At 41.8% G+C, this 115,343-nt stretch carries 82 protein-coding genes, 1 tRNA gene and 14 pseudogenes (1 of these 97 cut by a window edge); 33 read left to right on the top strand and 64 right to left on the bottom strand.

What is annotated here, in order from left to right; all coding sequences use genetic code 11:
• Nucleotides 1-308: 308 nt before the first annotated feature.
• Nucleotides 309-1,076 (bottom strand): DUF6816 family protein, encoded by a 768-nt coding sequence (locus tag VL20_RS12550; RefSeq protein ID WP_002789806.1) that lies wholly within the window; start codon nucleotides 1,074-1,076, stop codon nucleotides 309-311.
• A 35-nt stretch (nucleotides 1,077-1,111) separates the two neighbouring features.
• On the opposite strand from VL20_RS12550, the pseudogene era reads away from it, so the two are divergent.
• Nucleotides 1,112-2,067, top strand: a pseudogene (gene era / locus VL20_RS12555) (GTPase Era).
• 32 nt (nucleotides 2,068-2,099) lie between these two features.
• Here era and VL20_RS31470 read toward each other — a convergent pair.
• Nucleotides 2,100-2,240: a hypothetical protein gene (locus tag VL20_RS31470; protein WP_162490489.1), complete on the bottom strand. Its 141-nt coding sequence runs from the start codon at nucleotides 2,238-2,240 to the stop codon at nucleotides 2,100-2,102.
• On the opposite strand from VL20_RS31470, the pseudogene VL20_RS12560 reads away from it, so the two are divergent.
• From VL20_RS12560 to VL20_RS12590, 6 genes and pseudogenes are all read left to right on the top strand, one after another.
• A pseudogene (locus VL20_RS12560) lies at nucleotides 2,176-2,852 on the top strand (uracil-DNA glycosylase family protein). The gene VL20_RS31470 and the pseudogene VL20_RS12560 sit on opposite strands and share 65 nt — an antisense overlap.
• A gap of 3 nt (nucleotides 2,853-2,855) precedes the next feature.
• Nucleotides 2,856-3,398, top strand: a complete 543-nt coding sequence (rsmD, locus tag VL20_RS12565; RefSeq protein WP_052276689.1) for a 16S rRNA (guanine(966)-N(2))-methyltransferase RsmD — start codon at nucleotides 2,856-2,858, stop codon at nucleotides 3,396-3,398.
• A gap of 627 nt (nucleotides 3,399-4,025) precedes the next feature.
• Nucleotides 4,026-5,330, top strand: coding sequence for a threonine synthase (gene thrC / locus VL20_RS12570; protein ID WP_002750866.1), 1,305 nt, complete (start codon nucleotides 4,026-4,028; stop codon nucleotides 5,328-5,330).
• Between the two features lie 106 nt (nucleotides 5,331-5,436).
• Entirely contained in the window at nucleotides 5,437-5,712 is a 276-nt protein-coding gene (locus tag VL20_RS12575) for a MoaD/ThiS family protein (RefSeq protein WP_052276690.1), read from the top strand.
• 255 nt (nucleotides 5,713-5,967) lie between these two features.
• The gene (locus VL20_RS12580; RefSeq protein ID WP_002789813.1) at nucleotides 5,968-6,255 is read left to right on the top strand and encodes a hypothetical protein; all 288 of its coding nucleotides are present in this window, start codon (nucleotides 5,968-5,970) and stop codon (nucleotides 6,253-6,255) included.
• A gap of 925 nt (nucleotides 6,256-7,180) precedes the next feature.
• A pseudogene (locus VL20_RS12590) lies at nucleotides 7,181-8,403 on the top strand (ISL3 family transposase).
• A 591-nt stretch (nucleotides 8,404-8,994) separates the two neighbouring features.
• Here the strand turns inward: VL20_RS12590 and VL20_RS12595 are convergent.
• The 3 genes from VL20_RS12595 to sir form a co-directional block, all read right to left on the bottom strand.
• Nucleotides 8,995-10,248: an ATP-binding protein gene (locus tag VL20_RS12595; protein ID WP_052276692.1), complete on the bottom strand. Its 1,254-nt coding sequence runs from the start codon at nucleotides 10,246-10,248 to the stop codon at nucleotides 8,995-8,997.
• Between the two features lies 1 nt (nucleotide 10,249).
• Entirely contained in the window at nucleotides 10,250-12,268 is a 2,019-nt protein-coding gene (locus tag VL20_RS12600; protein WP_128575206.1) for a tetratricopeptide repeat protein, read from the bottom strand.
• A gap of 105 nt (nucleotides 12,269-12,373) precedes the next feature.
• Nucleotides 12,374-14,311 (bottom strand): sulfite reductase, ferredoxin dependent, encoded by a 1,938-nt coding sequence (gene sir, locus VL20_RS12605; protein WP_052276693.1) that lies wholly within the window; start codon nucleotides 14,309-14,311, stop codon nucleotides 12,374-12,376.
• 196 nt (nucleotides 14,312-14,507) lie between these two features.
• On the opposite strand from sir, the gene VL20_RS12610 reads away from it, so the two are divergent.
• On the top strand, nucleotides 14,508-16,907 hold the full coding sequence (locus VL20_RS12610) for an ATP-binding cassette domain-containing protein (RefSeq protein WP_052276694.1): 2,400 nt from the start codon (nucleotides 14,508-14,510) through the stop codon (nucleotides 16,905-16,907).
• A 364-nt stretch (nucleotides 16,908-17,271) separates the two neighbouring features.
• Nucleotides 17,272-18,208 (top strand): annotated as a pseudogene (locus VL20_RS12615) (IS110-like element ISMae40 family transposase).
• Between the two features lie 169 nt (nucleotides 18,209-18,377).
• Here VL20_RS12615 and msrA read toward each other — a convergent pair.
• The gene (msrA, locus tag VL20_RS12625; protein ID WP_052276695.1) at nucleotides 18,378-19,040 is read right to left on the bottom strand and encodes a peptide-methionine (S)-S-oxide reductase MsrA; all 663 of its coding nucleotides are present in this window, start codon (nucleotides 19,038-19,040) and stop codon (nucleotides 18,378-18,380) included.
• 465 nt (nucleotides 19,041-19,505) lie between these two features.
• Here msrA and VL20_RS31165 point away from each other — a divergent pair, with 465 nt between their 5' ends.
• The gene (locus VL20_RS31165) at nucleotides 19,506-19,643 is read left to right on the top strand and encodes a hypothetical protein (protein ID WP_158499346.1); all 138 of its coding nucleotides are present in this window, start codon (nucleotides 19,506-19,508) and stop codon (nucleotides 19,641-19,643) included.
• Nucleotides 19,640-21,604 carry an ATP-dependent nuclease gene (locus tag VL20_RS12630; protein ID WP_052276696.1) on the top strand — a complete coding sequence of 655 codons (1,965 nt, stop codon included), beginning with the start codon at nucleotides 19,640-19,642 and terminating at the stop codon, nucleotides 21,602-21,604. The genes VL20_RS31165 and VL20_RS12630 overlap by 4 nt, the downstream gene beginning before the upstream one ends.
• Nucleotides 21,605-21,816: 212 nt before the next feature.
• Here the strand turns inward: VL20_RS12630 and VL20_RS12635 are convergent, their stop codons facing one another.
• The 4 genes from VL20_RS12635 to VL20_RS12650 all read right to left on the bottom strand — a co-directional run bounded on the left by VL20_RS12635 (nucleotide 21,817) and on the right by VL20_RS12650 (nucleotide 27,937).
• Nucleotides 21,817-23,463 carry a DUF6930 domain-containing protein gene (locus VL20_RS12635; RefSeq protein WP_052276697.1) on the bottom strand — a complete coding sequence of 549 codons (1,647 nt, stop codon included), beginning with the start codon at nucleotides 23,461-23,463 and terminating at the stop codon, nucleotides 21,817-21,819.
• Between the two features lie 75 nt (nucleotides 23,464-23,538).
• Nucleotides 23,539-25,614: a caspase family protein gene (locus VL20_RS12640; protein ID WP_052276698.1), complete on the bottom strand. Its 2,076-nt coding sequence runs from the start codon at nucleotides 25,612-25,614 to the stop codon at nucleotides 23,539-23,541.
• Nucleotides 25,611-26,780, bottom strand: a complete 1,170-nt coding sequence (gene sat, locus VL20_RS12645) for a sulfate adenylyltransferase (RefSeq protein WP_052276699.1) — start codon at nucleotides 26,778-26,780, stop codon at nucleotides 25,611-25,613. Before sat ends, VL20_RS12640 begins: the two co-directional genes overlap by 4 nt.
• 59 nt (nucleotides 26,781-26,839) lie before the next feature.
• On the bottom strand, nucleotides 26,840-27,937 hold the full coding sequence (locus VL20_RS12650) for an RRXRR domain-containing protein (RefSeq protein ID WP_052276700.1): 1,098 nt from the start codon (nucleotides 27,935-27,937) through the stop codon (nucleotides 26,840-26,842).
• A gap of 346 nt (nucleotides 27,938-28,283) precedes the next feature.
• Between VL20_RS12650 and VL20_RS12655 the strand changes: the two genes are divergently transcribed.
• Entirely contained in the window at nucleotides 28,284-28,988 is a 705-nt protein-coding gene (locus VL20_RS12655) for an SDR family oxidoreductase (RefSeq protein WP_052276701.1), read from the top strand.
• Between the two features lie 79 nt (nucleotides 28,989-29,067).
• Here the strand turns inward: VL20_RS12655 and VL20_RS32675 are convergent, their stop codons facing one another.
• On the bottom strand, nucleotides 29,068-29,202 hold the full coding sequence (locus VL20_RS32675; RefSeq protein ID WP_284526134.1) for a hypothetical protein: 135 nt from the start codon (nucleotides 29,200-29,202) through the stop codon (nucleotides 29,068-29,070).
• 50 nt (nucleotides 29,203-29,252) lie between these two features.
• On the opposite strand from VL20_RS32675, the gene hppD reads away from it, so the two are divergent.
• Nucleotides 29,253-30,338 carry a 4-hydroxyphenylpyruvate dioxygenase gene (gene hppD, locus VL20_RS12660; protein WP_052276702.1) on the top strand — a complete coding sequence of 362 codons (1,086 nt, stop codon included), beginning with the start codon at nucleotides 29,253-29,255 and terminating at the stop codon, nucleotides 30,336-30,338.
• 292 nt (nucleotides 30,339-30,630) lie between these two features.
• Here the strand turns inward: hppD and VL20_RS12665 are convergent, their stop codons facing one another.
• Nucleotides 30,631-31,164, bottom strand: coding sequence for a retropepsin-like aspartic protease family protein (locus VL20_RS12665; RefSeq protein ID WP_052278454.1), 534 nt, complete (start codon nucleotides 31,162-31,164; stop codon nucleotides 30,631-30,633).
• Nucleotides 31,165-31,247: 83 nt separating this feature from the next.
• Complete coding sequence (locus VL20_RS12670; protein WP_002757854.1) at nucleotides 31,248-31,589, bottom strand: histidine triad nucleotide-binding protein; 342 nt, start codon at nucleotides 31,587-31,589, stop codon at nucleotides 31,248-31,250.
• Between the two features lie 181 nt (nucleotides 31,590-31,770).
• Here VL20_RS12670 and VL20_RS12675 point away from each other — a divergent pair, with 181 nt between their 5' ends.
• The gene (locus tag VL20_RS12675) at nucleotides 31,771-33,297 is read left to right on the top strand and encodes a YifB family Mg chelatase-like AAA ATPase (protein WP_002743838.1); all 1,527 of its coding nucleotides are present in this window, start codon (nucleotides 31,771-31,773) and stop codon (nucleotides 33,295-33,297) included.
• Between the two features lie 102 nt (nucleotides 33,298-33,399).
• Here VL20_RS12675 and VL20_RS31170 read toward each other — a convergent pair whose 3' ends face one another.
• On the bottom strand, nucleotides 33,400-33,576 hold the full coding sequence (locus VL20_RS31170) for a hypothetical protein (protein WP_162490490.1): 177 nt from the start codon (nucleotides 33,574-33,576) through the stop codon (nucleotides 33,400-33,402).
• Entirely contained in the window at nucleotides 33,543-34,847 is a 1,305-nt protein-coding gene (locus VL20_RS12680) for a hypothetical protein (RefSeq protein WP_052276703.1), read from the bottom strand. The genes VL20_RS31170 and VL20_RS12680 overlap by 34 nt, the downstream gene beginning before the upstream one ends.
• Before the next feature lie 198 nt (nucleotides 34,848-35,045).
• On the opposite strand from VL20_RS12680, the gene VL20_RS12685 reads away from it, so the two are divergent.
• Nucleotides 35,046-35,474: a hypothetical protein gene (locus VL20_RS12685; protein ID WP_002798813.1), complete on the top strand. Its 429-nt coding sequence runs from the start codon at nucleotides 35,046-35,048 to the stop codon at nucleotides 35,472-35,474.
• A gap of 74 nt (nucleotides 35,475-35,548) precedes the next feature.
• Here VL20_RS12685 and VL20_RS12690 read toward each other — a convergent pair whose 3' ends face one another.
• The 4 genes from VL20_RS12690 to VL20_RS12705 all read right to left on the bottom strand — a co-directional run bounded on the left by VL20_RS12690 (nucleotide 35,549) and on the right by VL20_RS12705 (nucleotide 39,257).
• Nucleotides 35,549-36,115 (bottom strand): hypothetical protein, encoded by a 567-nt coding sequence (locus tag VL20_RS12690; protein WP_052276704.1) that lies wholly within the window; start codon nucleotides 36,113-36,115, stop codon nucleotides 35,549-35,551.
• Nucleotides 36,115-37,503, bottom strand: a complete 1,389-nt coding sequence (locus VL20_RS12695; RefSeq protein WP_052276705.1) for an AAA family ATPase — start codon at nucleotides 37,501-37,503, stop codon at nucleotides 36,115-36,117. The genes VL20_RS12690 and VL20_RS12695 overlap by 1 nt, the downstream gene beginning before the upstream one ends.
• 104 nt (nucleotides 37,504-37,607) lie before the next feature.
• Complete coding sequence (locus VL20_RS12700) at nucleotides 37,608-38,192, bottom strand: pseudouridine synthase (protein WP_052276706.1); 585 nt, start codon at nucleotides 38,190-38,192, stop codon at nucleotides 37,608-37,610.
• A gap of 276 nt (nucleotides 38,193-38,468) precedes the next feature.
• Nucleotides 38,469-39,257: an ABC transporter permease gene (locus VL20_RS12705; RefSeq protein WP_002765070.1), complete on the bottom strand. Its 789-nt coding sequence runs from the start codon at nucleotides 39,255-39,257 to the stop codon at nucleotides 38,469-38,471.
• A 277-nt stretch (nucleotides 39,258-39,534) separates the two neighbouring features.
• Here VL20_RS12705 and VL20_RS12710 point away from each other — a divergent pair, with 277 nt between their 5' ends.
• Nucleotides 39,535-41,625, top strand: a complete 2,091-nt coding sequence (locus VL20_RS12710; RefSeq protein WP_052276707.1) for a serine/threonine-protein kinase — start codon at nucleotides 39,535-39,537, stop codon at nucleotides 41,623-41,625.
• Nucleotides 41,626-42,310: 685 nt separating this feature from the next.
• Nucleotides 42,311-42,505, top strand: coding sequence for a type II toxin-antitoxin system VapB family antitoxin (locus tag VL20_RS12715; protein ID WP_002752171.1), 195 nt, complete (start codon nucleotides 42,311-42,313; stop codon nucleotides 42,503-42,505).
• A gap of 113 nt (nucleotides 42,506-42,618) precedes the next feature.
• Here the strand turns inward: VL20_RS12715 and VL20_RS12720 are convergent, their stop codons facing one another.
• The 3 genes and pseudogenes from VL20_RS12720 to VL20_RS12730 all read right to left on the bottom strand — a co-directional run bounded on the left by VL20_RS12720 (nucleotide 42,619) and on the right by VL20_RS12730 (nucleotide 44,119).
• Nucleotides 42,619-43,017, bottom strand: a complete 399-nt coding sequence (locus tag VL20_RS12720) for a helix-turn-helix domain-containing protein (protein ID WP_052276708.1) — start codon at nucleotides 43,015-43,017, stop codon at nucleotides 42,619-42,621.
• Between the two features lie 20 nt (nucleotides 43,018-43,037).
• A complete protein-coding gene (locus tag VL20_RS12725; RefSeq protein WP_002757840.1) occupies nucleotides 43,038-43,250 on the bottom strand; it encodes a hypothetical protein in 213 nt (70 codons plus the stop codon).
• 174 nt (nucleotides 43,251-43,424) lie between these two features.
• Nucleotides 43,425-44,119 (bottom strand): annotated as a pseudogene (locus tag VL20_RS12730) (response regulator transcription factor).
• On the opposite strand from VL20_RS12730, the gene VL20_RS28485 reads away from it, so the two are divergent.
• Nucleotides 44,110-44,316, top strand: coding sequence for a hypothetical protein (locus VL20_RS28485; protein WP_128575207.1), 207 nt, complete (start codon nucleotides 44,110-44,112; stop codon nucleotides 44,314-44,316). The pseudogene VL20_RS12730 and the gene VL20_RS28485 overlap by 10 nt on opposite strands.
• Before the next feature lie 71 nt (nucleotides 44,317-44,387).
• Entirely contained in the window at nucleotides 44,388-46,544 is a 2,157-nt protein-coding gene (locus VL20_RS12735; RefSeq protein ID WP_052276709.1) for a putative PEP-binding protein, read from the top strand.
• 741 nt (nucleotides 46,545-47,285) lie between these two features.
• Here VL20_RS12735 and VL20_RS12740 read toward each other — a convergent pair.
• The 4 genes from VL20_RS12740 to VL20_RS12750 all read right to left on the bottom strand — a co-directional run bounded on the left by VL20_RS12740 (nucleotide 47,286) and on the right by VL20_RS12750 (nucleotide 51,653).
• Nucleotides 47,286-50,036, bottom strand: a complete 2,751-nt coding sequence (locus tag VL20_RS12740) for a glycerol-3-phosphate acyltransferase (protein WP_052276710.1) — start codon at nucleotides 50,034-50,036, stop codon at nucleotides 47,286-47,288.
• 203 nt (nucleotides 50,037-50,239) lie between these two features.
• Nucleotides 50,240-50,854: a Uma2 family endonuclease gene (locus VL20_RS12745; RefSeq protein ID WP_002757834.1), complete on the bottom strand. Its 615-nt coding sequence runs from the start codon at nucleotides 50,852-50,854 to the stop codon at nucleotides 50,240-50,242.
• Nucleotides 50,855-50,933: 79 nt separating this feature from the next.
• Nucleotides 50,934-51,074: a hypothetical protein gene (locus VL20_RS31735; RefSeq protein WP_002757832.1), complete on the bottom strand. Its 141-nt coding sequence runs from the start codon at nucleotides 51,072-51,074 to the stop codon at nucleotides 50,934-50,936.
• A gap of 183 nt (nucleotides 51,075-51,257) precedes the next feature.
• Nucleotides 51,258-51,653, bottom strand: coding sequence for a hypothetical protein (locus VL20_RS12750; protein WP_052276711.1), 396 nt, complete (start codon nucleotides 51,651-51,653; stop codon nucleotides 51,258-51,260).
• Between the two features lie 202 nt (nucleotides 51,654-51,855).
• Here VL20_RS12750 and VL20_RS12755 point away from each other — a divergent pair.
• Nucleotides 51,856-52,395 (top strand): annotated as a pseudogene (locus tag VL20_RS12755) (helix-turn-helix domain-containing protein); the annotation flags it as partial.
• Nucleotides 52,396-52,589: 194 nt separating this feature from the next.
• Nucleotides 52,590-53,054: pseudogene (locus tag VL20_RS12760) on the top strand (helix-turn-helix transcriptional regulator); the annotation flags it as partial.
• 395 nt (nucleotides 53,055-53,449) lie between these two features.
• Here the strand turns inward: VL20_RS12760 and VL20_RS12765 are convergent.
• Both VL20_RS12765 and VL20_RS12770 read right to left on the bottom strand, forming a co-directional pair.
• Nucleotides 53,450-54,103: a HupE/UreJ family protein gene (locus tag VL20_RS12765; protein WP_002757827.1), complete on the bottom strand. Its 654-nt coding sequence runs from the start codon at nucleotides 54,101-54,103 to the stop codon at nucleotides 53,450-53,452.
• Between the two features lie 14 nt (nucleotides 54,104-54,117).
• Nucleotides 54,118-55,043, bottom strand: a pseudogene (locus VL20_RS12770) (methyltransferase domain-containing protein).
• 347 nt (nucleotides 55,044-55,390) lie between these two features.
• On the opposite strand from VL20_RS12770, the gene VL20_RS12775 reads away from it, so the two are divergent.
• Nucleotides 55,391-56,587 (top strand): homocysteine biosynthesis protein, encoded by a 1,197-nt coding sequence (locus VL20_RS12775; RefSeq protein ID WP_052276713.1) that lies wholly within the window; start codon nucleotides 55,391-55,393, stop codon nucleotides 56,585-56,587.
• Here the strand turns inward: VL20_RS12775 and VL20_RS12780 are convergent.
• The 12 genes and pseudogenes from VL20_RS12780 to VL20_RS12840 form a co-directional block, all read right to left on the bottom strand.
• Entirely contained in the window at nucleotides 56,576-56,806 is a 231-nt protein-coding gene (locus tag VL20_RS12780; RefSeq protein WP_052278455.1) for a hypothetical protein, read from the bottom strand. The genes VL20_RS12775 and VL20_RS12780 overlap by 12 nt on opposite strands.
• 67 nt (nucleotides 56,807-56,873) lie before the next feature.
• Nucleotides 56,874-58,136 (bottom strand): pentapeptide repeat-containing protein, encoded by a 1,263-nt coding sequence (locus VL20_RS12785; RefSeq protein ID WP_052276714.1) that lies wholly within the window; start codon nucleotides 58,134-58,136, stop codon nucleotides 56,874-56,876.
• 1 nt (nucleotide 58,137) lies between these two features.
• Entirely contained in the window at nucleotides 58,138-58,806 is a 669-nt protein-coding gene (lipB, locus tag VL20_RS12790) for a lipoyl(octanoyl) transferase LipB (RefSeq protein ID WP_052276715.1), read from the bottom strand.
• A 30-nt stretch (nucleotides 58,807-58,836) separates the two neighbouring features.
• Nucleotides 58,837-60,200, bottom strand: a pseudogene (locus VL20_RS33780) (RNA-guided endonuclease InsQ/TnpB family protein).
• 536 nt (nucleotides 60,201-60,736) lie between these two features.
• Nucleotides 60,737-62,071, bottom strand: a complete 1,335-nt coding sequence (locus tag VL20_RS12805; protein ID WP_052276717.1) for a flotillin family protein — start codon at nucleotides 62,069-62,071, stop codon at nucleotides 60,737-60,739.
• A gap of 28 nt (nucleotides 62,072-62,099) precedes the next feature.
• A complete protein-coding gene (locus VL20_RS12810) occupies nucleotides 62,100-62,441 on the bottom strand; it encodes a hypothetical protein (protein ID WP_052276718.1) in 342 nt (113 codons plus the stop codon).
• A gap of 49 nt (nucleotides 62,442-62,490) precedes the next feature.
• A complete protein-coding gene (locus VL20_RS12815; protein WP_002784990.1) occupies nucleotides 62,491-63,057 on the bottom strand; it encodes a hypothetical protein in 567 nt (188 codons plus the stop codon).
• 511 nt (nucleotides 63,058-63,568) lie between these two features.
• A complete protein-coding gene (gene hpsP, locus VL20_RS12820) occupies nucleotides 63,569-64,744 on the bottom strand; it encodes a hormogonium polysaccharide biosynthesis glycosyltransferase HpsP (RefSeq protein ID WP_052276719.1) in 1,176 nt (391 codons plus the stop codon).
• Between the two features lie 458 nt (nucleotides 64,745-65,202).
• Nucleotides 65,203-66,449: pseudogene (gene trpB / locus VL20_RS12825) on the bottom strand (tryptophan synthase subunit beta).
• A 137-nt stretch (nucleotides 66,450-66,586) separates the two neighbouring features.
• The gene (locus VL20_RS12830) at nucleotides 66,587-69,157 is read right to left on the bottom strand and encodes a DUF3536 domain-containing protein (protein WP_052278456.1); all 2,571 of its coding nucleotides are present in this window, start codon (nucleotides 69,155-69,157) and stop codon (nucleotides 66,587-66,589) included.
• Between the two features lie 1,666 nt (nucleotides 69,158-70,823).
• The gene (locus VL20_RS12835) at nucleotides 70,824-71,330 is read right to left on the bottom strand and encodes a hypothetical protein (protein WP_052276720.1); all 507 of its coding nucleotides are present in this window, start codon (nucleotides 71,328-71,330) and stop codon (nucleotides 70,824-70,826) included.
• Between the two features lie 626 nt (nucleotides 71,331-71,956).
• Complete coding sequence (locus VL20_RS12840; protein ID WP_052276721.1) at nucleotides 71,957-72,424, bottom strand: DUF29 domain-containing protein; 468 nt, start codon at nucleotides 72,422-72,424, stop codon at nucleotides 71,957-71,959.
• A gap of 210 nt (nucleotides 72,425-72,634) precedes the next feature.
• Between VL20_RS12840 and VL20_RS12845 the strand changes: the two genes are divergently transcribed.
• A complete protein-coding gene (locus tag VL20_RS12845; RefSeq protein ID WP_052276722.1) occupies nucleotides 72,635-75,385 on the top strand; it encodes a DNA methyltransferase in 2,751 nt (916 codons plus the stop codon).
• A gap of 147 nt (nucleotides 75,386-75,532) precedes the next feature.
• Here the strand turns inward: VL20_RS12845 and VL20_RS32685 are convergent, their stop codons facing one another.
• Nucleotides 75,533-75,664: a hypothetical protein gene (locus VL20_RS32685; protein WP_284526140.1), complete on the bottom strand. Its 132-nt coding sequence runs from the start codon at nucleotides 75,662-75,664 to the stop codon at nucleotides 75,533-75,535.
• A 99-nt stretch (nucleotides 75,665-75,763) separates the two neighbouring features.
• Here VL20_RS32685 and VL20_RS12850 point away from each other — a divergent pair, with 99 nt between their 5' ends.
• The 5 genes from VL20_RS12850 to VL20_RS12870 all read left to right on the top strand — a co-directional run bounded on the left by VL20_RS12850 (nucleotide 75,764) and on the right by VL20_RS12870 (nucleotide 84,334).
• Nucleotides 75,764-76,927, top strand: a complete 1,164-nt coding sequence (locus VL20_RS12850) for a pyridoxal phosphate-dependent aminotransferase (protein WP_052276723.1) — start codon at nucleotides 75,764-75,766, stop codon at nucleotides 76,925-76,927.
• A gap of 420 nt (nucleotides 76,928-77,347) precedes the next feature.
• Nucleotides 77,348-78,205 (top strand): IS5-like element ISMae4 family transposase, encoded by an 858-nt coding sequence (locus VL20_RS12855; protein WP_052278332.1) that lies wholly within the window; start codon nucleotides 77,348-77,350, stop codon nucleotides 78,203-78,205.
• Between the two features lie 259 nt (nucleotides 78,206-78,464).
• Nucleotides 78,465-80,027 carry an SPFH domain-containing protein gene (locus tag VL20_RS12860; protein WP_052276724.1) on the top strand — a complete coding sequence of 521 codons (1,563 nt, stop codon included), beginning with the start codon at nucleotides 78,465-78,467 and terminating at the stop codon, nucleotides 80,025-80,027.
• Nucleotides 80,028-80,249: 222 nt separating this feature from the next.
• Nucleotides 80,250-83,252, top strand: a complete 3,003-nt coding sequence (locus VL20_RS12865) for a D-Ala-D-Ala carboxypeptidase family metallohydrolase (protein WP_128575208.1) — start codon at nucleotides 80,250-80,252, stop codon at nucleotides 83,250-83,252.
• Between the two features lie 44 nt (nucleotides 83,253-83,296).
• Entirely contained in the window at nucleotides 83,297-84,334 is a 1,038-nt protein-coding gene (locus tag VL20_RS12870; protein ID WP_052276725.1) for a hypothetical protein, read from the top strand.
• Between the two features lie 4 nt (nucleotides 84,335-84,338).
• Here VL20_RS12870 and VL20_RS12875 read toward each other — a convergent pair whose 3' ends face one another.
• Nucleotides 84,339-84,728, bottom strand: a complete 390-nt coding sequence (locus VL20_RS12875) for a hypothetical protein (RefSeq protein WP_052276726.1) — start codon at nucleotides 84,726-84,728, stop codon at nucleotides 84,339-84,341.
• Nucleotides 84,729-84,811: 83 nt separating this feature from the next.
• Nucleotides 84,812-85,534, bottom strand: coding sequence for a lysozyme (locus tag VL20_RS28510; RefSeq protein ID WP_284526141.1), 723 nt, complete (start codon nucleotides 85,532-85,534; stop codon nucleotides 84,812-84,814).
• A gap of 360 nt (nucleotides 85,535-85,894) precedes the next feature.
• On the opposite strand from VL20_RS28510, the gene VL20_RS12885 reads away from it, so the two are divergent.
• Complete coding sequence (locus VL20_RS12885) at nucleotides 85,895-86,932, top strand: fatty acid desaturase (protein WP_052276727.1); 1,038 nt, start codon at nucleotides 85,895-85,897, stop codon at nucleotides 86,930-86,932.
• A 35-nt stretch (nucleotides 86,933-86,967) separates the two neighbouring features.
• Nucleotides 86,968-87,063, top strand: a pseudogene (locus VL20_RS31745) (nucleotidyltransferase family protein); the annotation flags it as partial.
• A gap of 839 nt (nucleotides 87,064-87,902) precedes the next feature.
• Here VL20_RS31745 and VL20_RS12890 read toward each other — a convergent pair.
• From VL20_RS12890 to VL20_RS12900, 3 genes are all read right to left on the bottom strand, one after another.
• Nucleotides 87,903-89,246, bottom strand: coding sequence for a TldD/PmbA family protein (locus VL20_RS12890; protein WP_052276728.1), 1,344 nt, complete (start codon nucleotides 89,244-89,246; stop codon nucleotides 87,903-87,905).
• Nucleotides 89,247-89,497: 251 nt separating this feature from the next.
• Nucleotides 89,498-90,073 carry a DUF456 domain-containing protein gene (locus tag VL20_RS12895; RefSeq protein WP_052276729.1) on the bottom strand — a complete coding sequence of 192 codons (576 nt, stop codon included), beginning with the start codon at nucleotides 90,071-90,073 and terminating at the stop codon, nucleotides 89,498-89,500.
• Between the two features lie 2 nt (nucleotides 90,074-90,075).
• A complete protein-coding gene (locus tag VL20_RS12900; RefSeq protein WP_052276730.1) occupies nucleotides 90,076-91,545 on the bottom strand; it encodes a TldD/PmbA family protein in 1,470 nt (489 codons plus the stop codon).
• Between the two features lie 184 nt (nucleotides 91,546-91,729).
• Between VL20_RS12900 and VL20_RS12905 the strand changes: the two genes are divergently transcribed.
• Nucleotides 91,730-92,194 carry a hypothetical protein gene (locus VL20_RS12905; RefSeq protein WP_002757789.1) on the top strand — a complete coding sequence of 155 codons (465 nt, stop codon included), beginning with the start codon at nucleotides 91,730-91,732 and terminating at the stop codon, nucleotides 92,192-92,194.
• A 545-nt stretch (nucleotides 92,195-92,739) separates the two neighbouring features.
• Here the strand turns inward: VL20_RS12905 and VL20_RS12910 are convergent.
• The 3 genes from VL20_RS12910 to VL20_RS12920 are packed head-to-tail and all read right to left on the bottom strand — an operon-like array spanning nucleotide 92,740 to nucleotide 94,740.
• Nucleotides 92,740-94,035: a DNA cytosine methyltransferase gene (locus VL20_RS12910; protein ID WP_002757788.1), complete on the bottom strand. Its 1,296-nt coding sequence runs from the start codon at nucleotides 94,033-94,035 to the stop codon at nucleotides 92,740-92,742.
• Between the two features lie 43 nt (nucleotides 94,036-94,078).
• A complete protein-coding gene (locus tag VL20_RS12915; RefSeq protein WP_128575209.1) occupies nucleotides 94,079-94,516 on the bottom strand; it encodes a PIN domain-containing protein in 438 nt (145 codons plus the stop codon).
• A 2-nt stretch (nucleotides 94,517-94,518) separates the two neighbouring features.
• The gene (locus VL20_RS12920; RefSeq protein ID WP_052276732.1) at nucleotides 94,519-94,740 is read right to left on the bottom strand and encodes a hypothetical protein; all 222 of its coding nucleotides are present in this window, start codon (nucleotides 94,738-94,740) and stop codon (nucleotides 94,519-94,521) included.
• 748 nt (nucleotides 94,741-95,488) lie between these two features.
• Between VL20_RS12920 and VL20_RS12925 the strand changes: the two genes are divergently transcribed.
• The gene (locus tag VL20_RS12925; RefSeq protein ID WP_052276733.1) at nucleotides 95,489-96,736 is read left to right on the top strand and encodes a calcium-binding protein; all 1,248 of its coding nucleotides are present in this window, start codon (nucleotides 95,489-95,491) and stop codon (nucleotides 96,734-96,736) included.
• Between the two features lie 124 nt (nucleotides 96,737-96,860).
• On the opposite strand, the gene VL20_RS12930 is transcribed toward VL20_RS12925, so the two are convergent.
• The 15 genes and pseudogenes from VL20_RS12930 to VL20_RS12990 form a co-directional block, all read right to left on the bottom strand.
• A tRNA-Leu gene (locus tag VL20_RS12930) sits at nucleotides 96,861-96,945 on the bottom strand.
• Nucleotides 96,924-97,811, bottom strand: a complete 888-nt coding sequence (locus VL20_RS28520; protein ID WP_170863945.1) for a M48 family metallopeptidase — start codon at nucleotides 97,809-97,811, stop codon at nucleotides 96,924-96,926. Before VL20_RS28520 ends, VL20_RS12930 begins: the two co-directional genes overlap by 22 nt.
• Nucleotides 97,804-98,223, bottom strand: coding sequence for a tetratricopeptide repeat protein (locus tag VL20_RS12935; RefSeq protein ID WP_002766728.1), 420 nt, complete (start codon nucleotides 98,221-98,223; stop codon nucleotides 97,804-97,806). Before VL20_RS12935 ends, VL20_RS28520 begins: the two co-directional genes overlap by 8 nt.
• A 119-nt stretch (nucleotides 98,224-98,342) precedes the next feature.
• Nucleotides 98,343-99,080 (bottom strand): sulfite exporter TauE/SafE family protein, encoded by a 738-nt coding sequence (locus VL20_RS12940; protein WP_052276734.1) that lies wholly within the window; start codon nucleotides 99,078-99,080, stop codon nucleotides 98,343-98,345.
• Nucleotides 99,081-99,111: 31 nt separating this feature from the next.
• Nucleotides 99,112-99,879, bottom strand: a complete 768-nt coding sequence (locus VL20_RS12945) for a proteasome-type protease (RefSeq protein ID WP_052276735.1) — start codon at nucleotides 99,877-99,879, stop codon at nucleotides 99,112-99,114.
• 196 nt (nucleotides 99,880-100,075) lie between these two features.
• Nucleotides 100,076-100,198, bottom strand: coding sequence for a hypothetical protein (locus VL20_RS32690; RefSeq protein ID WP_284526142.1), 123 nt, complete (start codon nucleotides 100,196-100,198; stop codon nucleotides 100,076-100,078).
• 53 nt (nucleotides 100,199-100,251) lie between these two features.
• Entirely contained in the window at nucleotides 100,252-101,028 is a 777-nt protein-coding gene (fabG, locus tag VL20_RS12950) for a 3-oxoacyl-[acyl-carrier-protein] reductase (RefSeq protein WP_002766731.1), read from the bottom strand.
• Between the two features lie 141 nt (nucleotides 101,029-101,169).
• On the bottom strand, nucleotides 101,170-102,069 hold the full coding sequence (locus tag VL20_RS12955) for a lysophospholipid acyltransferase family protein (protein WP_052276736.1): 900 nt from the start codon (nucleotides 102,067-102,069) through the stop codon (nucleotides 101,170-101,172).
• Between the two features lie 105 nt (nucleotides 102,070-102,174).
• A complete protein-coding gene (locus tag VL20_RS12960; RefSeq protein WP_052276737.1) occupies nucleotides 102,175-102,660 on the bottom strand; it encodes a DUF29 domain-containing protein in 486 nt (161 codons plus the stop codon).
• Between the two features lie 588 nt (nucleotides 102,661-103,248).
• Nucleotides 103,249-103,896, bottom strand: a complete 648-nt coding sequence (locus VL20_RS12970) for an SH3 domain-containing protein (RefSeq protein ID WP_249264946.1) — start codon at nucleotides 103,894-103,896, stop codon at nucleotides 103,249-103,251.
• A 141-nt stretch (nucleotides 103,897-104,037) separates the two neighbouring features.
• Nucleotides 104,038-104,433 (bottom strand): annotated as a pseudogene (locus VL20_RS12975) (GUN4 domain-containing protein); the annotation flags it as partial.
• A gap of 600 nt (nucleotides 104,434-105,033) precedes the next feature.
• Nucleotides 105,034-105,405 (bottom strand): annotated as a pseudogene (locus tag VL20_RS28525) (PIN domain-containing protein).
• A 22-nt stretch (nucleotides 105,406-105,427) separates the two neighbouring features.
• Nucleotides 105,428-105,724, bottom strand: coding sequence for a hypothetical protein (locus tag VL20_RS12980; RefSeq protein WP_002790267.1), 297 nt, complete (start codon nucleotides 105,722-105,724; stop codon nucleotides 105,428-105,430).
• A 661-nt stretch (nucleotides 105,725-106,385) separates the two neighbouring features.
• A complete protein-coding gene (locus tag VL20_RS12985) occupies nucleotides 106,386-109,058 on the bottom strand; it encodes a beta strand repeat-containing protein (RefSeq protein ID WP_052276741.1) in 2,673 nt (890 codons plus the stop codon).
• On the bottom strand, nucleotides 109,016-113,602 hold the full coding sequence (locus VL20_RS12990) for a beta strand repeat-containing protein (protein WP_052276742.1): 4,587 nt from the start codon (nucleotides 113,600-113,602) through the stop codon (nucleotides 109,016-109,018). The genes VL20_RS12985 and VL20_RS12990 overlap by 43 nt, the downstream gene beginning before the upstream one ends.
• A 942-nt stretch (nucleotides 113,603-114,544) precedes the next feature.
• On the opposite strand from VL20_RS12990, the pseudogene VL20_RS12995 reads away from it, so the two are divergent.
• A pseudogene (locus VL20_RS12995) lies at nucleotides 114,545-115,343 on the top strand (ISL3 family transposase); it runs 415 nt beyond the window's last position.

Consider the following 115,343-nt stretch of genomic DNA (forward strand, 5'->3'; position numbering starts at 1 on the left):
AAAAGAAACTTAGCTCACATTGAGCAGTTAATGGCGGTGGGAGCCTCGCTTTCTTGGCTGAGTAAAAGACAGTATAAATGAACTTCCCCGTTGACAAAAGGCCATAACATCTGCTGTAGGAGGGATTAAGAGTATTCAAGCAAATCGTCCCCAAGTCCTTCAATAAAGTCCGAAAACTAGGCCCGGGAAAGTTCTCTTAATTCCTTTTGGACATAATCTTAGGTTTTATGGCTAGGATTGTCTCTTGTCTTTTTTCTCCTCCTGTCTCCTCATCTAAGGGAAGATTGTTGATTTTTACAGGAGTTCTATTAATCTTTCAGCAATTCTAGGCGATAACGATACAAAGCTACAGGACGATTCGGCGCTTGGAAATAATCAGGGGATTGGGGGGAAAGATAAATGGCTGTCACCTGATCGCCTAGAATTTTATTAGGAGATAATAACTCATAAGCGGTGGTGGTTTCCACCTCATTAAGATAAGTATTGGTTTCTCCCCGGAAAATTTGTTGACTGATTTCTGTGGCAATAAATTGATTGCCGCTAGGAGTTTCGCTATTTCTGGCAATTACCGTGGAAATTAGTTGATGAGCGCCCCGTAAAAAGGTAATCTGACGATTGGGATTATTAGGGTCAGTTTTTACCGATAATACCGATTGACTACCCAAATAGGCGCGACTAATTGCTAAACCATTAAAGGATCGATCGGCCACAATTGATGGTTTACTGATAATAGTGGATAAAAAGGCAGCATTTATCGGTCTGGAAATAGCTTTCTCGATGAATCTCACCGGAAACTCGATCGATTTTTCTAGGTAACGACGATTACTTTCAAAACCAGGTGTGATAATCTGGGGAGCAAGAGGAGCGGTTAAATCGATTAGGGTACTGGTGACAGTCCAACTGCCTACCATCCAATCGGGATAAACTAAATCTCCACTGGCAAAACTAACCACTGGTTTAGTCATCCAGCGAGGATAATTAGTTAAGCGATCGCTTAAATTTCCTGCTATAGATAATTCTAAATGGTTACTACAGCCTAGAATCAATACTAACAAGAACAAAATTATCCTTTGCATGGGTAAAAATATTTTTTAAGTAATATTCTTTAATTATGAACGATTTGATCAACTCCCAAGCCTTTAATCTCGATTCGGCAGTAATTCCCATCGCACCCACTGGTTTTAAATCGGGTTTTATTGGCATTATTGGTCGTCCTAATGTGGGCAAATCCACCCTGATGAATCAATTAGTGGGACAAAAAATCGCCATTACTTCCCCCATCGCTCAAACTACCCGCAACCGTTTGCGCGGCATTGTCACCGACGAGCGCTCCCAGATGATTTTTGTCGATACCCCCGGCATTCACAAACCCCATCACGAATTAGGCAAAGTTTTAGTTAAAAATGCCGAAAACGCCATAAATTCTGTAGATTTAGTTTTATTTGTTGTCGATAGTAGTAATTTTTTGGGCGGTGGCGATCGCTATATCGCCGATTTACTGACTAAAAACCAAACTCCCACGATTTTAGGGCTAAATAAAGCCGATCAGCAACCGGAAGACCCGGAGCCTATCGACGATAGTTATCGCACCTTAGCGGCGGAAAATAACTGGTCTCTGCTGAAATTTTCGGCACTGGAGGGGACGGGAATCGCAGAACTGCAAAATCTGTTAACTGATTCCCTCGAAGTCGGTCCCTATTACTATCCCCCGATTTAGTCACCGATCAGCCGGAAAGGTTTATTATGGGCGAATTAATCCGCGAACAGATTTTACTGCAAACCCGTCAGGAAATTCCCCATTCTGTGGCGGTGGTGATTGAACGCGTCGAGGAAACTCCCGCTTTAACCAAGGTTTTTGCCGCCATTAACGTGGAACGAGCTTCCCAAAAAGGGATCGTCATCGGTAAAAATGGCAGTATGTTAAAAGCGATCGGCTCTTCCGCTCGATCGGCTATTCAAAAGTTAATCGCTGGGGAGGTATATTTAAAGTTATTTGTGAAGGTAGAACCGAAATGGCGACAATCTCGCTCACTTTTAGCAGAATTTGGCTATCGCACCGAGGAGTGAATTGGGGTGTGGGGTGTGGGGAGAAGCTTTTTTCAGTGAACTGAAAACTGAAAACTGATAACTGATAACTGATAACTGATAACTGATAACTGATAACTGATAACTGAAATGACCGATATTAAAACCCTAATTAAACAGGTACACCAAGAGGCAAAAAAAGAGGATTTTCCCATCGATACCCTAATTTACCAAGAGGCAAAAAAGACCCCTTTGAACCAGTTTTGTATGCTGGTAATCTTGCTAGTCAGTTATGCTTTTTTGGCCGGGATTTAGGACGAGATGAAGTGTATGCAGGACAACCTTTGATCGGGGCTGCTGGTAGAATGGTAAGAGAGGGATTTTTTCAAGCTTGGCAGGGGAGAAAATCCCATGATCGTCAAGAGCTATTATCGGTGTGCGATCGAATTTTCTTAACTAATACAGTTCCCTACAAACCCCCTGGTAATAAAGCTTATTCTGGGGAAGTGAAAGATCGTTTTCGTCCATTTATAGAAAAACTGCTCGTTTTTTATTGGCAAGGTGATCATATCATCACCCTTGGCACGGAAGCTTTTAAATGGTTTGAACCCTACGGTAAACCCAAAGAAGTAGATAAATTCTATCTTGATAAAGAACGCTTTACCAAAAAACTGCTAGTTACCCTCACCGCTACCGATGAACAGGGATTAAAACAGCAAAAAAAAGTGACTTTATTGCCTCTCCCCCATCCTTCTCCTCTCAATCAAAGATACTATGCCCTTTTTCCTGATTTATTACAAAAAAGATTAACTGAATTTGCCTTTTAACCGATGAGAATTTACGGCAATCGTCCCATAAAAACCCTAGCAGGACAATTAACCCGTCCGACTACAGCAAGGGTGCGAGAAGCTTTATTTAATATCTGGCAACAGAAATTATCTGGCTGTCGTTGGTTGGATCTTTGTGCGGGTAATGGTTCGATGGGTGCGGAAGCTTTATGTCGAGGTGCGAGTCTAGTAATTGGAATTGAACAATCAGGACGCGCTGGCGAAATTATTAAGGAAAATTGGCGCAATTTAGCAACTTCTCACCAGCAATTTCAAGTAATTCGGGGGGATGTACTGACAAAGTTAGCCACTTTAGCGGGGAAAAGTTTTGATTTAATTTATTTTGATCCTCCCTACGAAAGCGGGTTATATTTACCGGTATTAACTGCCATCTCTCAATCTAATTTATTAGATTCTCTGGGGGAAATTGCCGTGGAACATAATCCCAAATCTTGGCCAGCAATTAATCTAGAAGGTTTAACCATTTGTCGTCAAAAACGCTACGGCAATACTACCTTAACTTTTTATCAAAAAGCAGATGTCTAATAGATCTCTTGCAAAAATCAAAAATCTTCCGTTAGGTGAGGAGTAAGGAGCCAGTAGTCAGGATTCAGGAGAATGATGACAACAAGCTTAAAAAGGAGACTGGGAATTATGAATTATGAATTATAGTCATTTCAGATAAGTGTGAGACGAGGGCGTTGGGTTTCATGCTTCAACCCAACCTACGTTCTCTCAATCAGAAATGGTCAATTTTATTGGGCAGTCCAGAAAAAATTATTATTTCTCAACAAAATCACATAATTTGTCACTTTTCTTGACAATCATCCTGAGTAAAGCGAGAAACTTTCTGGCAAACGCAGTTAATCACGCCATTTTCAAGCTATTTAAACAAAAATAAGAGCTTATTTCGATAAAATTGGCAGTAAATAGCCTATATACTCCTAAAAAACTTAAATCCCTTCTCCTAGTCCTTTTTTTGACCTAAAACTACCCCGAAGTTTCCTGACACGGCAGCCGAACTCTCTCCCCTTAACCCTTGCTGCTCCCCAGAATATCACCTATTTTTTGTATAAATTTATACCCGACTATTTTTGTCGGGTATATTTGACACCAAGATTTTGCCGGTGATAGGATGCTTATAGATTCAGTTGACGGCAAGACAGGAAAATCATGACCCTAGCGACAAACATCAAAACCTCAAAATTCATCCCCACCTTTACCCGCTTGGTTTCTAAGGAAGGAGGGACTTCTTACCCTCTGAAAGCGCTGAATATCTGCGAAGAAACCTTTGCCCCCCTAGAAGTGGACTACGATTACGACCTCATCCGTCGCACCGTTACCAGAGAAAGCATTCAAGCAGGTCCCAATTCCATCTGGCGCTATCGTTCCTTTTTGCCGGTGGAAAGTGAAAATCCCATCGATGTGGGTACGGGTATGACTCCCCTAGTTAAATCCCACCGTTTAGCCCGGCGCTTGGGTCTAAAAAATCTCTACATTAAAAATGATGCCGTCAATATGCCCACTCTCAGCTTCAAAGATAGAGTGGTATCCGTCGCCCTTACCCGGGCCAAAGAATTAGGTTTTACCACCGTTTCCTGTGCTAGTACGGGAAATCTGGCCAATTCCACCGCCGCTATTGCCGCTCACGCCGGTTTAGACTGTTGTGTTTTCATTCCCTCCGACTTAGAAGCGGGTAAAATTCTTGGCACCCTAATCTATAATCCCACGGTAATGGCAGTCAAAGGCAACTACGATCAGGTCAACCGTCTCTGTTCAGAAGTGGGCAATACCTACGGTTGGGGTTTTGTCAACATCAATCTGCGTCCCTACTATTCCGAAGGTTCCAAAACTTTAGGCTTTGAAGTGGCTGAACAATTAGGCTGGAAACTCCCCGACCATATTGTCGCACCTTTAGCCAGTGGTTCCCTCTTTACCAAGATTTATAAAGGCTTCCAAGAATTCGTCAAAGTCGGTTTGGTGGCAGATAAAGCAGTGCGTTTTAGTGGCGCTCAAGCGGAGGGTTGTTCCCCCATCGCCCAAGCTTTCAAGGAAGGACGGGATTTTGTCGCCCCAGTTAAACCTAATACTATCGCCAAATCGATCGCTATTGGTAATCCCGCCGATGGTGTTTATGCCCTTGATATTGCGCGTAAAACTGGCGGTAATATTGAATCCGTCACCGATGCCGAAATTATCGAAGGTATTAAACTTTTGGCAGAAACGGAAGGCATTTTCACAGAAACTGCGGGCGGTACGACTATCGCTGTCTTGAAAAAATTAGTAGAAGCGGGTAAAATCGACCCCGAAGAAACCACGGTCGTTTATATCACCGGTAATGGTCTAAAAACCCAAGAAGCGGTACAGGGTTATATCGGTGAACCCCTGTTAATCGAACCGAAATTAGAAAGTTTTGAACGGGCCCTAGAACGTTCCCGCACCCTCGAACGCCTCGAATGGCAACAGGTTCTCGTCTAGAATTGATGCTCAGGGATGATGGGGCAATTATTCCCTTGCCTCATCTCCACAAGCAATTTAAATTCGCGCGCAGCTTACCGTCCTTTCCACTTTTTCCTTGATATCTATGGCTGTAAAAGTTCTCATTCCTACTCCCCTGCAAAAATTTACAGAAAATAAGGCTACCATCGAGTGTAGTGCTAGTAGTGTCGGTGGTTTAATCGAATCCTTAGAAGCAAGTTTCCCTGGTATTAAGGCCCGCTTATGCGATGAAGAGGGCGCACCCCGACGCTTTTTAAATTTCTACGTCAACAGTGAAGATATTCGCTTCCTCGATGGGACACAAACCCCCTTAAAAGATGGCGATGAAGTCAGTATCGTTCCGGCTGTGGCTGGAGGTTAACCTCCCTATAAGTTTGTTTTCCGTCAATTGTAATTAAACCCCTAGAAAGTGATGTTTTCTGGGGGCTTTTGTTCGGGTAAGTTCTAAGCTGCCCGCGCATTTAAATTGCCTTTTGTCTCTCCTGATATGTAACCTATACTCAACAGATTTAGTAAGTAGGGAGGCAGAATTATTTGTAGGATGGGTTAGCGGTAGCGTAACATGAGCGGGCGTTGGGTTTCATGCTTCAACCCGACCTACGTTCTACACTAGCTTATGACTGATGATCAATTGAAACAACTAATTGAGTCTAATGCCAAATCTATTGCGGTTTTATCCGATGCAATGGCAACTGAGCGAGAGGCGATCGCAGCAGATAGAGAAGAACGACGAGCAGAACGTGGCCAGCTATATCAATACTTGGGCAGAATTGCGGCAGCCCAATCCAATTTTTACGAAGTTCAGGCAGATTATTATCATCAATTAGCAGTATTATCTGAGCGTAAAACTCGCACAGAAGAACAAATTGTTAAAATTTTAAAGCATTTATCTATTACTGAATAATGACGCAGAAATCACTTTTTTAAGGAGAGAATAAACAGTTTGGTAGGTTGGGTTGAGGCACGAAACCCAACGCCAGTTGCGTAAACACCAATCCAATAAATGTTATTCTAACTTGATGCAATACCGTAGAGCAAAAACACCTAAAGCCACTTATTTTTTTACAGTTGTGACATACAATCGTCACAGAATTTTGTGTGAACCTGAAAATGTGGATTGACTACGAAATGCTTTTAAATATGTTATGCGACAACATCATTTTAAGATTGATGCTATTGTCAGGGTAATCGCATGTTGATGGAGTTTTCAAATTCTGAGGGGTTGGGTCTAAAATTTGATGACTAAATCAGGCTTTGACCTGCACAAGGCTAGAGAATTTCTGGTTTTGCCAGTTATTCTGGCTACCTCATCTACTCAGTTCCTTAAATTCCTAAAAGTCCTAGCCAATTATAAGATTAACATCTACCTCCTCTCTCAGTCAACTGCACGATTCTGTCAAGATTTTTACCATGAAATTATCATTCATACTGGCCCTGTAGCGTTTCATCCTCAGGCTCATTTTTGAGGTTTCTCGCTTCAATAAATTCACACTTAAACGGCGCAATAGCCCTAGGTTTTCCGCTCCATAGCCCAGACGAATCCGACTGGCATCTTCATTAAAGGGGTTCTTCGGGAATTGTTATGCAAATAATTAACTTAAAATAAAATTCGATGAGAGCGACTACGCTCAAAAATAGCTGAAACCCATACAGGAAAAGACTTAAGGCACAAATAGGTTAATACAAAAAGATAGACAATTGAGTTAAGATTTGATATAATAGCCAAAAACGAGATTATTTTACTTATGATAAGTAGTCATGCAAAATTAATTACCTGCCCGATCGAGCTAAAACCCTTACGGGGCAATGATCGTCATGTGTAAATAATTTTGCCTAGGTACTTACTTGACAAATTTTTGAACCTACAAGGAACCTCTATTCAAGGCTATCGACACCTAGAAAATATCGGGATAGTTTGACGAATCGAATCGAAAAATCAAAAAGCAGTCTGTCCTCGTTGTGGGTTAGAGAGCGATAAACTACACCAAAATCATCGACATTTAGTCAAAGATTTACCAATTTCAGGACAACCAGTGTACCTACAAGTTAATCGTCGTCAATTTAAGTGCGATAATTGTCGAAAACCCTTTAGCGAAGAGTTAGATTTTGTCGCCAAGAAACGAACCTATACGAAAAGACTAGCCGAGAATATACTCGAACAATTAAAATCAGGAGATATTTTAAATGTTAGTCGAAGAAATGACGTAACGGAAGAAGAGATTCAAAGAATGATAGAGGACATAGCTGAAGAAATTACAGAGACAGACCTATCGAAATTAAAAAGACTAGGAATTGACGAAATCGCTCTAGTCAAAGGACAAAAAAATTACTGTGCGGTTTTAGTAAATTTAGATACGGGAAAACTAATAGCTATTCTAGAGAAGCGAACACAAGAAGAATTGAGGGAAACGCTTACAGGGTGGGGAAAAGAGGTGTTAGAGCAAATTGAAGAAGTCAGCATAGACCTTTGGTTGCCCTATAAAAATTTAGTGAAAGAATTGATGCCATCGGCCGAGGTAGTCGCCGATAGATTCCATGTAATGAACAAATTAATCAAGAGTTAGACGAACAGAGAAAAGCAGAAAAAAGAGCGGTAGAAGCGCAGAAAAATAAAAAACAGAAAGCGGAAAAAGAAGCGAAGCTAGAAGTTTTAAAGCGAAGTAAATATAGTCTGTTAAAAAATGAAGAAGATTTAACGGAAACTCAAAAAATCAAACTAGAAGCTATCAAAGAAAAATTCCAAAATTTGAAAAAGATGCAGGAATTAAAGGAAGAATTTAGAAAGATTTATGAAACCTCAGAGAATCCGACAGAAGGACTGCTATCTATCTCAGAATGGTTGGCAAAATCCTCCAGTGTTTTTACCAAGAGTTGTCAAACAATCCGAAACTGGTTTGGAGAAATCATTAGTTATTTCGAGCGAAGGACAACGAATGGGGTGGTCGAGGGAATCAACAATAAACTTAAACTAATAAAACGGAGAGCCTATGGCTTGAGAAACTTTCGTAATTTTTGGGTTAGAAGTATGTTGTCTTGGCATCTTGTCTGTTGATTTAGCATAAAGGGTAACGAAGAGCCAAATTAATCCGTGAGTGGTTGGGGAGTGGGGACGAAGGTTTAACGCTTTGCTTTGTTGGTTATCTTAGTCATAAATAAAGTATCAAATAGCCCCAACGGGATTCTCCATTTTTTTAGATAAAGATAGTGAGTTGAGCAAATTATTGTTAAGTAGTCGTGCAAAATTAATTTCCTAGTCGAGACAGGAGACAGGAGACAGGAGACAGGAGACGGGAGACGGGAGACGGGAGACGGGATAAAGCTAAGTACCTAGGCAAAATTATTTACACATGACGATCATTGCCCCGTAAGGGTTTTAGCTCGATCGGGCAGGTAATTAATTTTGCATGACTACTTATTAGGGATCGGATTTGCGTTTTCAGTTCTCTGTTTGCTCACCACCGCAGAAGTCTGACGGAGTAGTGGCTTAGATGTGTAATTAATTGTGCTTAGATACTTATTAACAAATATTTTACACACTTCATACAAGATAAGCACCATGGCTCACCACCACTACCCAATCATTACCTAGTTGCTTTTTTGCTTGATCGATTTTTATAACTCCCCTAATGGCTTCAATTATTATTTACTCAGACTGAGACTCAGGGAGTAACTTAGGTTGAAATAATTGGGAAGGAACAAAACGAAAACCGCTTTGATCTTCTTGACGAATTAATAATCCTTGTTCTTCCATCGATTTAAGTTGGGGCAAGAGAGCAACAAAGGTTATAGCATCAAGTTTAGCCAAAGTTTGATCAGAAATATTCTCACTAATGCCACCGGCTTGATGAGCAACGTATAATAAATGACGAAACTGAGGACTTAAGGGATAAGTAAATTTTTCTTGAAGGATTTGCCAAATTGAATAAAAAGCAGTTTCATCAATAATTTCATATCCTTCTGAAGCAGCTTGCCGTAATACTTTTTCACAGATAGTATTCAGTTCTCGAGGAATTCCTTGAGCGTAACCCGTAATTAAATTGATGACTTCCTCTGTGAAAGGATAGGGATCATTTCGCTGTTCGTTTCTGGCACTATTAAGATAATTAATAGCAATGTGACGTAAATCATCTTGACTCATGGGTTCGAGGGGAATATCTTCAGAAAAGATACCAAGGGCTTTTAAGGTTGCTTCTTGAAACTCGGTAAAGCCTCTTCCTGTCATGATAAATCCCCGATGTTTTCCCATCCGAAATAAATCTAAACTACTTTCTAAAATTGTCTGGACAACAATGGGGTCTTTTTTGTCAAAATCATCAATAGCAATAACAATACGAGAATAAATTTCTTCGGCTTTATTTAATAAACGAATGAGTAAAGGATAGGGATCAGCATTGGCAGTGGGAGTCAGTTGATTAGCAGGGGATTCTTCCTTTTTGCCAAAGGATAAAAAGCCTAATTTAACTTGTCCTTCAGTAGTGGTTTTATTGCGTTGGATAGAATAACCTAAAAGCGTATTAGCAATGTCTCTTGATTCTTGATCACTATCCGCTAAACTATCGGCTACAGCTAATAATAAAGCACGATAAAATTCCGTGGAACTTTCCCCAGGAATGCTACTCAAATAAAGCACTAACATTTTTTCATTTAGTTCCGCTACTTCCTGTTGTAACTGATGAATTAAATTAAAAATCAAAGCAGTTTTACCAATACCCCAAGCTCCCCTAACTAGGATATTACGTCCTTCATAGAGGGTCGGAATAACGACATCTAAAACTTGATCGCGTCCATAAAAAATCTTTGCTAATTTTTCGGGATCATCGGGGGGAGTTGGTCGAAAAGGATTTTCTATAAGTCCCCATTTTTTGAGAGTTGATTGATAACGGCTGAGTCTTGTCATTTTAAGCAGATTGTAGAATTTTTAGTAGATGATTAATTTCCTCTAGTCGTTCCTTATCATTGTTTTCTTGATAATATGTTTGTGCTTCTTTTAAATGACTACAAGCTTGGGAAATCTTGCCAATTTGTATTTCTAGATTGCCCAGTGCAGTTGTCACAGAAGCCACATTATCTTGATCACCCAAACGACGGAATAGACGTAAAGAATCTTTAAAATAAAGTCTTGCCTGTTCGAGCCTACCAGTGCGATGATAGAGACGGGCAAGTTCCAATAAAATTGGAGCCAAACTACTAATATCCTTTTGTTTTTGATAACGTTGCTGACAATTTTCTAAGTGTTCAATAGCTTCTGTATAATATCCGCCCTCAAATAAAGCTTTTCCTAATTGATAGGAATAGTTAAAATATAAGGTTTTGTCTTCGGTTTTTTCAATAATTTCTCCAGCTTGTTTATAAGAGTTAATTGCTTGTTGAATGTCTGCCACTTTACCAAGAAGTTTAAATCGTTCTCTGAGAGTATTGGCTAAATTATATTGTGTCTCTGCCCAATCTCTTGGAAAGGCTTGACGGGTATAAATTTGTAAGGCTTCTTGATAACAGACAATTGCATTTTCGATATTCTCGGCTTTATTGCCTCTAATTCGTTCACTATAAGCATTGCCTAAATTATTTTGAGTAGTTGCCCAGTCAAGAGGAAAGACATCAAAAGTACGAATTTTTAAGGCTTCTTGATAACAGAAAATTGCGGTTTCTATATTCTCTACTATGTCTCCTTTGATTCTGTTTATGTAAGCAGACCCCAGATTATTTTGTGTTACTGCCCAATCTTGAGGAAAAGCATCACGGGTCAACACTTCTAAAGACTGGTTGTAAGCAACAATAGCTAACTCTAGATTATCTGCCCTTTGCCCTCTGATGCGATGTCTATAAGCATTCCCCAGATTATTTTGTGTCCTTGCCCATTCATAAGGAAAAGCATCACGGGTATAGACTTCTAAAGACAGGTTATAAGCAACAATAGCTAACTCTAAATTTTCTGCCCTTTCCCCTCTGATGCGTTGACTATAAGCAGCACCCAGATTATTTTGTGTCCTTGCCCATTCATAAGAAAAGGCTTCACGGGTATAGACTTCTAAAGACTGGTTATAAGCAACAATAGCTAACTCTAGATTATCTGCCCTTTCCCCTCTAATACGATCACTATAAGCAGTCCCTAGATTATTTTGTATTACTGCCCAATCTTCAGGAAAAGCTTGACGGGTATATACTTCTAAAGACTGGTTTAATGCTGCTATAGCTAACTCTAGATTATCTGCCCTTTCCCCTCTGATGCGATTACTATAAGCAGTACCCAGATTATTTTGTACCCCTGCCCATTCATAAGGAAAAGCATCACGGGTATAGACTTCTAAAGACTGGTTATAAGCAACAATAGCTAACTCTAAATTTTCTGCCCTTTCCCCTCTGATACGATCACTATAAGCATTACCCAGATTATTTTTTATCATTGCCCATTCATAAGGAAAAGCCTCACGGGTATATACTTCTAAAGACAGATTATAAGCAACAATAGCTAACTCTAGATTATCTGCCCTTTCCCCTCTGATGCGATGTCTATAAGCATTCCCCAGATTATTTTGTATCCTTGCCCATTTTTCAGGAAAAGCTTGACGGGTATATACTTCTAAGAGGGTCTGATAGCCTGTAATAGCGATTTCTAGATTATTAGCCCGACTTCCCAAGGGAAAATTTTGAATATCAACACATAAATTCTGAATCACCCCGACAATACCCGCCACTTCTTCTGGTTTCCTTTGAGAAAACACATTTCTAGCCCATTGTTGCAACAGTTGGGCAAAGATATCATCTAACAGATGTTGACGGCGTTGTAGGATAGGATAAACCACCGTAGGATCGCTATTACTGTCATATTCTGCTTGTAAGACTTCTGATAAAAACTTCTGATATTCCTCTATACTTCCCGCTTGAGGGTTGAGAAACTGCCCCAATTGTTGCACCATATCGCGTAACCAAGATGATGTGATGGACGATGATTTTTTCGACAGACCGACCCTATGAATATACTAATTAAAAAAAGGTGGGTTAAGTCCCACCTTGATAACTGATTAGGATTTTTGGCTGAAATAGGCCTCTAGCGCCTCATTGATGATTTGATTCATCGGCCGTTTTTCCGTTTCCGAAGCTTCCTTGAGACGGACAAACATATCATCGGGGACGCTTACACGGTTTTGATTTTTACGCACGCGTTTGGGTTTTGATTCAGTAGTAGTAGTTTCGGTCATTTTAGGTGTGTAGGTGGCTGAAAATGCTTGTAAAGCAGGGAAATTGACTCGGTGACAGAATTCTCCGAAGGTTTCGTTATTTTGTTGATCCTGTTGGAAGTAAACGAAAATCGGTTCTAAGACCTTTTCTAGATCATCGATCGCCATTTTATCCAAATAGGGGCGCGCTAGTCGAGTTTGATCGGCTGTTCCCCCTAACCAGAGTTGGTAGGAATTGGGAGCGCTACCCACAAATCCTAATTCTGCCATATAGGGACGCGCGCAGCCATTAGGACATCCTGTCATGCGGATGACAAATTGCTCTTTGCTTAATCCTAAGCGATTAAGCAGGGCGCGAATGCGTTCAATCACGCTGGGTAAGATTCTTTCTGACTCAGTAATCGCTAATCCACAGGTAGGCCAAGCGGGACAGGCCATGGAATAACGGGTTAAAGGGTCAATTTCGGCGGGATTGGTGACAATTCCGTGTTCTTTCAGGATCGCCTCCACCGCTTGTTGATCATCGGGTTCAATTTCGTAGAGAATGATATTATGGTTAGCCGTCAAGCGCATGGGCAACTGAAAACGCTCGACAATCACTTTTAAGGCGGTTTTTAGCTGAAAACTGCCTTCATTTTTGACCCGGCCATTCTCCACAGAAAGACCAAAAAATAATTTTCCGTCTCCCTGTTCATTCCATCCCAAAAAGTCTTGATATTTCCAATCGGGGAGGGATTGGTAGGGGGCAATTTTTTGACCGAAATAACCCTCAACAGTGCTGCGGAATTTTTCTACTCCCCATTCTTCGAGGATATATTTCATTCTCGCATGACGACGATCGCCGCGATCACCGTAATCCCTTTGGGTTGCCACGATCGCTTTTACCAGATCATATACCTCCTCTTTGCTCACATAACCGATCGCATCGGCCATTCTGGGGAAAGTTTCTTCCTTATTGTGGGTTCTTCCCAGTCCACCCCCCGCAAGGACGTTAAAACCCTGTAATTGACCGTTTGCGTCGGTAATCACCACTAAACCGATGTCATTGGTGTAGATATCGATGGAGTTGTCTCCCGGCACGGTGACACCGATCTTGAACTTACGGGGCATATAATGTTGACCGTAGATCGGTTCGATCAGATCGTTTTTGTTAATGCCATTTGTATCTTTTTGTCTCGATGCCTTGACTTCTGGCGCTTCTTCTGCACTGATCACTTTTTCGCCATCGAGCCAAATTTCGTAGTAAGCGCCAGTTTGGGGAGTGAGCAAATCGGCGATATTATTGGCATATTCCCAAGCATAGCCGTATTCGGGGCGGTTTTTGTAGGGGGCTGGCGGTGCGGTGACATTGCGGTTAACATCACCACAGGCCGCTAAAGTGGATCCCATACTGCGAATAATTTCCCCGAGGGTAGCTTTGAGATTTTTCTTTAAAATGCCGTGTAATTGGAAGCCTTGGCGAGTTGTCACCCGTAAAGTGCCGTTACCGTAGCGATCGGACAAACTATCGAGGGTAAGATATAGTTGCGCGGGAATAAACCCCCCCGGACTGCGGGTACGCAACATCATTTGATAGTCTTTTTCTTGACCTTTGGCTCTATTGTCGCGATTATCCTGTTGATAGGAACCGTGAAACTTGAGGATCTGCACCGCCGCATCGGTAAAATGGGTTGTATCTTCGAGGAGTTCACTGGCCAAAGGTTCTCGTAGATAATTACTGCGTTCTTTGATACCTTCGACTTTAGAAACCTTGGCGGTAGGAGAAATAGGAGTTGTAACCATCGTCTAACAGCACGATAACCTGTGGATAGGTCTTAGGAATAGGAATTTAGACAAGCTCGATCGATCCTAAGAAGTTTTACTAAGATGATCTCTAGAGTTCGTTCCAGACTCTGAGGTTAACAGTAGCGATCGAGACCTTAATTCTATCTTAGCTTCTTACCGTCCCCCGCGAACGCCATCTACCGATCGAATTTTTATGACCAATTCTCCCAACATTAAAACGGTTATTAGTCAAGAACCCTACATTATTCTTAACAATCAGGGAGAAATTCTCCCTTCTATTAATCTGAGTCGTCCTAATTATAAATTGGGTCGGGATGGTCAACAGGTGGATTTAGTTGTTCCCCAACACTGGACAGTGGTGAGTCGAGTCCAAGCTTGTTTTCGTCGTCAGGGAGATGATTACTATATCTACGATGGAGACGGGACTAATCCTAGTTCCAATCAACTTTTTATCAACAATCGCGTGATTACTCCCAAAGATGGCTATCTTTTACAAAATGGGGATGAGATTAATATCGGTCAAGATGTCAAAAATTCGGTCAAGATTACCTATTATCATCCTAATCAACAGGTAAAAAGCCCACCTTTAGCTTTTAAATCGGTTTCCCTAAGCAATCGCAGTGTAGTTTTAGGACGAGATCATGCTGCCACTGTGGTTTTAGACGCTCCGACAATTTCCCGACAACACGCGATTATCGACAGCGATAACCAAAATCGTTATATTCTCCACGACAAAAGCACCAATGGAGTCTTTATCGACGGACAAAAAGTATCGGGTAGTGCCATTTTAACCAACGGTTGTACGGTGAGAATCGGACCCTATAGTTTTCGTTTGCAGGGAGATGACTTAGTTTTATTAGATACGGGGGATAATATCCGTCTGGATGCCGAAAATATCGTCAGGATGGTGCGGGATAAAAAGAAACGACCTTTGATAATTCTCAATCATATCTCCCTACCGATCGAACCGAGTCAATTAGTGGCAATTGTCGGGGGAAGTGGTGCGGGAAAATCGACTTTCTTAAAGACTTTATTAGGAATTGAACCCACCACCTCGGGAACTGTTTATCTGAATGGGGAAGAGCTGCGCCAGAATTTTAATATCTATCGCACCCAAATCGGTTATGTTCCCCAATACGATATCGTCCACAGGGATTTAACCGTGGGAGAAGTGTTATATTACGCTTCTAAATTAAGGCTACCTCCGGATCTTAATTGCCAAGAAGTGATCGAGAAAACCCTGCAGCAGGTGGAATTATTAGAAAGAAGAAATACTTTAGTCAGAGACTTAAGCGGTGGTCAGTTAAAAAGGGTGAGTATTGCGGTAGAATTATTAGCCAATCCCAAATTATTCTTTTTAGATGAACCCACCTCGGGATTAGACCCCGGTTTAGATAAAAAGATGATGGAATTGCTGGCAAAATTGGCCAAAGAAGGCAGAACAATTCTCCTAGTCACCCATGCTACTAATAATATCAATCTCTGCGATCGATTAGTTTTTCTTGGTCAAGGGGGCAATTTATGTTATTTTGGTTCTCCGGGGGAAGCCTTAAATTTTTTCTCTTTACCTCAGGGGGATTTTGCCGATATTTATATTCATCTAGAAACTAGGGAAAAAGTTGAGCAAGAATGCCAACGTTTTCAACAATCCGACTACTACAAAAATAATATTGAAGCAAGAATCGGTAAAATATTTCAGCAAAATCATAGTAAACCGCAACAGGTTCAACAATCTTTTTGGCAACAACTACAGGTTTTATGTCAACGCTATAGCAAGTTAATTATCCGTGATCAATTTAGTTTAATTTTATACCTATTAACCGCCCCGATCGGAATTTTATTAATGGCCATGATTTTACGGGACAAAGATCCTTTATTTTTGGGAGATAATCCCAGTTTTGATCAGGCTATCCAATCGGCAACTTTAGCATTAAAAACTCTCTTTGTGTTCACCTGCGCGGAATTGTGGGTAGGTTTTGCCTGTTCCCTACAGGAAATTGTCAAAGAATCAGCCATTTATCAGCGAGAAAGATTAGTTAATCTGGGATTATTACCCTATTTATTCTCAAAAATTCTGGTTTTAGCAGCCTTAGCTTTTCTGCAAACAATTGTAATTACCTGCGTGATATTTTGGGGATTTACTCAACCGCAACCGGAATTAATGACCTGGTTAATTGGCTGTTTTATTACCACATTTTTAACTATATTTGCGGCAATTAATCTCGGTTTATTAATTTCTGCCGGCGTTAGTAACATCACCCAAGCAAATAGCGCCTTACCTTTAATTTTAATCCCTCAGATTATCTTTGCTGGGGTATTATTTAACTTAGAAGGTCTGTGGAAATATCTATCATGGTTGATGATTAGTCGCTGGTCAATTGCTGCCTACGGGGTATTAGTAGAGGTGGAAGCTATGATTGCAGAAGCGAAAGAACAAAATACTTTTAATATCCCTTTACCCTTTGAGGATGTCAATCAAGTTTATCAATTATCTATCAATAATTTGTTATTGAATTGGGGAGTTTTAATTCTTCATTCCCTTATTTATTTTCTCCTTACCTATTGGTTGCAAAAAAGAAAAGATATTTTGTGATCTAAATTATAACTGATAACTGATTACTGATAAGTAGGGAGGCACAATTATTTGTAGGATGGGTTAGCGGTAGCGTAACCCATGCAGGCTTTGGGTTTCATGCTTCAACCCAACCTTGTATCTTGAGAAGTAGGCAACCCGTCCCAACCTAGGTAAAAAATACCGCTTTGTAGCTTGGGTGCCTATATTCTGAAAAAGGGCGTGGACATCCAGTTCAACCGAGGTGCTTGACACCGTTGGGTAGCCACCGGAGCCACGCCGTCATCCCGAGGAGACAAGCTCGAACAATCGCCCTTAGGATTAACCTCGTCTTCGCAAGGACGAGTTACCAAAGGGACAAAATAACTTAACCCCAGCATAAACGATGACAGAAGAAAAAACATGGGTAGGGATCGATGTCAGTAAAGAGGTTCTAGATATCTACGTGTTGCCGCAAGGTCTGACCTTGCAACAACCCAACAGCGACGTTGGCGTTCAATCGCTGATTGAACAATTACATCCTCTCTCACCGAGTTTGGTGGTGGTGGAATCGACGGGTGGATTAGAGCGCGCACTCGTATCGGGCTTACAAGCCGCCACCATACCGGTAGCGATCGCCAACCCCCGCAAGGTCAAAGGGTTTGCGACGGCATTGGGGAAAGCAAAAACGGACAAATTGGACGCACAGGTAATCGCTCAATTCGCACGAGCCGTGCAACCCCAACCCCAACCCGTGGTTGCCCCCCAAGCCCAACAATTGAGCGACCTAGTACGACGACGACAGCAGTTGGTGGAGATGCAGGTGGCGGAGAAAAACCGCCTCAGTCGTGCGTCTGAGACGGTGCAACTAGATATCAAAGCCCATATTGAGGAAATCCAACAGCGTATTGAAAGCCTCAACGAGCAGATTCAGTCCCTCGCCCAACAGCAAGCCGATTGGCAAGGCAAAAATGAAATCTTACAATCCGTTAAAGGGATCGGCAAAGTTTCATCTGCCCTATGTTTGGCGGAATTACCCGAGATGGGAACACTCTGGCGAAAAACAGATTGCCCGGCTGGTCGGGGTCGCTCCTATCAACCACGATAGTGGCCAGCACAAGGGTAAACGCATGATTTCGGGGGGACGCACCTCGGTTCGCTGTGGCTTGTACATGGCCACATTGGTAGCCATTCGTCATAACCCGGTGATTCGGAAGTTCTACGAACGGTTGTTGACCAATGGCAAGTTGAAAAAGGTGGCCTTAGTTGCCTGTATGAGGAAATTGCTGGTTATCCTCAATGCCATGATTCGTGATAATAAATGCTGGCAAGCACCCGCTTAGTCCAGTTTTCCGAACAATTTCATCGCTGACAAAACGGATGACTGGTGCCGTTACTTTGTCTTGCCTATTTGGGGTACAAAAGATTTTCTTTATTCCCCTTGACTTTTAAGACAATCGCTACTTTCTGATAACTGATAACTGATAACTGATAACTGACGGCTAATCCTACTTAATTTAACTTCAGATCAAGAGCGATGGGACATTCCACTTTCGTTCCCCCTAAACCACAGTAACCGCCGGGATTTTTCGCTAAATACTGCTGATGATAAACTTCAGCATAATAAAATTCAGGTGCGTCGATAATTTCCGTGGTAATTTGACCATGGCCGGCTTTATTGAGGGCTTCTTGGTAGATCGATCGAGATTTTTCCGCTAATTCCTTTTGCTGGGGACTATAGGTATAGATACCCGATCGATACTGAGTCCCCGTATCATTACCCTGACGCATTCCTTGGGTGGGATTATGACTTTCCCAGAAAACCTTTAACAGTTGTTCGTAGGAAATCACACTGGGATCATAGACCACTAAGACCACTTCATTATGCCCAGTCATGCCGGTACACACTTCCTGATAGGTGGGATTAGGGGTGATACCAGCCGCATAACCTACGGCCGTGGTGTAAACTCCTTCTAATTGCCAAAATTTGCGCTCTGCTCCCCAAAAACAGCCTAAACCAAACATTGCGGTTTCCATACCGCCGGGGAAGGGGGGCTGCAAAGGATGACCGTTAACGTAGTGGGTGCTAGGTACGGGCATTTTTTCCGATCGCCCGGGTAGGGCCTCCCTTACGGTGGGCAAAGTTAATTTTTTTCCGAATCCGAATAACACCATAATAAGAATTTGTCCAGAAAGTTTTACTTTACTTTACATTATCGCTTAATTTTGGCGATTTCAGTGATCAGTGATCAGAACTAAGGCTGCAGCCCAATTTTTGTCAATCTACTGATACCGTTTTTCTCAAGTAATGGCAGAGATGGTTAATTACCCTCACCCCCTACCCCCCCGACATCGGGGGGACAAGGGGGGGGTGGGAGAGGCGAGTAGGATGCCTGCCACGAATCAAGAAAAATGCTATCAGCCAATTACTTTGAGAGTTAAGCAGTAAGCGTTGGGGTGGTTGGGTGTCGCTTTTTCAATTGAATTAATACGTTTTCTCCTAAGTATTGTTTCGCTCAAACCAACCTACGAGGCTGCTCCGTAATTAGATTTAATTGGGCTAACCTACTTCCCAATTATGCTAACATCAAAGATAAGTATAAAACAGCCGAACGATTAAAGCGGGACTATTAGCTCTATATGGTGTTTAACTGTGGGACAATGTCGGAAGTTTATGTCATTCGAGATGCGGTTACGCTAGGACGGCAACCTGTTACAAGCATTGAACATTATCAGCTTGGACTAGAGGCAATTCTACGGCAGGATGAACGGGAATGAAGATCAGCAAAATTCAGATTAAAAATTTTAAGTCTTTTCAAAATGTTACCGTAGATCTAGATCCTGATTTTAATGTCTTTACTGGGGTTAATAATTCAGGAAAAACCAATTTGCTAGAGGCGATCGCTCTTTGGCATGAGTGTTTTAATAAGCTAATTCGGCAAGCGGGCAAAGGATATAAAGAGTTGTACAAAAAAGGTGATTATATTCTCGGTCATACAACAGAAAAATATTTTCCTTACGAAACTATTAAAACGGTTAGAACTTCAAATATTGACGATATCTTTTATCAACGTGATACAACTGCTCCTATTGAATTGTCTATTAATTTAAATAAAGAAAATATAAATTTAGAAATTGGTTTTTCTATCAAGACCTCTGGTTTAAATTATGTTATCGAGCTTTTGAATTATAACCAATATAACTTTAGAGGATTCAATGAGTTTTTTGAAAATTTTCCCAACCCTATTAGTGCATCTTTTGCTTCTCCTGTAGCTACCATCAGAACTGAGGAGAGATTTGTGACTCGTCCACAAATTATTGAATCTATTCAAAAAAGAGAGTCTGTTGAAGTTGTTCGTAATCGTTTATACAATCTTTATTATGATACCAATCGAAATGAAAATCTTTACAATAAATTTATTCGAGATTTATCATATATTCTCTTTAACGGCGATAAAAAAATTGAGTTTTTCCCTAAAAGTGATATCCAAAAAGATATAAAATCAGTGATTGATTATAAAATCGAGTCAAGAGACATTGAGAAAGATATTTCTCTATTGGGAAGTGGAACGTTACAAATTATTGTTATTTTATTGAATCTTTACGCACCAGAAAAAACTAGAGACCTAAACTTAATTTTATTTGATGAGCCTGATAGTCATATTCATCGGGATATTCAAAAACGTTTAATCGATACGGTTCTTAGATTTTCGACAAATACTCAAATCTTTTTAACAACTCATAATGAGACTCTAATTCGTCAGGTTCCTCTGTATCAGCTTTTTCATATTGAAAACAGACCCAACTATCACTATACTTCTGTGGTTAAAGATGAACATAGTTTAGATGTTGGCTCTCGTTTTAAAGGAATTTATCCCTCTAGTCTGAATCCGATTATTAGTTCTTTGGGTAATAGTAATGGTTTAGACTTTATCAATGCTATTGAGGCAGATCATATTTTATTTGTGGAAGGTCAGGATGATGCAAAAGCAATTTATACATTGTTACAAAAAATGACTTTAGGGGTAAATACCAAAAAATATGTCTTTTGGGTGATAGGTGGAGTCTCTCAAATTTTTAAGGATTTACCTAGTTATAAGACAGTTTTTCAGCAAATTAAGAATCAAGAAACGCTTTGGAGTAAGGCTTTTCTCGTCTTTGATCGTGATTTTATTGAGGATGATCACCGTGATAAGCTTATTGAAGCACTGGGTAGTCATTTTAAAATTCCAACTTATATCACTCCGTCTTATACTTTTGAGTCAATTTTATTAATGGATTTGATCAAGTTATCTCATCTACTAAAAAAATGGCTAGAAGCCAAAAAAGATGATATTAATGTTGATCGATCTGCTTTGGTACAATCCCTAGAGAATCATTATTTAACAATTATGCAACAAAAGCTAGAGAGTCTTGATGATAACTATATTGATGAGACTTGCCATCGGTATGCCAACGTCAGGGAACAACTAAGTAAAAGGGATTTTTTGAATAACCAAAATCCTATTAGAGAAAAGGATATTAGTCTAAATACTCTATTTAGGAGGTATTTAAAAACCATCAATGACAATCGTGAATTTTATAAAATGGCTAATAAAAATGATGTTCAAGCAATTATCAATCAAGTGACCAAACCTTATAATATAGAGTTCAATATTGAGCAAGATTTTATTTCATTACTCAATCTTGTTGATCGCTCGACTTGGTTTAATGAGTGGGATTTTTTAACCAAATTGTAAAATTTTAACCCTGATGACCTACCCTAAACGCCTGATCGAAGTTGACCTACCCATTAAGGGAATTTCTGCCCATGCGCGGCGGTAAAAATCGATTCGTCATGGGCATATTTCTACACTTCATAGCGCAGCTTGACGGTGGGAGTATGTCAATGAATTTGCCAAGCAAACTGATCACTGTTCACTGAAAAAAGCTGCGCCGCTGCCGGTTCAAATTAACCGAAGTGAGGCATAAGAGTCAAAACTCCCAAGTCTAAATCTTTACTATTGATCGATTTTGCCTCGTAGAGGGCTAACATATCGTTTAATTGGGGATTACCGCAGGAGGAACCAGTTACACCCATAGCAATAATCAAACCACAATAACCCTCGGTATTTTTGATGCGTTTTTGCCAATTGCGGCGCGCGGTACGGTGGTCGGGATCATCTTGCTCGAATTCCCCAAATAGATAAAGATCACCGTTAGCCATTTTCAGAATCCCCAGATCATAACGGGTATCTTCGAGGGGATCTTCGCCGGGGTTAAAACCAATAGCCTCCAAACCGCCAGCTTGTTCGATTTTTTCGATCAGTTCCTTGGCTTTCGGTCGGGAGGTCTGGATCATGACCACGGGGAAACCCTCCCCTTTTGTGGGTACGGATTGGGGTTGATAATGGATTTTCGGACGACTGCGAATTTTATCTAATAATTGCCAGGGAACCATTCCCAGACTCAGATGTGCATTATCGGGGACTAGATTTTCCTTGAGTACGGATTCTTCCTCATCATCCTCATCATCCTCATCGTCGTCCTCCTCCTCTAAGAGTTGCATAAATTCCGCACATAGATCGGGCATCGTGGCCACCGTCACGGCCACGGTTTCCCCTTTTGCTTGTTCGGGATCGAGGGGAATGCGAAAACGACGCTGTAATTCTCCGATCGGTTCTTCGGATAAAGCGGATTGATTGCCTTTAAAAAAGCGCAACAGAGCCATTAAAGCTAAATATACCGTGATTGCTTCTTCTTCATCCAAATAGGGGCGAATACCTTCGTAGGGATGCACGCTGCCGAAAACTGGATGGATCTGGGAAGGGGGAGCCGAGGCCAGATCGTAGTCATCCTCATCATCGTCCTCATCATCATCGGCCAATTCGTAGCTTAAAAACCAGCAATCTTGGGAAAGAAAGGCTTTTTCTAATCTTTCCATCGATTTTTCTTCTAAAGCGGACTGGCGGAATTGTTTGAGGGATGCTAGGGAACGATAGAGAATGACTCCGTATTCCCGACCGAGCATTCCCATGACACAGGCGTAAAGATGCGGGAAATCGGGGCGATCGAGCTTAATTTCCAAAATATCGTAATCAGCTAAACAGGACCAGGGTTCAGCTTTCCAAATTTCGTGAGCGGTTTTCACTAAAACGGACTGCCAAGCGGGAGGAATTGCTGGGGGGCGGTTATTTTGGAATTCGTCGAATCCACGAAAGAGATCATCGATCAGGGGCAAATTGGGGACATAATCGATGGTGATATCGAGATCTTGCAGTACCCCGCGCAGAAAAAACTGTGTTTCTCGATCACGGACGATAATTTTTTTCGGTCTAGCTGGCCGGGCGGGACTTTGCGGCGTTTCGATGGCACGGATTAAGGTTCTCACCATGGCCTCGGGCCCGGTTTCGGGGGAAACTACTTCCATAGAGCGTACACAGCCCTCGCTACCATCCACCCAGATCACGCACTCGCCACCGCTTTCTTGATTTGGTTCTAGGGTAGCCCGGGGCATTCTCTCGGATAAGGATAAAGCACGACGATCTCCTTCCCAAACACTGGGAATTTGTGGGATTTTTTTGAGGCGGCTTTGGGTGGTCCGGGGCAGAAGATTCATCGGGAAATTTAGGGGTAGCTGTGTTAGAATTTTAACCTTTTCTTTTCAAGGATTCCATAGAATCATTCTATCGATTTAGTCGATAACTTGATAAATAAACCGGAAACCTGACCAAGTTCCCAGATCAAAGGCGTATTCATCAATGACACTGCCAGAATTATCCATTTTTAGACCTAAATCTAATTTTAGATCGCTCCAGAAAGCTCTGGCTATTTCTAGGGGGTTAGTCAGGGTGAGCAGTTGGGTTGCTTCTCCCTTGAGGCTTTGAGTGGCATTGAGAAGGGTCAAGGTGTTCGGGAAAGGATGGCGACTGAGGATCAGTATATTCTCTCTGATGCCCTTGGGTTGACTAATTTTCCAATGCCCTTGGCCGGAATTGGGGATGGTGGCCTTGGTTTTGGCCGCCACGACAAAGGGGGCTAATGGGCTAGAATTGGTGAAATTATCGGGGTTTTCTGGACGGGAACAGTATAAAAGCGGTTGGCAATCGCTGTTGAGGACAAGGATCATTGCGTAGAGGGGTTGTTCTTCTTGATTTTCGATTTGATAGCGAATTTCTGTCCCGACGGGCAGAATTAAGTCATTTTTAGCGGTATTAATCCCCTTGCTACCCGCAATTTTTTGGGTTTGTACCGTCGAGATATAGGTTTGATCGAGGCTTTCCAGGGTGACAATGACGGCTAAACCGGAGGATTCTTGATTGATCAACAAGTGCCACAATTTGCAGGCCAGCAGGGTTTCTAGTTGGGATTGCAGTCGTTTGATCCCCGATTTAATGGCTTCGTTGGCCGCCCCTAAACTACCGATAATTAGGGAGCCATTGGCAGATAATAACTGATAATTGCCAGTTTCTTCGCCACCAACTCGACTTAAGAGACAATCTACCGTTTGTTCACCAATGTTAACCACGGCGGCCACATCGGGCAAACCGGCAAAGGTACTGGTGGCATCTACCCGTTCAATTCGGGTTAAGTTACTATCCAAACCGACGATTAAGCCGATTTGACTGGGAAAAACCCGCAATTTTTCCTGTAGAATCTGTCCTATTTCTAGGGAAGCAGCCGGGGATAATAATTGCGCTTTGGCTTTTAAACCCTGACGGGAGAGAATTTGTAGGCTGATTTCCTCCCCAGTCGCCCCAATAAAGCTCAAACAGGAGTTAATTCCGTAATTTTCTAGGATTTCTAAGGGCAGGCCGACCAGATTGACTTCTAGGGTGCGTTCATCAATAAGATTTGTAACAATTGCTGCGCCCCCCCTTGACGTTTCTGACGTTGTATGATAAGGCGGCGCAGAATTATTTTTTTGATTACTGGTTAGGATTGCCGGCTGCTGTTGTTCACTGCTGTGACTAGCGACAAGATTACGGAGATGGGGAAAAGCGATCGCAATTGTCGGACTGGGGCAAGCTTGCCAGAGATACTGGGTGAGATCATAGGTGAATAAGCCAGCATTGGGGCTATTGCCGCTCAATTCCAGGGCGATTTGCTCCGGTTTAGCGGCGGCGAGAATAACGCCGTTACTAGGCTTATTTTTGAGGTTAAAACGGGTTTTAATATCGGTAGCGAAAGTTAATTCGGCGGGGTTAAGATCAGTAAGGCTTTCGGGATAGGAACGAACGCGAAGATTACCGAGATAGGGCTGAGGTTGGGGGAGATGACTACTATCAAAAATCAAGCTAAACTTATCCGTAGCTAGACAGCGAGCCATCAGCAGGATATTTTCCTTAATTAAGGCATTTTCTGCCCCATGAGCAGTAATAAAAACCTCTTTTCGGTCCCCAACACTGCCATAACCGCTAAAGTGAAAAATTACCACATCCCCCGCCCTGGCTTGGGCGATCAGGTGTTCTAAAAAAGCCGCTTCGATCGCTTCTCGACTGGCTTTTTGTCCCGTTAAAGTTACTATATCAGCATCCTGAAAACCAAAACGATAACGGAGAAGGTCTTTTTGTAACTCCACATCGGTAAGACAACCGGGCAGCGGCGGAATATTCACCCCATACTGGTCAATACCGACTAAAAGAGCCAATTTTCGGGGATTAGGGGCGGCGAGAGCAGCCAAATGACGGTTAAGGGTTCCTTGACTAATCGCCAAAGTCAGCAACCCCCAACCTGTCTGCTGGATCAATTCTCGCCTAGTTATGTTCATGACTCTCGCATGGCCCGGATTAATTCGGCAGCCACTTCCGGACGGGAAAATTCTGGAGGTGGTAATTCTCCTTTACGCAGCAGTTCCCGGACTTTTGTTCCCGAAAGGTGTATTCTTTCTTCCGGTAAACTGGGGCTAGTTTTGGTGGTTGCCATTCCCGAAGTGCGGGTGCAGTAGAAAGCGTGTTCAAACTTCATCGGCACGATTCCCAATTCCCCCGGCTCGAACTCATCAAAGATATACTGGGCATCGTAGGTTCCGTAGTAGTCGCCGACTCCGGCATGGTCACGACCGACGATAAAATGGGTACAACCGTAGTTTTTACGGATAATAGCGTGGAAAATTGCTTCCCGGGGGCCGGCATAACGCATAGCTGAGGGGTTGATAGCTAGAATAACGCGATCTTGGGGGAAGTATTTATCCATCATGATCTCATAGCAACGCATCCGCACATCGGCCGGCACATCATCGCTTTTGGTAGCGCCGACAAGAGGATGCAAGAATAAACCATCTACCACTTCTAGGGCGCATTTTTGAATGTATTCGTGGGCCCGGTGGATGGGATTACGGGTTTGGAAACCGACAATTGTTTTCCAAGCTTTTTCGTGGAACATCTTGCGCGATTGCAGAGGATCGATCTGATATTTGGGAAACTGAGGATGAGGATCACGCTGAAGTAACCAAATTGGACCCGCGAGGTTAATTTCTCCCTGTTCGTAGAGGACTTTTACCCCGGGGTGTTTCTGGTCGTCGGTACGATAGACGTTAACTGCTTCGTGGGCCTTATTATAACGGTATTTTTGGGTTAGTTCCAGGACTCCGACAAAGTTGCCTTCGCTGTCATCTAAACGAATCCAGTTGCCTTCTTTGAGGGGATCCGCCACTTCTTCCCTAACGGAAAGAGTCACGGGAATTGCCCAGGGTAAACCATTGATTAGACGCATATCATCGACGACTTTTTCGTAGTCGTCCTGTTCCATAAAGCCTTTAAGGGGACTGAAACCACCAATAGCAATCATAACTAAATCCGAGAGCGATCGTTCATCTAGGGAAACTCGCGGTAGTTTTTCAGCTAGGGCCAGAAATTCAGCTTTTTCGGCAGCGGTAGCAATACGATTAATTAATTGCCCACCGTGGGGCGCGATTCCTTCGGTCAGTACAGTCATCGAAAAATTGGGTCTGAAACCCCGCCCTTTAGCGATAACGGAGGGCGGCTTTATATAAGTTAGCGAGAAACAATTAAACCGTTAGAACGACGGATTAACTGAATCTTGCTAACAGCTATCTGTCCCAATCGTTTCCAACTGGTATCGCTTACAGATAGCTGTTTTTCGGTATCTCCACTAACATAACCAATTCCTTTGGGAGAAGAAACTAAATCTCCTTTACGGAACCCATGTCTTGTGGTAGAGCCACCATATTTACGTCGTTTACCACCTTTAGAAAAAACCATCAGGTGAAGTTGACGACGACTAATAGGAGGACGTTTGATGACAGCAAAGGGAGCGTTTGTTACTTTAACAGAACCCTTCCAATCATATCCATGTCCATTATAATTGTGAAATTGCCAATAATCTAAAAATTGAAAACAGGCAAGAGCAATGCCATCGTTAGCATGGCTTTCGGGTGATTGTTCTGCTTTATTTTTGGACTTTTCTAGTCCCAAATGTTTTCTGAGATTAGAGGTTTGCCAACCAAAGCGAGTATGGACTGTTGCCAATTGAGATAGTTGCTCAATAGCCCATTTTTGTCCAACCATAACCGACGAGAAACCTTTTCCAGACTTAGCCCCTTTTCTACCGGAAGTTAAATCAATATCGGCTTTGACATACTCAAAGTAAATGTCAGTAATTGGATAGATTTTGGTTAGTTCGGAAACGACTCGAAGTTCAAGTTGACGATTAGCTCTGATTGAGGGGGCTAATTTTCCTTGTTTTCTATTTGAAAATCGTTTTTGTCGATGCGCTCTTAGATTAAAAGGAAGTTGACGGTTAATCCGTCTTCCTCTACGTCCTTTTCGCATTAACCGTCTATTGTCCATGCGCTCTCTTACTCGTTTAAAAGGAAGTTCTAAGTGAGCCTTCCAAAGAGTAAAAAGAGAGGATTGAACGCCAATTCCCGAAAATAATTTACCCGGGTCAATACCAATGGCAATCGGTTGGGTTTTGTTATCGGAAGGTTCATCGGTTAGCTGGACATAGAAAATATCTAAGTCGTTGAATTTGCCGATAGCTTTTCCTTCCTTAATCCACCGTCTGGCCCGACTGGGTTTGGTAGGCATTAACGGTTTTCCGTCTTTTGAGATAACAGGAACTCTTGCCATGGAGATAATCCTTAAGAGTGAAGTTAATGTCCCTTACCGCAACACAATCAAGATGTCTTGTCTAACAACGCTTTACCAATAAAGCTGAGAGGGAATCCGAACTAGGGAAGTATTCGGAGGTCTGTACCAGATTGTGTCTCGATGCGGTAGTCTCTACTTGCGTCGCCTAAATTGGTTTAGGCAAGCTCCGTCCCTTTTAGGGCGGGGTTAGTGACAAAAATTTCTTTACATTGTCACGGTTGATCCTATCAGAAGTTGGTTAACCATTAATCAAGGGGTTGGGACTAGCGATGATTTTCCAGTTGGAACAGTTTACAATAAGATTTGTAAAAATTTATAAATAATTATGAGCGAAAAAGTTGTCCTGATTGTCGGTGCTACGGGGGGTATCGGTGCCACTTTAGCGGGTAAACTAGCTGTTAATGGTCATAAACTCGTATTAGCGGCGAGAAATGCCGATAATTTATCTAATTTAGCTGGTGAGTTGTCTTGTCCTTCTTTAATTGTACCGACGGATATCACCAATCCGACTCAGGTGGAAACTTTGATGGCAAAAATTGTCTCCCATTACGGCCGGTTGGATGTGTTGGTTAATGCGGCCGGAGCCGGTGTGATGAAACAATATAATAAAATCACGCCGGAAGATTTAGATAAAATGCTCGACCTCAATCTCAAGGGGAGTTTTTATACCTGTCAGGCTGCGGCTAATGTGATGAAGGAAAATAAAGCTGGTCATATCTGTAATGTGGTGGGAATTTTGGGTAAGCATTCTATGGCTATGGCTGCCGCTTATTGTGCTTCTAAGTACGGGGTGGTGGGTTTTAGTAAATGTTTGGCCGATGAGTTAAAACGCTATGGTATTAAAATGACTTTATTCTATTTTGGTGGTGTCGATACTCCTTTTTGGGATCAGGTGAGCTTAAAAGTTGATCGCACTAAAATGTTAACCGCTCAAACCGCCGCCGATGCTATCTATTTTGCCATGAATGCTGAACCCCAAGCCGTCCCCATGGAAATTAATATTCAACCCGATAGTCATCTCTTTTTTTAGTCCTCAGGAGTCAGGAGTTGAGAGTTGGGGTTGTAGGGAGTTGGGGTTTTGGGGTATTAGTTGAAATTACCCTATCTCCTCACTCCCCCATTTCCCCATTTCCCCATTTCCCCATTTCCCCATTTCCCCATTTCCCCATTTCCCCATTTCCCCATTTCCCCATTTCCCCATTTCCCCATTTCCCCATTTCCCCATTTCCCACTTCATAATTCATAATTCATAATTCATAATTCCTAACACTCAACCACTTTTTTGACTTTATCTATGTTTATTGATCATATTCATTTTTATGTAGAATCGGCCAAAAAATGGCGAGATTGGTTTGTGCGGGTGATGGATTTTCAGGCGATCGCAAGTTTAGTTAATCTCCACACGCACACGGAAATAGTTGGCAATGGCATCCAAAAAGATAAAAATAAACAGATTATTTTTATCTTATCTTCTCCCTTAAATTCCCTTAGTCCCGTGGCGGAATTTTTAAGTAAATATCCTGAAGGGGTGGCGGATGTGGCTTTTCAAGTGGAGGATTTAGACGCTTTAGCTAGGAGAATTAAACTGGATATTTTTATTCAGGAAACTGTTTTGGCTAGGGGTAAGATAAAAAGCTGTCAAATCTCTAGCATTGCTAATCTCAAACATACATTAATTGAAAGACAGGGAATCACGCCAATTTTAGCCGATCCTAATCTGATTGAGTATGATAGTAAGGAACAATATAATCAGGATATTCTGGCAATTGATCATTTAGTTTTAAATGTGTTTCAGGGGAATTTAGAGTTAACATCCAATTGGTATGAGGAAAATTTAGGCTTTAAAAAACGGCAAGTTTTTACTATTAAAACGGAGCGTTCTGGTCTTTATTCGCAGGTACTTGTTCACCCTGAAACCGAATTAAAGTTACCAATTAATGAGCCAGATAGTAACAGTTCTCAAATTCAAGAATTTTTAGATATTAATCAAAAATCTGGTATTCAACACATTGCTTTAAAAACAGAAAACATTGTAAACTTAACTCAAAAATTAAGAGAAAAAAAGGTAGAATTTTTATCAGTTCCCGACAGTTATTATCGACAAATTAACTATCAAAAAAAAGATTTTAATATTGCTGATTGGGAATGGTCAGAAATTAAAAAAAATGAAATTCTCATTGACTTTGAACAAAATAGTCATTCCCTCCAGGAAAAGCCAACTTTACTGCAAATTTTCACTAAACCAATTTTTTCTCAGCCAACTTTCTTTTTTGAATTAATCGAGCGACGTCATGCCGCTAGAGGTTTTGGAGAAGGCAACTTCCGGGCTTTATTTGAAGCGATCGAACGGGAACAAATACAGCGAGGAACTTTAGATTAGAATCAGAAAAGCGAGCATTTGGCTCTTCTGGTTTCTGTGTGTAAACGAGGTCTATACTGATAGTTTCTTCTTTCAAAATAGTCCTAAAAGTCTTGCCCAGTAAGCATTTAACCTTACATAAGCAAAAATTATCACACAAAGTCGAGAAGAGCGAGCATTTTTCCCGTCAGACTAAGTAGGTAGGTGTTAAAAGTTTTCAGATCCCCCCGCCTATCGGCACCCCCCTTATCAAGGGGGGCAGGGGGGATCGAACCTAAAATCCATTTTTAGTTTAATTATAACCAGCTACTTATCAACGATGACGTAATTCAATCACATCTTTTTTGATCGTGACATCATAGGAACCAAAAAAGGTTTGTCCTAAGAGTCCTAATCCTTCCATTTGGGGAGAAATACCAACAATCTGATTAGATAAAGCCACCTCGCCAACTTTAACAGAATTAATGCGACCAAGATAAACAGTAACGACACCGCCGGCGGTATGAGCGACTACTTCCTTTTCCCGTTTGACTTTCATCGCTTTCGCCATGGCATCGGTGAGGACGATGCCACTAGCACCTGTATCAAAAAGCATTTCATAATAGTGACGGTTATTAAAAACCACCATCACCGTGGGAATGCCGTTAACCCGGCGTTGAATCGGTAGCTGATAAACTTGCGGGGAATTTTTCCTATTTCTAGATGAACTGCCACAGAGACGGCTAAGGTCTATGTGTTGTCCATCTGCTCTTTGGAGAAAGCATTCCGATTGAGCGAGAGTCGTAGGGGTGAAGGGAAATAACAGCAGGGTGCTGGACAATGCGATCACAGAAAGAGACTTATTCATGGGTTCAACATCGAGAAGACCGACTCGGAAAAGAACGATTCTAGTTCTAGAATTCCCCAAAAATGCGGGAAAATAACAGGAGTTTAACCCGGAGGCCAAGCCATTATGCGATCGCCTAAAAGATGGACATGAAGATGATCGACGGTTTGACCCCCATGTTCCCCATTATTGATCACTACTCGATAACCTTGACTTAATTTAGCTTCGGCGGCCACTTTTTTAACAGTTAGTAACAAATGTCCCAATAGATCTCGATCGCTGTCGCTGGCTTCCTCTAGTTTCGGAATCGGTTTTTTGGGGATAATGAGGATATGGGTGGGTGCTTGGGGATTAACATCTCGAAAAGCGAGAACCAGATCATCTTCATAAACGATCGAGGCAGGAATTTCTTTGCGGATAATTTTGCTAAAAATAGTCTCACTCATAGACAGATTACTTTTTTTTTCAACTATACCATTAAGCTCTCAGCTTTTCTGGCTAGGTTATCCCGAGAAATAGGCTGATTTTCAGGGTAAATTCCCAGATAAAATCATTTTTATGCGGAAAACTAGCCGAACATCCTGTTTCATTTTCCTAAGAACTCACTTTATTTTTACTTGAGCCAAAATGTTAGCAAGGGTTTGGAGTGCGGCAATTATCGGCATCGATGCCATTAAAATCGGGGTAGAAGTGGATGTATCGGGGGGATTACCCGGAATTGCCGTGGTGGGTTTACCCGATACCGCCGTGCAGGAGTCGAAAGAAAGGGTAAAAGCTTCCCTAAAAAATGCTGGATTTGCCTTTCCCATCCGCAAAATTGTCATCAATTTAAGTCCCGCCGATATCCGCAAAGAGGGGCCGATTTATGATTTACCGATTAGTATCGGCATTTTAGGGGCTTCCGAACAGGTAGAAGCCGATTTATTGGGGGATTTTCTCTTTTTAGGCGAATTATCCCTCGATGGTAGTTTGCGTGCCGTGGCGGGGGTTTTACCCATTGCTGCCGCCGCCGAAAAAATGGGGATCAAGGGTTTAGTGGTTCCCGCCGATAATGCCAAAGAAGCGGCCGTAGTTAAAGGCGTACAAGTGTATGGGTTTCGTCATCTATCGGAAGTGGTAAATTTCTTAAATGAACCCGATCGCTATTCACCGATGACTTTTAACGCTGCCGAGGAATTTGGGCGATCGCGGGTAAATCTCCCCGATCTCAAGGATGTCAAAGGTCAAGCCATTGGCCGGCGGGCCCTGGAAATTGCCGCAGCTGGAGGTCATAACCTAATTTTTGTCGGTCCCCCGGGCAGCGGTAAAACCATGTTAGCGCGACGTTTACCCGGTATTCTGCCCCAGCTTACCTTTGCCGAATCCCTAGAAGTCTCCCAGATTCATTCCGTCGCCGGATTACTGAAGGATCGAGGTTCTCTGGTGCGCGAGCGTCCTTTTCGCAGTCCCCATCACTCCGCTTCCGGAGCGGCGCTGGTGGGAGGTGGCACTTATCCCCGACCGGGAGAAATCTCCCTTTCCCACCGTGGTATTTTATTTTTGGACGAATTAACGGAATTTAAGCGCAGTGTCTTGGAATATCTCCGGCAACCCCTAGAGGATGGTTATGTGAGCATTTCTCGCACTCGTCTTTCCGTCGCTTTTCCGGCCCGTTTTACCCTGGTGGCGAGTACCAATCCCTGTCCCTGCGGTTATTACGGCGATTCGGTGCAACCCTGCAGCTGTTCACCGCGACAACGGGAACAATATTGGGCGAAATTATCGGGGCCGCTTTTAGACCGTATTGACCTACAAGTGACGGTAAATCGCCTGAAACCGGAAGAAATGACCCAAGAGAGTCGGGGAGAAGCTTCTGAGCAAGTGCGGCAACGGGTAGAAAGGGCCAGACAAAAGGCCAGCGATCGCTTTCAAGATACTGGGATTCGCTCTAACGCGGAGATGAATTCCGAGCATTTGCGGCGTTTTTGCGCTCTTGATCAGAGCAGTCGCCATATTTTAGAAGGGGCAATCCGAAAATTGGGTTTATCGGCCCGAGCAATGGATCGCATTCTCAAAGTTGCCCGCACCATTGCCGATTTAGGAGATAGTGAAATGCTGAAAAGTTCCCACGTTGCCGAAGCAATTCAGTATCGCACTCTCGATCGTTTAAGTTAGGGTTTGCGGCAAAAAGTTTGTTGGTGGGGTTAGGAGTCGGTCGTCAGGATTCAGGAGGCAGGAGGCAGGAGTTGAGAGTTGGGGTTTTAGGGAGTTGGGGTTTTAGGGTTTTGGGGTATTAGTTGAAATTCTCCTATCTCCCCACTCCCCCACTCCCCCATTTCCCAATTCATAATTCCCCCATTTCCCCATTTCCCCATTTCCCCATTTCCCCATTTCCCCATCACCCTCTTTCAAGTCAGGAGTCAGGAATCGGGCGATTCTAAGCGTTTTTGCCATTCTCGATCGATTTTATCCGAGCGCTCGATCTCTTGTTCGAGATAGTCTTGATCGGTAGAATAACTAATATCAGCATCCCTAATCACTTTTTGGTCAGCGAATTGACGAGAGTAGGCCAGTTTTTGCTCTAATTCAGGATTATTTTGGGCTAATAAATCTGCTCTTTTTTCTCGCTGTTGATTGCGTTGATTAACCCGCTCATTTCTCCACTGTAAAAAGAAATAACGACCGAGGGGAATCCCCAAAAAAGCAGCGGCATAACTGAGGAGAAAACCGTAGATTCCTGTGACTATCGACCCCAGAGAACCGCTCAAATCCACACTATCACTGTTGAGCAAAGATCCTAAAACTAAAGCGAGGATAAAGTTAACCACCCCTAAACCTAAAGCTAGGATAATTTGACCGCTATCTGCTTCGCTAAACTTCCAGCGTTTTTCCTTTAGATAGGGGGAAACTGTTTGTAATTTTCTCTCTTTGGTTGTCACCTGTAGATCGGGAAAATAATAGATAATATCGCCTCGATCGGACACTTGCGGCAACCCATTAAAGCGAGTTAAAACTGGGAGTATATAGTCTTCTGTCTCCTCATGACTAGGGGTAATACTATCGAGATAGGGGGCAATTTGTGGAGCGATAATCGAGCCACGATTATTTTGAATTACTTTACCGATAGTTTGCCAGCGTCTCTCCTCTAAATTAAAATTAGGATCACCATCGCCAAAAAGAAAAGAAAAAACTGCCTCGAGAAAATTCATCTTACTAGAGGGTTTTTCTGCCTTAACTTCCCTATCTCTTCTTTCGTAGTAGTTATTACCAAAATCGGGATAAAAAATCCAGAAAAAGTCCGTGGGAAAGAAGTTAACATTAATGTTGTTGTTTCCAGAATTATTATCCGAGTCACTATCTTTAAACATTGAGGCTATCAGGATCGCCAGAATAGCAAACAAGAGGATTAAAATCGAAATAATTAAGACAATGCCAAAGGAAATGCGAATAACATAAAAAACTACTTTCCAGATTTTACTGGCGAAAGCTTTTAACTGCAATTGCCAATATTTATTCAGGAGAATCGAGCGAAAATTTTCGGGGAAAAGATAGATAATCTCCCCCGTGTCTGCTACCTGTAAATGTCCCCCCGCTTCCGCAGCTAAAGCTAATAATCCCTGTTGTGCAGCGTTAATCTCTAAACCCGATTTTGCCGCCACATCACCCACCGTAACCCGATAGCCTAATTTTTCGATCGATTGTAATAGAGACTCTTGGGGATTCATAGAAAATACTGTTCCTGTCGATTATCCTATTTTCTAGTTTAGTTTTGATTTTGTCTTTTTGGCAGCGGCTATCTTGATTGACAGGTGCGGCATTTTCGACTCGATCGAGAAAATATCGTTATAATTGTTCCAATAGTCGCAAAAAGCAGGGCTAAACTGTATAAATAGTTACTTTATAAGCAATTATCAGAGGTGAGCATGAATGCGTCGGAACAGGCAAAAGGATTAGAATTAACGGCGAAGATCGCCACACTCGTCAACCTGTTTAAGCAACAATTCCCCGATGCAAAGGCAGATCTGAAACCTTGGCGCAATGATCCCCACACAAGGGAGTTAACGGACCCCGACTCGATCGATATCGCTTTCCATTTTCCTGGTTGGAGTCCCAGAATTCAAGGGCGCAGTATTCTGGTACAAATCCGTTTTCATCTCGATAGCGAGGATCAGCATCAGCGTTTGATTGGCTTAGAAATGCAGGCTTTTAACCATCAAGGAACCGCTTGGCGACTATCTACGGTGGAAAATTGGCAATTAGTCGGTAATTATCAACCTTCTGCTAAGGTGGCTGATAAGTTAAAATATTTCAGCCGGCAGGTGTTTGAAGTTTTTAAAAATGAGCATCGATAAGGCTCTTTCGGCACTCTCGGCAAAAGATCGTTATTCGATCGAGATTAAATCGGTCATAATGTCAAGCTATAGGACTAAATTAATTCTTGAAAGTGCTTCGCTTTAGCAGAGATTTTTAACATTTTTTCTGGTTGATCGTGAATCTCACTTTTTTGAGAAAGTTTACGGCTGCTCATGCTTGTTTTAGAAATACTGATATTTTTAATACTAACAAAGCGATATTGATAGTCCTGAAGAAAATCGGGTTGATTCCAAAATAAGCGTCCGATTTCACGACAATAGGAGACAAAGCATTCGGCTCCTTTTAATTGTTTAATTATCGATGGATTAGAATCTCCGCTTTTCTTCATTTCCAAACAAAGGATAACTTTTTCAGTAGGGGTATTAGCGATAATTATAAAATCTGCACGCTTACACTCACCTTTACTACCAGTAAAAATTTTGCGGACATCAAAAAACTCATCTAGCTTGATCACAATAACTCGATCGGGTTCAGGCATTCCACTAATCACAAACGAATAGTTATCTTGATTTTCTGTCAGTTTCAGTAAATAAATATCTCGTTTGTACTCTTTTTTATATTCCAACTCTACTATCGCACACTTGCTAATCATTTCTTTGAGTATAGCAATATCAGACATTACTCCTCACCCCAAATAATAGCCGTTTGAATACGATTCATATTTTCGATAGTAGTATCAAAACTGCGTGCTTCGATACCCATTTCGTGATCAATTTTAGCGGGGTTTAAAGTGTGAAATTTAGTTTTTCTTTTTTGTCCTTTTAACATCTTTAAAGCTTTTTCAGCAATATAGACTTTAACTTGATTAGCCGATAATAATTCCTCTTGTCTATAGCCTTCTTCTGCGGCAATTTGTTTCAGGTGTGGTTTATCATGGTTAAGCATAATTAATGTGTTTATTTCTTTGATAATATAATCACTGTGAGTAGTGATAAAAACTTTAATACCAATGTTGATCAGTCGAGCGAAAAGTTTAGCGATACGGCGTTGATTTTCTGGATGGAGATTTAATTCAGGTTCATCTACTATCAACAAATCTCCGATTCGAGCTTCGTGTCTTAAATAAAAGCCAATGTCTAAAAGAGAACGTACAGCACTAGAACTTTCATCCATCGATAGTCTAAGTTTTTTTCCTTTAGGAATGTAATAAAGTTCATCATTGCTAGTAATCATATATTGACCACCAATAATATCGGCAAAATCTTCTAAAATACTGGGATGATTTTCGGCGATAAAGCTATTTTTTTTGACAATTGTTTCTATTTGTCTAGTAAAATCTACATTTTTTTTGACTGGTAGCGCATAATCCTGAGAAACATTAAATAACAGTTCTCTAGGATTAAAATTGCTATTTTTACTAATTTCTTCCAGTAAACGATTACGAGCAAAATTTAACTCTTTGCGAAAAATTGCCGCTCCTGTCCTTTCTGCACTAGCAATAAATGGCCTGGGAAAAAACTGAGAGAAAATTATATCTTGGATGCTGTCGTAAATGATATCCTCAAGAAAATGCACTGGCAGATTTATTTTTTCTGTTTCTGTTAATAATGTAATGGATAAATAAGGCTCATCTTCAGGTTTGCTAATCGAGATAATTTCCCATGTTGCTGTACTAATTTTCCTTTCATACTTATTTTGAAATTGAATATTGTCAAAATTTAATTCTATCTGAAAATCAACATTTTTAAACCTCTCCTCGTTGGCAGCAAAAACTTCAGGTATTTGTCGAATATATCTTTGACAACCTGTAGTAAGAATAATCTCACACTGTTGAACATACTCCTGTAGATCGAGACTAATTACACCATCAGAAAGTAGTTGATTAATTTTTTCTTTGAGTCCAAATGTTGGCCAAGTTAATAGTCTTCGCCAAGTGTCTAAAAAACCGAATAAAGCGTAGGTAGCATAAGTTTTACCTGTATTATTACCACCACAGATAATTGTGAAGTCGCCTAGACTGAATTCTGCTTGTTTTAAAATGCCAAGATTTTTAATTTTAACTTTCATATTTGTCTTTCGGTTTAATATTCACGATTATAGATAATTGTGGGTCATTTGATCAAGTCCCAAACTATACATTCAACTTTGGTTATCAAGGTTACTTACAGAAATTATAACCTTTCCAAGGCTTTTCTCTCTTTTTCAGTCACTTCTCGCCATTGACCGGGTTGTAATCCTGTTAAGCATAATTTATTGTTTTTGTCAATAGTAATGGCTGTTCTAATTAATCTTAAAGTCGGATAACCAACGGCTGCCGTCATCCGTCTTACCTGACGATTTCTTCCCTCAGTTAAGGTAATTTCTAACCAAGCGGTGGGGACAGATTTTCGATAACGAATCGGTGGCTCTCTGGGGGGTAAATCCGGTTCAAAATCTAGTAAATTAACTATTGCTGGTCGAGTGCGATAATCCTGAATATGAAGACCTTGACGCAATTTTTCTAAAGCGTTTAGGTCTGGAATTCTTTCGACTTGTACCCAATAGGTGCGCGGATGTGCAAATTGACGATGACCCAAACGATGCTGTAATTGACCGTTATCTGTGAGTAATAATAATCCCTCACTGTCCCTATCTAAACGACCGACAGAATAGATATTGGGGATGGGAATATAATCTTTTAAAGTCGAGCGACCATTTTCATCAGTAAACTGACATAATACATCGTAGGGTTTATAAAAAAGGATATATTTATTCAAGGGAAAAAGGAGTCAGGAGATAGGAGTCAGGAGTCAGGAGATAAGTAGTCGTGTAAAATAAATTTCCTAGAAGATAGGCAAAAGGCAAAAGGCAAAAGGCAAGAGGTAGTTAGATATGTTTAATTAATTTTGCTTGGGTACTTAACTCATAACTGATAACTGATTACTGACCACTGATAACTGATAACTGATAACTGATAACTGATAACTGATAACTGATAACTGATAACTGATTACTGATAACTGATTACTGATTACTGATTACTGATCACTGATTCAATCCCGTTGATGGGAGAATTGATAAGCGCCGACAATCGAGAGAAGAAGAGCGACGATTAATAAAATAGGGATAGCGAACCAAGGAAATTGATTGATATCGTAGGCTGCGGCTCTTAATCCTAGACTAGCATAGGTGAGGGGCAAGGCATAAACAATAATTTTTAATGCCCAGGGTAAGGTTTTGGGATCGAAAAAAGTTGCTCCTAAAAAAGACATCGGCACGATTAAAAAGTTATTATAGAGACTGGCACTTTCGAGGGATTGAACTCGCAATCCGACAATTGCCCCTAAACTGGCAAAGACGGCACAATTTAAGATTAAAATTAATAAAAAGAGGGGATTGAGAAAACTGGCAAATTTTCCTGTAAATAAGATAGCGATGAGAATCACTGATGCAGAAGTCATTACACCGCGCAAAATTCCCGCAAAAACTTTGCCTAAAAATAATGAGAGGGGATGGACGGGAAGTAATAATAATTCCTCGAAGGTTTTACTAAATAAGCGATCGCCACAGATGGAAAAGGTGGTTCCCCCGAAACTGATCGCCATTGAGGACAGGGCCACCATTCCGGGTAAAATAAATTCTAGATAAGAATCGCCGAGTGAGGGTTTCATCGAGCGATCGAGGGCGCTTCCCAACCCCAACCCGAAACCGATAATATAGATTAGGGGAGAAACTAAACCTGTGGCGGCGATCTGAAGGACTCTCGCCCGTAAATCTAGCCATTCTCCCCAAAATACGGTTAAAGTGTCTGTTAATATCGTCTGAGCTTGAGCTAGTTTCACTGGTATTTTGGTTAATTAGTAAATATACTTTTAATAATAATTAATAATTGTCCCCTTTTTCAAGAGTGGCTCATCCCAGTTTAGTAAAATGTAGGGTGCGTTAGACGGTGACAATCTCTGCTTAAACTTGAATCTAACAATCCGTCGTAACGCACCACACCTATCATTAATTTAATTTGGTGCGTTACTACTACTACTTACTTATGATAAAATGCCTTCAAAGACAGGTAAGGGAAAACTTGCAATTATTCACCCGCTAAAATAACTGATAGCCGAGATGAAACCCTGTTACTGCATTAATCCCGATTGTTCTCAACCGGAGCATCCGAGTAATAATAACTCGAATACTCGTTACTGTCAAAGTTGCGGCTCTCAATTGTTGTTAAATGGTCAATATAGGGTGAGTCGGTTATTGAGTGATACGACCGGTTTTGGGGTTGTTTATGAGGCTTTTGAGGGTTTTACAGCCAAAATACTCAAGGTATTACAAGAAAAATGGAACAATGAACCGAAAGCAGTGGAATTATTTAAACGGGAATATGACGTTTTATTAGAGTTGAGTCGTCAAAATGTCACCGGTGTTCCTCGCGCAGATGCCTATTTTCAATATTCCACGAGGGAAGGGAAAATATTACACTGTTTAGTTATGGAAAAAGTGGAGGGGATTAATTTAGAACAGTGGCTAAAGCAGTATGATATTTTAAGTCAAAAACGAGCCTTAAAATGGCTGAGAGAAATTACTTTAATTCTCGATAAAATTCATCAACAGAATTGGCTGCATCGAGATATTAAACCTCCTAATATCATGTTGCGTAATAGTGGCGAGTTGGTGTTAATTGATTTTGGCACAGCAAGGGAAGAAACCCAAACCTATCATCAAAAGGTCAAAGGTCAACAAGTAACAGGTATTACCTCAGCCGGATATACACCCAATGAACAACAACATAGCCAAGCGGTGATTCAATCAGATTTTTATGCTTTAGGACGAACTTTTGTGCATTTATTAACCGGAAAACATCCTTTAGAAATTTATGATGCGGTTAATGATGTTTTAGCTTGGCGAGAAGAAACGGAAAATATTCACCCGTTATTGTTGGATTTTATTGACGAGTTAATGGGAAGATTGCCAAAGAATAGACCAGCTAATACTAGGGTTATTTTACAACGTTTAGATCAGATTGAAAGGCAATTAAAGTTACCTCCTACAACTCCTAATAGACCATCTCCACCACCAAATCCGCCTCCTATTGTAACTCAAAAACAATCGCCAGTTATTCCTAAGATTAATTCTTCTCCGCCAGTTTCACCTGTAGCTGTACCCCAAAAAACACCAGGACAACCGATTAAAAAGAATAAGCTGAGAAATAGAATGATAGCTCTTGGTGGAGTTTTGTTATTAGGAGTAGGAATAACGCAAGCTTATGGTTATTTTAAAAGTCAGGAAATAAACTCACCACAAGAAAAAAAATTTTCAGAACATAGTTTTCCCGATAAAACCCTCACTGGTCATTCTGACGAGGTTTTTTCAGTAGCATATAGTCCCGATGGCCGCTATTTAGCTAGTGGGAGTATTGACCAAACTATCAAAATTTGGGAGGTAGCAACCGGAAAAGAATTGCGTACCCTTACTGGTCATTCTGGCGGGGTTTTTTTAGTAGCATATAGTCCCGATGGCCGCTATTTAGCTAGTGGGAGTATTGACCAAACTATCAAAATTTGGGAGGTAGCAACCGGAAAAGAATTGCGTACCCTTACTGTTTATTCTTACCTTTACGGGGCTGATGTAGTATATAGTCCCGATGGCCGCTATTTAGCTAGTCGTAGTGATGACAAAACTATCAAAATTTGGGAGGTAGCGACAGGAAAAGAATTGCGTACCCTTACCGGTCATTCTGGTCCAGTTTTATCAGTGGTATATAGTCCCGATGGCCGCTATTTAGCTAGTGGGGGTGGGCTTCGTGACAATACTATCAAAATTTGGCAGGTAGCAACCGGAAAAGTATTGCGTACCCTTACTGGTCATTCTGACTGGGTTTTGTCAGTGGTATATAGTCCCGATGGCCGCTATTTAGCTAGTGGGAGTCGCCAAACTATCAAAATTTGGCAGGTAGCAACCGGAAAAGTATTGCGTACCCTTACTGGTCATTCTGACTGGGTTTGGTCAGTGGTATATAGTCCCGATGGCCGCTATTTAGCTAGTGGGAGTTACCAAACTATCAAAATTTGGGAGGTAGCAACGGGAAAAGAATTGCGTACCCTTACTGGTCATTCTGACTCGGTTAACTCAGTAGTATATAGTCCCGATGGCCGCTATTTAGCTAGTGGGAGTGGTGACAAAACTATCAAAATTTGGCGAGTGGGACAGTAAACTTGTGTTGGGGGTGACAGCAATAACTTTTGTCTATCGAAAATGAGCGACACTTGCGGGAAACCCAACTGCACCGATGTCTTTAAAAATATTGGGTTTTGGCTCAAATTATTGAATCGAGCAGTTTTCTCCTAAATAGGGTATGCGGCAAAAAGTAGGGGCGAAGCATTCGGATAGAAAATCTGGCGTTGTCATATCAGAATAGGAAAGATGCTCCGGTGCTGATTCGGAGCATCTTTCAATTTGACAACGCCGATTGTAGGGCTAATTCATGAATTAGCCCTACGCCGATTTTAGGGCTAATTCCACTGCTAAATCGAGCGACTCTTGTTCCCCACTTAAGCCCAACTATCGGCACTATTCGTTCATTAAACACTAATTGTCAAGATGCAGGGTAATCTTTCCTATCAAAGTAATTTCCGTTCCGGTGCTGATTGGGAGCATCTTTCAATTTGACAACGCCGAAAATCTACAGTTTCACCGATAGGTTATTGTCCGAATGCTTCGCCCCTACAGGACGTGGGCCGATGAAGACGCAAGATTTTGAATGACGATTCTCTCACAATCTTGCATCTGTTTTGCAAGAAAAGCCACAAAATTTCTACGTTGCTTACATCTCACATTTATTCAGCAAACCCTATATAATGTGTATATTAACAATCTACTATACACAACTAGGAATAGGATGATGACTAACATTATCATTGATGACCAACTCATGGCTGATGCTCTTAAAGCTACTGGTTTAAAGACTAAACAAGAAGTTGTTGAATTGGGTCTTAAGACTTTGATTCGGCTCAAACAACAGGAGAAAATTAAAGCCTTTAAAGGTAAGCTTAAATGGGAAGGAAACCTTGAGGAAATGAGGCACAATCAATGATTCTTACGATGTCGTTAAAGAATGTTGGGTTTTAGCTCAAATTTTTGAATCGAGCAGTTTTCTCCTAAGCATTAAAGCGCTCAACCCAACCGACAAGCTAGAGGGGATCGTATCTACATCAACAAACTATAATCTACATGAAAGAAATGTCCTAATAATTTCGCCTGTTCTTGGGTAATTGACCCTTTTCCTTCAATTAAACTAGAGGCAATTTTGTCAGAGCCAAGGATTCTGGCTATGTCTTTCTTATTAACGCCTTGCTGTTCCATCAAAAACAATAACATAGAATGAGGTGTGGTTGATTCTTGTAGATAAAAGCTTTTTTCAAAATTCCCAATTAAAAAAATTAGAAGCTCATAAAGTTCATCTTCTTCGGGAGTTCGCTGCTGACTGTGCATTAATTCTTCCACAATAGCCAAAGCTTTTTCATTTTCTGCCTCTGTTTTAATAACTTTAGGTAAATGGCGAGCTAGTAATTCTTTGTATTTTTCTGGATTAAAAGTAAGGGTCATCGGTGTCAAGGAGATACATTTCAGGATTCGGATGCTTCCTCGGCTAAAGGTTTTAGAGACTGGCGGTACTCTTGACCAAACTGCATTGCCTCTTCGTAAGCCGGATCGTCAGCAAAAGTGCCGACAATTTTTTCCCACCAGGGAGTTTCGCTGACAGTAGGTAGCAAACGCTTAAGCAGTGCTACTTCAGCTTCTAAAGTTGCTAGTCTTATCTCTAGATCAGTGCTTAACATGGTTGATATATCCTCCCATTCTGCTCTTGCTCAAAGGTTAGCTCTAAAACAAAATTTGTTTCAACGCCAGAAGCCATAGGATGAACTGATGAAACGTTTTCCATCGGTAATTCAGTTGCTTGTCATCGTCAGTTATTGACACTCCCGTCCGCTACTTTATAGTTAGTTCCTATATTAACTGGTTAAACCGTGTTTTAGGGCAAAACGTACCAATTCCGTGCGACTATTAGTACCAGTCTTGCTAAATAAGCGACTGACGTATTTTTCTACGTTTCTGACGCTGGTTTCTAGACGACTGGCAATTTCTTTATTCATCAATCCCTCCGCTACTAAATCTAAAACGCTTTGTTCCCGGGGGTAAGGTCAATTTTAATCGGGGGGGGAGTAGTAGTAAAAGTGTTCTGTTGTCCCACCTGCTGTTTTAATTCCCGGATATCTCGGGCAATTTCTTCTAATCTAGCGTTTTCGCTGGTGGCTTGCAAGGATTGACGACGGCGCTCGATTAAAGACTTGATTAATGCTTCTAATTCTTCGGGATCGAAAGGTTTGGATAGATAAGCATCACAACCGGCATTATAACCCTGAATGCGATCGCTCGTCATCCCCCTAGCAGTGAGAAAAACCACGGGAATTGTCTGAAAACGAGCATCTTCGCGCAATTTCTTGAGAAACTGATAGCCATCCACCTGCGGCATCATAATATCGGAGATGACTAATTCCGGAATTTCTTGATTGAGTAAATCCCAGGCTTCGTTAGCATTACTAGCAGTTCTTACCTCGAATTCATCCCCGTACTGTAGATATGCTTGCACAGATTCACGAACCCCCGGTTCGTCATCCACTAACAAAACTTTCGCAGGTGTGTCCATCAATTTCTCGCAGCGATCGAATATTGTCCGAATCCTATCTTATCAGCTATCAGGAGCCGGTCGTCAGTAGTCAGGAGATAGGAGTCAGTAGTCAGGAGATAGGAGTCAGGAGATTCCCACACCCCACACCCGACACCCGACACCCCACACCCCACTCCCCAGATCATCCTCAAGATAGTGACGGTGAGTTAAACTAGCAGATAGAACTAAAAAGTTACAAAAATCACACAATGATTTTACAATCCTTTCACCATTCTTAACAAATCCCGTGACCATTCTCTGCTGGCTTGATCGCATTAGTGCTTCTGATCGCCCCCTGGTGGGGGAAAAAGCTTTTATTGCCAGTGAATTACATCAGCGAGGATACCCAATTATCAGGGGATTTGCCATTTTTAACCGCATTTTTGCGGAATTTTTGGAAACTATCGACCATGGTGACTCGTTTCTGACGGATTTTCCCCAATCTTCCCTCTATTTAGACGTAGATAACGCCAAAGCTCTGCAATTAGTTGCGCGCGAGAGTCGGCGCGCCGTTTTACAAGCGCAAATTCCTCCTCTCTGGTTAGAAGAACTAGAGGCGGCCGTGGCACAATTATCCATGGATACCCTAGTATGGCGCTTTTCCCTACCAGCTAATCTGGCTCGGCGAACGCTCGGTTTATTTTCCGCCCCAATCAGTGGAATTAAAGCAGATAATCTAGAAAATGCCCTAAAACAAGCTTGGGCGGAGTTATTCACCGCCAGAAGTCTATTTTATTGGCGAAAAATGGGAATTGGTTTAGAAAACATTCAATTATCTTTACTGGTACAAGCGTTATTACCGGCCAATTGTGCGGGAAATGTGTTGATTAATGAGGATAACTGGGAAATTCAGGCGGTTTGGGGATTAGGACACAGTTTAGTTAATGGAGAAGTGGCACCGGATACCTATATTATCGATCGCTCTGGTCAATTACGCAGTCGGCAATTAGGCAATAAATCCCGCGCTTATTATCTCAATAGTGACAGTAATCTGCTCGCGCCACAATTATTAGCACCCAGTTTACAGGAAAGCTACTGTTTAGATAATTTCGCCCTCGATCGCCTTTGTCAACTGGTTCAATCTCTACTGGCGGAAAAACCCAGCTTAACCAGCATAGAATGGCTGATGATGCTAGATGGTCAAATTTATATTCTCAACTGTCACAGTCAGGAAATCACCCCCACTACCTCCCATTATCCCTTAAGAGGATTAGGGGCATCCCCAGGGTTGGCATCGGGAGTGGCAAAAGTGATCAGCAATTTCGACTCCCCAGAGGCAAATTTTCAGGATTGCATTTTGGTTACTACTAATTTACCTCCGAAAAAACTGCCCCATTTACGCCAAATTCGAGCAATGATCACGGAACAGGGGGGATTAACTAGCCATGGAGCCATCTTAGCCCGGGAATTAGCCATTCCAGCCGTTGTCGGGGTGAAAAATGCCACGGAAATTATCCGCTCAGGCGAGATAATTTTAGTAGATGGTACGAGGGGAATTATTTCTCTAGCATCTCAGGAACAGATTTCCTTACCCCCTCCACTCCCCAGAGAAACCGACGGGACGGCAATTGCTACCCGTTTGATGGTTAATCTCAGTCAAACTGAAAGTATTGCCAGAATCCAAGAACTGCCTATTGATGGGATCGGTTTATTGCGCTCAGAATGGATGATTTTAGACTTACTTTCTCAGCGTAATCTAGAAGAATGGTTAACGCCAGAGCATCAAGAAGCATTGATCGAGAGATTAAGTGATTTAATCGCACAATTTGCCCTTAGTATCCAACCTAAGCCTTTATTTTACCGTTCTTTTGATGCTCAACATTCGGCTCAAGACAGTCGGGGAACCCATGGTTATATATTAGATCCGACTCTATTCGATCTGGAATTGCAAGCTTTACGACGGGTACAAACCACCAGCGCCACCAATATTAATTTACTGCTTCCCTTTGTCCGCGGGGTTGAGGAATTTATTTTTTGCCGGCAACGGGTACAATCGGCTTTACTCACTCAAGTCCCTTCTTTCCAATTGGGGATAATGGTGGAAGTACCGGGGGTAATCTTTCAATTGAGGGATTATGTGCAAGCAGGGGTACAGTTAATCGCTATTGGTACTAATGATTTAACTCAATTACTTTTAGGTAGCGATCGAGAACATTTCTCAGAATATTTTAATGCCCGTCATCCCGCAGTCAGGGCAGCTTTAAAACAAATTATCACTCAAGCAAAAGTTTTACAGATTCCCTGTTCCGTTTGCGGCATGGCTATCGTCCAGTATCCTGAAATTATCGATGATCTGATTGCTTGGGGCGTGACTTCTCTTTCGGTGGATACAGAAGCAGTTTTAGCCACTAGAGAGGCAATTGTTCGCGCCGAAAGAAGATTTTTATTGGAAAATAGCAGATAACCTCGGCAAAAGGAGCGTTAGGGGTTGGCTGTTGGGGAAGATGTTAGGTAGGGTTTGCGGCAAAAAGTTTGTTGGTGGGGTTAGGAGTCGGTAGCTGGTCGTCGGGAGATAGGGATTTAGGGGTTTAGGGAAATTTCAGCCAAATGCTCCACTTCCCCACTTCCCCACTTCCCCACTTCCCCACTTCCCCACCACCTCACTACCCCATTTCCCCACTTCCCCACTCCCCACTTCATAAGCCATACTTTGTGCTTTTTGTCAAAAAAACTTTTTTTTTGCAATAAAACTACACAAAAAAAAGATCATCGTTGTGGGTGAAATTGACTCATTTACCTGTCTTAATTGGGATTACCTTCTAGGTGTGGCAAGGGTTTCAACCGTTGCTGCCCAAAAAAGCATAAAATACCCCATTATGAAATTCTATCAAATCGCTGTAACCGGCATAACATCGTTGTTAAATAAAAATCTTTCTCAATTAATTCTTAAGAATTTGTAAATATTGCGAAATGTTAATTTAAATATTCTCAAGTTATTGGAGTCAATAAATAATTTTTGCTTATCTTTGTCGGAAAATAGAACTTCTGCAAAAATCCAACATCTACCATTGGGTTAGGAGTCTCCGAGTCAGGAGTCAGGAGTCACAAGTCAGGAGTCAGGAGATTATTTTATTTATTCTCCCCACACCCCACACCCTACACCCTACACCCTACACCCCACACCCCACACCCTGTCCCCTAATGCCTAGAGAATTTCAATAATTCCTTGACTGCCATCGAGACGAATTAATTGACCATCTTTTAACAATTTCATGGCATTATGCACATCCATAACCGCGGGAATTCCGTATTCTCTGGCAATGATAGCACCATGGGATAATTGTCCCCCCACCTCGGCAATAATTCCCACAGCCTGGGATAATAAAGGGGACCATCCTGAGTCAGTATAGGGAATAACGAGAATAGTATTAGGGGCAATTTCTAGATTTTGTAGGGTTGGCATAATTTTGATTCGTCCCTCCACTGTCCCCCCACTAGCGGCAATTCCCTGTAAGCGTTTTTTTGCAGTTAAATTTGAAACTAAAAATTCTCTTTTCGGTGGTTGTCCATAAACGATATAGGGAATATCGGTTAATTGAGAGTTTTCTTGGAATTGTTGACGACGCTGACGGATAATCTGGTTAAGATTGGCGATTTTATTATTCTGACCCAACTGGGTAACTTCTGAGTAATTTAGATAAAATATATCTCCCGTCTCCGATAATATTTGCTGCTGTAACCAGAGGGTTTCCAAAGCGAGAAAATGCCAGCGTAGGTGAGCTAAAAGACGGGAGTAAATTTCAGTTACCTGGTTTTTGATATTTAATCTTTTTTGGACATTGTGGGAAGATTTGACTTTTTTATGGCTATTATTGCCCGGAATATCTAAGGGTAGTTGTAGCAGATATGGGGGATTTTCTCGCCATCTCGGTATGGAAATATCAGTCCCCACTTCGCTTAAATAACCGTAGGTTTCTAACCAGAGGGAAAAAGCTGAGTCAAAATCTCGATCGATCGTATTTTTTCTCAGTTCAGATAGCGATCGCATTGAGGCTATTTCTGGTGCTTGGGAGTTATCCAATTTCTCAAAAGGTACTCGGGAAATACTGCGACGCAAGGCGAAGCTAAGAGGAGCAAGAATACTATAATAGGTAGCTTTTTTTAAGACGGTTAAAATCTCCTCAATTTGCTCTAAAATCTCCCCTGAAGATAAAGCTTCTAGGGAAGTAGCGTTAATTTTTTCGAGCGTCGGAATAAAATAGGTTTTTTGATCTTGGCTAAAGTCTTTTTCTAACTGTAATTCCCGTCCTAAAAGTTTTAATAAACCGGGGGAATTAGCCAGGGTTGCCGTTAAAGGTGGTTTGGTAAACTTTGCCCCTTTGGTCAGAAATTCTAAGCTTTCTGGAGGTAATCCCATGCGCTGGAAAATGGTTCCTAATAAAGAAGCATTAAAATAGGCTCTTTGATAGTGTAAAGTGGCTGTTTCATTGAAGTCCAAATCGAGAGTTTTTTTGTCTAAAACTAACTGGAAAATATCTCCCCAAACTCCACAGGTTAAAGGACGATTAATTGACCAAGGCAAAGGACGAATCACCCCGGGGATAACTTCAGCCGCGATTTTTCTTGTCCAAATTGGCTGTAAATTAGTGATAGGACGGCACTGTAATAACCATAATTTTTGTCCGTCATGAGTCCATTCTATATCTTGGGGAATGCCATGATCAAGGGTTTCTAATTGCCGACAAAGATTAGCTACCTGTTGAATAATAGCTGGGGGAATATCTCCCGCTCCGATGATGATATTTTCTTCTAAATTAACTCGATAACTTTCGGGGGTGATTCTTCCCGATACAACTCTGGTGGCATCTCCGGGTAAAGCTTCAATAACTACATCTAAACTGAGAGGATTAATCGGATCGCGACTGAAGGCAACTCCCGAAAAAACTCCTCGAATTTGTTCTTGGATTAACACAGCCATGGCCGTGTTTTCTTGACCTCGATCGAGTCGATAATTAACAGCATTAGGACTATTATAGGAGGTTTGGCAACTTAAAATCGCCGCCGCTAAATTTTCTTGATCGATGACGTTAAGAATTGTAGTATATTGTCCCGCAGATGAAGCGGTTTCACTATCTTCTCCAATAGCGGAAGAGCGCACGACTAAGGGATGATTAATATCAGGATGAAGAGATTCTATTAACGGTTGTGGATCATCCCCTGGGGGTAAAATCCAACCCCTAGGAATGGGATAACCGGCACGCTTAAGATCGGCTAAAGTGGCGGCTTTTTGTCCCACTTTTGAAGCTACCAGATTGTCATCAAGGGTTTGGATCGATCGATCTCCACGAAAAAAACGAAACATAGTTTTTGATTCATTGTTAACACTTGCTTCGGGTAAGTCTAAATCGTCGGCTATTTTTTGAAAAATTGCCCCTAATAAACAGGCTAAAGCAATGGCAGTTATAATATAACCTGAATCGTGGGGACGGCGCAAGGTGAGAATTAAAGCTAATAAAAATAATCCTACCAATCTACCCGTAGATTTTTCTCGAAAAATAGTAAAGCTAATCCCACTAATGATTGAGGTGAGAAAAACAGCGACAAAATCGTGAACGATTAATCCCCAGAAAACATTAGTAGTTCCCGCACCTTTTCCTAACCAATAGCGCCCCATGACTAAGGCAATTAAAGCTAATAATTCCCAAGTGGAGCCGGTGGGAAAAAATAAACGGGTTAGGAAAATAACGATAATTCCCTTGGCTGCTTCCGAAATTACCGCCAAAATTCCTACCAATTTACCCCCATGGTAAAAAGCGGCAGTTACACCGATATTACCAGTACCTAATTGGGATAATTTACGTCCAGTTACGAGATAATTTATCCAATCGATCAGAGGCAGTCCACCGATTATGGGACAGACTAAAAAAATAAATAGGGATCCCAAAATTTCTCTCATTTAAAATGCGTCTTAGTTTACGATCTTGTCTTAGTAACGACCTTGATAACATGAACACGAAAGCGATAATATAAATTGAGCTTAATGGCTTAAAACCCAAGCAGATGGAGCAAATAAAGGCAATAATTGCGGATTTTAAGCGGCAAAATCAACCACTCAAACTGAAGAAAAAAACGAAAAGAGTAAGGTGGACGATGCACACCCTACAGACTTAAGAAAATCTGATTGACAGTGAGATTTAATTCCGTGAAAGTCTGGGAGATCAGGATATCTCTGTCTCGAAATTGCCGAATTTGATATTCTTCCTCAACTAAGCGACAAACAGAGATGGTCGGTTGTTTAGGAGTGCCGAGAAAATTACGCCCACCCAAGGCTGCATAATCGACAATCCAATATTCAGGAATACCCATTTCTTCATAATCAGCAAATTTTAAGTAGTAATCATCACGCCAGTTAGTCGATACCACTTCAATGATCAGAGGGATAGATGCACCATCCCTAAGGATTGATTCTTTTTTCCATAATTTTTCCTGAGCGAGCTTGGTTCGATTTAGCACTAATACATCAGGAAAATAACCAGAATTTTTACCAGCAGGTCTGACAATCGCTTGGTTAGGAATTAAATAAGGAAGCCCTAGTCTATCAATTATTCCACTGAGTTTAACAGTTAAAAATCCTTTGATTTCCTCGTGTTCTCCTGCGGGTTGTGCCATTTCAATAATATTTCCCTTGTGTAGCTCATAACGCACTCCCGAATTTTCAGGCAGCCAAAGGACGAATTCCTCGAAATTAACAGTTTTAGGTAAAGTTTGGCTCATAGCTGGCAAAATAGCATTCTCTCTCTACTAACTTCCTTAGCTCTATTTTACCTTAAATGCAAGGTGGGCATTGCCCACCCTACAAACTCTCTACATAATCTGCGATCGCACTATCGCTGCCAAAAACGATGAGGACGAAACCAAAAATATAATTGGTAACGACGGCGAGGTTCATAAAAGGAGTCAGTTGCCAGTTAGTTTTTAGATCTCCATTTGGCAATATTACACCCTCATAAAATTCTTTACCACCGGAGCCGCCTAGTAAGTTTATGATCGGGTCTCCTTGATTAACGCTGAATGTTACAGCCCCTCCTGATGATGAAGACGATGTCGGCGGCTTAGATGTGTAGTTATAGCGCTTTTCACGTTACTGAGGTATCGACAAGTTTTGCCAACAAAGGGTTTAAGCCCCTTGCCCATGGCTCATTCTGATGAAAAATGCTATGATTGCTTTGAGCGCATAGAAGAGACGAGTGCTAATATTAGGAACAACAGCTTCGGAAATTTCCGCTCCTCCTGGATAATAGATATAGCTATCGGAAATTTCCAATCCCTCTGGATAATTTGTCGGGGGAACGGCGAACGTAGTGATTTCCCTGGCAAGGGCTTCGGAAATTTCTGATTCTCCTGGATAATAGATATAGCTATCGGAAATTTCCAATCCCTCTGGATAATAGGTATAGGTAAATGTGGTATATTTTGAGTTATCAGAAAATGCCGGGGGACGTAATTGCGGAACTTCTCCACCCACTACCGCAGCCCCAGAGCAATCTTCAAGGGGCATATATTGTTTAGCCATCGAAATCTCCTTAGTAATCGATAACGGAAAAAAGTGAGAGATTTAACTGGAATTACACTGATGGACAAAATTAACAAATCAACTCTGCTGTAACTCATACTACTCAGTCCTCTATGCTAAGATGATCCAAAAAACGCAAGTTTTTAAATTGATGGGCAAAAAAAATTTTGATTTTACTCAATAACCAAATAGTTATATATAGATGTTTATTTTTGACAGTAAAACCGATATTTTAATTAATTCTCAGGAATTAACCTTTAAAAGTGAATATTTTTGTGACTTTTCTCGCTATTTTCAGAATCGAGAATTTGTCAACGGAGATGCTTTACAACTCAGTGGTGATCATTTTGAAGGGTATCTTTCAAAGATCATCATCGATGAAGTGATGTTAGAATTATCGCAACGTAATTGTTTAATAAATGTTGTGGGAGTAGTCCATTCTAAAATGTGGGTTTTTGCGATTCCTATTCAGGTGAATTCCGTCTTCTTCCAAAATTTGTACTCAGTAGAAAATAACTATCTTGGGATTGTCCCCCCTAAATCAGAAATTTCCATTTTTCAACATCCCTTTTCCAATCGTTTTCAGCTTTACGTTCATGATAATTATCTGCAACAATTGTGCCAAAATTTAGAGCTACCAGAAGCGAAAAAGTTTTTAAATTCTTCCGCTTCTTCTGTTGTGATTTGCCCATCGGAAAAAATTCGTCATCTCCAACAATCTTGTCATCAACTTTATCGAATGCTATTTAAGGCTCTTCGTTACTTGTTATGGTTCGATAGGGGGCATAAATCGACTAAATCCTTATCTGGCAAGAGACTTAATTGATTAGTTCGCTCTAGATCAAAAATAATTGACAAAAATCGCTAAATGCCTTTCTATATAAGGGTTACATCCCTTATAACCCCCGTCCATTGCATAACACAAACCGAAGAGCCCTATTTAATTTAGATCGTCAACAAATATCTGGGCAAAGAAAAGCATTAAGATTAAATTTTTTCAAGCAAAAATTAAAAGAAGAAATTGTCAAAGATTTTCTTTTGACTTTAGCAGTAACCAAAGATATTAAAACTCCTAAAAACACTATCAGACGCACCTCTATTCTCAAAAAAGCAGAAGAAATGATGAGAAAAAATCTGCGTTCTGATCTGACTATTCCAGCGATTTGTCAAGAATTAAAAGTAAGTCAACGCACCTTAGAATATATATTTAAAGACTTCTATCAAATGTCTCCTTACAATTATTTTAAATTGCTTCGTCTTAATGCTTTACATCAATCTCTTAACCAAAATAATCAGACAAAATTAATTTATGAAATTGCTGAAGAATTAGGTTTTTTTCACCGAGGATATCTGGCCTCTGATTATAAAAAACTGTTTGGTTACTTCCCCTCTGAAACCTAAAAAAATAGTAGGGGTAGGAATTAGGATTATTTTTTCTTTGAGGACTAAATTCCTAACTCCTGTTTCAATTCATCGGCTCTCCCGGACTTGTTTGATAGGGGCGTATATTGTACGCCCTTTCTTCGATCTCATAACCTCAAGAGAGCCATTAATAATTAGCCCCATCGAGATTAATTTACTTAGGGCTTGCTGAATAAATCTAAAAACCTTGTTGGATAAGGCTTTTAGACTTTTTTGACCTCAAAAAGTGCCGACCATTGGAGGGATCGGGGGTAAAATTCAGGTACTTTTTCCCTGAAAATTAGGTAACTGACTACCTCAAAATCGGTAAAACCCTACACCCCACACCCCACACCCCACACCCTGCCCCCACCAACAAACTTTTTCAGCAGACCCTACTTAATTCCCACTAAAAAAGTTGTACCGATCGCCATAATTGCCAATCCGATGAACTTACTAATTAGAGTCGCTTGCTTGGCTAATTTTTCCTTAATGACACTGCCAAGGAAAAAAGCACCAGATGCGATCGCTAATTGGATCACGGTAAAACCGATTAAATAGGCAACTAAAGCGGCAACTCGCGCCCCGATAATTGATTCTCCGTAGGCATAACCGTGGAAAATTCCCGCAATCATTGCCAGAGTTGCCAGAGCGATCGTATAGAGATTAGAATGAGTTTGTAACCCTTTTTTCAGGGTTAAAACCACGCCAAAAATTACCACAGAAAGGGCAACAATCCCTTCAGGAAAAAGTAAATTTATTCCCTGTAAATGAATACCTGTGCCGATTAAAGTGGCAATCGCAAAAGCGAGCGGAATTAATAAACCCTGTTCCATCCCCACAGCAATTAAACCACTAGCCACCACAAAAGCTAAATGATCTAAACCGATAATTGGGTGAGCTAAACCCGATAAAAATCCGTTCCAAAAATTATCGGGAGTTTGCCCTGCCATGGCATGATGGGCAAGGGTTTTGCTGGCAAAAATTAACAGGAAGAGAGGGACAATAGTTAATATCTTTGTCCAGCTTTGACGAAAAATTATCTTCATTGATTACCTCAAAATTATGATTCGGAAACCCGCGCAACAATCGCCCGATGTCGGGGACTGGTGGGGTAATGATCGGTGCTTGAAACCCCGCTTCAACTAATGCCTGTTCGATATCGAGAGTAAAATATTGATCGAGATAGGGTTCGGTACTCTTGAGTAAGGTGAGGACATAAGGGGGCATTTTTCGATAAATTTCCGAGCGCGGATTCATATCCATCAGCGTCAAATAACCCCCCGATCGCAATAAACGACGCGCTTCGGCGAAAATTTCTCTAGTAGCCTGTTGGGGTAGTTCGTGGAACATTAAAAACGAAGATACCAGATCGTAGGACTGACTGGGTAATTGAGTTTTTTCCGCAGCTGCGTGTTGCCATTGAATCGTCTTTTGTTTTTGTTGAGCTTGGTATTGGGCAACGGCTAAATAGTAGGGAGAGAGATCTAACCCAGTTACCTTGGCTTGGGGATAAGTATCTTGCAGCGCAAAGCTACTCATGCCGACACTACAGCCTAAATCGACAATATCGTTAATTTCTGCCTTGATTTGCTCCTTCAATATCCGGTGATATTCCCGCCGCAATCGCGGATCGCCGTCCATCCCCGCCCCGGGCCAGATGGTAGAATGGACAGCATAGGCGGCAGATTCTACCTCAAAGGCTGGCAACCAGTCTAAATTGCCCTTTTCGTAAGCGTGGAAAGAACAAACGTAGTATTCGGGATAGACGAGATCGGGATTTTCTACCGCTTGCAGTTCCCGACTCCAATCCCGTTGTTGCCATTGTTTGACGGTTTCCCGCCAAGGTACGCCTAGTTTTTCGGCTCTTTTAATCATCATATTGCGGGCCTGATAGCGAGCGATGTCAAAAAGCGGTTTTATGCCGAGAATACGGTTAACTAGACCAGAAACAGGATTAAAGGAGGCCGGAACGGGTGTAACTGTCATAGAAAAGCTTCGATCGTAAATTTTCCCTTTTTTATCTTATAACAGTGATCAGTCATCAGTAATCAGTAATCAGTAATCAGTAATCAGTGAAAAGACAGCATTGTTACGGCCATTTAATACTGCTGAGTTAATACCACTCACTTAAAACCCAAATTTTCGATAACTGTTTACTGACAACAGCAAAAAGCTCCCTAACCCCCATCTTGCCAATTTTTAAGTAGGTAGGTGTTGAAAACTTTCAGATGCCCCCCTTATTAAGGGGGATTAAGGGGGGATCGGCACCCCCCTTATTAAGGGGGGATTAAGGGGGGAGCCATCTTCAATTTAATTATAACCAGCTACTTATTATGAGAACAATCGCTGAAATCAACGACAAAATTGCTAAAAAAACGGCTGTAGTCTGGACAGTAGAGGAATTAAAAAGCCGCGTGAACGAGATGGGAATTAAGGAGGTTTTTTCCCAAGTAGATGTGGTTTGTACGGGAACCTTTGAACCGATGGAATCTTCCGGGGCAATTATTAATTTAGGTCAGACGGATCCGCCGATAAAAATTCGTCAATGTTGGTTAGATGGGATTCCTGCTTATGCCGGTTTTGGGGCGGTGGATTTATATTTAGGAGCCAGTGCTATTAGTGATCTAGCGGCCAAAAATGAGAATTTAGAGGCAGAAAATCCCGAAAGGGGTGGCGGACATATTATTGAGGATTTAATCGCCGGAAAATCGATTCAATTGCGCGCTGTCGGCCAGGCTACCGATTGTTATCCTCGCACTTCTTTTGAAACGATTATTTCTAAGGATACCATCAATCAATTTTATCTTTTTAATCCTCGCAATCTCTACCAGAATTTTATCGTCGGAGTCAATGGGGGAGAGCGGACTTTATATACTTATTTGGGACCACTACAGCCGCGATTAGGTAATGCAGTATATTCTAACCCCGGCGCAATTTCTCCCCTGTTAAATGACCCCGATTTAGAGGCTATAGGCATCGGTACGCGCATTTTTTTAGGAGGAGGAATCGGTTATATTGCCTGGGAAGGAACCCAACATTTTCCCCTGCAAAAACGCCTACAAAATCGAACTCCTATTGGTCCTGCTTCTACCTTAGCCTTAATTGGGGATGCTAAACAAATGAATGCTCGCTGGGTGCGGGGTTGTTATTTCAAAAATTATGGGGCTTCTTTAATGTTAGGAGTAGCAGTACCGATTCCGGTTTTAAGCGAGGAAATTGTTCGACATTGTGCGGTAAAAGATGAGGAAATTGTCGCTCCAGTGGTGGATTTTTCCATTCCCCGGCGAGTCCGTCCTACCTTTGGTTTAATCACCTACGCTAAACTAAAAAGCGGTCGGATTATGATTGAGGGAAAAAGTGTTAGGGTGGCTCCTTTGGCCAGTATTTCCCTGTCCCGGGAAGCCGCTTTAGAATTAAAAGCACTAATCGAATCGGGAGAATTTACCCTCACAGAACCCGTGGCAAAAATTAATCTAGAGCGGACTTTTATCCCCCAGGATCGTTGGGGCGGAAAATTATCAATTGAGTGAGGAGTTAAGGGATTGGGTACAGGTGGCACAACCACAATTAAGATGACGAAAAATCGGATTTTCTTCCCCGGTTGTCTTGCCGATCATCATGTCACCTAAGTTCTTGGTATTGAAACTAGGATGAAAGGACTCTGGGGCAGCTTGTACGGAGTTAGTGGTAACTGCTAGGACTAATAAACTAGCGGAGGCAGTGGCAAGAATAACGACTTTTTGATTCATAAATTTGTGGGAATTATTGGCCATGAATACCACTAATTATAACACTGCCGACCGCCGACCGCCTCCGTTAACGGCCCAAAAGATTGGCAATATCAGCACATCCCCCCGGAATGGTTGCGCGGGACTTTTCCCCACACCAACGACAACAATAGTGACGTTGTTCCTCGCTCATGTTTTTCACCCCAGTAAAATTGACATTTTCTACCACTGCTCCCGTGTGTTCTCCGCTGTCATAATTGGGGGGAACGGTACGACTGCGGGGGGTAGCATTTTCTAGGGAACCATAAAATAAACGCATCCCTTTGATATCTGCCCCTCTTAAATTAGCTTCGTAGAGAATTGTCCGCGATACATTTGCTTTCACCAAATCGCTATAACTTAAATCGGCCCGCACCATATTCGCTTCGCTTAAATCGGTCCAGCGCAGATCCTGCCCAGAAATGTCGGCCCCCGCTAACATTACCCCCAATTGTACTACTCTTGTACCAAACTCTCGATCCTCCGCATAACCCCCTTCCCCGTCTAGAATCGGTCGGCCTAGATAACGATCGCGTTTAATCGGTGATAATAGCCGCGATTGACTCAAAAAACGCAGTATTTTCGCTTTCCCGGCGGCATCGACACTGCTGAGGATGGAAGCGGTGCGACCTTCTGCGATCGCTCTTTCCTGGGGCCAATCTTCTAAAAATCCCTCCTCATCCAAGGCTAGATCAGAAATCCCCTGAAAATAGGAATCGATCGTCTGTTGTTGGGTAATGCGATTTTGTTGTATGGTTAAATCCTTAGAAATAACGTACTGTTCCCAGGCCACATAGACGGCTAACACGGCGATCATAATCTGTCCCAAGGCCCCCACCCACTCGGCCCAAGAACCGAACTCATCGTATTTAAAACTGTCTAACCATCGCAATATGCGCTCGTAAACTCCTAAATATTTCCCTAATCCGGCCAGAGCAGCAATAAAAACGATAAAAGCGAAAACCGTCTGACGTTCAGAGGGAGTGAGATAATGGGCGATCCACTGGCGAATAGAGGGTAAAATCACCTGTAAGGATATCAATATCGCTACTATCGCCCCAGAAAAGCCTAACCAGTCCCAGCTAAAGACGAGGCCGATGGTCATCACCATCAGGGGGGCCAGTAATAACCCCGCGTTACCCGGTCGAAGATCTTTTAATACTAGGATGCGCTGACGCACAGGATTACGGGAAGATAAGGAGGAGACGTATTCGGAAGCATCGGGGGCTGATAAACTGGCTTTACCGTTATTTTCGGGGTTATCTTCCCTATTTTCCGCACCGAGTTTTTCTGGGTCTTTGCGATCGCTCATATTAATCCTTGTCAAGAGAAAATAATTCCACACCGAAAACTGAGGCGAAAACTCTCGATAAATCTTGCTGTACTTGCATAAGACTAATATTAGGCAGAAACTGCTGTAAACTGCCCACGGGTTTATTAGCAATGCCACAGGGAATAATCTCGGCAAACCCGCTTAAATCGGGACAAACATTGAGGGCAAAACCATGATAGGTAATCCAACGACTAACTTTAATACCGATCGCAGCTATTTTATACCCTTCTACCCATACCCCCGTCAGGCCCGCGATTCTTTCCCCCGACAATCCATAAATAGCGATAGTTTGCAGAATGACTTCTTCCAATTGTCGCAAATACCAGTGTAAATCCTGCTGATAATAGCGCAAATTGAGGATCGGATAGCCCACTAACTGCCCCGGACAGTGATAGGTGACTTCGCCTCCTCGCTCGATTCGATGCACTTCTTTGTCGGTTTTGTCAAGATTAAATTTAATAAACTTAATATCTGAACCGGTACCGAGGGTGTAAACGGGGGGATGTTCCAGTAGGAGCAGCATATCGGGCAAGTCGGGATTAGCGATTCTTGCCTCCACCAGCGCTCGCTGTTGCGACCAAGCGCGAGAATAGGGAGTAATTGCCTGAATTTTTAGCCCACAGAGACGAGGCATTTTTTGAGTATTCATCGAGAGATGTGATTGTTGACGCTCCCCGCTCTAAAAAGACGGGGATTCTTCGTTCATTGAGTCTCCGTTAGCAAGCAGGATTTCTCCAACCAACCAAGAGGGAATCTCTCCCGAAGCGTTTAAAGTTTGCGTGCGCCCCACGCTACTTAATCCCTTTTGCAAGATGTTTAAAGCGGCGTTTCTATCTCGACAATCTGTATATCCACAATGAGGACAAACATGGGTTCGAGTAGATAGCGACTTTTGGACTTTTTGTCCACAATTAGAACAATTTTGAGACGTATTATGGGGTGAGACAGCGATAGTTAACTTGCAGTATTTGTCCCCAAAATACTCTAGCCATTGCCTAAAAACAGACCATCCTGCATCAGTTATCGACTTAGCTAAATGACGATTTTTGACCATGCCTTTGATATTTAAGTTTTCATAGGCGATTAAGTCGTTAGACTTAACTAAACGGAGTGCCACACTCTTGACAAACTCTTCTCGTTGCCTACTTACTCTTAAATGTTTCCGAGCATATCGCTTTCTAGCTTTGTGATAATTACGAGATTGTTTTTTACCCTTACGGTATTTCTTCGACTTTTTCCTGTTTAATCGGTTTAGTTGTTTTTCAGCTTTTCGATAGTAGTTCGGACAATCAATTTGATTGCCTTCGCTATCTACTAAGAAAAACTTCGCTCTTCTCGACTTTGTGTGATAATTTTTGCTTATGTAAGGTTAAATGCTTACTGGGCAAGACTTTTAGGACTATTTTGAAAGAAGAAACTATCAGTATAGACCTCGTTTACACACAGAAACCAGAAGAGCCAAAACTTTAATCCCACATCAATTCCAGTGGCTTTCTGGGAGGGTGTTAAAGGCTTAACCGTGTCTCTGGGGTCTAATTTAATGCAGAACTGCACATAGTAACCATCGGCACGATTAAGGATTCTTACCCGTTTAATCTGGTCTGGTTGATAATAATTAATATCTCTAGAGCCAATCAGTTTAAGAGTCCCAATACCTTTTTTGTCTGTAAAGGTAATATGGCGTTTATCTTTTGATAGCTTCCATCCAGATACTTTATACTCAAGGGAACGGGAATGTTTTTTAAACTTAGGGTAGCCTTTCTTTCCTTTAACTTTATTTTGGCAATTATCGTAAAACCGAGTAATTGCCCGCAAGGTTCTTTCTACGGCAGTCTGGCAAGCATGGGAGTTTAAATCATCAACAAATTTAAACTCTTTCCTTAATGCTGTGTTGTACCGAAATAACTCTGTTTTGCCAACACCTGGATTATCCATCCAATAACGCAGGACTTTATTCCGAACAAATTGGGTTGTCCGTATTGCTTCGTTAATGGCTTCTATTTGATTAGGTTTTGGCTTGACTTTGTATTCTAGTACAAACATTTTGACACTGCTTGACTGAGTGTCAGTATGTTAGCACAAAATTCTTTAAGTTGACAATACATAGGGCTTGCTGAATAATGGTAAAACCCTTTTAAAATAAGGCTTTTGACCTGTTAAAATCCGATGTTCATGCTGCGAAAATCGGATTGAGACCCTCAAAAACCTTGCATTATCCTTCTTAAGTACCTAGGCAAAATTATTTACACATGACGATCATTGCCCCGTAAGGGTTTTAGCTCGATCGGGCAGGTAATTAATTTTGCATGACTACTTATAGTACATAAGCTCGTACGAAAAGAGAGGGCAACAAAGCCTGAAACGACCGGCTACTGACGACCGACGACCGACTCCTAACCCCACCAACAAACTTTTTGCCGCAAACCCTAATTAAGGTCGCGCACTGATTCTTTAAGTTAACTCTAAGCAAAAATGCAGGAATATCTTGATAGTGGCTTAAGACTGGGCTGGTTAATTGCTCCCATTAGTCAACAGGTAGCAATCTATCGCCAAAATCAGGCTATTGTGTTTTCTGACTGCTATTTTTCAATTTTATTGGTGAGAGTTCCGACCACATCAATACCGAGGGTTTGATGGACACTGGCGAGGAATTGATTGACGATTTCGGGATAGACTTTGATCAGAGCAGCGAGGGACTTACCATCACCATTATCAACGATATTAACTCGATCGAGGTGTAAGCGTTTAGGAATTTTAATCGCCTCCTCCAGGATAGTTTCTAACTGTTGAATCAAGAAAATTGCCTCTGCTTCGCTGCCGGTGTTTTGCCAGACTTCCGCAAACAATTCGTTAACCAAGGCTTCAGCTTTGGCATTTTCTTCAAAAATTGCCGCTTGTCCTCTAGCGCGGAAAGTTTCAGCTTCCTGCTGCGCTTCTGCGGGTAAAACTTGATCTGCTTGGAGACGTAATCTTTCCAATTCTGCTCTGACCTGTTGCAATTTTTCCTCAACTATAGCACGTTTTTCCTTAGCGGCGGCGATAGTTATTTCTTCTTCCGATTTAGCCTGTTGTTCCAGTTTTGCCTTTAACTTTCTCAATTCGTTTTCTTGCTCTAAAATGATAATTTGATCGCGGGTTTTAGCTACGGTTGCCTGTTCCTCACATTCCGCGACTATTTGTTCAGCTTCATTGAGGGCATTTGATTCAGCAATTTCAGCATCACGCATGACTAAAGCGATTCTTTCCCGTCCGAGGGAGTTAAGATAATCCACGTCATCGGCAACATTTTGAATTTTGAGAGTATCAATTTCTAAACCGAGTTTAAACAGGTCTTGACTGACGTTACTGGTAATACTTTCGGCAAATTGTAAGCGATCTTCGTTCACTTGTTCGGGGGTCATTGTTGCGACTACACCCCGCAAGTTTCCTTCTAAAGTTTCTTTAGCTACGCGAATAATTTCTTCTCGATCTCGATCTAAAAAACGTTCGATCGCATTGCCGACTATTTCAGGTTTAGAACTAACTTTCACGTTAGCAATGGCCACTATATTCAGGGGAATATTGCCCTTAGAATAGGCATTTTTAATCTCAATTCTGATCGGGGTTGTGGTGACATCCATGCGTTTAACGGTTTCTAAAATTGGAATACGAATCGCCCGACCCCCCGATATCACTCGATACCCCACATCCTGTCTATCTTTTGATTTGCGTTTCATCCCACTCAGGATCACTACTTCATTGGGTTTGCAAATACACAAAAAAGAATTGATAAACCAAATCGCACCAATCCCCAGAAATATCAATAAAGCGATGGGAACACTATTCAACAATAAATTGCCAGCACTGTTGTTATTATTGTTGTCGTATTGATTGGGATTGATTTGGATGAGATAGGAATTATTTTGACTATTCATAGTTAGTTACCCTTTGGTTTAGAAGAAATTACAAATCGCCTCTGATATACTTTTCCGCAATGACTAAAACTTTATTGTCCTGGCAATTGAGGATAAATGCTTTATCCCCGACATTAAATTGTTCTTCCCCTTCCGTTATCGCTACTATATCGATCAGACTATCCCCGACATTAACTCGCACTTTCCCCTTGCTATTTTTATCGAAGGGGATTTGAACAACTCCGATTAAACCGATGAGAGAGTGATAATCGACGATACTATTTACCTGTTGGTTGCAGCGTCTTAACTTGACTAAAATTAGGAGTAGAATGGCCAAACCAATACCTACCCCTAAAGAAATTAAAACGATTGTGAGCAGTTGAGCATTCATAAGTTTAGTTATTTACCGTTATAGTTGCCCCCAATCTAATTAACGTTAACTAATTCGAGACTTCGGCCATTTCAATCACGCGATCAGCATTATCTTTGACCAAAAAATTTAAAGGTTTATTGCGACGAACTTTATACTTTAAGCGTCGTGATTCCACCCGCATCAGAATTTGTTCTAAACAATCGTGATCAAAACAAACGTGACGATGACGATCCTTATAACCCGCGGTTGCCCCAGCAACGATGTGCAGTTGGGTATTTTTCTTTAACTGATACCATAAACCCTGGGGTTGATCTCCCAAAGAAGGGTTGGCAGTAGTCACAGCCGGATTACTAGACATATAAAATGGGTCAATCATATTATTGCCCATCGTCTGCTCATAATTGTAATAGTAATGGAGGGGGACATCGGCCGTGGGTAAATTTAAAAGTCCTTCATAAAATTGTCGGGCTGTCTCCAAATCTGTCACCATGATTGTATGAACTTTTGGGGCGCTAGTTAGAAACATCCACATGGCTAAAGCATAAGCGGCCAGAAGCATAACCATAATCCCCTGGGTGGACAGGAGAGTATCAAGAGGTAGGAAAGCGCCGAAGAAAAGATGATTTATCAACACTGATGTGATCCTATTGCCTAAGAATTTCTATCATTCCCTAATTATAATCACGACGCTGAAACTTAAGTGAACAGGGTGAGGAGTGACCAAGTTCCGTACATTTGTATTAAAATGCTCCCTACCCAGTTTAAATGCAGTACAAGTGAACTCAAATTCTCCTATGGGATGAATAAGTAGCTGGTTATAATTAAATTAAAAATGGATTTTAGGTTCGATCCCCCCTTAGTACTAGGGTTGATTCATAGTAGGGTTGATTCATGAATCAACCCTACCCTATAGTCCCCCCTTGATAAGGGTGGTGTCTGATAATTTTTAACGCCTACCTACTTAAATGATGAGATGATGACATTACGGACGGAAATATGAGGAATTAGCGGAGATGAAAGCGTATAGTGGAAATAGAGCCATCCCTAGAAAAGTGAGCTACTGTTATGAACTCTTTTGCGCTTCCCGTCTTTCTGCAATCAGGTTTAACCCTACTGGCATTTTTAGTGCTGGTTATCCTCATGGCCTAAATCTTAATCCGTCTGTCTAGATTTTCATAGACAGTTAACAGCTGTTCAGCGATCGCCGACCAACTATATTGATTTAAGACTAAATCCTTGGCATTTTTCCCCCTTTGTTGGCGAATTTCAGGATGAGTGATAGCCGTTGCCAAAGTATTAGTTAAATCCTCAAGCTGACAAGCTGTCACCCATCCCGCAGCCGCTGCTGCTACCGCAGGATGCAGATCCACCCGGTCGGAGATAACCACGGGAATTCCGGCAGCCATAGCTTCTGCCACTGCGATGCCAAAATTTTCATAGTAGGAAGGTAAAACAAATAAATCGGCCCTAGCGAGGAGGCTATTTTTGACTTCTCCAGTGACAAATCCGGTAATCGTCGTATTTTTGCCCAATATTGACCGCTCGATCTGATTTTTAATCCGATTTTCGTACTCCCGGTCCTGGGGATTGCCTCCTGCTAAGACAAAATGAAAATCTAGGCCTTTTTCTAACAACCTTTCTAAACTGGGCAGCAATAAATCTAGACCTTTTTTCGGATCAAGACGGGACATATAGAGGATGATCGGTTTATTTTCGGGAAGATCAAAACCCGTTACTGGTAAAGCTTGTGGGTTAAAAAAATCTACCCCTAGGGGGATGACAATATCCTTAGTTTTTATATTAAATCTTTCGGCAGTTTGACACTCCTGCTGACTGGTAAAATGAACTGCCGCCGCCGCCGCTAAATTGGGTTTTTCCAGAAAATTGGCATATATTTGTTTAAGTTGCCGTTTTTTTTGCAAATCTGCCGGATCGAGGGTGCCTAGGGGACGGAGAATATAGGGCAGTTGATGATAACGAGCGATCGAAGCCGATATACTGCTCACCGGGGAGAATAAAGCATGAATATGGGCGATATCGTAATCTTTTGCCCTATTAGCCAACCAAGTAAACAGATCAAGGGAAAATTTATAGCGTCGAAAGGGAGAACAGCGAAAATAATAGATTTGATAGCCATTTTGACTAACAGGGACCCCTAAAGGCACATCTAGGGGTGCTTGTCCCGTGTCACCATTGGAATCGGTGGTAATAATAGTCACCTCTTGGCCTAGTTGCGCCAAGGCCGCTGACAAACCGAGTACCATTTGACTGGGGCCACCATAAACAAGGGAAATCGAAGGAACAATCTGAAGAATTTTCATCGAAAAATTGGGTCAGAAACCCCGTCGTTCTAGGTTGGCTTTACTGTTAAATACTAGCGCATTTGCACGATATATGCTAGAAAGTGCCACTTAGAGCGACTCTAAGACCAGAACAGAGTAAATCTGTTAAGGCAGCTGGGAAACCGCTCAAGAACCCCGAAGAGGATATCAAATTCAGCTAGTCCGGAACAGGGAACGGTTCAAAACGAATATCAAATTTAGATGCACAATAGCTTATCCCTCTGATTTACCAGTTATCAGTAAACAGTAAGCAGTTATCAGTGATGAGACGGGGAGTAGGTAGCATTTTCATGGCTCAGTAAATAGTAATTAATCAAAAGTGAAAAGACAGCAAGAAACCGCCATTTAATAAGTAGGTCAGCCCCCCCTTATTAAGGGGGGCAGGGGGGATCACTTAATACTCAAATCTGATAACTGCTCACTGAAAAGGCTAAAGGTTAACCATTCATCGATAAATATTTAGCCACCGATTGCACATCTTTATCACCCCGTCCGGAGAAATTAATAACAATGCGAGGACTACCAGTTACTTGTGGGCAAAGAGTTTCTAAATAGGCTAAAGCGTGGGCAGTTTCTAGGGCTGGAATAATCCCTTCTAAACGGGAAACTCGTTGAAAAGCTTCTAGTGCTTCCTTGTCGGTGACACTGTAATATTCGGCGCGACCACTATCTTTTAAAAAGCTATGTTCTGGCCCGACTCCGGGATAATCTAAACCGGCACTAATTGAGTGGGCCTCGATAACTTGACCTTCGCTATCTTGTAATAAATAACTCATTGCTCCATGTAGAACCCCCGGTTGACCTTGGGTAAGGGTGGCGGCGTGTTTTCCAGAAGCGATACTTTCTCCGGCGGCCTCAACACCAATTAAACGCACGGCAGTTTCTTTAACAAACTCATGAAATAAACCCATAGCATTAGAACCACCCCCACGCAAGCGAGGAGAATATCCGGTAAACCGCCCCATTTTTCCAGACTTTGCTGACGAGTTTCTTGACCGATAACCGCGTGAAAATCGCGCACCATCATCGGATAGGGATGGGGACCTGCCACAGAACCAAGGATGTAGTGAGTGGTTTCCACATTCGTTACCCAGTCGCGAATCGCTTCCGAGGTGGCATCTTTCAGGGTTCCTGTCCCGGCGGCCACGGGTTGCACCGTCGCGCCAAGCAGTCTCATGCGGAAAACATTGAGTTCTTGGCGTTCCATATCGTGAATTCCCATATAAATCACGCATTCTAGACCAAAACGAGCGCAAACCGTAGCGGTGGCCACGCCGTGCTGTCCGGCCCCGGTTTCGGCGATAATTCGCTTTTTACCCATACGTTTGGCTAATAAAACCTGACCGAGGGCGTTATTAATCTTGTGGGCCCCGGTATGGTTTAAATCTTCTCGTTTTAGGTAAATTTGCGCCCCAGTACCGTCAGCTTTGGCATAATGGGCGGTGAGACGTTCGGCAAAATATAAGGGACTAGGTCTGCCGACGTAATCCTTGAGCAGTTGATTTAATTCTTCTTGAAAATCGGGGTCGTCTTTATACTGATTATAGGCCGTTTCTAGTTCACTTAAGGCTGGCATCAGGGTTTCTGGGACGTATTTGCCCCCGTAGCGTCCAAAACGCCCAAAAGCATCGGGATACTGGCTTGCTGTGCTGGCTGAGGCGGTATAAATCGGCGTGATAGTCATGTAAACCTTCGATGAGAGACTTATGATCCATTATAAATCTAAGGGTTTAGTCTCTGGGTTAACCTGAGTTCTAGGGCAATCATCGCCTAACCTACTTAATCATCAAAGGGTGAGCATTGCCCACCCTTTGACTGATTTCACAGCCAAATACTCACATCAACTTTTAACACCTGTCCTAATAGTAATAACCATTTTAATTGAGTCATCGGCCAGGGACAGGAAACATCTATTGAATTAGACCGCAAAGAATTAGGAACTAGACGGTCATGGAAATAATAATAGTATAATTCCTGAGAGCGATCGAGGGATAATCCTAGCTTTAATTGTTGGCTAACTTCAATTAAACGGGTGATTAAGCGAGTATCCTCCTCCGCTGTTAAAGGATCGCCATCGTGTAATAATTTCCCAAGAGATTGCCAGAGCAGACTTTCTAAGATTTGACGCGCTTCGGGGATGTTTAATTGACAGTGTAAATGATTGGCTTCCTTAGCAATAGCAAATAATTGATCGAGATTATTTTCCGTTGCTTGCCGCTGCTCAAAATCTTTTTCTAGGGCAGTAATCACCTGTAAACAACGGTGAGAAATGGCAATATCGGCCGCTACCTGTAACTCTTGAGGTACGGGCAGCTCATCCCGTTGGAAAGCCGCTAAAATGCCGTAATTATCCCGATAAACTTGGGTGTATAATTGATCGAGACGTTTTTTAGTTTCGGCTGTCACCTTCTGCATGATTCGGTGTCTTTCATCGGCAAAAAGATGGGGTAAAGCAAAGAAGTTTTCTCCCAATCCGCGCCCCATTTCTACGATCATGGTCGAAACACTGGCCTGTTGTAAAGATTCAAAGAGATGATCCTTAAGATTGGTATAGATTAACCGACTGTTAAACGGTTGAATGCAGCAGTAAAAATCCCAACCTCCTAAATGTAGAACAGCAAAGACAAAATGTTCACTTTCTTGGGTAATTTCCGAGGTTAATTCCACCTGTCCCACTGCTAAAGTTAAAGACCCGATCGCTTGTTTTTGATAATCTAATTGACGGGTATTGTAACAATAAATCCGATGATGACTAGGATAATTGGTAAATAGGGAACTAATAGCGTAATGGGCCGCCACCCGTTCCAAATCGACCCGCGCAGAAGTGACCAATTGTCGATAGACATCGGCCCCATCTTGATATAACTTAACGTTACTGGGAGCGAAAGCTAGACGACTGAGGAAATTCATTTCTAATTGAATTCCAGCCACTTCTCCGGCTAATTCCAGGGCCCGGCCAGCATATCTCAAAATTTGCGTACCTTCAGGTCGAGAAATTTCCTCAAAAAACCAGCCACAACTGGTAAACATCAATAAAGCTTGTCTTTGCATTTCTAATAAACGCAAAGCATCGATTTTCTCGCTTTTACTCAGGTTGCGACTTTGATGCAGGGCGAGGAAATGTTCGATCGCGTCTGGGGATCGATCTAAAATAACTGCAATGTAGTCATCCCTTGTCTGCCAAGGATCGCGGAAAAATTCCTGTCCTTGAATCTCATAGACCTTAATCAACTCATCTCTGAGCCAATTTAGGGACTCCCGCAGGGGTTTACGCCATTTTTGCTGGTAATTTCCCCCTCCCCCGCAACCACAGTCATCCTGCCAACGATTTACGCCATGGACGCAACTCCACGCGGTCACGGGTTTTAATTCCACTTCCCAAGTGGGGGGGCAAATACTGAGATAATGGGCGAAATTGGTGACTGTCCAGCCGTTTTTAGGGAAAGATTCCGTAAAAGCATAGCTAAGACACTTCTCTGTCCCCTGTTTGTGGTGGCCGAAGGTTTCCCCATCGGTAGCGACGCTGATTAACTGGGAGGGACGATGATCCCCTTTAATTGCTTGTCCCAGACGACCGACGAGAAAATCACTGCTGGCTAGGACATCATTAAAGCCCATATCGCGAGAAATTGGACCATCGTAGAAGAAAATATCCAGATAACGACCATCGGGGATGTAACAGCGATAGGGACGGGTGGGATCGATTTGACCTCCGGCCACTGCGTGCCATTGGGGATGGGGATCATGGTCGCTAGGGAAAGGACGACAGCGCAGGGCCTGGGAAGGGGCTAAAATGGTGAATTTAATCCCTTCATCGATTAAAGCTGTCACTGTGGCTAAATCAATGGCTGTTTCCGCTAACCACATTCCTTCGGGATCGCGACCGAAACGATGCTGAAAATCGGCTTTTCCCCAGCGAATTTGGGTGTATTTGTCCTGTTTGTTGGCTAGGGGCAGAATGATATGATTATAGACCTGGGCGATGGCGTTACCATGACCGTTTAAGCGTTGACAACTTTTTTGATCCGCTGTCAGGATGCGTTGGTAAACTTCGGGATCATGGGATTGCATCCATGACATGAGGGTGGCCCCGATGTTAAAGCTGAGATATTCGTAGTTATTGACTATTTTGATCACTTCCCCCCGGTCATTGTAAATGCGCGCAAAAGCATTGGCACGATAACACTCGTGATGGATGCGTTCATTCCAATTGTGGAAGGGATGGGCGCTCGGTTGCCGTTCAATTCTGTCTAGATAGGGATTTTCTCGCGGTGGTTGGTAAAAATGTCCGTGAACCGTGATATAAACTCCGTGAGCGGTTTTCAGGGGATCGACCCCCGTATCGGTATAGGAATAAAAGGTTGTAGAAGGATGTTCAACAAGATAAGTCATAGAAATGCCTAGAAAATCGTTTTTTTTTGAGCGAAAATAGCTGTAGAATGTAGCGACCTGATGTTTAAAAAAACTGAAAACCTGGCCGTTTTTCACGGCCTTGGGGTCACAATATCACATTTTATTTTCCTAGCAAAGCTAGGGTTAACAATTCGCAACTTCTCTATACACAGCACTAAGTAGGGTCTGCTGAAAAAGTTTTTCCTAGGGGCAGGGTGTAGGGTGTGGTGCGATTCGTTGGCTAGAAACTAGACAGTAAGACGTTTAGAGGATTAGCCGCTTGGTAAATGTAGTACCTTGATAACTTTATAACCATACAGGTGCGGGTTAGTAATAACCTTAGTCCTGTCCTCTAGATGCCTAGAGTGACGGCATTTCCTGCTGCTTTAGACTTGGTACATCTGAGGTAGTGAGCGAGGAAAAAAAGCGGTATCTGATAGCCTAAATCAGAAACCCGTTGAGCCAGAACCTATGGATAGCCCTGGGGCGAAGATACGAATTAACCATCGTCAACACCCACGAGCCAAAAGGCTGACAGGCTCGAAACAAAAGTTAACAGAGTTGGGGCTGATAGCTCATACCACTATCAGTAAGGCATTCCCGTTACTCTGTTGTGGACAGTATCATCCTAATGGTTCAACCAATGGTTATAGGGAACGAAGTAACCCTGATTGACTCTGCCCGTTTGGGGCAGTAGGAAACCATCCGCAAGTCAATAGAGGGAGAGGATGTCCTTAAAAGCCAAGGCTTTGAGTAATATCAAAGATATGCTGACAAAGGACGGGTAACTAGGAAGTCTAAGCAACAATCAACGGTCATATACGCCCTAAAACCAACAATCTTGTCTGGTGGGGATACAGCCAAGAGGGTTGAATAGACAAGGAAATAATAATTCCCATTATTATTCTACTAATGACAGTAGCCTAGTTACTCAGGAGCCGGATACGGCGAAAGTCGTAAGTCCGGTTTTGAAGCAGGGGGTGGGAAGGCGACTTCCTGCTCTACTGTAACGGGTGTGGGGTGTGGGGTTTTACCCATTTTCATCGGGTAAATTACCTAATTTTCAGGGAAAAAGTCCAGGAATTTTCCCCCCGACCACTCCCATATCTGGTACTTTTTGATTGACAAAAAGTCTAAAAGTCTTACCCAACAAGGTTTTTAGATTTATTCAGCTAACCCTAAGTAGGGTCTGCTGAAAAAGTTTTTCCTGGGGGTAGGAGTCAGTAGCCGGTCGTCAGTAGCCAGTCGTTTCAGGCTTTGTTGCCCTTGTTTTGTGTACCAAGCGATGTACTACAAGAAGGATAATGCAAGGTTTTTGAAAGTCCCAATCCTATTTTCTTGCACTAACATCGGACTTTAACAGGTCAAAAGCCTTATTTTAAAAGGGTTTTACCATTATTCAGCCAGCCCTAAGTAATACTAAATTTTGTTACAAAATCTAGCTTTTTCGGGTAAGCTGTTGACTATCTAGGGCTGACTGACCATCCTTGGCAATCGGCGTTCTAGCCTAGGAGAGATGCGATCGCTCTTACCCCTGCCCCAAAAGCGATCGCCATGCCCAAAAAATTGCTCATTCCAAAAATGATCGCCCCCTGCATTCCTATCCCAAGCAATGACAATTTTAAAGTTTAATCAACAAGATAACAGCGATCGCACTTACCCTAACCTACGGGCGTTCTAAAACAAGATCCAAACCGACTTTGTATGAAAGATCCTCCTTGCAATTTGCCTGAATCTTAAGCGAAAAACCTGGACAGCCTTTTTCCACGACTTGTTTGGAAGATGTGATAGCCATTTTAGTCTTTGCTGGGCCATTGTCATCTACATAAGTGTAAAACACAAGTTTACTGGGATGACCGTTTCCCTTGTCATATCGAAATATGTAAAATGCATATCCACTACCTTTCTCGATCAAATGACTAACCATGTGATCAAATGCAGGATGCTCCTTATCCCCGAATCTAGGGTCTTCAGATGAAGTACCAATCGGTGGACACAAATCAGGAACGATGTTGACTCCATCCAACTTCATAGTCAGAAAATCATGCGTTGGTTTATTAGCATTACCTTTAAACTCATTGAAGATAGCCACGCAGTCAGGGTGAAGTTTTACGACACTAATGGACATCTTATTCTCTTTTTTCAGTAGGTTAGCTTTTTCTTGAGATACCAAAATAGTTGTTACTCAAGTCCAGTAAGCTACTGTACAGGAAATTTCCGTAATAGTCAACCCCTAGAGGACAAAAAGCAGAAAGTTTCCGTATATTCACCCCGTAGAAAAGGATATCCAGAAACATTCCGTGTATTTTCCAACGATGGATAAAAATATTCGGTTCTTCGTTACTTGGTATGGTTCGATAGGGGGGCATAAATCGACTAAATCCTTATCTGGTAAGAGACTTAATTGATTAGTTGGCTCTAGAGCAAAAACAATTGACAAAAATCGCTAAGTGCCTTTCTCTATAAGGGTTCCATCCCTTATAACCCCCGTCCATTGCATAACACAAACCGAAGAGCCGTTTTCCTTCTTGATAATTCTGATAAGCAAGTCGAGCTTGCCATAATACTGATTGCACTTGGCGGGCAAAATCCCGATTGCCCTGAAAGCGACTCTGTCAGAGAGCTTTTAATTCTCGTTCTAGGTGGGCTAAACACTTCTGCTTGGCGCCTGCTCCTTGTAGCGAGTAGGCACTGAAACAGTCGCTACGTTCATCTTTTTCTTCCCCTCCCGACTCCTGACTCCTGACTCCTAACCCCACCAATAAACTTTTTGCCGCAAACCCTAACTATTTCCTCTAGTCAATTGCCATAAAAGTTCTCATCTAAGATTTGCTCTGGCGAGAAAGGACAAATTTTAGGATAATCATTTTCTGGGGGAATCCGAACACCAAATTGAGCGAGTTTCCCTTCCTTAATTGCCACTTGACGAGCATCTGGATAAGCTTCCTCGATAGCAGTTTCTAGATAGGATTTCAGGGAAGGCGTATTGCGTAAGTTTTTCTCAATTCGCTGGCGATGCTCAATAATAGAACAATACCAGCTATCTTTCATGGATGGCGGTGCGTTGTGCTGTACTTTTAATTTGAGCAAGTGAGCCAAAAGAATCATCAAATTACTTTCTAAAGTTCTTTTTTCCGATTTTCCCAACTCGGTTAACTCCTCAATTAAGTTATCAGTATCCAGCGCAGCAAATTCCCGCTTCTGTAGATGGCTAATTGTTGTTGCGAGCCACAATTGAAAATCTTGTTCGTAGAGAGTCTTGGACATAGCGATAGGTTGTTCGTTGGAGTCAATAACTAGATTGGTAACTAAGCGGCTACAATTCTCAAGGCGTTACTAATTTCTAGCTTCCCTTGTAGTTTACCAAAAAATCACCTAAAATGGAAACTATCTGTATCCCTTGCTGACTGCATCTGGCTCCCTACACCATTTTCTAGTATCGTTGAGCAAACCGGCGAAAGATAAGGAGTTAAAACTATGCCTTTAAGTTGGAATGAAATTAAAAATCGCGCCATCGCTTTTCAAAAAGAGTGGGAAGGAGAGACTTCAGAAAAAGCAGAATCTCAGTCTTTTTGGAATGATTTTTTTCATGTCTTTGGCATTTCACGGCGTAGGGTAGCCAGTTTTGAGCAACCGATAAAAAAAGCAGATAATAAACAGGGTTTTATTGATTTACTCTGGAAAGGAACGATTTTAGTTGAGCATAAATCGAAGGGAAAAGATTTAGAAAAAGCCACACAACAGGCTAAGGATTATTTTCCCAATTTAAAGGAACATGAGTTACCGCGTTATATTTTAGTCTCGGATTTTCAACGGTTTAAATTATATGATTTAGATTCGGGCAATCAATGGGAATTTGAATTAAGTAATTTTGTTGATAACGTTCATTTATTTGATTTGATTGCTGGTTACGAAAAGCGAGTTTATAAAGACGAAGACCCCGTCAATATTCAAGCCGCCGAGTTAATGGGAAAACTTCATGATTGCCTCAAAGAAATTGGTTATATAGGGCATGATTTGGAAGTTTATCTAGTGCGTTTATTATTTTGTTTATTTGCCGATGATACGGGTATTTTTAATAAGGGGATTTTCTGGGAATATATCGATCTACATACCAAAGAAGATGGCAGTGATTTGGCGATGCACATTGATGCTATTTTTCAGGTTTTGAATACACCAGAAGAAAAAAGATTAAAAAATCTGGATGAGAATTTAACTCAATTTCCCTACATAAATGGCAAGTTATTTGAAGAGTCATTACCCTTAGCGGCTTTTGATAGTAAGATGCGATTCATGTTATTAGAAGCTTGTGCTTTTGATTGGGGAAAAATTTCCCCTGCTATTTTTGGTTCTATGTTTCAAGCGGTAATGAATCCAAAAGAGCGACGCAATTTAGGGGCGCATTATACCTCCGAGAAGAACATTCAAAAGGTGATTAAACCGTTATTTTTAGATGATTTATCCAGAGAATTTGAGAAGGTTAAAGGCAATCGCAATAAATTACTAGAATTTCAGAAAAAGATTGCTAATTTATATTTTCTTGATCCTGCCTGTGGTTGCGGCAACTTTTTAATTATTACCTATCGGGAGTTACGGGATTTAGAGATTTTGGTATTACAGGAGTTAGATAAAACGGGGCAGTTAGTAACAGATATTAGTACCATTATTCAGGTAGATGTCAATCAGTTTGCGGGTATTGAATACGATGAGTTTGCGGTGAGGGTGGCTGAGGTGGCAATGTGGTTAATTGATCATCAGATGAATATTAAAGTTAGTAATACTTTTGGTCAGTATTTTGTGCGTTTACCATTAAAGAAAGCGGCAAAGATTGTTCATGGAAATGCCTTACGGATTGATTGGGAGGAAGTTATATCAAAAGAAAAGCTCAATTTTATTTTAGGGAATCCTCCTTTTGTGGGGCATCATTACCAAAATTTTGATCAAAAAGAAGACTTAAAGCTAGTTCTTGATAAAATCATTGGATCAGGGGTTATGGATTATGTATCAGCATGGTTTTATAAATCTGCTCAATTTATTCAAAGCACAAAAATTAAGGTGGGATTAGTGGCGACTAATTCTATTTCTCAAGGGGAACAATCATCTATCTTATGGAATGTTTTAATAAACGAATTTAATATCAGTATTCATTTTGCCCATAGAACTTTCAAATGGAGTAATGAAGCTAAAGGTAATGCTGCGGTTCATTGTGTGATTATTGGATTTGCTAGTTTTGAAGCTAATGAAAAATATCTATTCGACTATCAGACTATAACCAGTGAGCCGCTTTTAATAAAAGCCAAAAATATTAATCCTTACTTAATCAATGCAAACAATATTCTGGTTTTTAATCGAAAATATCCTCTCTGTAATGTCCCTAATATGATGTATGGAAATAAGCCAACAGATGGAGGTAATTTTATTTTATCTGAAGAAGAAAAAAATACTCTTGTCTCAAAAAACCCTTTGTTAATTAAATTTATTAGACCTTTTATTAGTGCTAGAGAATTTTTAAATGGTGGCAAAAAATGGTGTTTGTGGCTACTCGATATTAAACCCAATGAACTAAAGAATATACCTGAAATTTTGGAGCGTGTGGAAGCCGTGAAGCAATTGAGAGCAAAAAGTATTGCAGCTTCAACTCGAAACTATTCTTATCATTGTTTATTTCGACAAATCACACAACCCAAATCAGACTATATTCTTGTACCTAGAACTACGTCAGAAAATAGAAAATACATTCCTATTGGCTTTTTTACTGCTGATAATATCGTAAGTGATACTTGTCAGTCTATTCCGAACGGCGATTTATATTTATTTGGTATTTTAACTTCTGAAATGCACATGGCATGGGTTAAATATGTGTGTGGCAGATTAAAAAGTGATTATCGTTACTCAAAAGATATTGTTTATAATAATTTTCCTTTTCCAGAAAATATCACCGACAAACAAAAACAAACCGTTGAAACTTGCGCTCAAGCTGTGCTAGATACTAGGGCAAAATATCCCGATAGTAGCCTTGCGGATTTATACGATCCTTTAACCATGCCTCCCGACTTGCTCAAAGCTCACCAAAAACTTGACAAAGCCGTTGATTTGTGTTATCGTCCCCAACCCTTTACCAGTGAATTAAACCGTATTGAATACCTCTTTGAACTCTATGAAAAATTAACCGCTCCCCTACTCCCTACCAGCAAACAAAAACCCGCAAAAAGAAAAAATCCTCAATAACGAAGACAGGAGACAGGAGACAGGAGACAGGTTTTGGGGTTTTGGGGTTTTGGGGTTTTAGTTCAATTTCCCCACTTCCCCATCACCCCACTTCCCCATTTCCCCACTTCCCCATCACCCCACTTCCCCATCACCCCACTTTCCCCATCACCCCATCACCCCACTTCCCACTTCCCCATCACCCCACTTCCCCATCACCCCATCACCCCACTTCCCCATCACCCCATCACCCCACTTCCCCATCACCCCACACCCCACACCCATCCCTAAGCGCCGCAATTCCGGAGATTATATAAAAAACACCCAGAACAATCGAGGTGATGGACAATACTAAAGGTTGTGTAGGTCATCAGAAAAGCCCGTTCAGGGTAAAATACTATGAAACTAGCGTCACGAGTCAATCAAGTCACCCCCTCCCTTACCCTAGCTATCGACTCTCTGGCCAAGGAAATGAAGAAAAACGGCGAAGATGTCTGTAGTTTTAGCGCCGGGGAACCAGATTTCGACACACCCACTCACATCAAAGCTGCCGCGAAAAAGGCCCTCGATGAGGGAAAAACTCGCTACGGACCGGCTGCCGGGGAAGCGGGGTTAAGAAAAGCGATCGCCGAGAAATTGCTGCGGGATAATCAACTAGCATACAATGCCGATAATGTGATTGTTACCAATGGCGGTAAACAGTCTCTCTATAATCTAATCATGGCGTTAATTGAAGCGGGGGACGAAGTAATTATTCCCGCACCCTACTGGTTGAGTTATCCTGAAATGGTGACGTTAGCGGGAGGAACATCGGTTATAGTGAACACTAGCCTAGAGAATCAGTATAAAATCACCCCCGAACAGCTAGAAGCGGCAATTACACCGAAAACTAAATTATTTGTTTTCAATTCTCCCTCTAATCCCACCGGCATTGTCTATACTCCCGAAGAAATCGCAGCTTTAGCAAAAATTGTGGTTGAAAAGGATATTTTAGTGGTTTCTGATGAAATTTACGAGAAAATCCTCTACGATGGCGCAATTCACCGCAGTATCGCTTCTTTTGGTCCGGAAATCTTTCAGCGCAGTATTATTAGCAATGGTTTTGCTAAAGCTTTCTCGATGACGGGGTGGCGCGTCGGTTACATAGCAGGACCGGTGGAAATTGTCAAGGCTATGACTAAGATCCAAAGTCATAGTACCTCCAATGTCTGCACTTTTGCTCAATACGGTGCGATCGCTGCTTTGGCAAGTCCCCAAGATTGCATCGAGGAAATGGTCAAAGCTTTTAGCGAGCGCCGACAGTATATTTTAGAACGAGTGCGATCGCTCCCCAGACTTAATTGTCCTACTCCCAACGGTGCTTTTTATGTGTTTATCGATATTAGTCAAACTGGTTTAAAATCCCGGGATTTTTGTCAGAAACTCCTCGAAACCCAAAAAGTGGCTGCTATCCCCGGTATTGCTTTCGGTGCTGATGATTGTATTCGTCTTTCCTATGCTACAGACCTAAAGACGATTGAAAAAGGATTTGATCGCATTGATCAGTTTATCGGTACTTTGTAGGATGATTATTTTGTCTGTTAGGGTGAATTTTGTTCGCCCTTTTTTTGGGTTTTCACAGCCAATTATCTCTAATACTAAATCCGTTGGCTCTCCCGGGTTTGGTGGGTAAAATGTATTCTAAGATACGGTCTTGCGGACGAGTGCGTGGAACGAACCACAGAGACACAAAGAACACAGAGATCAATCACTACTATATAAGTTAAACTTATCATAGAAAGAATAAGACTGAAGTGCGAAATATGGGGTTAAATGAAACAGCCCTACCCCTGAACGGTTACAAATTTTTGTTAACATATTAGACCTCTTGCATAATTTTTTTATGGTATAATATAAGGTTTTGCTTTTTTCTCAATTCTTAGATTGAAGTGGAAAAAAGAATAAAATGTGATCTTAGGTCAGGAAATCATCTATAATTTTGCTATGTTTATTAGCAAAATTATGGATTATCAAAACTTATCAGATGAACAATTCAAACGCCGTTTCGGTGTGTATAAACAAACATATAGAAAGATGGTAGAATCAGTAAAAAGTGTTGAAGCCGACTCTAATTCACCATCTAAAAGGGGACCGAAACCTAAACTATCTATAGAAGAACAAGTTTTAGTAACGTTAGAATATTGGCGAGAATATAGAACATATTTTCACATTGGTACAAGCTGGGAACTATCAGAATCAACTATATGTCGGATTGTAAATAAGACGGAAAAAATGCTTTTACAATCGGGAAACTTCCGTTTAAAAGGAAAAAAAGCTTTACTCAATCAAGCAGAGATACCGGTCGTAACGGTAATGGATGTAACGGAAACTCCCATTGAACGCCCCAAAAAGAAACAGAAAGATTTTTTGGGGGGTAAAAGAGGTTATCATACTTTAAAATCCCAATTAGTAGCTGATCAAAATACCGAGGAAATTATCTGTGTCTTTTGTGGGAAAGGTAGAGGTCATGATTTTAGTTTATTTAAAAAAAGTCGAGTTCGTTTTCATCCTTTAACTACCAGCATAGAAGACAGTGGTTATCAGGGAATAGCTGCATACCATAGTAATAGTTATACACCGAAAAAGAAATCGAAAAATAGAAAATTAACAGAGTTAGAAAAAGAGTATAACAAGGCTTTAGCCAAAGAAAGGATTATCATTGAACATATAAATAGGAAACTCAAAACCTTTAAAATCTTATCCTGTAAATATCGGAATCGTCGTCGAAGATATAGTTTAAGAGTTAACTTGTTGGCGGCTATTTATAACTGTGAGTTAGGGATAGGTATAGCAGCTTCTTAAAAGTTGCCTAAAGATTAATCAAGTCAAGGAGAATTTATTCTCAATTATAAAAATTGAGATAGTTTGTGCTGCTTAAATAAAGAGGTTTTGATAACCAAATTAAAGCATATCTAAAGAGTTTTGAGTTAAAAGTTAAACTTCAAGTTTTCATTCAGGACTAATGTACTGGTTAACTAATTTTTTGGGGAAAATTAGTTAACCCATCATTATAACATATAATTAATTTGCAAGAGTTCTATTATCTACTGGAAAACCATAAATGTTAAGATTGCTGGAATTTCCTGATCTGAATCTTTACTATATGAGAGCAGTACAACCCAGCCAAACAGAGCCTGTTATTGTCGCTCAGTCTTCCCCTGATCCTTCCCGATCAAATTCACCGCCAAGTAACGGCAGTTTCTCTTTAGTGCCGATAGGACTGACTGTTGTAGTCACCTTGATACTGGTTTCTTTGTGGTCACAAAAAGATAAAATTATTGGAGGTTTAAAGGCATGGACTGAACCAGACTCAGACACGATTCGATCCCAAGAATTTGCTGTTGATATAGAAGTATCAAATATTCGTACTCAGGATTATTTACGAGCCAATGTACAAGCGACAATTTATGTCTATATTGCCGACACAAAAGAAGACAACCAAAAGGCTCAAAAATTTTGGGTAGAAGAAGACAGTATTTCAACCGTAGCCGTAGAGAAAGCTGTTAAAAAACGCGCCGAAACCGCCTTACGAGGAAGTGCCAGTAAACATACATTAGACTATCTCCATACAAATCGCACAGAGGTGGGAAAAGAGGCTACGACTATACTTGGTAACTGCCTAAATCCTCTAGGATTAACTGTTAGAGACCTAGTTATTGGTGAAATTGAAGAAAGTGCCAACTATACTGCTGACAACTATTTCGATGCCAAGGCAGTTGAAGCTAGGACAAAAGTTATTCAACCGGCAATTCTGGCAACTCGCACGGAAGAGTTAAAGACGGAAGAAGCAATACGAAAACAGGAATTAGATACGGAAGAAACAATACGAAAACAGGAATTAGAGAAAGGCAGAGATATAAGGCTAAAGGAATTAGAGATAGGGATTGAACTAGAAAATCAAGAGCTTACACATCAAGAAACATCTTTGAAAAATTTAGAAACACTGGAAAAAGTCGAAAAGAGGAAGACTGATCATGAGCTAATTATAGAAAAATACCAAAATGAAAAAGAAAAAGAACTACAGGAGGCGATTGAAACCTCTGAATTAGCTTTAAAGAAAAAGCTCGAAATTGCTGAGTTAAACGACAAAAAAGAACTAGAATCCCTCAAAAACACAACAGAGATTGAAATTCAACTTAACAAGCTCTTACAGGACACAAAATTAATTGAGGAAAATAAAACGTTTCGCTTAAAGCAAGCAACAATAAATCAAGCAATAGAAACGGGAGAAATTGCTGCAACCATCTCGATTATTAGCAAAGAAAAAGAACGGCTGGAAACAGAAATAGAACGCGCCCAAGCAGAAGAAGCTGTTACTACAGCAATTGAAGAAGCTCAAGCCAAACGCCAGAAGCTGCAAGCGGAAATAGCCGCAGAGTCAGTGGAGAACGAAGCAAAAACTATCGAACGTTTGGCAGAAGCAGAAGGTAAGCGTTACCATCTCATACCGGCTACGGATGCCGATCGCACGGCTCAAATGATTCGGGAGTTAGCGCCTCGATTAATGGAAAATTTACCCCAGGTTGTTGAAATTGCCAAAGCATTAGCCCCCAAGCAGGGATTTTGGGAGACTCTAATATCTATACTTTTCCCAATGGAAATGGAGAAGAGATTAACAAGTTAATGCTTTCCACCAGTGGTATGTTACTGATCCAATCACTGCTAAATGGTAAGTTAGGAGACTTATTAGGTAAATCGCTCCGCTCTTTGAATAACGATAGCAACAACGGACAGGATAATTCTGACGTATAAGTAACAGCGAGATTGAGTCATCTAAGCCCATTAATCCCTGCCAATAAAACTAATTTTTCAACAGTAAACAAACTGAGTTTTGGAGTCTAAGTTCATGAACAAAGCAAAACAAAAACCTCCGCTAACATTTCCCCCCTTTCCCAAGACTACTAATTTCATTCTTACTTTTTTATTAGGACTTGGTATGGCTCTGGGCTTTGCTAAGTTAATCAGTTTTACAAGTTCTGCGAGTAACAATGCCGCCAAAATTAGCGATTTGCAAGGTTACTTACAATGGTTCAATGGCATAAATACTATCTATCTAAGTCTGGTATTGGCTGGGGGATTAGGCGGGTTACTTTACTCCATATTGCTTGACGGCGAGTTAGAATTGCCGTCTTGGAGTAAGAAAAATCCCAATAATCTCAACCCCGGCTTTTTGGGAGAAATTTTTGTTGGCATAGGTGGGTCACTTATTGCCTATCAGTTCTTACCCCAGGAGCTTAGAAAAACTGGCGATCCAGGCTTGGAAATCACGATTTTTGTCACTGGATTGGTGGGCGGCTACGGTGGTAAAGCCATCCTAGATGCGGCATTAAAGAAGGTAATTAACCGTATAGAAACGGCTGACCTGGCCAAAGAGAAAGCAGAATCTCAGGCAAAAGAACTCGAACAAAGAAAGCACATCCTCGATCTAGTCAACCTACAGATTCAAGAAGGGCTAAATTTATCCGAATTATCAGAACTCCAAGAGAAACTTGAAGCCGCTAGTGAGAATGTTAAAGAACGTGCTTTTAATCTTGCCCATGATGCCCGTAGCTTGGGAAGGAGAACTCTAACGTTTAAAGATCGGGTTAATAGAACAATTCCGATTTTTGAGGCTCTGGTAGCCAGTGATAACAATAATGCCTCCTATAATGCAGAGTTAGGTTATGCTTATATCAGTTCACAGCCTCCTGATTTAAACAAAGCCATCTCCTATCTCGATCGCGCCATCGAACTACGAATACCGGGAGCATCAACTGAGCAAGATAGCTGGAAGTACGAAATAAATCGGGCGATCGCCAGAATTGGCCTTGGCAATTCTCAATCAAGGGATGATATCTTAAAAGATTTGTTTGCTGTTGAGCAGCGGAAAGGACTAGCACAAGCTATTGACGAGTATGAAAGGGATGGAGTAGATGGGGGAAATAATTCCATAAAAAACTGGCTGATCCAAAATCAAGATTGGGTAAGTCAACAGACTAACGGGAAAGCTTTACTGGATAAAATTCAACTTTCTGGGGTGGCGAAACCTGTCACCTCAACCTTATCAGTAACCCAGAATCGGGCAGATTTAGTCGCTGCTCCCCCCAATACAAAGATTAAAGCAACCATTAAAACCTATCTGAAAAAGCAGCCCATTGATTCATCACAACTCGGTGAAAACGAGAAAAAAGAAGTTCCTGTGGGTACAGAGTATAAAATCCTCAAGCATTCACAAGAATCTGATGGACATTCCCTCGTTGAATTAGACTACGGCCAGGGAATTTGGTATATTTGGTCAGATCACTGGTACTTACCCTGGGAACACAAAATACTATCATCTGTTCCCCAGTCCAGTAAAAATGGTTCAGCGCGGGAAGCCATTGACCAATTATCAAGAATGTCTGCCATCTCCTCAACAAATAGAGGAACCCTCAAAGCCGCAGCCACCCGCTCGATTCAAAGATCAGCTACAGCCACAAAGGTAGAACCCGAAAATTGGGTCATTGCGCCCCCCAATACCATCATCAAGGCAACTACTAAAACCTATCTGAAAAAGCAGCCTATTGATTCATCAGAACTCGGTGAAAACGAGAAAAAAGAAGTTCCTGCGGGCAAAGGGTACAAAGTCCTCAAGTATTCAGAAGAAATTGACGGACATTGCCTAGTGGAGTTAGACTACGGTGCTGGCATTTGGTATCTTTGGTCGGATCATTGGAATTTACCTTGGCAAAAATCTAGCAAAGACAATGGCCTATCACCTGTATCCGCGCCAGAATCAAGTCAGCATCAGGGCGTTAATCTTGTCACTCGTCAGCAAGCTGAGTCTGTCTATGGACGTAAAATGAGTGATCAACAATTCAATGACTTAAACTCTTGTTTACAGCGATTTGAAATTAATACAGTGCCACGAATTAGACATTTCCTCAGCCAAACAGCCCATGAATCAGGAGGACTGCGTTGGATGGAAGAAATTGCCAGTGGTAGTGCTTATGAAGGTCGCCGAGATTTGGGAAATACCTCTCCCGGTGATGGTCGTAAATATAAAGGTGCTGGTGTTATTCAATTAACTGGACGGCATAATTATCAGAAATTTGCAGACTTTATCAAGGATCAAAAAGTCATGCAGGGACATAGCTATGTCGCTCAGGTTTATCCTTTTACCAGTGCTGGATTTTGGTGGAAGAATAATAACATGAATGCTCTTTGCGATCGGGGTGCAACTGTTAGAGAGGTAACAAAAAAGGTTAATGGTGGTTATAACGGACTGTCGGATCGTCAACGTTATTACGATAAAGCTTGTCAAGTTATCAAACAATTACCTTCTACATCTTTACATACGGAAGAGTTAGCCGCAAAGCCCGAAACAGGCAAGGCAGCCACAGAATCTAGCGATCAGGTTAGCAAAGTCGAAGTGGTTAGGGAAATGCCCAAAATTTTGACTCCGAAAGATGTAGATTGGAGTGATATGTCCACCCATTTAACCCCCCATTTCACTCTAGGAGAAAACTTACGAAACGACCCCCGACGCATTCCGCACGACACCACTTTGCAAAATAACATACTCACGATTATGCGAGAGTTGGAGAAGATTCGCACTGACTACGGGAAGCCCATTATCATCACTTCTGGGTATCGCCCTGAGCAAATCAATCGTGCTGTGGGAGGGGTAAGTAACTCGCAGCATATCCGAGGAACTGCGGTCGATATTTGCCCTGCTCATGGAGATGTGTTTGAATTTCAAAAGTGGGTAGATCAACACTGGTATGGTGCCTTGGGTTGGGGGGCAAAAAAGGGCTTCGTTCATATTGATTGTCGCAATGGCAAGGGATGGAAAACGGGAGGCGAAAAAGGTGTCAGATGGAACTATTGATGCCATGTAAAACTTTATAAATACACCCTTAGGAGGATGCTTAAATGACAGTCACAACCATCGGCAGAGTACCAATTACGGAACCCGGACCATTACTCGATCCATTCCTTAAAGATGATAATGCTTTAATTGCTGCTGCCGAAGATTTTACAGTCTCTATAAATACTATTTCACATCAACTTTATAGTAAGTATAGAGAAGCGTATAAAGCTGGACAATGGGGTAATGATTATTTTGCTGTAATGAGTCAGATAGGATTAGGAGATATAGAAAAACCTATCATTAAAGCTCACTACCTCAATCACATTAATAATATGAATAGACTGACCCATGATTTACTTACTACTTGGGCAGAAAATGTAGCGATTATTGAAGATTTCCAAAAAGACAAGAAAACAGAAAGACTATATTTATCATTCAGTAGTTTTTGTCAGGGATTAGGAGACTCAAAATTAGATCAAGTGACAGGAGCATTACAAGAAGTTGTTCGTGAAGTAGGCGGCACTTTTCCCCTTCTCGTTCCTTTTACAGCTTTAGGAACAGCAGCTTTAGAAGGAGTCAATAATATTCTCAAAACCATACTAGATGCGGAATTTAGACCTCAAGTAAAAACTGTAGAATTTGCTTTTTATCCTGGCGATCAGAACCGCCTTCCCAACATTGGGGAAGCTCCCTTACAGACAGGAGCATATGCCTTTTTCTTTGAAGAAGTTGAATTAGAATCCCTACAAATGGAACGGAATGGTACTATTACTTCAACTCGTAATGAACCAGTAAGTCCCTACATTGTTGTTAATATCAAAAAAGGAATTACCTTGGCACCGGGTCAAATTGAGAAACACTTGGCAACGGAAGTCTTGGAGACTTACAATAAATCTTATGGCAATCAACTCAATGCGGGAAATATATCTGGCAGTTATTTTAGTGTTTTAGAAGAACTAGGTAAAACAATACGCTTATCGACAGCTACACAACGATATTTTGAGTTGCGAGGAAAAGGAGACCAACTCACTGAAAGTGAAACACAACGCCTGCAATTCTTATATACTTACTTGAAAGAGAATTTAATCAGTTTTGATTAAACGATTAATCCTGCCATGAACCAGTTTCTTCAAGTAAAAGCTTGCCGTTTTTATAGACTCTTATTATACCACTTTCTGTGACAAAGTAACGATAACTTCCATTAATAAACTCGTAGCCGAGAAATTGACAGGGAGTAACCCTATCTGAACACAAACGATAAACAGTTCTCCCAGTAAGTTTAATGGATTCTGCGGTTCTTAAACTTGTTCCAGTGTAGGAGACATTGTTGCACACTACCTCTCCTTCAGGACAATTTCTAGTAATCTTGACAATAAAATTTCTCGTTTGTAAGGTTTCTGCAAAAGTTGTTTTGCCCCAAAACAAGCAGATAAACAATAAAAACAGAGTTCTCATCAAGAAATTTGGCTTAAACCTAACAAAAAATAATCCCATACTTTAATTCCAGTAGCTAATAAATATCTCTCTGTGTTCTCCGTGTCTCCGGGGTGCAAATGTCACCCCGGAGACACAACTACTTACTTAGCAAATTTCCCCTTACCTTGCCACAATTCACCCTCAGCCTTGCGCCGTCGCAGCAGACCTTCATGGACATTGGAACCCGGATTAGAGTAGAGTTCTAAAATCTTAGGTACGTCATTCCATCGCTTATCTCGCAAAGCAGAAGTGATAGAATTAAAACCGGGATTACCGTAGAAATGATCGCCTAAATTGTAAGCAAACGAAATCAAGGCTGAACGCTGATTATCATTCATCTCATTCCAATAAGGAATTGAAGCAGCTAGGTGATTTACGGTGTTTTCAAGATCGTGGGATAAATAACTCTGAGCGGTTGCTAAAGTGATATTTGGATCGCCAAAACGAACAGGTTTGCCATTAGGATACCGAGTTGTTCCAATCCCAATCGTCGCCACTCCTACGCCATCATTATAAACATGAGGGACAAAACCTTCAAACTCAGTTATAATCTGAACTGCTTGTTCAGGAACTTTACTATTGCTTTCTACTCGGTCCATAGACTCTGGAATAGGAGACCAATCTTTTTCAAAGATATACCAGACACCAGCCCCGCTACTCAGGGTTACTTTTAAATGTCCGTTGGGTGCAGATTCCACCTTGTCGATGCTGATGGTTTGTCCGGCTTTGTAAATCTTTTTCTCAGTATCGGGTAGCTTACTGGATTGTTCTGTCGATTTCTTGATCGCAGTGTCGTGAAGTGCTGTCAAAGTTGCTATTGCCATAAATAGACCTCTAAACTTATCTGCTGACAAAACAATGTTAATATATTTGGTTCTTCGTTGCTTGGTCTGGTTTGATCGGGTGGATAACACGAACCGAAGAGCCAGTCTATTGTATGGATGCCCAAGGGGACAGACGGACAGACAGGGGGAGAATCTGATTAACTTTCCCCAGGGGCTTTTGTTAAGTTACATTAAGCCCTAGAATAAAATCCCAGTGAGTTAGACGAAATTCGCTCGATCGCTCGGTCTTATCCGCTCCTAGCTGAGACAGAGAAAAGATAGCGCATCGAGAAACAGAAAACTTGAGCTACTCAAGCTTTCGTCAATACTGCCCTGTTATCCATCTTGAGTTATAACCTAGTGTCCCAAACCCTATCTAAACCTACCCTAGAAAGAGAATTTTTGCCATTTACCCTACAGGATGTCCGTCTAGCTATCCCGGCCCGTTGCTTCCAATCAAGCGTTTTTCGCTCTTTAGCCTACTTTTTTTTTGACATTGGCATTATTACCCTACTTTACTGGATAACTTACCAGATTAATCAAGCATGGTTCTTCCCCCTTTTTTGGTTTATGCAGGGAACCATGTTTTGGGCCTTATTTGTCGTCGGTCACGATTGCGGTCACGGTTCCTTTTCCCGTTATCGTTGGTTAAATAACCTAATCGGTCATCTCAGTCATACTCCCATTCTCGTACCTTTCCACGGTTGGCGCATCAGTCATCGCACCCATCACGCTAATACTGGCAATATCGACACCGATGAAAGTTGGTATCCCGTCACGGAAACCCAGTATAACAATATGGCTTGGTACGAAAAATTAGCTCGTTTTCAGCTAATTTTATTTGTTTACCCCCTTTATCTTTTCCGTCGTTCCCCTAATAAACAGGGGTCCCATTTTATGCCCGAAAGCCCCCTCTTTCGCCCCTCGGAACGGTGGCAGGTACTGACTAGCACCGTTTGCTGTACCTTTATGTTAGGTCTATTAATCGGGGTGGGTATTAGCCAAGGCTTTTGGTTTCTGTTTAACTACTACATCATGCCCTATATCGTCTTTGTGGTTTGGTTAGACTTGGTGACATTCCTACACCACACTGAAGATGATATTCCCTGGTATCGCGGTCAAGATTGGTACTTTCTCAAAGGGGCGCTTTCTACCATCGATCGCGATTATGGCATCTTTAATCCCATCCATCACCAAATTGGTACTCACGTCGCCCATCATATTTTTATCACTATTCCCCACTATCATCTCCAAGAAGCAACCGAGGCTATCCGTCCCGTCTTAGGAGACTATTATCGCGTCTCGAAAGAACCGATTTTCAAATCTCTCTGGCGGTCCTACCGCAATTGTCATTTTGTCAGTGACCAAGGCAGTAAGATTTTTTACCGCAAAAACTAATCTTATCTTAGCTATCAGGAGGAAACGGCAGCAAAATCTGCCTCCTCCTCTCACACCGAAAAGAGTTGCCAAAACTGGGGGTAAAGTCTTTGTCTTTATTTGGTTCAGTGGCAAGGGATGAAGCTGATGCAGTGAAATTGGCTAATGATTCGGTAGTAGTGCCGTAGCCCTCTTGCTTACCTGGTATGAATTGTGTAAAATATTTAGGGTCTGCTGAAAAAGTTTTTCGTGGGGGCAGGGTGTGGGGTGTGGGGTGTGGGGTTTTACCGATTTTGAGGTAGTCAGTTACCTAATTTTCAGGGAAAAAGTCCAGGAATTTTACCCCCGATCCCTCCAATGGTCGGCACTTTTTGAGGAAAAAAAGCCTAAAAGCCTTATTCAACAAGATTTTTAGATTTATTCAGCAAGCCCTATTTATTAATAAAAATAATTGGCTCAAATCAGTCTTTAAACCTCTAAGTATCTAAGCACAATTAATTAGGGTTTGCTGAATAAATTTGAAATGTAGGCAAAGTAAAGGTTTTGGGGCTTTACGAGCGAAACAGGTGCAAGATTTTGAGAGAATCGTCGTTCAAAACCTTGCGTCTTCATCGGCCCGCGTCCTGTAGGGGCGAAGCATTCGGACAATAACCTATCGGTGAAAAGGTAGATTTTCTATCCGAATGCTTCGCCCGTACTTATTCAGCAAACCCTAATTACACATCTAAGCCACTACTCCGTCAGACTTCTGGTGTGAGGAAACAGTGAACTGAAAACTCAAATCCGATCCCTAATAGCTGTATCCCGTCTCCCGTCTCCTGTCTCGGAGTCTCGACTAGGAAATTAATTTTGCACGACTACTTAATAATGTTCAAACTTCCTCTCTGGAACCCCGGCACTTGCCACTCCTTACCCACGACTATAAAATTAGCATCCATCTTGCGGGGGTATTACCCTTGTTAATACCCCCTATTTTTGGTCCGATATAGTGTTAAGCTTCTCCCGTGATTGATAAACCCTCTACCCAAACGTAGGGACAAACACCACTGGGAGTAATAACTGCTTCCGGTTCCAGATAAACAATCGATTTCAGCAGTGTTAAAATATCTCCAGCTACGGTAGCGGAATCGATGCTAACGCGCTCATTTTTGTTCACTAACCAACCGTCAAAGGGCAAAGAGAAGGAACCTTGTAGAGAATTAACTCCCGCATGAAGTGCCTGTAAACTATCAATTAAAACCACATTTTCTGCTGTTTCCAAAGAATATATCTTTGGTTGATTAGCACTAGCAAAAACGTGATAAAAATGGGGACTAACCGTTACTTTTGACCCAATGTTACCGTTGCCAGTCGGTTCTGTATTCATCCGTTTAGCGGTAATCGTGCTATGGAGAAAATTACTCAAAATCCCCTCTTTAATTAATTCCACACGACGGGTGGGAGTGCCTTCACTATCAAAAGTTTCTGCGGCAACATTAGCTGGATGGAGGGCATCATCACACAAATTTAAGGCAGTAGCAGCGATTTGTGTTCCCAAAGATTCAGGAGTAGAAAGACTCTGTTTATCAAGGACATTTTGGGCATTAAACAGATTAGAAAATGCTCCCATTAGACTCAAAAAGGCCCGGGGGGCAAAAACCACTAAATATTTACCCGTGGTAATCGGTTGATAGTCCAGATGGCTAACAGTTTTGGTAATCGCTTCCTCGATGCAACCATCGATATCTAATTTTTCCAGGCCCGGACTAACCCGAAAAGCACCAGCGCTGCGGGGTTTTTTGCCTTCCTGTTCGGTTTTGGTGTATAAATACACACTGGCATAACTACGCGCTTCCTGACGCATTGCCCCGTCGCTATTGAGATAAAAACGTCTGACCTGCTGTTGTCCCAAACCGTTATAGGGAACACTGGCAATAGCCGGATGGGCCGCTAGTAGGGATTTTTCGGCGGCTAATAACTTATCGACGAGAGTGGATACAGCTGCTTGATTAGACATTTCGCTGGCCACTTCTGTGGTAGGTGCGGTGGCGGCAGGACTAAAATCGGGGACATTTTCCTTAACACCAAAAAAGCTGGCTTCTTGGGCGGTTTTCAGGGCTAATTGCAGTCCCACCGGGTCCACATCGGTGGTCGAGGTGACACCGACTTGATTATCCCGATTCCAGACGCGAACGATAACGCTGGAACGATTGGAAGCTTGTACCTGTTTGGGTTCCCCTTGAAACACATCCACATCGGTTTCATCGACCGAGGAACCATAGATGTCGTATTTAGCAATTCCTAAAGCTTGGGCGCTAGAATTAGCGATTTGGGCGATATCTTCAACTTTTGGCATAGATTTTTTTTGGTGTTGGAGGATTTTTCAGTTATCAGTAAACAGTAATCAGTAATCAGTGAAAAGAAAGCTCAGAACTTGCCACTTAACAGTGTCCACTGAAAACTCAAATCTGATAACTGATAACTGATAGCGGTCAGCCGTAAGCTAGATAAGTAGGGAGGCACAATTATTTGTAGGATGGGTTAGCGGTAGCGTAACATGAGCGGGCGTTGGGTTTCATGCTTCAACCCAACCTACGTTCTGAAAACTCAAATCTGATAACTGATAACTGATAACTGATAACTGATAACTGAAGAGAGATTGGGCCAAGTGGTGACAATAAAGACGATAACGGCGGCCGTGGCCAGCATAGCTTTGGCAACGTGACCGATAACCGTGCCGACGACGATACCGACACAGACTTTTAGGGATTGTTGCAAACGGGGGGTTAATTCCAAATCGCGACGATAGGCGTATTCTCCGACAAAAGCCCCGACCACAGGACCGATAAATAGGCCGATAATTGGGCCGCCAATGGGTAAAGCGGGTAAAAGTCCGAATATTCCCGCTAATAAACCCACTACTAACCCGATTTGACTCCAATTGCTCGCCCCAACTTTTTGCGCACCGAGATAACTAGCGAGGAATTCCACCCCCAGACTGAGGAGAAGGATAACAAAGGCCACGGTTAAAGCGACCCCCATCCCCGCGAATTTGGTCACAAAACCCCACACCAGCATGGCGATTAAAATCAAACTCATGCCGGGGATAGCGGGCAGCAGTTCGCCAATTATCCCCACTATCATGATGGCGATGAGGAAATAGTAGAGAATTACTAAAGCCATGATTAACGACCGCCAACGGTAATAGAATCGACTTTTAAATGGGGTTGACCAACGGTGACATAAACGCTACCACTGACGGAACCGCAAAAACCGGCCGCTAGACCTAAATCTTGGGAACACATAGAGATTTTATTCATAATCTCCTTAGCTGAACCGATTAAAGTCGCGCCTTTTAGGGGTTTAGTCAGATTGCCGTTTTCGATAAGATAAGCTTCCTCGACAGCGAAATTAAATTCCCCGGTCGCCCCCACACTACCACCGCCCATTTTTTTGCAATAAATGCCTTTATCGATGGAATTAAAGAGATTATCGAGGGTATATTCCCCAGGTGCGATGTAGGTATTCCGCATCCGACTAGCGGCCGCATAGGTGTAGTTTTGACGGCGACCGCTACCTGTGCGCGGATGGCCGGTTTTAATTGAACCGGTGCGATCGGCAATGAAGTTTTTTAGGATACCATTTTCAATTAGGAGAGTACGCTGGGCCGGCATTCCCTCATCGTCCATATCGATAGTACCGAAAGCTTTATCGGATAATCCTTCGTCCCAAGCTGTCAGGTTTTCGTGGGCGATTTTTTCGCCTTTTTTATCGAGAAAGGGCGTGGTTTTTTGTTCGATTTGCGTAGTTTCTAGCAAATGGCCACAAGCTTCGTGGAAGATAACGCCGCCAAATTCATTGGCCATGACGATGGGATAACTGCCGGATTCTACATAGTCAGCGTAAAGCATTTTACCCGCCGATTCGGCCACTTCTGCCGCCGATTCCTCGGCATTCCAAGTCCGCAGAAAATCGGGATTACTGGTACTACCCACCCGTTTACCAATGCTAGAACGATTAGTCCCATCGGCACAGAGGAGATTATAGCCCACCGATTGGGTGAGGCGAATATCCCGGGCAAAAGTGCCATCACTAGCGGCAACTAAAATTTCTTGCCAATCGCGAAAATAAGCGGCGCGACGAGATTGGACGTGAGAGGCTTTCTGATTGAGTTGAACGTTAGCAGTTAGGAGAATATCACCCATTTCTCGCAAAGAACTGCAATTATTCAGCCAAATATCTTTATTTTTGACCGTGGCATAATCCCGGAACATTTCCAGATTGATTTCGGGAATATATGCGTTAGGACTGGGTAGGTTTAAACCCAGAATCGATAAACCTTTTTCTAGGGCATTTTTTAAGCCTTGGAAGCTTAAATCGTTGGTACTGACATAACAATCAGCTTTACCGCGAAAAAGGCGGATTCCTGCCCCTGTAGATAGTTTCGGTGAGAGACTGGTGATGCTGTCATCTTCGGCTAAACAACTGATATAGTTGACTCTTTCGAGGAAAAATTCGATAAAAGTTGCCCCGGCAGCCCGTCCCAGTCCCAGAAGAGTGGACAAAGGGGCCGCCCAAGAGCTATCAAAGCGCTCCAGACTAGGATTATATTTCAGGGTGGGGAGTTCTTTGGAGATGAGTAGAGTGGGTGACATAAAGCTCGTTTATCAGTTAATCTGCTGGTTTCTAGTCTAACAGCTATCAGTTTTTTCCGTCTGGGGGTGCGTTAGCGCGGCCCAACCCTGCTAAATTTTTCTCCTTCATATCTCTTAATAAAAACCTTGATTCGATCGCTGATCACCCGCAAGATTAAAGAAAGAGCGACTCAGGATAAAAATAATGGCCACAGCGACACAATTCTTAAACATTTCTGACTTGACAAAAGATGATTATTGTGTATTCGGTTTAGCGATTTGTTTTCTCAAACAGGAGGGAGAATTAGAAAAAGTGGCGGTGTTAGAACCGATTCCCTCGGCAGCTCTAGAGGCAATTGTCAAAGGGATTCCCACTTCCTACGAATTTGCCCGCGCCATGGCTTTGGGAGAGGTTTTTCAGGACGATAATCCTCAAATACCCAGTAATTTCCCCGATAATGCCCAATTATGCGAGAATTTTGTCGAAAGGGCGATTGCGGCCACTCGCACCTATAAAAATCAACCCCACCTGCAAGGGTTAATCCCCTTGGGCAGCCAAAAAGACGATTTAAACTTTTCCCTAGAGAAAAAACGCATCTTGAATGCTGTTCATGTGGTGCGGACGGAGGATAACGTCAAACAACATTCTCACACCCATAAGGTTTTGTAATCAAGGTTAGTTCGGATTAGGGAAATTTGGCAGTTTTCCCTGATTCCGGACTCAGGTTATGGCAGTTATCTTAAGGGTGAGGTGTAAAGTTGTGATTTTGAGGAGTTGATGCCCAATTAAGTAGGGAGGCACAATTATTTGTAGGATGGGTTAGCGGTAGCGTAACCCATGCGGGCGTTGGGTTTCATACTTCAACCCAACCTACGTTCATCTAAAAAGATTATAATTTGTTTTCTCAATTTAGGATTAGTAAACCATGGCAAGTATAGAAACATTATTAGCAGAAATTATTAAGGCTGCATCTCACATTTGCAGAAATAGCGACAATCGGCAATTATTGGTGAATCTTAAATTGGTACAAGTATATTAACAACTGCGTGTAAGCATCTCACCGAAAAGCAAATGCGCTCCGGGGTTTGGGGGGTAGAACCCCCCAAAAGCTTGGATTGAGTCATAAAATCGAAAGTAACGCCCAATTTTCAAAGAGAGGTTCCCTTTAAAAACCCCAACTTAGTAGATTTATAAAAATGAGATGCACCCAATTATTAAGGCAATGCTACACATAAATTTTTGCTGACTGAATAAATATCTTCAAACAAATAATCCCATTGATGTTCTAGGTGTCTAGCAATGTGGTAAGCAAGCAAGGGTGGGACAGCATTACCAATTAGTTTGTAACCATCCGTAGCCGAAAGTGAATATTTTTCATCTCCCTTGTTTTGTGGACGCACAAATTGAAAATCATCGGGAAAAGTCTGTATTCTCGCACATTCCCGCACAGTTAAACGTCTCATTTTTAACCCTGCTTCTAACTCATTAACTATCTTTCCCCCTAATTCTAAAGATAATCTCCTAAATTCAATATTACCGTGATGTTCCGAGCGAATAGTCGGACTTAAACCCTGTAAATTAACCTCGATTTGTCCCTGAGTTTTACCATAATGTTTAGCTTTTGAATAGCTTTTTTGTGAGAGGTCAAATAACTCATCTTCTGGTTCTTCTAAACCTGATAATATCTGACCCACTGTACTGTAAGTTTTAAGAGGATATATTGACTCAAACAGATTTAATTGATGCTTAATAACTTTATGGGTTGGATGCGGAAAAATATCATTATTTTCTAGATGTCCTATCGCTGTCGCTTTTAAATAGGTTTTATTTAAACCGATAAAGATAATTCTTTCCCTGGTTTGGGGAATTCCATAATCGGGAGCAAAGAGAAGTTTAGGGATAACTATATATCCATCTTTACCAATGGCACTAAAATCATCTTCAATTATATCTTTAACATTAGCTAAAGAGATTAAACCTTTGACATTTTCAGCAATAAAAACTTTAGGTAAGGTTAATTCAATAACTCTCTTCATCCAATAATAGAGTTTCCCGCGATTATCCTGAAAACTATCTTCACTCTCGTCTAGCAGTTTCCCCGTGTGACTTTTGTGAGAATTAAACCCCTTTCTTTTTCCTGAAACACTAAAATCTTGACAGGGAAAACCTCCCGTTACTACATCGATATTACTGGGAAACTGAAACTCGCCTTTTTCTGCTTGTTTGACTAAATCTACAATACTCCCCAAGTGAAATACATTTGTTTTACCCCTTTTTTCAAAGTAGGGAATCCAAGCATTATGGGCAGCTTTAGTTATATCATTAGCAAAGACAGTTTCAAAAGAAGTACGCAGTAGTTTTAGCCATGGTTCCCGTCTTTCTACTATCCAATCTTGATGAATATTTTCATTAACACAGTCTTGGTGTACCCAAAAACCTCCCTCTAATCCTAAGTCCATTCCCCCGCAGCCAGAAAATAGGGATAAAACTCGCTTTTGTTGCCTATTCATCACTATTGATTAAATGAGTAATTTAATAATATCACACTGATAATCAACTCGATCGAAAGGGATTAATTAAAGTTAGTTGATTGGATATTATTAACCCATCCTGCATATCTTCAGAGTAAAGAAGACTAGCATCGGTTGCTAAGGCACTAGCTACAATTAAACTATCCCAAAAAGAAAAACTGTATTGAGTGCGGAGTTCAGAGGCTCTTAAAATAATATTGCGATCAAGTTGAATAACAAGACATCCATCGTAAAATTCTTGAATAATTTGTCTAATTTGAACTTCACTTATTTTAGCTTTTTTGGATAAAACAGCGCAAACTTCATTAATAATTTGCGTACTGATTAAGATATTTTCCCTGCTAGTTAAAGCGGCCGCTAGATTGCGTTTTCGCCTTTCTGCAGCATCGTTACACTCTGGGTCTATTAAAAGACGGTATAGCCAGATATTAGAATCACAAAAATAAAGAGAATTGGTCATAATTATAGCTGATGAATTTCTTCCCGATTTAATTTACGAATACCTTTAACAGCAACGGGATTTTGAGTTAATTGGGCAATGATTCCAGTGGTTGACACTTTTTTATTTTGTTTGATCACAATAACTTGAACTTCGCTGTCTTCCTTCAAGTCCTGTTGGTATTCTTCGGGAATTTCGATGATACCTTGTTTGATTTTGGCTTTAAATTCCACTGCATTTAACATATTGTTGCTCTCGAGCGACTGTCTATTAAGATTAATTATAGCCCTCTTCTGTCAGTGGGAAGTGGTAAGTATGGCTGTACCGTTGACTGTATCTAGAGTAGTTTATTGGTTTTACATTGCTTTAGCTCAAGCTCTGTAAGACTTTTAGGCATAGCTACTATATTTATAGGGGGGAAGTTCAGAAATAAGGCAAATTCGTAAATCAGAATATTTTCATGGGCGGCGATAATCTGCTTAACCCGAACTCAGGCAATGTTAAGATTTATTTTGCTAACTACTTTTTGGCTATTCTTTGCTGTATAATGGCGGCATTCGTATCTAATAGAATATACAAGGTTCTCTCCACTCTTGCCTGTTCCATAAGTTGTTCCCTGACATAATCTAGATGTTTCCATCTCTAGGGCTGGGTGGAGAGGCGGTAATGCGTCCTCAATTCTTTACCTTTAATCAGTCGCAAGATTAAGGTAAAGTGGCCTTGAGCCAATTTAATTTTTTGATTGTTCCGGCTCTTCGGTTTGTGTTATGCAATGGAGGGGGGTTATAAGGGATGGAACCCTTATATAGAAAGGCATTTAGCGATTTTTGTCAATTGTTTTTTATCTAGAGCGAACTAATCAATTAAGTCTCTTGCCAGATAAGGATTTAGTCGATTTATGCCCCCCTATCGAACCATAACAAGTAACGAAGAGCCATTGTTCCCTAGCTTTCGTTCCCCTGAAATACAGTTAATTAGGACATAAGAAAGACAATGAACCCGATTTTTTCCGATATATTTGACGGCAATCTCTTAGACAATAACATAACTAACGGTACTGGCCTCGCCGATAATATCGTTCTTGATAACGGTAATGACACTTCTGACGGTGGTGCTGGTGATGATCTAATGTATGGTAATGGGGGCAGCGATAGCCTTCTAGGTAATGCGGGCAGCGACAATATTCAAGGTGGTTCAGGTAATGACACCCTCGATGGTGGGGCTAATAACGACACCCTTGATGGTGGGGCCGATAACGACACTTACCTCTTCGACACGGATCTGGTCTTGGGTAGCGATCGCCTAATTGATGCCTCTGGAATCGATACCCTCAACTTTGCGGCGACCACAACTAAAACCATCAACCTCAATCTCGGCAGTACCGCCGCCCAAACCGTCACCGCCGGAAATCTCACTCTCACCCTAGCTAGTGCCACTGCCTTTGAAAATGTCATTGGTGGTAGCCTCAATGACACGATTGTGGGCAATACTCTGGCTAATTCTCTCACCGGTGGGGCTGGTAATGATAGCCTTGACGGTCGGGCTGGTAACGACACCCTTGATGGTGGGGCTAATAATGACACATACCTCTTCGACACGGATCTGGTCTTGGGTAGCGATCGCCTAATTGATGCCTCTGGAATCGATACCCTCAACTTCGCGGCGACCACAACTAAAACCATCAACCTCAATCTCGGCAGTACCGCCGCCCAAACCGTCACCGCTGGAAATCTCACTCTCACCCTAGCTAGTGCCACTGCCTTTGAAAATGTCATTGGTGGTAGCCTCAATGACACGATTGTGGGCAATACTCTGGCTAATTCTCTCACCGGTGGGGCTGGTAATGATAGTCTATCTGGTGGAGACGGTGATGACACACTGATTGGTGGCAGCGGCACTGACACAATGACCGATGGTGCGGGTAACGACATTTACCGATTCTTGAGTGTATCAGATAGTCAGGTCGGTGCTGCGCGGGACGTACTTACAGATTTCACTCCTGGATTTGATAAGATTGACCTATCGGCGATCGATGCCAATACTACTATAGCGGGTGATCAAGCTTTCACTTTTGTTGGTACTGGTGCCATTGGTATTGGCGGTCAAGTCAACTACTTTATTTCTGGTAGCAGTTTGATTGTTCAGGCAGAAATTGAGGGAGATGGTAACTTAACTGTTGATATGCAAATTCAACTCAATGGTGGATTATCTGCGATTGCGGCAACAGACTTTATCCTCTAGTCTGTGACTAATTGCACTTTTTAATCTCACGTTAGAGACAGTAAAATCTACTCCTCGGCGTGAGATTAATATTTAGTCGGATGAAACATCAACACCATAATAGCCAGAAATTACTGTAATTTGATGGGCGGAGTCGGACTCGAACCGACATGAGGGGCTGCCTCGCCACATTTTGAGTGTGGTGCGTCTACCAATTTCGCCATTCGCCCTTGGCATTAGTTTTATCATTATAACCCATTTTTGGCCCTTTTAACAAATTTTGATAATCGGGGGAACTGGCCCAACGATCGATTTCTCGCGCGCGCAGGACGGGGAGGGGATGGGTTAACTGTTGAGTTTGCAAACCCTTTAACATTTCGCCCATTTCCGAGGCGCTGACGGCATCGTAGGACTTGGCCTGATCGATAAAAGCCTCTAAATTTAATAAAGGTGCCAGACTGGGGGAACCTCCGGCTAACTTCATTAACACCGACATGACGATTTTTGGGTCTTGAACTGCCAATAAAGCCGCTCGATCGCAACTAAACTCGGCGCAGCGCACCCATGCTAACATTCTCTCCTGTAGGGATCGTGCTAACATTGTCCCCCAATTGGGCAGTAATCCCGCCGCTAGGACCATAATATTGGCTAAAGTCAGATAAACGCCGTGTTCACATTTGAGATGTCCTAATTCGTGGGCGATTACCGCTTGAATTTCTGCGGGAGTCAGCATTTCAATTAGGGAAGTGTGCATCACCATAAACGGTTTTTTGCCGCGCATGGCGAAGGTATAGGCGTTAGGAACGGGGTTTTGTTGAATGTATAATTGAGGTGGTTCTAAGTCGAGAATTCGGCAAGCTTCTAGGAGGAGATTATGCAGGTCGGGTAATTGTTTTTCCCCCACCAAAACACTAGCAGCAATATTATTTAAGTAAAAGAATTCCTCAGCGACGGAACCTAACAAACTTCTCACGGCTATATCTAACCCAGGCAACTGTTTAAGGGAGTTAGTGGCCTCTAGGTCGATGGGATGCCGAAAATCATTGGCTTTTAAGCCGAGTAATAACTGTTTTGATAATTCCATATTCTTATTCATTTAACCAAGCTTTGACGCGTTCTAAACTTTTCCAATCGGGTTTTCTAGCCAAACCATCAGCGATATTTTCATCCACTTCTTGGCGAACTTCTTTGTTTAAACTAACTAATTGTTGCACCAGTTCGATATGTTCTCTAACTCCGGCGGTTTTGGTTTCTAACATAGCTAAAACCAAATTGATCCGGTTTTGGGGGGAAACTTTATCGAGTTTAACGGCTTTTTGGGCGGCTTTTAGGGCTAATTCCGGTTTATCGGTGAGCATATATAACCAAGCTAAACAGGACCAAACGGCGGCATTTTTCGGACTGCGATCGCTTAATTGTTTAAATTCCGGCAATAAACTGGCGGCGCTTTCTCCCTGTTGGTAGCGTTCTAAACCTTGTTCGAGGGTAAAATTGGCGGTTTCTGTCATTTTCAGCTGCGGGGTTAATCAAGGAGCAAATTTAACGGTTATCGGCGTATTACACAAAGCTAGTACAAATCACCTTCATCTAGTATTTTAGCAAAATTTGTCCCCTTGTCAGCAAAATTTTAAAAGACGATGCCCCGTTCTCGCCAGATCATCAATAGGCCACTCATTGAAACGAATAACATCACTGCTTGTTTAAATTGCTGGGGACTCATTCTTTCTAAAACTTTTTGTCCTAACCAATTGCCCGGCCAGGCCGCTAATCCTAACAATAAACCGTAACCGAGAAAAGGCAGATGTAAAACTCCAAAGGCTGCGTAGGCGATTAATTTCGCCACATGAACTACGACCATGTGAACGGATTTCGTTGCCACCATTGGTTCTTTAACTAGCCCATAGTTAATATAAAACAGGTTCATCATCGGGCCGGTACTACCGACTAATCCTGACAAGAAAGCGTAGATAAATCCCGAGGGCATAAAATACCAAGTTTTAATCTCAAAAAAAGGATTTTCTTGTTGGGGAAATAATTGTTTAAGCGAGGATAAAACCAGAAAGATTCCCAAAACTAGCGGCAACCATTTGAATTGTAAATGGGCAAAGACAAAAGCACCGAGGGTAGATCCCATAATTGCCCCAGGTAAATACCACACCGTCGAGGGCCAGTCAATGGCGCGCCAATACATTCCCATGCGTTGGACGTTACCGATTAGCATCCCCGTGGTCAAAACCGGAGGAATGACGGCAGCATCGAGAAACCAACCTAAAACGGGGAGTAGAATCAGGGGACTACCCCCACCAGCCAGGGTGCTAAAAAACCAAGCTAGACTACCTGCCAACATCAAGGTAACAATGATCATCGAGTTGTAAAGTTAATTCACAAAGAGTTACTTAATCTATTATGATATCTTCTTTGGGATCTTCATCGGTATAATGCCATTCCACATTGGGCATAGCCTCGAAAGCTTGCCGGACGTAATCTTCCCAGAGTTTCCGCATTTTAGCTAGGTAGGGATCTCCCAAACGCAATTGTAACTTATGACGTAGGCTTAGGCTATTAGCTTCATACATACTCAAATAGATAGGTGGACCGACGGAAATATTCGATTTCATGGTCGAATCGATCGAAAGTAAGGCACATTTGGCCATTTCCTCTAGGGGTGTATCATAGGTAATGGTGCGATCAAGAATCGGTTTACCGTATTTAGTTTCACCTATCTGTAAAAAGGGCGTTTCTTTGGTGGCTTGAATATGATTTCCCTGGGGATAAATCAGGAATAATTGCGGTTCTTCTCCTTTAATTTGTCCCCCAAGAATAAAGTTACATTGAAAATCAATATTATCTTTTTCTAGCCAAGTCCTTTCCCTAGCTTGTACTTGACGACTTTTATCACCGATATAGTGGGCTATATCGTAGAGATGATTCAGAGAATGAAGACTTTTATCCTCTTGATTGTGCAGATCTCTTTTTAGTTCGTGAATCACTCCTTGGCTAATCGATAAATTCCCCGATGTGCAGACCATAATTACCCTTTCTCCCGACACCGAAAAGTCAAATAATTTCCGATAGGCCGAGATATAATCGACTCCCGCATTCGTGCGAGAATCTGCCCCCATAACAATGCCAAAACGATTGATAATTCCTAAACAGTAAGTCATTTTCAGTAATCAGTGAACAGTAATCAGTAATCAGTGAGCAGTAATCAGTGAGCAGTAATCAGTGAACAGTAAACAGTAATTAGTGAAGATTGATCGGTGAATAATATCATTTAAAGCTTAAAACTTAAAAATTTAATCTGATAACTAATCACTGATAACTGCTCGGTGAATAATATCATTTAAAACCTAAAACTTATCACTTTAATCTGATAACTGATAACTGATAACTGATAACTGATAACTGATCACTGATAACTGATAACTGATCACTGATCACTGATAACTGATAACTGATAACTGATAACTGATCACTGATCACTGATAACTGATAACTGATAACTGATAACTGATAACTGATAACTGATAACTGAATTAAGCCATAACCATACCACCATCGACGTTAAAGACTTGACCAGTGATATAAATAGCGGCGGGATCGGCGGCTAAAAAACGCACCATCCCGGCGACTTCTTCCGGTTTTCCGTAACGGGAGAGGGGGATATATTTGAGAATTTCATCTGCTTTGAGGTCATGAGTCATATCAGTTTCAATAAAGCCGGGGGCCACGGCATTAACAGTGATGCCTCGACTGGCAAATTCCTTGGCTAAAGTTTTCGTTAAACCGATAACACCGGCTTTAGCGGCGCTGTAATTAGATTGACCCGGATTACCCATCAAACCGGATACAGAAGTGATGTTAATTATGCGGCCGCTTTTCTGTTTTAACATCAATTTACCGACGGCACGAGTGCAGAGAAAAACCCCGGTTAAATTGAGATCGATGACCGCTTGCCAGTCTTCTAATTTCATTCTTAACATTAGGGTATCCCGGGTAATACCAGCATTATTAACTAAGACATCAATATGACCGAATTTTTCCTTGGTACTGTCCACTAAATTATCCACTTCTTCGCTTTTAGCCACATCTGCTTGTAGTGCTATGGCCTTTCCCCCGGCCGCGGTAATTTCTTCGACAACGGCATCGGCAGCACTGCTAGATTTAGCATAGTTCACCACTACAGTAGCACCCTGGCTGGCTAATTCCAATGCGATCGCTTTGCCGATCCCTCGCGAGGCCCCGGTTACTATGGCTACTTTGTCTTGTAAATGCTGGCATTCTGCGGGTAATAGTTTCATAATTTTCTGCATTCCCCAAATAATCGTCAAATCTCAAGAGAAAACTTTGTACTGATAACTTTGCTCAAAACACTTCATTATCTCACAAGCGGGTTAATCTGACCGCAGCAATCCTCAAGCGCAATCGCTCTGTCCCCACTTTCCTGTATAGTATCAGGGAGAATTGGCCGCCACTAATTGATCGAGTTGTTGCTGCATCAAATAACAGACTTTCTCATAACATTCGCGTACATAACGGCGGTCCCGGGCCGCTTTTTTGCCGTAACGTTCAAAAATAATTGGGGGACAAACCCGGGTATGTATCGGTACGGGTAAGGGAATATTCGGCAAGGGACCGATAGCTAGTCCCCAGGGTAAACCGAAATAGATGGGACAGGTCCCGGGGTCAATACCGAAAGGCCAAGGCATACCCTGTTTATGCAATTCTTTTAATTGAGGATAAATATCGTCGAGGACAAACAGAGTCGAGTGAGCGCCGTGGGAAATGGCGGGAATAATCGGCACTTCGTACTGTAAAGCTAGTTTAACAAAAGCTTGATTACCGGCAAAATGAATTTTATTTCTTAAACTGTGGGGACGGAAAACATCCGTAGCACCTCCGGGATAAATTAGGACACTAGCGCCACTATCCAAAGCGGCGATCGCCATTTTCGGATGTGCGTGAACGGCCCCCATTTGGGTCGCTAGACTAGCTTGGGGTGGGAAAAATCGCCAGACTCGCGAATCCATCAAACCATAGACTAAGCGATCGCTGCCAAAGCGTTGAAACCAATCATACATCATCATAAACATATCGGGAGCCGCTAAACCGCCGTTATGGGAGCCGATGAATAATACTTGTCCTGAGGGGGGAATATTTTCCCAACCATCGGTTTCGACGCGAAAATAATGGTGATAAAACCAATCCAGAAGGGGGACAAATTTTTCGATCACTTGCGGATCGCGATCCTCTAATGACCAACCGGTGAGGGTATCAACAGGGGCCTTAGCCGCTTCTAGGGATAATTCGGCAAAAGTCGCCGTAGATGAGACAAAAGAACTAAAAATCTGCATTGATGCCCAGTGGATAATTTAAGCGCATCTTATTATCGCAAATTTCGGTTAAAAAACCCATCGTTTGAGAACGGCTTTCCTTGATAATTTTATCATTTTTAATGTCTAATCTTCACAGTTGAACCAATTTTTATCTAATAACTGTTCTAAACTGTAAGGGCATTCTGAGGGAAAATCGCCAAAAAAACCAGTTTTTTGTTGAACATAATCGAAAGCATCCTGATAGATTATCGGTAATTCCTCAGCTAAATAATTCTGTAAATTTGCTGTTAAAGATTTTCTTAATTGCGTGCGAAACCTGATAATTTCCGCTCGCCAATGATTCCCATTTATTTCTGCTTCTGTTGTCCAATATTGTAAAAGTAATAAATGCCTGATTACTTGTTCAAGTAAGCTACTGACTCGGTTTTTATCTCTTTTACTCAAGCTTTCTAATTCCTCAATTAAATGGATTATATCTAATTCATCTAAGCGATTTTCCTTGAGGATTTTTATTGTTTCCTCTAACCAAAGATGTTGATCAATTTCGTAAAGTAGGGGCAGGGTTTCTCCTCCCTCTACTTGCCAGGGATTCTGATTTAAAGTTTTCATTGGGTTGTTGGCGGTTTTTAATAGGAAATAAGCACCCTCATATATATATTAGGCCACTTTCTCCTAATTTTGATATTGACACGGGAAAAATTACCGCCCCTCCTTACAGTAACTAACTGCCATTATCCCTAAATAAATGTAAAAAAGATTAATTTTCGCCAAAATAGTTGACTTTACACTCCTCCTGTGGTGCGGTGCGCTTCAAAGTAGGTTGGGTTGAAGCATGAAACCCAACGCTAGAAACGACTCTAAGACCGATAGTATTTCAGCTAGGGAAAGGATGTTTCCATTCAATTAATTTCTAAGCACGAGTAGAGAGATTTTTGGCGTGGTTGAAGGAATAGAGGACGGTTTACGCAATCCCCTCGCCTTCGGTTTCCCCCTTTGAAAGAGGAGGTAGGGGGGATACCTAATACCATTTTTCAAAAGTAATGGCAGAGATGGTTAATTACCCTCACCCCCAATCCCTCTCCCAGAAAAGAAGAAAAGAGTAATATACTTGCCACCAATAAAGAAAAATGGTATAAGAAGTTATTTTTCAATTCTTGATTAGGAGCTATAAACCCAATTTTTCCGTAGGTTAAGTTTTTAGTTTTTACATAAAGAAACATTTTCATTGATGCCGGTTTTACCCGTTAATATCCAGCCTTCTTGTGGTGATTTTATGGCCACCCAGTTCAGATTATCATTGGTGGTAAAGATCATTAAAGGAAATGATTCCCCTTGAACAATTTGTCCACTTTTAACGATGCCTAAATGACGGGAATTAGTGGTAGAGTCTTCATAAATTATTAAGCCATTTTTCACGGAACTATTAACGCGCAAGCAAGGAACAGTTCCTAAAGAGGTGTTATAGGCAGTAACAGTATTAGTGCCTTTGAATTGACCATTTATCCAACAGCCATATTGTATGTTTCCCGAACCTATTTGATTGATGTCATTATCTAATCTCCACCAGTAGGTTTCTTGTTGTTTCTTCTCTGCATTGGGGGTGTCAACTTCGCCAAAACATAATTGCTGTAATTCTAGTCCTGCTCCTAAGTCCATATTGGAGAAACCGAAATCTATATTTGCATCGGTTAATTTATCCCAACGTTGCCATAGTGTCCAGCCTGTTTGGGGTTGATTATTGGAACCATTCGGATCGCCTATTTCTGCTTGTGTTTTTATGGAGAAAAGGTTGATCAAGCTATAAATTGTTAAACTGAGTAAGCTGGTTTTTACAATGTTCGACATTCTCATCTTGAATTATTGTTTAGAGGAGTAATAGAAAGTAGATCTTGTAGGGTGCGTTAGGCGGCCACTAATTCTGTCAAAAAAAAACAAATTTATAATCCGCCGCAACGCACCATCTCCATTATCAATGTTGTTTTCTATTCAACGAATTGTACTACAGGTCACAAGTCTTTTGGCAACTTTATGCACTGCGTTAACCCCAACATCAAAACAATGAGAAAAAGGGAGGTGCCCTTGGGGTGCTGTCATTAAATTAAAGGTAAAGGTATCTGGGTATTCCCAATTCTCCCTCCTCCAGCCGACGCGATAAGCGAACTTCTCCAAAATCCGATGATTATAGTCGAACTCATACAATTCTTTATCCGATGCACTTCTCCACCCCTCACTTCTCTTGAGACTCTCAAGATTTCTTTGCAAAGATGTACCGCCGAGACTCTCATAGATGTCTTTCTGGACACTGAAGCCAAACTTACCCTGACTATAGTGTAGCCAGAGTTGGTTGATAGTCCGTAAATCTTCACAAGGAAGATTATCGATTATCGGGGAGCATCTCACTTACGCGATGAGTAATTATACTTAGCCTAAAAGCCACTCTTAATCGTGTCTTGGAACGAAATAGAGGCTTTTAAAGACCGCGTACATGGAGAATTAAAACAAGAATTACCCTCGAAAAGCCTATTTTTCTACTAAGTATTTATGCTCATTGCAAAGGTGAGATGCTCCCGATTATCGAATCCTCTAAGCACTGTTCCTCCAGCGAGTCCACTAATGATTGTATATGTTGTCCTGTCTGCTTCCTCCCACTTTCCTGCTGCTAGTAAGTTATGAAGAAAGTAGTAATTTTCTTTCGTTGTTGCCATGATATATGGACTCCTTATCTTTATATTTGTTCTGATCACTTACAACCCACATTCCGCACCCTAAGTGTCACAACGTTTCAAAAGGGGAAGATGCCTGAGTCAAAATACTTATCTAGAGGAGTGAGTTGGCGGCAAGCTGCCGGCAACTAAGCCGAAAATTTCAGGGTTCCCCCAGTGCGATCGCCGATCTTGTAGGGTGCGTTACACTACGTTAACACACCTCTTTACTGATTCAAGCTATTAAAATATGGCGGATGAATTAAAGATTGGGTTCAATTTATAACTCTACCCAATTCTGTAAACTTAATCCTTCAACCCTCAATAAATTACTGTCATTAGAAACAACAATTAAACTTTTAACTATAGCAGTAGCAGCAATTAAAATATCTTCTGTTTGTATGGGTAATCCTCTTAATCTAAGATCAGCATGAATTTCGGCTGCTTTTTCTAAAATAGCTAAATCATCTAATAAAATAATTTGATAATCCTGACAAAGTTGGTTAAATCTTTCTCTTTATTTAGGTGCAGCAACTGCCAAAAATACTCTCTTAATTTCAAAATAAGTAATGCAACTGATAAAGATACTTTTTCTTTGAGCTTTGACATCTTCAATTTTTTGATAAACTTCAAGATTACGCTTAATTAGTATCTAGCGAATAACTCATAATTACCTATTTACGCTTAATTGCTTCATCGAAAATAGCCATTTGTTCAGGAGTAAAATCGCCGCCAATTTTTGACAGGATTTCTGTGGACATAATAAAGCTACAATGCTCTTTCAATTCTGCATCTGACATAGTGTTAAATTCCTCAAAAGGTAAATTTTTTTCAAATAATTCAACCAAATGTTTCACTATTTCTGAATAATTAAGCTCCTCTTTAAAGAAAGGACGATCTTCCATTAAAATAGAAACAACTTGCTCAATTCTCTTAATCATCGATTTTTGTCTGACATCAGTTGATAACATATTTATGCCGCCAGTAAATTTTCAATAATATTTATCAACTGCCAATATATCAAGTTTCTCGTGGTTATGCAACATCGTGAGTTCGATCTCGAATAGATCCCCGTAACGGTGTCTTGAGTGGGATGTACCGCCATTCTCATCGGATGGTGATTTCTGCGATGTCGAACCTGTTTGGGGTGAAGATGTCTTTATGGTTAAAAGATCGCAAGGGACGCACCTTATCAGACGAGGACATATTACACTATCCTTATGATAATAGTAACCTTAGCCGAAACCATGAAGTTAATGACGTTAATCGATACTGTTATACCCGGTTTCCCAATTGAGTAATGAGTAATTGGCACTTTAAGACTTTAGAGGAACTAGAAGTCAAAGTAGATAAATTGTTTAAGAAGTAACACCCCGGAGGGTTGCTTCTCTCACGGAATTTCCCTTCATCCTTGATGCTTTAAGTAGTCATGCAAAATTAATTACCTGCCCGATCGAGCTAAAACCCTTACGGGGCAATGATCGTCATGTGTAAATAATTTTGCCTAGGTACTTATCTGCTCTGAATACAATTTAATTTGGTATCAGCAGAGGTCCCTCGCTTTTAGCGATGGCACTTCTGCTGACACTCAGTTAAATACAGTAAGAGCTTATTGCCTTAAACCAGAGGATGTCACAGCACTATATTGGTAACAGGTAAACTATACACTCCAGCGACCGCCAATTGAAAGTCGCTGACTGCATCGCCGTTGGTATCCCCGCAAAGGAGACCGCCGTAAAAGCGCAGTTGTCCCGCTTGACCTGAAAAATCCGAGGCACCAATAAACGTGAAACTCTGATTACCATCGTTGAGGGAGTTGGCATCAATGCCAGAGATATCAATAGTATCAAGATCAGTATTGAAATCGAGGATATTGTCTTGGTTTGCACCTTGACCGATTTCATCAACGGTGTTGAAGATAAAACAGTCCGGACCTTCACCTCCCGTTAGTTGATCTGACCCTAATCCTCCGATAAGAGTGTCCTCACCACCGCCACCGTTAAGTTTGTCCTCACCACCGCCACCAATAATCAAATTATTGGCAGCATTACCGGTGATATTATCATTCCCCCAATAGCCATTGATTTGGATATTGTCACCGACAAAAGCAGTATTAGAGAAGTCGAGGGTGTTGTCACTCCAATCACCGACAATGGTGACTTTTCCTGTTACTCCTGTCCCGTCGATGTTTTCAATGCCACTATTAACCCCAAAACTCTTGAGACCAATATCAACATTACCCGTACCTTTGGCGACGATGGTATCTGTGCCAGTGGTTCCTGTATCCGTAATGGTGTCATAGCCTTCAAAGGTATTCCACTCATTACTTTGATAGCCTGTATAAATGTATTGGTCGGAACCGTTACCACCGTTAAGTTTGTCCTCACCACCGCCACCAATAATCAAATTATTGGCAGCATTACCGGTGATATTATCATTCCCCCAATAGCCATTGATTTGGATATTGTCACCGACAAAAGCAGTATTAGAGAAGTCGAGGGTGTTGTCACTCCCATCACCGACAATGGTGACTTTTCCTGTTACTCCTGTCCCGTCGATGTTTTCAATGCCACTATTAACCCCAAAACTCTTGAGACCAATATCAACATTACCCGTACCTTTGGCGACGATGGTATCTGTGCCAGTGGTTCCTGTATCCGTAATGGTGTCATAGCCTTCAAAGGTATTCCACTCATTACTTTGATAGCCTGTATAAATGTATTGGTCGGAACCGTTACCACCGTTAAGTTTGTCCTCACCACCGCCACCAATAATCAAATTATTGGCAGCATTACCGGTGATATTATCATTCCCCCAATAGCCATTGATTTGGATATTGTCACCGACAAAAGCAGTATTAGAGAAGTCGAGGGTGTTGTCACTCCAATCACCGACAATGGTGACTTTTCCTGTTACTCCTGTCCCGTCGATGTTTTCAATGCCACTATTAACCCCAAAACTCTTGAGACCAATATCAACATTACCCGTACCTTTGGCGACGATGGTATCTGTGCCAGTGGTTCCTGTATCCGTAATGGTGTCATAGCCTTCAAAGGTATTCCACTCATTACTTTGATAGCCTGTATAAATGTATTGGTCGGAACCGTTACCACCGTTAAGTTTGTCCTCACCACCGCCACCAATAATCAAATTATTGGCAGCATTACCGGTGATATTATCATTCCCCCAATAGCCATTGATTTGGATATTGTCACCGACAAAAGCAGTATTAGAGAAGTCGAGGGTATTGTCACTCCAATCACCGACAATGGTGACTTTTCCTGTTACTCCTGTCCCGTCGATGTTTTCAATGCCACTATTAACCCCAAAACTCTTGAGACCAATATCAACATTACCCGTACCTTTGGCGACGATGGTATCTGTGCCAGTGGTTCCTGTATCCGTAATGGTGTCATAGCCTTCAAAGGTATTCCACTCATTACTTTGATAGCCTGTATAAATGTATTGGTCGGAACCGTTACCACCGTTAAGTTTGTCCTCACCACCGCCACCAATAATCAAATTATTGGCAGCATTACCGGTGATATTATCATTCCCCCAATAGCCATTGATTTGGATATTGTCACCGACAAAAGCAGTATTAGAGAAGTCGAGGGTGTTGTCACTCCAATCACCGACAATGGTGACTTTTCCTGTTACTCCTGTCCCGTCGATGTTTTCAATGCCACTATTAACCCCAAAACTCTTGAGACCAATATCAACATTACCCGTACCTTTGGCGACGATGGTATCTGTGCCAGTGGTTCCTGTATCCGTAATGGTGTCATAGCCTTCAAAGGTATTCCACTCATTACTTTGATAGCCTGTATAAATGTATTGGTCGGAACCGTTACCACCGTTAAGTTTGTCCTCACCACCGCCACCAATAATCAAATTATTGGCAGCATTACCGGTGATATTATCATTCCCCCAATAGCCATTGATTTGGATATTGTCACCGACAAAAGCAGTATTAGAGAAGTCGAGGGTGTTGTCACTCCCATCACCGACAATGGTGACTTTTCCTGTTACTCCTGTCCCGTCGATGTTTTCAATGCCACTATTAACCCCAAAACTCTTGAGACCAATATCAACATTACCCGTACCTTTGGCGACGATGGTATCTGTGCCAGTGGTTCCTGTATCCGTAATGGTGTCATAGCCTTCAAAGGTATTCCACTCATTACTTTGATAGCCTGTATAAATGTATTGGTCGGAACCGTTACCACCGTTAAGTTTGTCCTCACCACCGCCACCAATAATCAAATTATTGGCAGCATTACCGGTGATATTATCATTCCCCAATAGCCATTGATTTGGATATTGTCACCGACAAAAGCAGTATTAGAGAAGTCGAGGGTGTTGTCACTCCCATCACCGACAATGGTGACTTTTCCTGTTACTCCTGTCCCGTCGATGTTTTCAATGCCACTATTAACCCCAAAACTCTTGAGACCAATATCAACATTACCCGTACCTTTGGCGACGATGGTATCTGTGCCAGTGGTTCCTGTATCCGTAATGGTGTCATAGCCTTCAAAGGTATTCCACTCATTACTTTGATAGCCTGTATAAATGTATTGGTCGGAACCGTTACCACCGTTAAGTTTGTCCTCACCACCGCCACCAATAATGACATCATTACCAGTGCTACCGGTGATATTGTCATTCCCCCAATAGCCGTTTATTTCGATATTGTTACTGAGGAATTTGGTATTAGAGAAGTCGAGGGTATTGTCACTCCAATCACCGACGATGGTGACTTTTCCTGTTACTCCTGTCCCGTCGATGGTTTCAATGCCACTATTAACCCCAAAACTCTTGAGACCAATATCAACATTACCCGTACCTTTGGCGACGATGGTATCTGTGCCAGTGGTTCCTGTATCCGTAATGGTGTCATAGCCTTCAAAGGTATTCCACTCATTACTTTGATAGCCTGTATAAATGTATTGGTCGGAACCGTTACCACCGTTAAGTTTGTCCTCACCACCGCCACCAATAATCAAATTATTGGCAGCATTACCGGTGATATTATCATTCCCCCAATAGCCATTGATTTGGATATTGTCACCGACAAAAGCAGTATTAGAGAAGTCGAGGGTGTTGTCACTCCAATCACCGACGATGGTGACTTTTCCTGTTACTCCTGTCCCGTCGATGGTTTCAATGCCACTATTAACCCCAAAACTCTTGAGACCAATATCAACATTACCCGTACCTTTGGCGACGATGGTATCTGTGCCAGTGGTTCCTGTATCCGTAATGGTGTCATAGCCTTCAAAGGTATTCCACTCATTACTTTGATAGCCTGTATAAATGTATTGGTCGGAACCGTTACCACCGTTAAGTTTGTCCTCACCACCGCCACCAATAATCAAATTATTGGCAGCATTACCGGTGATATTATCATTCCCCCAATAGCCATTGATTTGGATATTGTCACCGACAAAAGCAGTATTAGAGAAGTCGAGGGTGTTGTCACTCCAATCACCGACAATGGTGACTTTTCCTGTTACTCCTGTCCCGTCGATGGTTTCAATGCCACTATTAACCCCAAAACTCTTGAGACCAATATCAACATTACCCGTACCTTTGGCGACGATGGTATCTGTGCCAGTGGTTCCTGTATCCGTAATGGTGTCATAGCCTTCAAAGGTATTCCACTCATTACTTTGATAGCCTGTATAAATGTATTGGTCGGAACCGTTACCACCGTTAAGTTTGTCCTCACCACCGCCACCAATAATGACATCATTACCAGTGCTACCGGTGATATTGTCATTCCCCCAATAGCCGTTTATTTCGATATTGTTACTGAGGAATTTGGTATTAGAGAAGTCGAGGGTATTGTCACTCCAATCACCGACGATGGTGACTTTTCCTGTTACTCCTGTCCCGTCGATGGTTTCAATGCCACTATTAACCCCAAAACTCTTGAGACCAATATCAACATTACCCGTACCTTTGGCGACGATGGTATCTGTGCCAGTGGTTCCTGTATCCGTAATGGTGTCATAGCCTTCAAAGGTATTCCACTCATTACTTTGATAGCCTGTATAAATGTATTGGTCGGAACCGTTACCACCGTTAAGTTTGTCCTCACCACCGCCACCAATAATGACATCATTACCAGTGCTACCGGTGATATTGTCATTCCCCCAATAGCCGTTTATTTCGATATTGTTACTGAGGAATTTGGTATTAGAGAAGTCGAGGGTATTGTCACTCCAATCACCGACGATGGTGACTTTTCCTGTTACTCCTGTCCCGTCGATGGTTTCAATGCCACTATTAACCCCAAAACTCTTGAGACCAATATCAACATTACCCGTACCTTTGGCGACGATGGTATCTGTGCCAGTGGTTCCTGTATCCGTAATGGTGTCATAGCCTTCAAAGGTATTCCACTCATTACTTTGATAGCCTGTATAAATGTATTGGTCGGAACCGTTACCACCGTTAAGTTTGTCCTCACCACCGCCACCAATAATGACATCATTACCAGTGCTACCGGTGATATTGTCATTCCCCCAATAGCCGTTTATTTCGATATTGTTACTGAGGAATTTGGTATTAGAGAAGTCGAGGGTATTGTCACTCCAATCACCGACGATGGTGACTTTTCCTGTTACTCCTGTCCCGTCGATGGTTTCAATGCCACTATTAACCCCAAAACTCTTGAGACCAATATCAACATTACCCGTACCTTTGGCGACGATGGTATCTGTGCCAGTGGTTCCTGTATCCGTAATGGTGTCATAGCCTTCAAAGGTATTCCACTCATTACTTTGATAGCCTGTATAAATGTATTGGTCGGAACCGTTACCACCGTTAAGTTTGTCCTCACCACCGCCACCAATAATGACATCATTACCAGTGCTACCGGTGATATTGTCATTCCCCCAATAGCCATTGATTTGGATATTGTCACCGACAAAAGCAGTATTAGAGAAGTCGAGGGTGTTGTCACTCCAATCACCGACAATGGTGACTTTTCCTGTTACTCCTGTCCCGTCGATGGTTTCAATGCCACTGTTGGCGCTAAAGGAAAGAATCCCTAGGTCCACGTCTCCTGTACCCAAAGCCACAATTTTATCCACCCCGGTGGTCCCTGTATCGGTGTAGATGTCATAGCCTTGGAAACTCGACCAGCCTCCGGCTAGATTACCGGAGACATAATAAGTGTCTGAGTCTTCACCTCCATCTAATTGGTCATTGTCTGCGCCGCCATAGAGGAGGTCATTACCAACCCCACCCGATAAATTGTCAGACCCCCAATCTCCATCGATTAGGTCATCGCCGCCGCCACCATTGAGAATATCGTTTCCCCCGTAACCCATCAGGTGTTCGGCAAGATTCGTACCTGTAATCGTGTCGCTGGAGTTATCACCGTAAATAATGGTTTTCTGAAGATAGAAATAGTTGAGCCAACTGGCAACATCGTTAAGGCGAGCATTGGCATCGCCGTCTTCGTTGACGAGACGATTTTCTTCGATGGTAAAGCCAATATGATAGAGTCCATCGGCCACGGTATTGACTAAATTTTTGCCAAAATATTGAGTTGTCGCTCCGTCATTTTGCACCAGATGGTAGCCTGTTTCCTCATCCCCTTCATCATCACCGTGAAGGAGGACAAATTCTTCATAGTGATTAGTGCGAACCCATTGATTGAGGGTGCGAATATCATCGCTGGTAATCCAGCCATCAGCAGCGATACCTGTAGCAGTAATGCCATCTACTAATAGATGGTTAAGTCCGTCGGCGGCGGCGGCTCCGGCGTTAATATCCCCCGCATTTGTCCACTTGGCTAAGCCAGTATCAATTTTGATGGTATCGACAATTTTGTCTAATCCTGTGCCAGTGGTGGACTGATCGACGTAAAAATATGTTACCCAATCTGCTACGTCTTTTACTGTGGCATTAGCTGCACCATCTTCGTTGAGAAACCGCCCATTTTGGATCTCAAAACCAATATGATAGATTCCGTCGGCAACAGTATTAACTAGGTTTTTTGCAAAATATGTGGTCTGAGCGCCGTCATTTTGAACTAAATGGAAGCCAGTTTCTGTTGTGCCGTCATCATCCCCATGCAGAACAATAAAAGTATTATAACGGGTGGCATCAGAGCGAATCCAATTGTTAATTTGTGCAATATCGCTTTCGGAAATTGAACCATCGGCGGCGAGATTGTAGGTGGTAATCGCTGTTTTTAATAAATCATTCAGTCCATTGGCCGCATCAGCACCGCCAGCAATTTCTTGCCAAGGTATATTTTGCGCTAAACCCTGATCGGCAATAATTAATTCCGTAATCCGATCAAGTCCGGTATTAGTTGTGGCCCGATCTGTATAAAATTGGGTTAGCCAATCCGCCACCTGAGCAACTGTGGCATTGGCGTTACCATCTTCATTGACAAAGGTGCCATTTTCAATTAGGAAACCAATGTGATAAATGCCATCAAAAACCGTATCAACTAAATTTTGGTTGCGATACTGTTGAGTCGCTCCGTCATTTTGGACTAAATGAAACCCTGTTTCTGTTGTGCCGTCATCATCGCCGTGGAGAGCAGTAAATTCTGCTAAACGGTTAGCGCGAATCCAAGCATTAATCGCAGTTACGTCACTGACAGTAAAAATGCCGTTACTAGCAACTCCAGTGGCTTGTTTGGCTTCTAAGATTAACTGATTTAATTCATTAGCCGCCGTCATTCCACCCGTAATATTTGTGCCGAGATTAGCACCAGCCAGTCCTGGATCTATGCCAATTCTTTCAACCGTTTGATCTAGTCCCGTTCCGGTTGTTCCGATTGGGTAATTTTGCACCATCGAATAAGATTTGCTTGCCATAATTTTTAACTATAAAAAATAAGGTAGTTAGTGAAATAGCAACAATTGTTAGACAAGTAACGGCAAAACCGCACTAAGGCAGGTTTATCCTAAATCCAGTTAGCAAAACCCAGTTATCATCAGGGACTGCTGAAGTGGTCACTAGGAACAAGAAGGCTTGTCCACTGCACTGGATCAGGGGGATTTGGTGTTACCCTGACAATTGCGGATCGATATCCTCACCCATACCCGAAGTCGCTCCCAACGATTGGACAGTCTCAGATGGTCGATAAGTTCTAACCGATTGTCTTGCCTCTGCTCAGACTATCGAACGAGGCTTTCCGACCTTGATAGTCCTGAGTCGGCGTTTGATAATCTAACCTTTGATGGAATCTTAGCTTATTGTAGCATTTTTTACAGATATACGGTCTGCGCTGCTTTTTCTCTCTTGGCGTTGCTCAAATAAAAATACCTGAGCTTGCGCGTAACTCAATTTAAAACTAGGCGATCGCTGCAAGCCTCTGATCAGATGGCTGACAACCGACTCGGTGCTATCTACTTTCGTCAACTGGAGGTTGGGACGGTGGGTCAGGTGAGGAGCAATTTGGGAAGTCGTCAGGACAATTTCCCAGCTATCAAAGACAACTAATATAAAGTAACTTTACACCTCTTTTATCACTTTTGGAAAATGCTATTCTTGTAGATGAGACAAAAGAGCTAAAAATCTTCATTGATGCCAATTGGATAATTTCAGCGCATCTTATGATAGTCTAAATCTTTTCGGCTCTTCGGGAATTGTTATGCAAATAATTAACTTCAAATAAAATTCGATGAGAGCAACTACGCTCAAAAGTAGCTGAAATCCATACAGGGAAGGACTTAAGGCACAAACAGGTTAATACCAAAAGATAGACAATTGAGTTAAGATTTGATATAATAGCCAAAAACGAGATTATTTTACTTATGATACTTGACAAATTTTTGAACCTAAAAGGAACCTGTATTCAAGGCTATCTACACCTAGAAAATATCGGTATAGTTTGCCGAATCGAATCGAAAAATCAAAAAGCAACCTGTCCTCGTTGTGGGTTAGAGAGCGATAAACTCCACCAAAATCATCGACATTTAGTCAAAGATTTACCAATCTCAGGACAACCAGTGTACCTACAGGTTAATCGTCGTCAATTTAAGTGCGATAATTGTCAGAAACCCTTTAGCGAAGAGTTAGATTTTGTCGCCAAGAAACGAACCTATACGAAAAGACTAGCCGAGAATATACTCGAACAATTAAAAGAAGGAGATATTTTAAATGTTAGTCGAAGAAATGACGTAACGGAAGAAGAGATTCAAAGAATGATAGAGGACATAGCTGAAGAAATTACAGAGACAGACCTATCGAAATTAAAAAGACTAGGAATTGACGAAATCGCTCTAGTCAAAAGACAAAAAAATTACTGTGCGGTTTTAGTAAATTTAGATACGGGAAAACTAATAGCTATTCTAGAGAAGCGAACACAAGAAGAATTGAGGGAAACGCTTACAGGGTGGGGAAAAGAGGTGTTAGAGCAAATTGAAGAAGTCAGCATAGACCTTTGGTTGCCCTATAAAAATTTAGTGAAAGAATTGATGCCATCGGCCGAGGTAGTCGCCGATAGATTCCATGTAATGAACAAATTAATCAAGAGTTAGACGAACAGAGAAAAGCAGAAAAAAGAGCGGTAGAAGCGCAGAAAAATAAAAAACAGAAAGCGGAAAAAGAAGC

It is taken from the genome of Microcystis panniformis FACHB-1757 (genome assembly GCF_001264245.1).
Lineage (GTDB): Bacteria > Cyanobacteriota > Cyanobacteriia > Cyanobacteriales > Microcystaceae > Microcystis > Microcystis panniformis.

Coding starts and splice junctions, on each gene's coding strand:
- VL20_RS12550 (WP_002789806.1), bottom strand. CDS start 1,076: ATGCAAAGGATAATTTTGTTCTTGTTAGTATTGATTCTAGGCTGTAGT.
- VL20_RS31470 (WP_162490489.1), bottom strand. CDS start 2,240: ATGGGAAAATCCTCTTTTTTTGCCTCTTGGTGTACCTGTTTAATTAGG.
- rsmD (WP_052276689.1), top strand. CDS start 2,856: ATGAGAATTTACGGCAATCGTCCCATAAAAACCCTAGCAGGACAATTA.
- thrC (WP_002750866.1), top strand. CDS start 4,026: ATGACCCTAGCGACAAACATCAAAACCTCAAAATTCATCCCCACCTTT.
- VL20_RS12575 (WP_052276690.1), top strand. CDS start 5,437: ATGGCTGTAAAAGTTCTCATTCCTACTCCCCTGCAAAAATTTACAGAA.
- VL20_RS12580 (WP_002789813.1), top strand. CDS start 5,968: ATGACTGATGATCAATTGAAACAACTAATTGAGTCTAATGCCAAATCT.
- VL20_RS12595 (WP_052276692.1), bottom strand. CDS start 10,248: ATGACAAGACTCAGCCGTTATCAATCAACTCTCAAAAAATGGGGACTT.
- VL20_RS12600 (WP_128575206.1), bottom strand. CDS start 12,268: ATGGTGCAACAATTGGGGCAGTTTCTCAACCCTCAAGCGGGAAGTATA.
- sir (WP_052276693.1), bottom strand. CDS start 14,311: ATGGTTACAACTCCTATTTCTCCTACCGCCAAGGTTTCTAAAGTCGAA.
- VL20_RS12610 (WP_052276694.1), top strand. CDS start 14,508: ATGACCAATTCTCCCAACATTAAAACGGTTATTAGTCAAGAACCCTAC.
- msrA (WP_052276695.1), bottom strand. CDS start 19,040: ATGGTGTTATTCGGATTCGGAAAAAAATTAACTTTGCCCACCGTAAGG.
- VL20_RS31165 (WP_158499346.1), top strand. CDS start 19,506: ATGGTGTTTAACTGTGGGACAATGTCGGAAGTTTATGTCATTCGAGAT.
- VL20_RS12630 (WP_052276696.1), top strand. CDS start 19,640: ATGAAGATCAGCAAAATTCAGATTAAAAATTTTAAGTCTTTTCAAAAT.
- VL20_RS12635 (WP_052276697.1), bottom strand. CDS start 23,463: ATGAATCTTCTGCCCCGGACCACCCAAAGCCGCCTCAAAAAAATCCCA.
- VL20_RS12640 (WP_052276698.1), bottom strand. CDS start 25,614: ATGAACATAACTAGGCGAGAATTGATCCAGCAGACAGGTTGGGGGTTG.
- sat (WP_052276699.1), bottom strand. CDS start 26,780: ATGACTGTACTGACCGAAGGAATCGCGCCCCACGGTGGGCAATTAATT.
- VL20_RS12650 (WP_052276700.1), bottom strand. CDS start 27,937: ATGGCAAGAGTTCCTGTTATCTCAAAAGACGGAAAACCGTTAATGCCT.
- VL20_RS12655 (WP_052276701.1), top strand. CDS start 28,284: ATGAGCGAAAAAGTTGTCCTGATTGTCGGTGCTACGGGGGGTATCGGT.
- VL20_RS32675 (WP_284526134.1), bottom strand. CDS start 29,202: ATGAATTATGAAGTGGGAAATGGGGAAATGGGGAAATGGGGAAATGGG.
- hppD (WP_052276702.1), top strand. CDS start 29,253: ATGTTTATTGATCATATTCATTTTTATGTAGAATCGGCCAAAAAATGG.
- VL20_RS12665 (WP_052278454.1), bottom strand. CDS start 31,164: ATGAATAAGTCTCTTTCTGTGATCGCATTGTCCAGCACCCTGCTGTTA.
- VL20_RS12670 (WP_002757854.1), bottom strand. CDS start 31,589: ATGAGTGAGACTATTTTTAGCAAAATTATCCGCAAAGAAATTCCTGCC.
- VL20_RS12675 (WP_002743838.1), top strand. CDS start 31,771: ATGTTAGCAAGGGTTTGGAGTGCGGCAATTATCGGCATCGATGCCATT.
- VL20_RS31170 (WP_162490490.1), bottom strand. CDS start 33,576: ATGGCAAAAACGCTTAGAATCGCCCGATTCCTGACTCCTGACTTGAAA.
- VL20_RS12680 (WP_052276703.1), bottom strand. CDS start 34,847: ATGAATCCCCAAGAGTCTCTATTACAATCGATCGAAAAATTAGGCTAT.
- VL20_RS12685 (WP_002798813.1), top strand. CDS start 35,046: ATGAATGCGTCGGAACAGGCAAAAGGATTAGAATTAACGGCGAAGATC.
- VL20_RS12690 (WP_052276704.1), bottom strand. CDS start 36,115: ATGTCTGATATTGCTATACTCAAAGAAATGATTAGCAAGTGTGCGATA.
- VL20_RS12695 (WP_052276705.1), bottom strand. CDS start 37,503: ATGAAAGTTAAAATTAAAAATCTTGGCATTTTAAAACAAGCAGAATTC.
- VL20_RS12710 (WP_052276707.1), top strand. CDS start 39,535: ATGAAACCCTGTTACTGCATTAATCCCGATTGTTCTCAACCGGAGCAT.
- VL20_RS12715 (WP_002752171.1), top strand. CDS start 42,311: ATGATGACTAACATTATCATTGATGACCAACTCATGGCTGATGCTCTT.
- VL20_RS12720 (WP_052276708.1), bottom strand. CDS start 43,017: ATGACCCTTACTTTTAATCCAGAAAAATACAAAGAATTACTAGCTCGC.
- VL20_RS12725 (WP_002757840.1), bottom strand. CDS start 43,250: ATGTTAAGCACTGATCTAGAGATAAGACTAGCAACTTTAGAAGCTGAA.
- VL20_RS12740 (WP_052276710.1), bottom strand. CDS start 50,036: ATGAGAGAAATTTTGGGATCCCTATTTATTTTTTTAGTCTGTCCCATA.
- VL20_RS12745 (WP_002757834.1), bottom strand. CDS start 50,854: ATGAGCCAAACTTTACCTAAAACTGTTAATTTCGAGGAATTCGTCCTT.
- VL20_RS12750 (WP_052276711.1), bottom strand. CDS start 51,653: ATGGCTAAACAATATATGCCCCTTGAAGATTGCTCTGGGGCTGCGGTA.
- VL20_RS12765 (WP_002757827.1), bottom strand. CDS start 54,103: ATGAAGATAATTTTTCGTCAAAGCTGGACAAAGATATTAACTATTGTC.
- VL20_RS12775 (WP_052276713.1), top strand. CDS start 55,391: ATGAGAACAATCGCTGAAATCAACGACAAAATTGCTAAAAAAACGGCT.
- VL20_RS12780 (WP_052278455.1), bottom strand. CDS start 56,806: ATGAATCAAAAAGTCGTTATTCTTGCCACTGCCTCCGCTAGTTTATTA.
- VL20_RS12785 (WP_052276714.1), bottom strand. CDS start 58,136: ATGAGCGATCGCAAAGACCCAGAAAAACTCGGTGCGGAAAATAGGGAA.
- lipB (WP_052276715.1), bottom strand. CDS start 58,806: ATGAATACTCAAAAAATGCCTCGTCTCTGTGGGCTAAAAATTCAGGCA.
- VL20_RS12805 (WP_052276717.1), bottom strand. CDS start 62,071: ATGAATAGTCAAAATAATTCCTATCTCATCCAAATCAATCCCAATCAA.
- VL20_RS12810 (WP_052276718.1), bottom strand. CDS start 62,441: ATGAATGCTCAACTGCTCACAATCGTTTTAATTTCTTTAGGGGTAGGT.
- hpsP (WP_052276719.1), bottom strand. CDS start 64,744: ATGAAAATTCTTCAGATTGTTCCTTCGATTTCCCTTGTTTATGGTGGC.
- VL20_RS12830 (WP_052278456.1), bottom strand. CDS start 69,157: ATGACTTATCTTGTTGAACATCCTTCTACAACCTTTTATTCCTATACC.
- VL20_RS12840 (WP_052276721.1), bottom strand. CDS start 72,424: ATGTCCAAGACTCTCTACGAACAAGATTTTCAATTGTGGCTCGCAACA.
- VL20_RS12845 (WP_052276722.1), top strand. CDS start 72,635: ATGCCTTTAAGTTGGAATGAAATTAAAAATCGCGCCATCGCTTTTCAA.
- VL20_RS12850 (WP_052276723.1), top strand. CDS start 75,764: ATGAAACTAGCGTCACGAGTCAATCAAGTCACCCCCTCCCTTACCCTA.
- VL20_RS12855 (WP_052278332.1), top strand. CDS start 77,348: ATGTTTATTAGCAAAATTATGGATTATCAAAACTTATCAGATGAACAA.
- VL20_RS12860 (WP_052276724.1), top strand. CDS start 78,465: ATGTTAAGATTGCTGGAATTTCCTGATCTGAATCTTTACTATATGAGA.
- VL20_RS12865 (WP_128575208.1), top strand. CDS start 80,250: ATGAACAAAGCAAAACAAAAACCTCCGCTAACATTTCCCCCCTTTCCC.
- VL20_RS12870 (WP_052276725.1), top strand. CDS start 83,297: ATGACAGTCACAACCATCGGCAGAGTACCAATTACGGAACCCGGACCA.
- VL20_RS12875 (WP_052276726.1), bottom strand. CDS start 84,728: ATGGGATTATTTTTTGTTAGGTTTAAGCCAAATTTCTTGATGAGAACT.
- VL20_RS28510 (WP_284526141.1), bottom strand. CDS start 85,534: ATGGCAATAGCAACTTTGACAGCACTTCACGACACTGCGATCAAGAAA.
- VL20_RS12890 (WP_052276728.1), bottom strand. CDS start 89,246: ATGCCAAAAGTTGAAGATATCGCCCAAATCGCTAATTCTAGCGCCCAA.
- VL20_RS12895 (WP_052276729.1), bottom strand. CDS start 90,073: ATGGCTTTAGTAATTCTCTACTATTTCCTCATCGCCATCATGATAGTG.
- VL20_RS12900 (WP_052276730.1), bottom strand. CDS start 91,545: ATGTCACCCACTCTACTCATCTCCAAAGAACTCCCCACCCTGAAATAT.
- VL20_RS12905 (WP_002757789.1), top strand. CDS start 91,730: ATGGCCACAGCGACACAATTCTTAAACATTTCTGACTTGACAAAAGAT.
- VL20_RS12910 (WP_002757788.1), bottom strand. CDS start 94,035: ATGAATAGGCAACAAAAGCGAGTTTTATCCCTATTTTCTGGCTGCGGG.
- VL20_RS12915 (WP_128575209.1), bottom strand. CDS start 94,516: ATGACCAATTCTCTTTATTTTTGTGATTCTAATATCTGGCTATACCGT.
- VL20_RS12920 (WP_052276732.1), bottom strand. CDS start 94,740: ATGTTAAATGCAGTGGAATTTAAAGCCAAAATCAAACAAGGTATCATC.
- VL20_RS12925 (WP_052276733.1), top strand. CDS start 95,489: ATGAACCCGATTTTTTCCGATATATTTGACGGCAATCTCTTAGACAAT.
- VL20_RS28520 (WP_170863945.1), bottom strand. CDS start 97,811: ATGAATAAGAATATGGAATTATCAAAACAGTTATTACTCGGCTTAAAA.
- VL20_RS12935 (WP_002766728.1), bottom strand. CDS start 98,223: ATGACAGAAACCGCCAATTTTACCCTCGAACAAGGTTTAGAACGCTAC.
- VL20_RS12940 (WP_052276734.1), bottom strand. CDS start 99,080: ATGATCATTGTTACCTTGATGTTGGCAGGTAGTCTAGCTTGGTTTTTT.
- VL20_RS12945 (WP_052276735.1), bottom strand. CDS start 99,879: ATGACTTACTGTTTAGGAATTATCAATCGTTTTGGCATTGTTATGGGG.
- fabG (WP_002766731.1), bottom strand. CDS start 101,028: ATGCAGAAAATTATGAAACTATTACCCGCAGAATGCCAGCATTTACAA.
- VL20_RS12955 (WP_052276736.1), bottom strand. CDS start 102,069: ATGCAGATTTTTAGTTCTTTTGTCTCATCTACGGCGACTTTTGCCGAA.
- VL20_RS12960 (WP_052276737.1), bottom strand. CDS start 102,660: ATGAAAACTTTAAATCAGAATCCCTGGCAAGTAGAGGGAGGAGAAACC.
- VL20_RS12970 (WP_249264946.1), bottom strand. CDS start 103,896: ATGTCGAACATTGTAAAAACCAGCTTACTCAGTTTAACAATTTATAGC.
- VL20_RS12980 (WP_002790267.1), bottom strand. CDS start 105,724: ATGTTATCAACTGATGTCAGACAAAAATCGATGATTAAGAGAATTGAG.
- VL20_RS12990 (WP_052276742.1), bottom strand. CDS start 113,602: ATGGCAAGCAAATCTTATTCGATGGTGCAAAATTACCCAATCGGAACA.